Origin of the sequence: Pseudomonas sp. SC11 (assembly GCF_047039205.1) — a bacterium.
GTDB classification, from domain to species: Bacteria; Pseudomonadota; Gammaproteobacteria; order Pseudomonadales; family Pseudomonadaceae; genus Aquipseudomonas; species Aquipseudomonas boreofloridensis.
Map to the genome: position 1 here is coordinate 3,699,991 of NZ_CP178183.1, position 115,343 is coordinate 3,815,333.

Sequence of the window (115,343 nt, forward strand, 5' to 3'; positions counted from 1 at the left end):
CACCAGCAAATACGGCCTGGAATCGCTGCAGCATTTGGGCGGGCTGGTCGCGCTGTTCTACATCACCTGCGCAGGCTTCGTCCTGCTGGTGCTGGGCACCGTGATGCGCGTGTCGGGCCTGAAGATGATTCCCTTCCTCAAGTACCTGCGCGAAGAGCTGACCATCGTGCTGGGAACCGCTTCCTCCGATGCCGTGCTGCCCCAGGTCATGCGCAAGCTCGAACACCTGGGTATCGGCAGCTCCACCGTCGGACTGGTGATCCCCACCGGCTATTCGTTCAACCTCGACGGCTTTTCGATCTACCTGACCCTGGCCATCGTCTTCATTGCCAACGCCACCGGTACGCCGCTGGCCATGACCGACCTGCTGACCATCCTGCTGGTGTCACTGGTGACCTCCAAAGGCGCCCACGGCATTCCCGGCTCCGCGCTGGTGATTCTGGCGGCGACCCTCACCGCCGTACCGGCGATCCCAGTGGTGGGCCTGGTGCTGGTACTGGCGGTGGACTGGTTCATGGGCATCGGCCGCGCGCTGACCAACCTGGTCGGCAACTGCGTCGCCACCGTGGCCATCGCCCGCTGGGAGAAAGACATCGACATGGAGCGGGCCAACAACGTGCTGTCCGGCAAGCCGGGTTTCGCGCCGCTGCCCCGTAAACCAGGCCAGGCCCATCAGCAGGAGTTCTGAGCAGGCCAGGGCCGACGCCCGACGTCGGCCCGCAGGCAGCAAGACTCAAGCCTCAATCGGGGAAAGCACCGTGATCAGTTCATCGACCGTCGTCACCGCCGTGGTGGAAAAACTGCGCAGCGCCCTGGCCCGTGGCCAATGGCGCAGCGGTCAAATGCTGCCCGGTCAGCGCGAGCTGGCCGAGCAGCTGGGTATCAGCCGCCCAAGCCTGCGTGAAGCGCTGACTGTGCTGGAGACCCTCGGGCTGGTGCGGGCCATGCCGGGCAAGGGCGTGCTGGTGCTAGACGCCGACCTTGCTCTGGTCTCGGTCAGCGACAGCGTCGGCGCCGCCAGCCTGGCCGACGTTCTGGAGCTGCGCTACACCCTCGAGCCCTTCATCGCCGGGCTGGTTGCGCAAGCGGCCGGCAGCCAGGACATCGGCCAGTTGCGTTTGACCCTGATGGACCTGCGCGAGGCCGTGGACGCCAGCGATAGCGAGGCCGGCGTAGTGGCCTACATCGCGTTGCACGAAGCGCTGTTCGCGCTGACCACCAACCCAATCTTCCAGAGCGTGGTGCAGCAGACCAGCAATGCCCTCAAGCAGAGCGCGGCGATGCTGCGCGACTCGCCCGAACACTTCGCCGCGCGGCTGGAAGAAAACGAAGCGGTGGTGCGTGCGATCCGTGCGCGCAACAGCGCCGAGGCCAGCGCTCAGATGCGCCGGCACATCCTCGCCGAAGGCCTGCGCATGGGCATCGAGCTGAACATTCCGGACGAGCATCCGGCTCCGGACCATTGACCCAGGAGAGCGACCATGACTGCGTTGGCCCATCCATCGCGCTTGCCCCAGTTGATCAAGACCGGCGAAGGCCGACTGGGTGCCGAACAGATCTATCCGCGACTGTTCGACGCCATCCTCGAACAGCGCCTGCCGCCGGGCAGCGCTTTGCCCGAACAGGCCCTGGGCAATGCATTCGGCGTCAGTCGCACCGTCATCCGCCGCGTCCTCGGTCGCCTGGCCGACCAGCAGGTGGTGGTCCAACGGCCCAGTCACACCGCGCACTTGGCCGCGCCCGATCCGCAACAGGCGCGCCAGGTGCTCAGCGCCCGGCGCCTGGCCGAAACCACCTTGATCGGCCTGGCCACCCAGCGTGCTCGCCCCAACCAGATCCGTCAGTTGCGTCAGTTGGTGGACCGTGAACGGCTGCACCATGAACGCGGCGAGCGCTGCACGGCCATCCGTCTGGGCGGCGAATTCCACCTAAAGCTCGCGCAAATGGCCAACAACGCCCCGCTGGCGCGCTTTCTCAATGGCCTGGTACCGATGACCTCACTGATCATCGCTCGCTATGAAGCGCCCTGCTGCGAGCACTGCGCCTGGGAAGAGCACGCGGCCATCATCGACGCAGTGGAAGGTGGCGATGCCACGTCGGCGCTCCTGCTGATGCATCAGCATCTGGATCGGCTGGAAGCCAAGCTCGACCTCGATGACGCTGACTGAGCGCGGCTCACGCCGTCGCCAACGCCGAGGTCGGCAACCCGAAGATCCGATCGAACGCCCAGTTGTAGACGAAGGTGTAGCACGGCACCAACACGATGAACGCCAGGTCCACCACGAACGCCTCCGACAGGCTCATGTCCAGCCACCAGGCGATCAGCGGGATGAGGTACACCACCAGGGTCAACTGAAAGCCCACCGCGTGCCCTACCCGCCTGGCCAAGCCGCGCCCGCGCTTGGCCTGGCGACTTTCCCAGCGCTCGAACAGGGTGTTGTAGATCAGGTTCCAGACCATGGCGATGGTGGTGATCATCACCGCCAGCGGGCCGGTGTGCGTGGCTTGGGTGTCTGACAGGTACGCCAGTCCCAGGGTCGACATGCACAACCCAATCAGTTCATAGAAGGTCACGTAGACCAGTTTGCGTTTGGCGCCTTGCACAGTCGTTGTCGCTCCATAGCCATTGATGAGGGCGCCAAGACTGAATCAATTCTGTTGACAGAAAAAGTCAGCTCCTTTCAGATTGACTGACAGGAGGCGCGATGAACTTTTCCAGTGACAACATCCAGCTGTTTCTCGCCGTGCTCGATGGCGGTTCGTTCTCCGCGGCGGCACGACTGCTCGGCCGCGTACCCTCGGCGGTGAGCATGGCCGTGGGCAATCTTGAAGCCGAACTGGGCTACCCGCTGTTCGAGCGGGGCTCGCGCGAGGTGCGCGCCACCGATCGCGCTCGCGCTCTGGAACCCCATGCCCGGTTGATCGCCGAACAACTGGGGTTGCTGCAGGTGCATGCACTGGAGCTGTCGCGCGGCCTGGAGAGCAGTCTGTCCATCGCCGTAGTGACCGATATCGATCCGGCTGCGTTGCTGGCGGCCATCGCCCGACTGGGCGAGCGCTACCCATTGCTCGACATCGAATTGCTCAGCGCGCCCCAGGACGATGCCCTGCAGTTGCTCGACAGCGGCCGCGTCGGGCTGTGCCTGGCCTTCGCCGAACTGCAGGTGGATCCGCAGCGCAGCTTCCAGCACCTGGGCAGCGAGGCGCTGGTGGCGGTGCTGTCGCCGCATCACCCGGCCTTTCGCGAAGGACGCATTCGCGACCTCGAAGACCTGGTGAACATCCGCCAGATTCTGGTGCACAGCCGCCACCTGCCGCTGGGCGATACCCGCTCGCTGATCGGAACCGCCCATTGGCGTACCGACAGCGTCGACCTGGCCGTGCAGATGGTCGAAGCGGGTCTGGGTTGGGGCGATCTACCCTGCGCGCGTATCGCCCCGCGGGTGCAGGCTGGACGCTTGGTGCGACTGGCGTTTCGCAACACGCGCAATGAACTGCAGTTGCCGGTGCATGCGCTGTGGCGCAAAAGCCAACCGCTGGGTCAGGCGGCGCGAGCGCTGGTGGGCATGCTGACCAGCCGCTGAGCCTTCACCATCCGTCGGACGCTACAGCAACGCCCTCAACCTTTCGTCGAGCACGCCGATATCGACTCCGACAGGCACCGCCAGTCCGCCACGAGCGGGCGGCCGCCATCTCCGATTTCGGCTCAAGGTCTCGAAACATGAACCTGAAGTTTCGCCACAAGATCCTCCTCAGTGCCTGCGGTGTCGTGGTACTGGCATTCGCACTGTTCACCCTCTACAACGACTACCTGCAGCGCAAGACCATCGCCCAGAACATCGAGTCGTCTGTGCAGCAGGCGGGCGCCCTGACCGCCAGCAGCGTGCAGAACTGGATGAGCGGGCGCATCCTGGTACTGGAGAATCTGGCCCAGGACATCGCCCAGCAAGGCACCGGCAATCAAGTGGCCGGTCTGGTGGATCAGCCCTCCTACACCAGCAACTTCCAGTTCACCTACTTCGGCCAGAACAATGGCGCCTTCACCCAGCGCCCTGACGCGCAGATGCCCGACGGCTATGATCCGCGCAAGCGTCCGTGGTACAGCGCTGCCGTCAGCGCCAACCAGACCCTGCTGACCCCGCCTTACCAAGCCTCGGTGGGCGGTCTGGTGGTGACCATCGCCATCCCGGTCAAGGCGCGCGGCAACGGCGAACTGCTCGGTGTGGTCGGTGGCGACCTGAGCCTGGACAGCCTGGTCGACATCATCAACGCCGTGGACTTCGGCGGCATCGGCCATGCGTTTCTGGTCGACCGTGAAGGCCAGGTGATCGTCAGCCCCGACAAGGACCAGCTGATGAAGAATCTCAAGGACCTCTACCCCAACAGCGGCCTGCGCGTCGAACCCGGCATGCAGGACGTGACCCTTGCGGGCTCCGAGCGCATCGTCTCCTTCACGCCGGTCAAAGGTCTGCCTTCGGCGCAGTGGTACATCGGCCTGTCGATTGATAAAGACAAAGCCTACGCGGCTCTGGGCCAGTTCCGTAGCTCGGCCATCATCGCCATGCTCATCGCCGTGGTCGCCATCGCCGCTGTGCTGGGTCTGTTGATTCCCGTGCTGATGCGTCCGCTGACCACCATGGGCCGCGCCATGCACGATATCGCCGAAGGTGAAGGCGACCTCACCCGCCGCCTGCAGGTGCAGAACAAGGACGAGTTCGGCGAGCTGGCAGCCGCTTTCAACCGCTTCGTCGAGCGCATCCATGCCTCGATCAGCGAAGTGGCCTCGGCCACGCGACTGGTGCATGACCTGTCCGAGCAGGTCATGAGCGCATCCAATGCCTCGATCAACGGCTCGGAGGAGCAGAGCCTGCGGACCAACAGCGTGGCGGCGGCGATCAACCAGTTGGGCGCCGCCACCCAGGAAATCGCCCGCAATGCCGCCGATGCCTCGCAGCACGCCAGCGGCGCCAGCGACCAGGCCAACGATGGGCGCCAGGTGGTCGATGATGCGATCAGCGCCATGACTGCGCTGTCGCAGAAGATCAGCGAGTCGTGCCAGCAGATCGAAACGCTCAACGCCAGCACCGACGAAATCGGCAAGATCCTCGATGTGATCAAAGGCATTTCCCAGCAGACCAACTTGCTGGCGCTCAACGCCGCCATCGAGGCCGCTCGTGCCGGCGAGGCTGGGCGCGGCTTCGCCGTGGTGGCCGACGAGGTGCGCAACCTGGCGCACCGCACCCAGGAATCGGCCGAAGAGATTCACCGCATGATCACCGGCCTGCAGGTCGGCTCGCGCGAAGCCGTGCACACCATGAACGCCAGCCAGGTGTCCAGCGAACAGACCGTGCAGGTGGCCAACCGCGCGGGCGAACGGCTGGCCAGCGTGACGTCGCGCATCGGCGAGATCGATGGCATGAACCAGTCGGTGGCCACGGCCACCGAGGAACAGAGCGCGGTGGTCGAAAGCCTGAACCTGGACATCACCCAGATCAACGCACTCAACCAGCAAGGCGTGCAGAACCTCAACGAGACCTTGCGCCACTGCGACGCCCTGACTCAGCAGGCGGGTCGTCTGAAGCAACTGGTGGGCAGCTTCAGGATCTGAAGTTGCCCAGCACGCAGTCACCCCCGCCGACTGGTCAGCGGGGATGGCTGCGGCGCGTTATAACCTCATAACGAAGAATTCTATTTGGCTATAACGAACAATCTATATGCTGCCCAGCATCCGACCACGGGCTAGCAGGCAGATTGAGTAGCGTATGGATGTAGGTTCTTTCGGTTTCACCATTGCCGGGCTGGTAGTGGGTTTCATCGTCGGCATGACCGGCGTCGGCGGCGGTTCGCTGATGACACCCATTCTGCTCTGGTTCGGTATCAACCCTGCCACTGCCGTGGGCACCGACCTGCTCTATGCCGCCATCACCAAGGCCAGTGGTGTCTGGGTGCACGCGCGCAACAAGAACATCGACTGGAAGATCACGGGCTGGCTGAGCCTGGGCAGCGTACCGGCAGCGGCCCTGACCCTGTGGTTCCTCAGCACGTTGCACACCGACACCTCGGCGCTCAACGCCATCATCAAGCAGGGCCTGGCCGTGGTGTTGATCCTCACCGCACTGGCCATCCTGTTCAAATCCCGTCTGCAGGCCTTCGCCAGCCGCCATGCGGGCGACCATTACCACCTCAGTGCCCGCAGCCTGAACGTGCTCACGGTGACCACCGGCATCGTGCTGGGGGTCATGGTCACCCTGACCTCCATCGGCGCCGGGGCACTGGGGACGGTGGCGCTGTTCCTGCTCTATCCGTTCCTGGTCACCCGACGCCTGGTCGGCACCGAGATCGCCCACGCCGTGCCGCTGACACTGGTGGCTGGCCTGGGCCATGCCGGTATGGGCAACATGGACTGGTCGCTGCTCGGCTACCTGCTGCTGGGCTCGCTGCCCGGCATCTACCTGGGCAGCCACCTCACCGGGCGCATTTCCGACCGCGTGCTGCGCCCGTGCCTGGCGGGGATGCTGCTGCTGATCGGCTACAAACTGGCGTTCTGACGTTTCACTCAGCCCGGCAGCAGTCGCAGGCGCCAGCGCTCGGTACGGCTCAACTCGATCCGCGCGCATGGCAGCACGTCGATCGCCTGGCACGTGCCCAGCGGCGCGTCCAGGACCTCAGCCAGTGCAGCGCGTATCACCAGCGGGTGAGTGACCGCCAGCCAGTCCCCTGGCGCAGCGAAGGATTCCAGCCAAGCGGCGACCCGCCTATGCAGCGCTGCAAACGACTCGCCGCCATGGGGCGTCGCCTGTACATCCAACCCCCACCACGCCAGCGCGTCCGTTTCCTCTCGCTGAACCTGCTTGAGGCTCAGGCCTTGCCAACGGCCCATGTGGCAATCGGCCAAGGCGGGTTCGAGCTGCACTTCGGCGCCCAACCAGGCCGCCGTCTGCCGCGCGCGCCGCTCGGGCGCGCTGATCAGTTGCGTACCGGGAGGTGCGCTGGCAAGAAGAGGTGTTTGTGCCAAGACAGGCTCTTCAGGATGCGAAAAGCAGCCAGTCTGCTGGGAACGGGTCTGGGCATGGCAGATCAGGGTCAGGCGGACGGGTTTCACCGTTGGAATCTCGGGCCGGTGGAATTAGGGCATCAATGAACGCTGCGATAGGATGGCCAGTCTAACCCAGGCAATATCCATCCGAGTCGATTCAATGCCAGACACCCCGCGCCCGCCCTCCAGCCCCTTGCTGCTCGCCCTGCGTCAGGGCACCCATGCGTGTCACAAGACGCTGGAAACACGCCTGCCATTTTTCAGCAACGCCTTCGATCTGCACGCCTATCGCCGCTTGGTTGCCGCCTACCATGGCTTTCATGCGCCGCTGGAGGCGCGACTGTCGGATTACCAGGACGACGAGCGACACAAGGCGCCCACGCTGCGCCGCGATCTGCAGGCGCTCGGCCTGACTGTGGCACAGATCGACGCCCTGCCGCTGTGCCGCGACCTGCCGATCATCACTGACCACGCCCATGCGCTGGGGGTGATGTACGTACTGGAAGGCTCGACCTTGGGCGGTCAGGTGCTCAAGCGTGCCATGGCTCAACGCCTGGGTATCGATGCCGACAGCGGCGGCGGTTTTCTCGATGTGTATGGCAGCGCCACCGCCAGCCGTTGGCGTAGCTTCCTGCAACGGCTAGAGCAGGCACCAACGTCGCCTGCCGCCGTTGCCGATAGCGTGGCCTGCGCCGTAGCGACGTTCGAATGCTTCGCGCAATGGCTCGATACCTGCCAGGTGCTGCTACCGTCCGATGAGCGCGCGCCCATCAGCGTCTAATTGCCACCATTCATTTGCCGGCTCGCGCTTCGTCTTCCCAGGTAGCCCATCAGCACAAGGAAGTCGAAGCATGTTCGAGCTGTCACGTCGTTCCCTGGTCGGCCTCGGCCTGGCTCTACCCGCCCTGGGTGCCCTGCGCATGACGCAGGCGGCACCGGTCGATTCCGGGCAGGTGCCACTCAATTACAACGAAAGCCCCTGGGGTCCGAGCGCAGCGGCGCGCCAGGCGATGGCCGAGGGCATCGGCGCTTGTGGGCGCTATCCCTACAAGGCCCAGTATCGATTGGTCGACCTGTTCGCCTCGCAGCACGGCCTGCAAGCCGATCAGGTCCAGGTGTTCTGCGGCTCCAAGCTGGCCCTGCAACATGCGGTGATGGCCTTCACCCAGCGCGGCAGCCTGGTGCTGGCCGACCCTTCGTACGAGGCCCCCGTGGAAGCTGCCCGAGCACGCGGCACGGCGGTGCACGCAGTGGCATTGGACGCGGACCACGCGCATGACGTCGATGCCATGCTCGTCGCCGACGCGGCGCCCGGCATGATCTACCTGTGCAACCCCAACAACCCCACGGGCACGCTCACTCCGCGCCGGTCCATCGAACGGCTGCTGGCCCGCTCGGCGGCGAACACCACCGTGGTGGTCGACGAAGCCTATATCCACTTCAGCGACGCACCGAGCTGCATCGACCTGGTGCGTGACTACCCGCAGTTGCTGATCTTGCAGACCTTTTCCAAGCTCTACGGCATGGCCGGGGCGCGCCTGGGCCTGGCGATCGGCCAAGCACCACTGCTGCAACGCCTGGAGGTGTACGACGGCGAGAATGTCGCCGCTGCACCGACCTTGCTGGGCGGACTCGCCAGTTTGAACGATGCGCAGTTGGTGCCCAGCCGCAAGGCCGCCAACGCCCGCCTGCGCGACACCACGCTGGCCTGGCTCACCGAGCGCGGCTGGCGCTGCACCGCGAGCCAGACCAATTGCTTCATGATCGACCTGCGCACAGCCGCGCAGCCGGTGATCGAGCGCCTGGCCGAGCACGGGGTGCTGGTCGGGCGCGTGTGGCAAAGCTGGCCGAACTGGATGCGGGTCAGCGTGGGCAGCGAAAGCGACATGCAGCGTTTTCGCCAGGCCTTTGCCCAGGTGATGCAGGGTTGAACGCTGCCGTCAGGCCAGTGCCGCCCCCAGCGCATTGACCAGTTGCGCCAGCCGCGGCGCCCCTTCCGGCACCCGCACCCGCAGCCCTTCGATCTCGCGACGCGCCGGGTAGTGCTTGCGCAGCAGGTCGAAGGCCGCGCGTTGGGCCTCTGCGTCATCGCTCAGGCTGCGTCGCAAGTCCGCATCGTCGCGGCGCGGGTCGTAGACCGCCCGGCACAGAGTCGCCAAGGCCCAGGTCGGATCGGCACTGGCATCGAGCTCCACGCTCGCCAGCGGCTGCGGCGGCAGCAGGTTGGCCAGACGCACCGTTTCAGGCAGGCCCTGAGCCCGGCAGAAGGCTTGATAGACCTGCGCTGTGCCGCGCTGTTTGCCGTCCAGGCTATAGCCGGCGATGTGCGGGGTGGCCAGGGTGCACAGGTCGGCCAGCGCCAGGTCGACCTGGGGCTCGCCCTCCCAGACGTCTAGCACCGCGTGCACATCGTCACGCTCGAGCAGCAGCGCACGCAGGGCGGCGTTGTCCACCACCGGGCCACGGCTGGCGTTGATCAACCAGGCGCCGGGGCGCAGGCGGGCGAGCGCGGAGGCGTCGAGCAGATGCCAAGTGGGGTGCTCGCCGTCGCGTTGCAGCGGCGTATGCAGGCTGATGGCATCGCAGCGCTCCAGCACCGTCTCGAGGCTGACGAACTCGCCCTCCTCGCACGCCGCGCGCAGCGGATCGCACACCAGCACCTGCCAGCCCAGCCCCCGCAGTACCCGCACCAGGCGGCCACCGACTTCGCCGGCGCCGACCACCCCGTAGACCCGTTCGCCGAGCGCCACGCCATCGAGTTCGGCCAGCGTCAACAGGCTGCCCAGCACATAGTCCACCACGCCCCGGGCATTGCAGCCTGGGGCGCTGCTCCACTGGATACCGGCCTGGGCGAAGTGCTCCAGGTCCAGGTGATCGGTGCCGATGGTGCAGGTGCCGACGAAGCGCACCCGACTGCCCTCGAGCAGTTGTCGATCGACGCGGGTCACCGAGCGCACCAGCAACACATCGGCGTCCTTGACGCAGGCCGCGTCGATGGCCCGCCCTGGGTAGCGGCGGATTTCACCGAACCCGGCGAAGAAGGCATCGAGCAGCGGGATATTTTCGTCGGCAACGATCAGCATGGGCGCTCTCCTGTGGGGGAGCGCAGTGTAGGCGCTGCACGCCGGGCGATCCAGCCTGGGTCAGTCGGCTTTCTTGCGGATCCAGTACAGGTAGGTGCCGGCCTCTTCGTGCTGCTGCACCAGTTCGTGGCCGAGGAAGGTGCAGAACTTGGGGATGTCACGCCGGGTCGAGGGATCGGTGGCGATGACCTTCAGCAAGCCGCCGGCGTTCAGGTTGCGCACGTGCTGGTGCAACATCATCACCGGTTCCGGGCAGTTGAGGCCGGTGGCATCGAGGGTCGCGTCTGGGGTCAGGTCGGTCATGCTGGGCTCCGCTAATGGGGTGGATATCGCGCCGGACGGGCTCAGCGCGGCTTCAGGTCGAGCCTGCGCAGGTGGCAAGTCACTTCCTCGCGGTCGTGGTAGAGCTGCTTGCAGGCGATCGACACCTTGATCTTGCGCGCCTTGAAGGCCGCCTCCATACGTTCGAGCAGCTTGTGCACCTCGGCGTACCGCTGCTTCATCGGCAGCTTGAGGTTGACCACCGCTTCGCGGCACAGGCCCTCGCCCAGCCAGGTTTCGATCAGCGAGGCGGTACGCGCCGGCTTCTCGACGATGTCGCAGACCATCCAGTCCACGGTCTGCCGGGGCTTCCAGGTGAAGCCGTCGGCCATCAGGTGCTGCACCAGACCCGTGTCCATCAGGCTCTCGGCCATGGGGCCGTTGTCGATGGCGGTGACCAGCATGCCGCGCTTGACCAGTTGGTAGGTCCAGCCGCCTGGCGAAGCGCCGAGATCGACCCCGGTCATGTCGTCGTTCAGGCGCTGGTCCCACTGCTCGCGCGGGATGAACTGATGCCAGGCTTCTTCGAGCTTGAGCGTCGAGCGGCTCGGCGCCTCGCGCGGGAACTTCAGGCGCGGGATGCCCATGGGCCAAAGTGCCGAGTTGTCGGCTTCAGCCACGCCGACGAATACCCGCCGACCGCTGATGAACGTCAGCAGCAGACGCGGCGCGGTGGGATCGTCAATCAAACGGCCCGCCTTCTCCAGCGCTTTGCGCAGTGGGCCTTCGAACTTGCGGCAGAAGGTCGACAATTCTTTGCCATCGTTGCTGTCGAGCACCTCCAGCCACAGGCTGCCGCACACCGGCAGTTGTGCCAGGTGCGCCAGCAATACGCTGATGCGGTCGGTTTCCGGCAGATCGAGGTAGTCGCCACGCGCCCACTGACGCGGAAAAATCAGCCGATCGAAGCGGCGCTCACGCATCAGCCGTTCGGCGCCGCCCTCATCCAGGCAGACGAACTCGGCGCTGGCGCTGTGCGGCTTGCCCTTGGCGTAGCCGGCGACGCCCAGGTGTGCGGCATGCTCGCTGATTTCGGCGCAGACTTCGCCCTCGAAGCCGGGGCGGCAATGCATGAACAGGGTAGTCATCTCTCACTCCACATCACTGGCGCAGACAGCGCCAGGGCGGCGAATGATAAAGGAAGTTCGGAACCTGCGACACGCCCCGCAGGTCCAGAACAGGGTCAGTACCGCCAAAGCGGTCTACCCTGATCGATCAGCCAGGCCCGTGCCGTGCGGGCCGACACAGAGCGGTGACACCGGCATCGACGAGTGCCGGGCACCGGCGCAGAAGGAGTTGGCAATGCCCTCGCTCGATAGCCTGAACACCCTCAAGACCCTCCAGGTGGGCCAACGTGCCTACCACTATTTCAGCCTCCCAGAAGCCGCCCGCCAGTTGGGCGACCTCGATCGCCTGCCCATGTCGCTCAAGGTGCTGCTGGAGAACCTGCTGCGCTGGGAGGACGGCAAGACCGTCAGCGGCGAGGACCTGCACGCCCTGGCCGACTGGCTCAAGGATCGCCGTTCCAACCGAGAGATCCAGTACCGCCCGGCGCGGGTGCTGATGCAGGACTTCACCGGCGTGCCCGCCGTGGTCGACCTGGCGGCCATGCGCGCCGCCATGGCCAAGGCCGGCGGCGACCCGCAGCGGATCAACCCGCTGTCGCCGGTGGATCTGGTGATCGACCATTCGGTGATGGTCGATCACTATGCCAGCCAGGCCGCCTTTGCCGAGAACGTCGACATCGAGATGCAGCGCAATGGCGAGCGCTACGCGTTCCTGCGCTGGGGCCAGAGCGCCTTCGACAATTTCCGCGTGGTGCCGCCGGGCACCGGCATCTGCCACCAGGTGAACCTGGAGTACCTGGGTCGCACCGTCTGGACTCGGGAAGAAGACGGCCGCACCTACGCCTTCCCCGACACCTTGGTCGGCACCGACTCGCACACCACCATGATCAATGGCCTGGGCGTACTCGGCTGGGGCGTCGGCGGCATCGAAGCCGAGGCCGCCATGCTCGGTCAACCGGTGTCGATGCTGATTCCAGAGGTCATCGGTTTCAAGCTGACCGGCAAGCTGCGCGAAGGCATCACCGCCACCGACCTGGTGCTGACCGTCACGCAGATGCTGCGCAAGAAAGGCGTGGTGGGCAAGTTCGTCGAGTTCTACGGCGACGGCCTGGCCGAGCTGCCTTTGGCCGACCGCGCCACCTTGGCCAACATGGCACCCGAATACGGGGCCACCTGTGGTTTCTTCCCGGTCGATGAGGTGACCCTCGACTACCTGCGCTTGTCTGGCCGTCCGGATGAGACGGTCGAACTCGTCGAGGCCTACTGCAAGGCCCAGGGCCTGTGGCGAAATCCGGGTCAAGAGCCGTTGTTCAGCGACAGCCTGGCGCTGGACATGCATGAGGTTCAAGCCAGCCTGGCCGGACCCAAGCGACCTCAGGACCGGGTGGCGCTGTCCGATGTCAGCCAGGCGTTCGACGGCTTCGTCGAATTGCAGCCCAAGCCGCCGGCCAAGGAGGTCGGTCGGCTGGAAAGCGAGGGCGGCGGCGGCGTGGCGGTCGGCAATGCCGACCAGGCCGGCGAGATCGCCTACACGCACGACGGCCAAACCCACACGCTGCGTGACGGCGCGGTGGTGATCGCCGCCATCACCTCATGCACCAACACGTCCAATCCCAGCGTGATGATGGCTGCCGGGCTGGTGGCCAAGAAAGCCGTTGAGAAAGGCCTGGTCCGCAAACCTTGGGTCAAGAGCTCACTGGCTCCAGGGTCGAAGGTGGTGACCGACTACTTCCAGGCCGCAGGCCTGACGCAGTACTTGGACGAACTGGGCTTCGACCTGGTGGGCTATGGCTGCACCACCTGCATCGGCAACTCCGGGCCACTGGACGAGGCCATCGAAAAAGCCATCACCCGCGCCGACCTCACCGTCGCCTCGGTGCTCTCGGGCAACCGCAACTTCGAGGGCCGCGTGCATCCACTGGTCAAGACCAACTGGCTGGCCTCGCCTCCATTGGTGGTGGCCTATGCCCTGGCCGGCAGCGTGCGCATCGATCTGACCCGCGATGCACTGGGCACGGGCAAGGATGGCCAACCGGTATACCTGCAGGACATCTGGCCGAGCCAACGGGAAATTGCCGACGCAGTGGCCAAGGTGGATACCGCGATGTTCCACAAGGAATACGCCGAGGTCTTCGCCGGCGATGCCCAGTGGCAGGCCATCGAAGTGCCACAGGCTGCGACCTACGTGTGGCAGGACGATTCCACCTACATTCAGCATCCACCCTTCTTCGAGGACATCGCCGGACCTGTGCCGGAAATCACCGACATCCGCGGCGCTAGAATCCTGGCGTTGCTTGGCGATTCGGTGACCACCGACCACATCTCACCCGCTGGCAACATCAAGACCGACAGCCCCGCCGGCCGCTACCTGCGTAGCAAAGGTGTCGAACCACGCGACTTCAATTCCTACGGCTCTCGCCGGGGTAACCACGAAGTGATGATGCGCGGTACGTTCGCCAACATCCGTATCCGCAACGAGATGCTCGGCGGCGAAGAAGGCGGCAACACCCTGTTCGTGCCCAGCGGCGAGAAACTGTCGATCTACGATGCGGCCATGCGCTATCAGCAGGAAGGCACACCTCTGGTGGTGATCGCCGGTCAGGAGTACGGCACGGGGTCCAGCCGTGACTGGGCGGCCAAGGGCACCAATCTGCTGGGGGTCAAGGCCGTGCTGGCCGAGAGCTTCGAGCGCATCCACCGCTCCAATCTGGTAGGCATGGGCGTACTGCCGTTGCAATTCAAGGCCGGCGAGGATCGCAAGCGCCTGGGCCTGACCGGTAAGGAGCGAATTGATGTGATGGGCCTGGAGGGTACGCAGATTCGCCCCGGCATGAGCCTGCCCCTGCGCATCACCGCGCAGGACGGTCAGCAGCGGGACATCGAAGTGCTATGCCGCATCGACACCCTCAACGAAGTGGAGTACTTCAAGTCCGGCGGCATCCTGCACTACGTGCTGCGTCAACTGATCGCAGGTTGAGTCAGATCGGGTGAACACAGTGTGCAGAGGCAGTCGGTTACGAACCGTTGCCTCTGCACAGATCATCCTGCAAGTCAGCCGATGACATCTGTGACCAATCCGTCACAAAACCGCCTAAAAAATGTAATCATGCCGCTAATTCCCGCTAAAATCCGCCTTCCGTAACCGATAGCGAACGCTGACTCTTTGCTCTGGATCAAGCGGGACAAATATCGGCTCAATAAATTCCCTGACGTGCCGATACTTGGGGAAAGCCACGCGGATCGAGCAACCCATGCGCAACAACCAGCCGATTACACAGAGAGAACGGACTTTCCCTGCTCAGCAGCGGTTGATTTCCACCACCAACGCCAAGGGCGTGATTACCTACTGTAACGATGCCTTCATCGAGATCAGTGGTTTTTCGCGCGAGGAATTGATGGGCGCGCCGCACAATCTGGTGCGCCACCCGGATGTGCCGGCAGCGGTCTTCGCCCATATGTGGCAGACCCTCAAGCAAGGGCAGCCTTGGATGGGGATCGTCAAGAACCGCTGCAAGTCCGGCGACCATTATTGGGTCAACGCTTACGTCACGCCGATCTTCGACAACGACCAGGTGGTCGGTTTCGAGTCGGTGCGGGTCAAGCCCAGTGCCGAACAGATCCGCAGGGCCGAGGCGCTGTATCAGCGCATCAACCAAGGCAAGACGGCAATACCGCGCCGCGACAAATGGCTGCCGGTGCTGCAGGACTGGGTGCCATTCATCCTCATCAGCCAGATCGGCTTCCTGATCGGCAACTGGTTCGGCCATTCCTGGGGCTTCGCACTGGCTGCGGCGGTTTCCGTGCCATTGGGCCTGCTCGGACTGAGCTGGCAGCAACGAGGCCTCAAGCGCCTGTTGCGCCTGGCCGAGCAGACCACCTCCGATCCGCTGATCGCCCAAATGTATACCGATAGCCGGGGCGTTCAGGCACGTTTGGAAATGGCCATGCTCAGTCAGGAATCGCGCCTGAAGACGTGCCTGACCCGCCTTCAGGACAGCGCTGAGCACCTCAGCGAGCAGGCCCGACAGTCCGATGAACTGGCGCACAAGAGCTCGTCGGGCCTGGAGCGCCAGCGGGTAGAGACCGAGCAGGTCGCGGCTGCCGTCAACCAGATGGCGGCCACCACCCAGGAAGTGGCGACCCACGTGCAACGTGCGGCCGACGCCACACAGCAAGCCAACCGCCTGACCAGCGAAGGTCGGCAGATCGCCGGAGAAACCCGCGACGCCATCCAGCGCCTGTCGGTAGCCGTCGGCGAAACAGGTCAGACCGTTACCCAACTGGCCAAGGACAGTGACGAAATCGGCGGCGTGGTGGACGTGATCAAAGGTATCGCCGACCAGACTAACCTGCTGGCACTCAACGCGGCCATCGAAGCGGCGCGGGCAGGAGAAATGGGTCGCGGCTTCGCCGTGGTTGCTGACGAGGTCCGTCAGTTGGCGCAGCGTACCGCCGAATCCACCGGGCAGATCCATGGCCTGATCGCCAAGCTGCAGCAAACCGCCAGCAATGCGGTGCAGACCATGGAGACCGGCCATCGCCAGGCCGAAGAAGGGGTCGAACGCGTGCTGCAGGCCGATCAGGCGCTGGTGGGCATCAGCGAGGCGGTGGCCAATATCACCGATATGGCGACCCAGATCGCGGCGGCCACGGAAGAGCAATCGGCGGTGGCCGAGGAAATCAGTCGCAACATCAGCACCATCGCCGACCTGGCCGACCAGACCGCCGAACAAGCCCAGCATTCGGCGTCGCTCAGCGAGGAACTGACCAGCACGGCAGGTACCCAGTACTCGCTGGTGGAGCGCTTCAACCGCTGAACCGGCCGTGGGCCAGGGCGAACTCGTCGCCCTGGCCCACGCCTGATCACCAGGCCAGGGTCAGGCGACTCTCGAACTCGCGCGCCTCTCCGGTCAGCGGGTCTTCGAAGCGAAGGCTGTGGGCCAGCAACTGCAAGGGTTTCTGGTAGTCGTCGGCGTCCGGCTGCAGATCGGGATAGAACGGATCGTTGCAAATCGGCGCTCCCAACGCGGCCATATGCACCCGCAGTTGGTGGGTCTTGCCGGAGACCGGCGACAAGCCATACAGCCAACGCTCTGCGTCACGCTTCAACACCTCGGCCAGGGTCTCGCTATTCGCCACACCCGGCACTTCCTGCATGCGAAAAAACGGCTGACCATGCTCGAGACGGCTGCGATGCACCAAGGGAAAGCTGCGCTGCGGCAGAGGGGCGGCGATGGCCTGATAGCGCTTCTCGATGCGGCGCTGTGGGAACAACTGCTGATACGCGGTGCGCGACTGCGGGTTGGCCGAAAACAGCACCAGCCCTGCCGTGTGTCGATCGATACGGTGCAAGGGCACCAGATGCGGATTGTCCAGACGGCGGATCAGGCGACGCAGCAAGGTCTGCTCGACATACTCGCCGCTGGGGGTGACTGGCAGGAAATGCGGCTTGTCGGCCACCACTAGATGCTCGTCGCAATGCAGGAGGGTTTCCTGAAACGGGATGGGGCGCTCGTTAGGCACTTCACGAAAGTAATGCAGGCGCAAGCCACGGCGGTAAGGCAGATCGGCAGCGACAGGCTGACCGTTGGCATCGAGTACACGGCCACGGGCGAAGCGATCGAGCCACTGCTCGCGGGCGATCGCCTTGAAGTGATCGCAGAGACAGTCGAGCACGGTGGCCCAATGCCCAGGAGGAAGGCAAACCGTGCTGGCTTGCTGACGTGCAGGGTCGAACGGGGTGGACATGGCGTGCTCGGCAGTCAGTGGACAGGCATTATCCCCAATGGCCACATGATCAACCAGCTTCGTGGGCCAGTTCGCAACGCGACTTGAGCCAACGCAACACCTGCACGGCTTCCCAGCGCCCGGCGTCGTAGAGGGCATAAACCATGCCTTCGTAGCCCACCACATCCAACGGCCGGTGGAAACCAGCGCGCTGAAAAAGCGCCTCGATTTCAGCGAAACAGGTGTTGAAATGCACCTTGCCGAACGGCGTGCGATCGTCGGTGACCACGCCTTCCATGCGCAGCTCGAGCACGGCATCGCAGACGGTGTCGGGAGACATGCGATTGACGCTGTACTTCAGTTGCTCGACGTTATGCATGACCTTATCCCGGATACTGTATCTTTATACAGCATACGAACCCTGCACCGTCCCGTCAATTCACCCAAGGCCGCCCTCGCATTCTCCGATGGACGGCACTCGGGGGCGACCACAAAGGCGGTCAGCGTAGAAACGCGACGACCTGCTCAGCTTCGAACGGCCAGAGCAATTCGGCACCGTTGTCACAACGCCGCAACAGCGGAATGACCAGCCCGTATTGCTCGAACAGCGCTGGGTCATCGGCGATGTCCACCAACTCCACCAGCAGCCCGTGCTCGACGAACGGCATGAGCACCGCTTCGGCCACTTCGCACAGATGGCACCCCAAGGTGCCGAGCAATTGGCATTCAGGCAGCATGGTCCAGTTCCCGAGCGTGGTGAAAAGAAGGCTATTCTAGGCCCGTTGGTCGTGCGCTGCATCTGCCCAGCAGTCCTCGCCTGTGCGGGTGCCAACCCATTGGCGCTGCGCGCAAAGGGGCGCAGCGACGACAGCGGCTGAACCTTCGGCCACACTCATCACTCGAAAGACCCACAGACATCAACAGGGAGAGGCCCATGGCCAGCAAATCGGCAAAGACTGCACAAGACATCTTGATGGCTGACTTCCAAGCGCTGGTGCGCGACACCGAGAAGCTGCTCGCCGACACTGCCAACCTGGCCGGCGATCAGGCTGACGAACTGCGCGGCCAGATCCACGAGCGCCTGCAGCAGGCCCGTGACAGCTTGCAGGAAACCCAGGAATCGGTGCGCGAGCGCGGCCAGGCCGCTCTGGGGACTGCCGAAGAATACGTGCAGGAAAATCCTTGGCAGGCCATCGGCATCGCAGCGGGTGTCGGCCTGCTGATCGGCCTGCTTGCCAGCCGCCGCTGAGGAGGACGCATGGACAACGACGCCATCGGCACCGGCGCCACCGGCAGACGCCTCGGCGCGGCCATACTGGGCCTGCTGCACAGTCATATCGAACTGTTCGGCATCGAGTTGCAGGAGCAAAAGGGTCGTACGCTGCGTCTGCTGCTGTTCGCGGGCCTGGCACTGGTGTTCGCACTGCTGTTGCTGACCGCACTCTCGGGGCTGTTGCTCGTGCTGCTGTGGGACAGCTATCGACTGGCCGGTATCATCGGCCTCTGCGTGTTCTACGGCCTTGCCACAGTGTTCTGTGGCGTGCGTCTGAAAGCGGCAGTATTCGATGAGTCTTCACCGTTCCACAGCACCCTCGAAGAACTTGCCAAGGACCGGGAGCGCCTGTTGCCATGAGCCTGCCTGAACTGCCCACCAGCCGTAACCCGCGCGAACTGCGCAAGGCCTTGCTGCGTCTGCGCATGGAAATGCATCGCCAGGAAATTCGCCACGAATCCGGGCAACTGCTCGAACCGGTCCGACGCCTGCGTGGCATGGGCGCTTCGGTTCAGGACGGACTCGGCATCAAGCACGCGCCGCTCTGGGGCATCGGCGCCGTCGTCGCGATGGGCTTTCTGACCGGTAAAGGCGTGCGCAACGGTACGCTGGCACGCCTGCTGCGTCTGGGCGGCAGTCTGGCGCCGCTGGTGCGCCTGTACCTGAAGAACGGTCGTCGCGGCTGAAGCCTGGCGCCCGACGCTTGCGCGGGCGCCTGCTAATCGGGAAGCTATGGCCACCCCCTGACGGAGATCACGCCTTGGACTGGCACACCCTGCTCAACCGCGAACGCCTCGGCAAGGCCCTGTACAGCCCCGAGGAACTCGGGCGTAGCCCGTTCCACAAAGATCACGACCGCATCATCTTCTCCGGCGCCTTCCGCCGCCTGGGCCGCAAGACTCAGGTTCATCCGGTATCCAGCAACGACCATATCCATACCCGCCTGACCCACTCACTGGAAGTCAGTTGCGTCGGCCGCTCGCTCGCGATGCGGGTCGGCCAGACCCTGCGCGAGGCATTGCCCGAATGGTGCGATCCCAGCGACCTGGGCATGATCGTGCAGTCGGCCTGCCTGGCCCACGACATTGGCAATCCGCCCTTCGGCCACTCCGGTGAAGATGCGATCCGCCACTGGTTCCAGCAAGCTGCCGGGCGCGGCTGGCTGGATGACATGAACGACGATCAGCGCGCCGACTTTCTCAATTTCGAAGGCAACGCCCAAGGTTTTCGCGTACTCACGCAACTGGAATACCATCAGTTCGACGGCGGCACCCGGCTTACCTATGCCACCCTAGGCACCTACCTGAAGTACCCCTGGAGCGCTCGACACGCCGATGCACTCGGGTACAAGAAACACAAGTTCGGTTGCTACCAGAGCGAACTGCCGCTCCTGCAGCAGATCACCCAGAAACTCGGCCTGCCGCAACTGGAAGAGCAGCGCTGGGCGCGTCATCCCTTGGTGTATCTGATGGAGGCGGCGGACGACATCTGCTATGCCCTGATCGATCTGGAAGACGGCGTGGAGATGGAGCTGCTGCAATACGCGGAAGTCGAGGCGCTGCTGCTGGACCTGGTGGGTGACGACCTACCGGACACTTATCGCCAGTTGGGACCCGGCGATTCACGACGGCGCAAGCTGGCCATCCTGCGCGGCAAGGCCATCGAACATCTGACCAATGCCGCAGCCCAGGCATTCGTCGAACAGCAACCGGCCCTGCTCGCCGGCGTGCTCAGTGGCGATCTGGTCGAGCACATGCATGGTCCGGCCAAACACTGCGTGCTCCAGGCCAAGGAAATCGCCCGCAAGAAAATTTTCCAGGACAAGCGCAAGACCCTTCACGAGATCGGTGCCTACACCACGCTGGAAATCCTGCTGAACGCCTTCTGCGGCGCCGCACTGGAACAACACGGCGGTCGTACGCCATCGTTCAAGAGCCGACGCGTACTGGACCTGATCGGTAATCACGCACCGGATCCGCACGGCTCGCTGCACAATGCGTTCTTGCGGATGATCGACTTCATCGCCGGCATGACCGACAGCTACGCCAGTGAAATGGCTGGCGAAATGACCGGACGGTCCATCCCCCACTGATCTCGATAGGCGCGAGGCGAAGGCCTCGCGCCTGTTGAAGGCAAGTTCCTACACAAGCATCTCCCGTCTAAACGACTACAAACAAATAGTGACGGATGGAGGCTGCCTACCGATTTCTACTCGTGAGTTGTAAATATTCGAAACAACTGTAGTACATCGCTGTAGGTTTTTTCCCATAGTTACACTGTGCTGCACGCTCATACGCCCGATGTCTGTCAACTGCGATAAGGTCTCGCTCGCCTTTGCCACTATCGCCCGGGAAGTTGATATGAGCACGATCTTCATCGTTGATGACCACCCTGTCATTCGTCTGGCCGTACGCCTGTTGCTGGAAAACCAGGATTACACGGTCATAGGCGAATCCGACAATGGCGTCGATGCCATGCAGATGATCCGTGAAACCCTGCCGGACCTGGTTATCCTGGACATCAGCATCCCCCGTCTCGACGGCTTGGAGATACTGTCGCGTTTCCAGGCCATCGGACTTCCACCTAAAGTGCTAGTGCTCACCGCACAATCGCCAGCCTTGTTCGCCATCCGTTGCATGCATTCAGGCGCCGCTGGCTTCGTGTGCAAACAGGAAGATCTGAGCGAGCTGCTCAGTGCCGTCAAGGCCGTGCTCTGCGGATACAACTACTTCCCCAGTCAGGCAATAAAAAACGGAACTGAGTCATCCGCTCAGGAATTGGAAATGTTCCGACAGATCAACGACAGAGAGTTGATGGTCCTTCAGCTGTTTGCCATGGGGCGTAGCAACAAGGACATCGCCAAAGGCATGTTTCTCAGCAACAAAACGGTCAGCACCTACAAGAAACGTCTGATGCAGAAACTGCAGGTTTCAACACTGGTCGAGTTGATAGAAGCAGCCAAGCGCAACGCGTTGGTGTGAGGTGAGGCACGTCATGCCAAGGTACTTCACCTGCCTACTGCTGATCCTGATGGGCCTGGGGACACAAGCCCATGCGCAGCAGGCCGCTCCCAAGCCTTTGAACCTGCTTACGCGGTCGAGCGCCGAGGCGGTCAAACCGCCGCTTTCCACGGAGCAGCGCCAATGGCTGCGTGGCCGCAAGCACTTGCTATTGGGCACTTCTGCGCCGGACAACCCGCCCTTCGACGTGGCCAGCAACAGCGAGTATCAGGGCATTACCGCCGAGTATGCCTCCCTGATAGGACGCGCACTGGGCGTATCGGTACAGGTGCTGCGCTTTACTCACCGCCAGGAGGCTGTACAGGCATTGCAGACCGGGCGCATCGACATGCTCGGTAGCGCCAATGGCTATGAGGCCGCGGTCGCGGACATCGCGTTGTCACGCCCCTATGCGATCGACCAGCCCGTGCTGGTAACGCGTGAAGACGACACCCGCCCGCTGGACACAGGGCTGGCGGGCCTGCGGCTGAGCATGCTTTATCACTATCTCCCTTTGAAAGAAGTGCGCGCGCTCTACCCTCAGGCCAGCCTGCAGACGTTCGCCTCCACCTCAGAAGCGCTCAACGCCGTAGCGTTCGGTCAAGCTGACGTGTTTCTCGGTGACACTATCTCGACCCACTTCCAGTTGAACCGCGGCCATCTGCCGAGCCTGCGCATGGCTAATTTCGGCAAGCATGAAGCCACCGGCTTCAGCTTCGCCCTGCGGCGCGAAGACAGCGTGCTGATGAGTCTGATCAACGTCACCCTGGACACCCAACCTGCTAGCGTGACCAGTTCGATTTTCAAGCGCTGGAGCGCAGGCAGCGACCTGCTGCTGACCGACCGACGACTACAACTGACCCCGCGTGAAGAACACTGGCTGGCAGAGCACCCCAGCATGAGAGTCGTGGTGACCGATACCTCTGCACCACTGTCGTTCTTCGACAGCAACGGTCATTTTCGCGGTATCACCGCCGATCTACTTGAGCTGATTCGTCTGCGCACGGGGCTGAAGTTCAAGATCCAGCGCGCCAGCGGCATCGGTGAAATGATCGAACAAGTCCAGGCAGGCAACGCCGACCTGATCGCGGCCATTACCCTCGGCGGCGCCGATGGAACAGGCCTCAAGCCTAGCCGCACGTATCTGGAAAGTCCTTACGTCATCGTCACTCGCAGCGGCAGACTGTTCGCATCGCTAGAGCAGTTGAAGGGCCGCCGCGTGGCAGTAACCCGCCATACGCCGGCTGCTGCCATTCTGGCAGCGCGTCATCCACAGATACGCCGCATCGAAACCGAGAGCACCTTCTACTCATTGGCGCTGCTGAGCAGCGGGGCGGTGGATGCGACCATCACCACGCTACTCGATGCCAACCATGCCATTGCCGCCAACAGCAATCTAGTGATCCGTTCCAGCTTCGGCAGCGAACCGGCCACCTTTTCCATGGCCAATGCCAAGGATCAAACCGTTCTGGCCTCGATTCTGGACAAGGCGCTGCTGAGCATCACTCCGGAAGAACTAGGTGTCATCAACAGCCGCTGGCGCGGCTACGCCCTGCATGACGGCGGCCAGTGGCGCGAGTATCAACGGCTGGTGATTCAGGTGGTACTCGGCATCGGCATTCTGCTGCTCATGGCGCTGGCATGGAATGCGTACCTGCGACATCAGATCGGACAACGCCGCCAGGCCGAACGGGCTTTGAACGACCAGCTCGAATTCATGCGCGCACTGCTCAACGGCACGCCCCACCCGATGTATGTGCGCGACCGAGAAGGACGTCTGCAAAGCTGCAACGACAGCTATCTGGAAGCGGTTGACGCTACCGCCGAAGAGGTCATGGGCAAGCGCCTGCAAGAGAGTTTGTTCAGTAACTGCGACTACACCCGACAGATACACTCCGATTACCTACAGGTGATGGCGGCAGGCACGCCGCTAATCATCGACCGTCCGCTGCGCTTGAAGGACCGCGAGCTAACCATCTATCACTGGATCCTGCCTTATCGCGATTCACTCGGTGAAGTCCAAGGTATCATCGGCGGCTGGATCGACATCAGCGAACGCCGCGAACTAATCCAGGATCTGCGCCTGGCCAAGCAACAAGCCGACGACGCCAACCGTGCCAAGAGTACGTTCCTGGCCACCATCAGCCACGAGATCCGCACGCCAATGAACGCCGTGATCGGCATGTTGGAACTGGCGGTAAAACGCGCCGATCATGGCCAACTGGACAAACCTTCAATCGAAGTCGCCTACCACTCAGCCAAGGATTTGCTTGGTTTGATCGGCGACATCCTCGACATCGTCCGGATAGAATCCGGGCACGTGTCCCTGGCGCCAGAGCCTGTCGAGCTGGCAGTGCTGATCGACTCGGTCAGACGCGTGTTCGAAGGACAGGCGCGGGAAAAAGGGCTAATGCTGGAAGTCAGTATCGAGCCGTCCGCTCGCTGCCACGCGTTGCTCGATCCGCTGCGTTTCAAGCAGATCCTGTCCAATTTGGTAAGCAACGCCATCAAGTTCACCCATGAAGGCCATGTACGGATCAAAGCTTCGGTGCAGAATGGTGAACGCCCCCGGCTCGAACTCGAGGTGCGCGACAGTGGCATCGGCATCCATGACGATGACCTACGACGGCTGTTCAACCCCTTCGTCCAGATCAACCCGCAAAGCGAAAACGCCCGTACCGGGACCGGCCTGGGGTTGGCGATCTGCCGAACACTGTGCGACATGATGGGGGGGCATCTGGCTATCAAGAGCTTGCAGGGCGTGGGTACCCAGGTACGACTGCTGATGCCGCTGCATTGTATCGAGCCATTTCCGGTCAGCATCGAGCAGGAACCGCGCCTCTACAAGCCGAACCTGAACCTGCGCGTGCTGGTGATCGACGACCACCCCGCCAACCTCTTGCTCATGGCCCAACAGTTGGCGTTCCTGGGACTTAAACCGGAAAGCGCCCGTGACGGCCGCGAAGGTCTGGAGAAGTGGCGCTGCGGCCAGTTCGACGTGCTGATACTCGATTGCAACATGCCACGCATGAACGGCTATCAACTGGCCGAGGCCGTTCGCAGTGAAGAACATCGGCAGGGCCTGGGGCCTTGCACTATTTTGGGCTACACCGCCAATGCCCAGCCTGAGGTACGCCAGCGTTGCCTGGATGCTGGCATGGATGACTGCCTGCTCAAGCCTATCAGCCTGCACACGCTGAGCAGGCATTTGTGTACCGTGCAACCGACGCCTGAACGTGCTGCTCGGACGCCCCTCGACCTGATCGGGCTCGACAACCTGATCGGCCATCGCAGCGAAGATCGAGCGCGAATGCTCACCACCCTGCAGATGAGCCTGGCAGACGACCTAACACTGCTGATGTCCCTGGATGCGGAACACGAACAGCAGGCCATCATCGATCAGGCGCACAAGATACTTGGCGTTGCGCGCATGCTGGACGCGAGGGCGTTGATGAACAGTTGCGAGGCGCTGGAGGAGAAAGGCGTGTCGCTGTCCCAGCTGAAACTGCGCCGCCAGGCATTGGCGCGCCACCTGCGACGGGTGCAGAGAGCCCTGTCCGGCCAGCGTGAGCGGCCGATCAGGACTCCTTGAAGGGACGCGGGATCAGGACGCCGAGTTGATCGGCTTGTCAGGATACCAAGCGTCCAGCAGCGGGCTGACTTCGATTTTGGTCAGTTCGCTGCGACCTTTGAGCCAGGATTCGACGGTGGCGCGCTGCTCCTCGCTGACCGAGCCACGCTTGGCCAGGCAGACCAGACCGAAATCATCGCCGCCGACATAGTCCAGACCATTGGCATCCATGGCTTCTGCCAGGAAGGCGTCGAGGAAAGCGTCGATGGCTTCGTCGGACAGGTCTTCCTTGAAATCCAGGTTCAGTTCGAAACCCAGCTCCTGGAATTCATCCACGCACAGCTTCTTGCGCAGACGACGGGAACGGTTGGTAGCCATTGAAACAATCCTCTTGAGTAATTACGCGCGGCACTTTACCAGTTTCCGTCACGCAAAGGCGCTTTTGTCTTGAACATGCCCACAAACTGTACGCTTGGGGCATAATGCCGTCTTGATTTCGTCAAGGGGCCATCATCTTTTACAGCCCCGTTTTCTTTTCCCTCGTCCGCAGGGTCACCTATGATCAAGACGCTTCGCCCACTGTTTCTGGCCGGCCTGCTGCTCCCCATCGCCCTTCCCGTCTCGGCCGCCGCTGTCAACACCACCCTGCCGCCCAAGGTGCAGCAGGCCCTCAAGGCCAACAAGCTGCAGGACAACGCCTTGTCGCTGGTGATGCTCCCCCTCGACGGCCCCGGTACCCCGACCATCTTCAATGCCGACGTTTCGGTGAATCCGGCCTCGACCATGAAGCTGGTGACCACCTACGCAGCCCTGGAATTGCTCGGCCCCACCTTCCAGTGGAAGACCGAGTTCTATACCGATGGCACGTTGAGCAACGGCGTGCTCAACGGCAACCTGTACCTTAAAGGTGGCGGCGATCCCAAGCTGAACATGGAAAAACTCTGGCTGCTGATGCGCGACCTGCGTGCCAATGGCGTGCGTACCGTCACCGGCGACCTGGTACTCGACCGCAGCCACTTCGTCCAGCCCAACCTGCCGCATTTCGACGATGACGGCGGCGATGTGAACAAGCCGTTCCTGGTCAAACCCGACTCGCTGCTGGTCAACCTCAAGGCCCTGCGCTTCGTGGCACGCAACGACGGTGGCAAGGTCGTGGTGTCGGTCGAGCCACCGATCGCCAGCATCCGCATCGACAATCAGGTCAAGCCGGTGGCGTCCAAGCAATGCACCGGCGATGTGCGCTACAACCCCGTGGTGCAGCCAGACGGCGTCAGTGTCACGGTCAGCGGCCAACTCGGCGACGGCTGCAACTCGCAGACTTACCTCGCCCTGCTCGACCACCCCGCCTACGCCGCCGGCGCGGTGCGCGCCATCTGGAACGAGCTGGGCGGCAGCATCCAGGGCCGCGATCGCACAGAAAATGTCCCCAAGAGTGCTCGTCTGCTGGCCAGAGCCTTCTCGCCAGACTTGGTCGAAGTGATCCGTGACATCAACAAGTACAGCAACAACACCATGGCCCAGCAGTTGTTCCTCAGCCTCGGCGCACAGTTCCGCACCGATGCCGACGGTGACGACGCCCGCGCCGCGCAGCGCGTGGTGCGCCAATGGCTGGCCAAGAAAGGCATCACGGCGCCGCATTTGGTGATGGAAAATGGCTCCGGCTTGTCGCGCGCCGAGCGGGTCAGCACCCGCGAGATGGCGGCGATGCTGCAAGCAGCCTGGAAAAGCCCCTACGCCGCCGAATTCATCAGCTCCATGCCGCTGGTGGGTATGGATGGCACCATGCGTAAACGCCTGAAACGCACCGCCATGACCGGGGAAGGCCACATCAAAACCGGTACGCTGAATACGGTTCGTGCCATCGCCGGTTTCAGCCGCGACAGCAATGGCCATACCTGGGCCGTCTCGGCCATCCTCAACGACCCTAAACCCTGGGGCGCCTCGCAGGTACTGGACCAGGTACTGCTGGATCTGTACCGCCAGCCCTAGGGAAGGGTCGACGTCAGGCAAGAAACGCAGACGGGGCGGTGCGCCGAACAGGTCGGCACCCTGCCCCGTGGCGCTTCAGCGCAACTGCAGACGCCAGGCCCGGTGGATGCGGTTGTTGCGAGCGAAGTCCGGATCCAGGGTCTGGGTGCTGATTTCCTCCACCGCATAACGCTCCAGCAGGTGCTCGTCGAGCTGGAACTTGCGGAAGTTGTTGGAGAAGTACAGCACACCACCCGGCGCCAGCCGGGCCATTGCCAGGTCGAGCAGGCGCACATGGTCGCGCTGCACGTCGAACACCCCTTCCATACGCTTGGAGTTGGAGAAGGTCGGTGGGTCGATGAAGATCAGGTCGTAGCTGTCCTGCGCACTTTCCAGCCAGGCCATGACATCGCTCTGCTCCAGACGGTTGCGCTCGGAAAAGCCATTGAGCGAAAGGTTGCGCCGCGCCCAATCCAGATAGGTCTTCGACAGGTCGACGCTGGTGGTGCTGCGCGCGCCGCCCTTGGCCGCATGCACGGTCGCGGTCGCGGTGTAGCAAAACAGGTTGAGGAAGCGCTTGCCGGCTGCCTCACGCTGAATGCGCAGACGAATGGGCCGGTGATCGAGAAACAGGCCTGTATCGAGGTAGTCGGTGAGGTTGACCAGCAACTTCACGCCGCCCTCATTAACCTCCTGGAAGCGCCCCTCCGTCGCCTGGCGCTCGTACTGACGGGTCCCGCCCTGGCGCTCGCGGCGCTTGAGTACGACCCGCTGCGGATCGATGCCCAACGCCTGGGGAATCGCTGCCAACGCGTCGAGCAGACGGCCCTGGGCTTTTTCCGGATCGACCGAACGTGGCGCCGCATATTCCTGCACATGCACCCAGTCTTGATACAGGTCGACCGCCAGCGCGTACTCAGGCATGTCGGCATCGTACAGACGGTAGCAGTCGACTTGCTCGCGCCGGGCCCACTTGCCCAGTTGCTTGAGATTCTTCTGCAGGCGATTGGCGAACATCTGCGCGCCTTCGGACAGACGCGCCGTTTCGGAGCTCAGCGCTGGCGCGGTGCGCGCGGCGCCGCCGGATTGTTCGGCCGGGCGGCGCTCGGAGGTGACGAACTGGTCGGGCTGGACCTTGAACAGCAGCAGCTTGCACGGCAGCGCGCCGTTCCAGAACGCGTATTGCTTGTGGCTGCGAATGCCCATGCGCTTGCCCAGTTCAGGGGCGCCGGTGAATACGGCAGCCTCCCAGCCCAGGCAAGACTGGCGCAGGCGCTCACCCAGATTTTGATAGAGATACAGCAGGCTCGCTTCGTCGCCCAGGCGCTCGCCATACGGCGGGTTACTGATCACCAAGCCTTTCTGGTTCTGGTCCGGCCGAGGCTCGAAGCTGGCCACCTCACCCTGATAGATCTTCACCCAGTCGCCCAATCCGGCTCGCTCGACGTTGTTGCGCCCAGGCTGAATAAGCCGCGGATCGGCTTCATAGCCGCGAATCCACAGCGGTGGCTTGGCGAGCCCGGCCTCTGCGCGGACCTGGGCCTCGTCATGCACCTTACGCCACAGTGCCGGTACATGGCCCTGCCAGGCGCTGAAACCCCAGCGCTCACGCTTGAGGTTCGGCGCGATGTCGGCGGCGATCATCGCCGCCTCGACCAGGAAGGTACCGACACCGCACATGGGGTCGGCCAGCGCACCACCCTCAGCGGCAATACGTGGCCATCCGGCGCGGATCAGCACGGCCGCCGCCAGGTTCTCCTTGAGCGGCGCTGCGCCTTGCTGCAAGCGATAGCCACGCTGGTGCAGGCTGTGGCCGGAAAGGTCGATCGAAAGAATGGCCTCGCCGCGATCCAGGCGCAGGTGCACCCGCAGATCCGGGTCGATCTTGTCCACCGAAGGACGCTGCCCATCGCGGTTGCGCAGTTTGTCGACGATGGCGTCCTTGACCTTGAGCGCGCCGAAGTGGGTGTTGTCGATGCCGGAGCCGTGGCCGCTGAACTCGACGGCCAGTGTGCCGTCGGCGGCCAGATGCTCCTGCCAGTCAACGGCATTGACACCATCGTACAGATCGTCAGCGTTCTTCATGGCGAAGCGCTTGACCACCAAGAGCACCCGGTTGGCCAGGCGCGACCAAAGACAGAGACGATAGGCAGTTTCCATATCGGCCGCGCCCCGGATCGCCGAGGTGTGCTCCCGCACCTCGGCCAGGCCCAGCCCGCGGGCTTCTTCGGCTAGCAGGCCTTCCAGGCCTTTGGGACAGGTGAGATAGAGTTCGATTGAGTCCGACATGTGCAGTGCAGTGCCTCTGGCTGTGTGCTGGCAAGACGACGCATCGTCATTGCCTCTGTTTGCCCGAATACCTTTTCATCAGATATCCAGGTGGCGCCTCGATAACGAGACGCCGGGCCGCCCGTTCGTTCCCATCCGCCAAAACGCGAGAAGGAATTTGATCGTCGGGCAGTATGAAAATTTCGTAGGACTCAGGCCACGCGTGACCCTTCGTCGCATTGCTGAATATTACGTCAGATCGCTGGCGCCAATGGCCAAATGATTTCAACCCCTGGCAAACCCCGACCAATGCGGGTCTTTCCTGAAACAAGGTTGAGTCGCATTTACTTACTTATCCTTTCATCGGCTGAAAGGTTACGTCCTTATGACAAATCGATCATTCACAGTGTGACTCGCATTGGTTAGAACTGACCACAGGTCGCCTTGCAACGGGGTGACACTTCCAGCTCGCCACGCCGGCAGCGAGCGCAAACCGGCAGAAAGACTCTGCCCGGCCTCAGAGAGGCCGACGGGACATTACAGTCAACAAGTGAGGGCAACACCCTATGAGAAGACTTAAGCGTGATCCGTTGGAAAGAGCATATTCACGTGGCTACCAGTATGGAGTCACCGGAAAATCCCGCGAACTTTGCCCCTTCAGCCTGCCTTCGGTTCGCCAGGCCTGGATCAACGGCTGGCGTGAGGGTCGCGGCGACAACTGGGACGGCATGACCGGCACTGCTGGCATCCACAGACTCAACGAAAATCACGCCGTTGGCTGAACGAGGTTACTGAATTCGATTCACCATGAACGTCCCACTCGGACGACGGGCTAGTGCCCAAGGGCCCCTTCACGGGGCCCATCTTTCATGGGAAGGCGCTAGCGGGGCATTGCCGCAATGGCATCGACCGCCTCGCGAATCAGCGCAGGGCCTTTGTAGATGAAGCCCGAGTAGATCTGCACCAAGCTCGCTCCTGCGGCTATCTTCTGCGCCGCATGATGGCCCTCGGTGATTCCACCCGCCGCAATGATTGGCAGCTTGCCACCCAGTTCACCAGCCAGCACCTTGACGATATGCGTGCTCTTTTCCAGCACGGGTGCTCCGGACAAACCGCCGGCCTCCCCAGCGAACGGCAATCTTTCCACTCCTTCCCGGCTGAGCGTGGTGTTGGTGGCAATCACCGCATCCATGCCCGACTCGATCAGCGCAGCGGCCACCAGTGCGGTTTCTTCATCGCTCATATCCGGTGCGATCTTGATCGCCAACGGCACGCGCTTGCCCTGCTCGGCCGCCAGTCGCTCACGACGCTCAGCCAATGCATCGAGCAGTTGCTTGAGTGAGTCGCCGAACTGCAGGGTGCGCAGGCCTGGGGTGTTGGGTGAGCTGACATTGACGGTGATGTAGCTGGCGTGTGAGTAGACCTTCTCCAGGCAGATCAGGTAGTCGTCCTGGGCGCACTCGACTGGGGTGTCGAAGTTCTTGCCTATGTTGATACCCAAAACACCCTCATAGCGCGCTGCGAGCACCCGCGAGAGCAGATGATCTACCCCCAGGTTGTTGAAACCCATGCGGTTGATGATGGCCGTGGCTTCGGGCAGGCGGAACAAACGCGGCTTTGGGTTACCTGGCTGAGGACGTGGGGTTACGGTACCGATTTCGACGAAGCCGAAGCCCAACTGCGCAAAACCATCGATAGCCGTACCGTTCTTGTCCAGCCCTGCTGCCAACCCCACCGGGTTGGCGAAGTTCAAGCCCATGACGGTCACCGGCAGCGATGCCGGACGCTTGCACAGCACACCGTTGAGGCCAAGACGCCCCCCTGCACCGATCAGGTCCAGAGACAGGTCATGGGAGGATTCCGGGGAGAGCTTGAACAGCAACTGGCGGGCCAGGGTATACATGGGCGGGCAAAACTCGGGGATGAGTGAGTCGGCAATTATAGCTACCGGGTCGCCTGCGCAACAGGCCTTTGCAACGCTGCGCGGACCAAGAATCGCAGGCAAAGAAAAACCCGGCCGAAGCCGGGTTTTTCAGGAAGCGTCAGACCAATTACTTGGCTTGGGCTTCTACTTGAGCTTCAACGCGACGGTTGATAGCGCGACCAGCTTCGGTGGCGTTGTCGGCAACCGGACGGGTCTCACCGTAGCCAACCGAGTCAACACGGTTGGATTCGATGCCGTACTGCTGGGTCAGAACTTGCTTGACAGCATTGGCGCGACGCTCGGACAGCTTCTGGTTGTAAGCGTCTGGACCTACGGAGTCAGTGTGACCTTCAACCACGGTGGTGGTTTGTGGGTACTGCTTCATGAAGTCAGCCAGGTTCTTGATGTCGCCGTAGCTGTTAGGCTTGACGACCGACTTGTCGAAGTCGAACTTCACGTCCAGCTCAACGCGGACGTTTTCAGCGGCAGCCGGGCAGCCGTCGGCGTCAACGGTGACGTTGGCCGGGGTGTCTGGGCACTTGTCGACGTTGTCGCAGACGCCGTCGTTGTCGCTGTCGGTGCAGACTTCAGCAACTGGAGCAGGCGCAGGGGCTGCGGTCTGCTTCGGGCTACCGCCGAAGTTCAGGCCAACACCAACGCTTGGTGCCCACTCGGTGTCACCTTTGTCGATGTTGTACTGGGCTTCAACGCCAGCACGGGCGTAGAACATGTCGGTGATGTACCACTTGGCGCCAGCGCCGATGTTGGCGAAGGTGGAGTGGTCACGACCGCCACGGAAGCTCTGGCCGATCGACTGGTGGGAGAAACCGGCCGACACGTACGGACGGATGGCGTCGTACGGGTTGTTGAAGTGGTAAACGGCGTCAAGAGCGGTGTTCGAGCCCTTGATGTTCTTGCCGTCGTCGCCACGAGCGTTGTGAACTTCGTCGTAGCCCAGACGCAGTTCAACGTCGTCGGTCAGGAAGTAACCGATCGAACCGCCGAACAGGTTGCCGTCGTTTTTGTAGTCGCGCTGGCTGTCGAAGAACTCCTTCTTGTAGAAGATCTCGGTTTCGACGGCGCCTTGGCCTTGTGCCATAGCGCCAATCGAGGTGGCGGCTACGAGCGAACCAATGGCCAAGCCCAAGGTGTTTTTCAATTTCATCCGTTAAATCCCCATCTAGTGATAGTTAAGCCGTCCCACCAATAGCCGCGGGACAACTCGACGGCAAGTCTAGCAGACCTTGCCGATTCGTTTGAGCCATTTGCGTAGGACTAAGTTTCAGCCGAGTCTGCAAATTTCTCACGAAGCTTGTCGAGCGCACGCTTATAGCGCATTTTCGTGGCGCTCAGGCCCATGTGCATGATGTCTGCGATCTCCTGGAACTCCAGTTCAGCCACGAAGCGCAGCACCAGAATTTCCCGATCGATCGGGTTCACATGCACCAGCCACTTATCCAAACCACCCTTTTCTTCCGCTTTCGGTGCCTTGTCCTCGGACGCCTCTTCAATGGGGTCCAGGCTCAAGGCATCCATCAATCGGCGCTTGCGTCGCTCCTTGCGGTACTGGGTGATGCATTCGTTGTACGTGATGCTGTACAGCCAAGTCTTGAACTTGGACTTGCCCTCGAAATTCTTCAGGCCGTACAGCACCTTCAGCATGACTTCCTGACAGACATCGTCGGCATCGCGGTCGTTCCCCAGATAACGCGAACAGACGTTGAACAGGGTCCGCTGGTAGCGCCGCATGAGTTCCTCATAGGCGCGGGTAACGTGAAACAATTCTTCATGCGAACGCGCTACCAGTTCCTCGTCAGTGAGGTCGCGGGGGTCGTAACGCATGGGCGGCGTGTGCACTGTATTCAAAACGGATCTGGCCGACAGTCAGGTCAATGTCGCCGCAAGGCCCGGAGGCGGATTTCAGCGGCGGCATACATTAACAGCTTTTGTGCCGTTAGCGGCTACTGACGCGCTGCTCGAGCAGTTCTCGGTTCGACAGCGACACCCATTCACCCTCATCGGTCATCAGTGTGGTCTTGACTGTTCCGATGGCCTCGATGTGGCCTTCGACCTCGCCAACACGCACGTGCTGGCCCACTTGGTAGAGTTCGCGTACATAAATGCCGGCCAGAATCTGCCCGGCGATTTCGCGGCTGCCCAGGCCCATTGCCAATGCAACGGCCAGACCAACGGTAATCAAGCCGATCACGATCACATGATTGAGCAGGTCGGTCTTGACCTCCAACTGGCTGATAGCCACCGAAATCGAGATGATGATGACCAGTCCCTGGGCGATGCGTCCGACACCCGCCGCGTACTCCAGCCCGATGCCTTCGGCCGCGCCGCGGACCAGGCCATTGACCAGTTGCGCCAGCAGCACCCCGGCCAGTAGCACTAGCGCCGCGCCGAAGACCTTCGGCAGGTAGAGGGCGAGCATGTCGAGGGTGGCCGACACCCGCTCGAGGCCGAGCGATTCGGCAGCCGACACCAGGAAAATCAGCAGGATGAACCAATAGACAATCTTGCCGATGAGGGTCGAGATCGGCACCTGAATGCCGACTCGGCTGAGCATCTTGGTCAGGCCAGTGCCGCTCATCAAGCGGTCCAGACCGAACTTGGCGAGCAATTTAGACAGCAAGGTGTCGAGCAGCTTGGCTACCACGAAGCCCAGCAGCACCACCACCAGCGCACCGAACAAGTTGGGGATGAAGTTCGCCACCTTGGTCCATAGTGCAGTCATGGCGGTAACCAGGCTCTGGGTCCAGAGATCGAGTTCCATATTCATTCGGCCTTATCAGCTTGCGGTCTGCCAGCGGCAGAGGTACGGCGCACCGGCGCCACATGCGCCGAGCCATTGTTGACAGCGATCAGCAGCGCCTGGCTCCAACGGCCCAGCAAGCTGAACAGATCGCCCGCGCCCACCTGGCGGTTGGCGGTCTTGAGCACCCGACCCAGGCAGGCATCGTCGTCGCGATCCTGGCCGGACGGCGACGCCTTGAGCAGGTCGCGCAGGGATTCTTCAAACGGATCGTGCATGGGCACCTCGCGTGATGTCAGTCAAAGACGAGGGCTCTGCTGCGCAGGTCACACCGAAAGGTGGCACGACTGTTTCAAAATAAGAGAGCAGTAGCATGGATCGCCTCACACCCAGCGCAAGCGCCTGAACAACCACCACTGCCCCACGGCCAGCGCCAGCACCACCAGGCAGGCCACGAGGAATCCATAGGGGTTGCTTGCCCCGGGGATGCCGCCGACGTTGATACCGAGCAGACCGGTGATGAAGCTCATGGGCAGGAAGATGCAGGTGATGATGCCGAAGCGGTACATGGTTCGGTTCATCAGTTCGCTGCGCCGCCGGTCCTCGCCCTCGAGCACCAGCGCCGCGCGCTCGCGGGCCAGCTCCAATTCCTCCAGGTAGCGAATCAGGCTGTTGTTGAGCTCGTTCCAGTAGTCGGAATCGACTTCGGCGAACCAACTCCACTTATGCCGCGACAGCTGGGCGTAGATGTCTCGCTGGGGCGCGAGAAAACGCCGCAGGCCAGCGGCACGGCGGCGGATCTGCTGGAGACTGCCTTGGGCTGGGCTATACCGCTCGTCGGATTCCACCTTCTCTTCTTCGAGATCGACTGCTTCCGACAAGTCGCTGACCAGCGCCTGGACCTTTTCCGTCAGCAACTCGCCCATCAGCAGCAGCAGCTCCGACGCCGACTTCGGTCCCCGGCCCTCGCCCAGTTGCTGCAGGATCTCGTCGCTGGCCCGTAGCGGCCGCAGGCGCAGCGAAATGATGCGCCGGGCTTCGGCAAAGATACGCACCGACACCATGTCTTCCGGCTCGGCCCCCGGATTGAGATTGACCCCGCGCAGAAACAGCAACATCTGCTCATTGGACAGCGGCAGCAGGCGCGGACGGGTATTTTCCTCCAGCAGCAGCTCGCAGGCAAACTCGCTCAGGCCGCTGTCGTGCAGCAGCCAGGTGCGGGTCTGCGGGTGACTGCGATCCCAGTGCAACCAAAGGCTTTCATGATCCTGCAACTGCAGGCTGTCCAACTCGGTACGGGCGATCGCACGGGCGCCGCCCTTACCGTCGAGCACCAGGGCATGCACCAGGCCCCACTGCGCATTGTCTTCCTCGAACATCGATGCTCCATCAGCGCCCGCGGCGCGTCACTGCGGTTGGCTCAGCGGGCTGGGCGAGACGATCACGCCATTATTGTCGGCGTAGACGTATTCGCCGGGACGGAAGGTGACACCGGCGAAGGTGACCGGGACGTTCAGGTCGCCGATACCGCGCTTGTCGGTCTTCATCGGATGACTGGCCAGGGCCTGCACGCCGACGTTGGTCTGCGCCAAAACATCGACGTCACGCACGCATCCGTAGATCACCAGCCCTTCCCAACCGTGCTTGGCGGCTTTTTCGGCGAGCATGTCGCCGAGCAAGGCGCGGCGCAGCGAACCACCGCCGTCGACCACCAGCACTTTGCCGGTGCCGTCGAGCTCGACCTGCTCGCGGACCAGGGAATTGTCCTCGAAGCACTTGATGGTGACGATCTGCCCACCGAACGAGTCGCGGCCACCGAAGTTGCTGAACATCGGCTCGAGCACTTGGACCCGGTCTGCATAGGCATCGCACAGGTCGGGGGTTACGTAATGCTGCATGGGAAACTCCTGTCAGTCACAACGAAGGCGGGTGTCGGGCAAGGCTACACCCTCCGAGGCCGTGCAGTCATCCGAGACTGGGTAGTCAGTCGCCGCGGCGTGTGGCGTGCTCTGCGCCTGCGCCAGCCAGCGCTCGACCTGCGGCCACACCTGGTCCTGAGCGGCTTTGCTCACCAGCATGTCCACATGCCCGAATGCCTCGAAGCCGTCCTCGCGCCCCAGGCGCAGGAATCGCTTGCGCGCATCGCCCCACTGCTCGAACAGCGCGCGGCAGGCCCACAGCGGATCCTGGGTATCGGCCACCGCTGCCACGGCCAACAGCGGTACTCGCACCTCGGCCAGCCCTGCCCACCAGTCACGGTCCTTGACCCCGAAGCGGCCGAACAACCCCTGCCAACGCAACCACTCCAAGGCCAGGCCGATCGGCTCGTCCTCCGGGCCACGCTTGAGCCTGGGCCCCGACAGTTGGGCAAAGCGCTTGAGCAGCAGGCGCGCGCCCCACACCACCGGCGGCAACTTCAGAGGCCAGTAGCGGCGAGTGACCTGGGTCCCGAACAGCGCCACGCTGGCGACGCTATTCGGGTCCAGGTAGCCACCGCCCAAGGCGGCAACCAGCGTGGTGCCGCCCAGGGAATGCCCGACCCAGTGCGGCGCCTGTCCCGTCAACTCCTGTACGAACGTGCCGATCACCGGCAGATCGAAACGCGCGTAGTCGGCCACGCCGTTGGCGCGCCATTGACGATTGCGCGGCGACAGGCCATGGCCGCGCATCTCCGGGATCCATACGTCGAAGCCCGCCCGCGCCAGGAACGCTCCCAGGCCAATGCCTTTGGGGGAATACCAGAAACGGCGGTTGGAAAAGCTGCCATGCAGGAGGATCACCGGCACCGCTCGTTCAGCGGGCTGATCGGCCAGACCCAGACGGGTCACGGCCAGCTCCACGCTGGGGTCCGGGCTGTTGCCGGCTTTTATTCGGTAGACGTCTTCGCTGAGGTCGCCACGGCGCTCGGCACTGAGCAGGGCCACGGGAAAAAGAGTACTGCTGCTTTGCATGAATTCACGGCAATGAGAAAGGAATACGGAATGGGCGGGCGCTGGCCACGCTGAACGTCGGCTCCAGCGTACTCGCGGGTAAATCGCTGCGGCGAACGGCCGCTCTCACTAGAAAAGGCGGCGGCTCGCCGCAGCGATTTACCCGCGAAGAAAACACGAACGCGAGGCGCATCGACGTGCGCCCCGCATTGAACGCATCAGGCTGCGCCCTGGCCCTCGGCCAGGAAGAACCAGGTTTCGAGCACCGAGTCCGGGTTCAGCGACACGCTTTCGATGCCTTGCTGCATCAGCCACTTGGCCAGATCCGGGTGGTCCGAAGGGCCCTGACCGCAGATGCCGATGTACTTGCCGGCCTTGTTGCAGGCGGCAATGGCATTGGCCAGCAGCTTCTTGACCGCCGGATTACGCTCGTCGAACAGGTGGGCGATGATGCCGGAGTCGCGGTCCAGGCCCAAGGTGAGCTGGGTCAGGTCGTTGGAGCCGATCGAGAAGCCGTCGAAGTACTCGAGGAACTCCTCGGCGAGAATGGCGTTGGACGGCAGCTCGCACATCATGATCACGCGCAGGCCATTGTAGCCACGGGCCAGGCCATTCTCGGCCAGCAGATCGACCACTTGGCTGGCTTCGCCCAAGGTACGCACGAACGGCACCATGATCTCGACGTTGGTCAGCCCCATCTCATTGCGCACACGCTTGAGCGCACGGCATTCGAGCTCGAAGCAGTCACGGAACGACTCGCTGATGTAGCGCGACGCCCCGCGGAAGCCCAGCATCGGGTTCTCTTCTTCCGGCTCGTACAGCTTGCCGCCGATCAGGTTGGCGTATTCGTTGGACTTGAAGTCCGACAGACGCACGATGACCTTTTTCGGCGAGAAGGCTGCCGCCAGGGTGCTGATGCCTTCGACCAGCTTCTCGACATAGAACTCGACCGGGTCGTTGTAGCCGGCGATGCGCTTGTCGACGCTGTCCTTGAGCTCCGGCGGCAAGCCGGCATAGTTCAGCAGCGCCTTGGGGTGCACGCCGATCATGCGGTTGATGATGAATTCCAGGCGCGCCAGGCCGACACCGGCGTTGGGCAACTGAGCGAAGTCGAAGGCACGGTCAGGGTTGCCGACGTTCATCATGATCTTGAACGGCAGTTCCGGCATGGCGTCCACAGAATTCTGCTTGACGTCGAAGCCCAGTTCGCCTTCGAAAATGAAGCCGGTGTCGCCCTCGGCGCAGGACACGGTCACGCCCTGACCGTCCTTGAGCAGTTGCGTCGCATTGCCGCAACCGACCACGGCCGGAATGCCCAGCTCACGGGCGATGATCGCGGCGTGGCAGGTACGACCGCCGCGGTTGGTGACGATGGCGCTGGCGCGCTTCATCACCGGCTCCCAATCCGGGTCGGTCATGTCCGAGACCAGCACGTCGCCGGGCTGAACCTTGTCCATCTCCGACACATCACGGATCACGCGCACCTTGCCGGCGCCGATGCGCTGGCCGATGGCGCGGCCTTCGACCAATACCGTGCCCTTTTCCTTGAGCAGGTAGCGTTCCATGACATTGGCGCTGGCGCGGCTCTTCACCGTTTCCGGGCGGGCCTGGACGATGTACAGCTTGCCGTCGTCACCGTCCTTGGCCCACTCGATGTCCATCGGGCGCTGGTAGTGCTGCTCGATGATCATGGCCTGCTTGGCCAGCTCGTTGACTTCGTCGTCGCTCAGGCAGAAGCGCGCACGCTCGGCGCGATCGACCTCGACCGTCTTGACCGAGCGACCGGCCTTGGCTTCGTCGCCATAGACCATCTTGATCGCCTTGCTGCCCAGGTTGCGGCGCAGAATGGCCGGGCGGCCAGCCTGCAAGGTGTTCTTGTGCACGTAGAATTCGTCAGGGTTGACCGCGCCCTGCACCACGGTTTCGCCCAGGCCATAGGCGCCGGTGATGAACACCACGTCGCGGAAGCCCGATTCGGTGTCCAGGGTGAACATCACGCCAGCGGTGCCGGTTTCCGAACGCACCATGCGCTGCACGCCGGCCGACAGAGCCACCAGCTTGTGGTCGAAGCCCTGGTGTACGCGATAGGCGATGGCGCGGTCGTTGAACAGCGAGGCGAACACTTCCTTGGCCGCGCGGATCACGTTGTCGACGCCACGAATGTTGAGGAAGGTTTCCTGCTGACCGGCGAACGAAGCGTCCGGGAGGTCTTCGGCCGTGGCCGAGGACCGCACGGCGACGGCCATGTTGTCGTTGCCGGCAGCCATTTCGGCGAAGGCCGTACGAATTTCGGCATCCAGGCGCGCCGGGAACTGCGCGTCCATCACCCACTGACGGATCTGCGCACCGGTCTTGGCCAGGGCGTTGACGTCGTCCACATCCAAGGCATCGAGCGCGGCATGGATGCGCTCGTTCAGGCCACTTTGCTCGAGAAAATCACGGTACGCCTGAGCCGTAGTGGCAAAGCCGCCCGGCACCGAAACGCCGGCACCTGCAAGATTACTGATCATCTCGCCCAGGGATGCGTTCTTGCCCCCCACATGCTCCACATCATGGACGCCGAGCTTATCGAGGGAAACTACGTACTCTACCAAGGTGATCTCTCCACTGACTGTGTTGGAAAAGCTCAAGGGCGCCCGCCTGTCGGGGTTGCGGCTGGGCCGGGACGCTTGTGGCCTGGACCTGGAAAATAAGTGAGAATGCCGAACGTCCGCGTTCGGCAAACCGAACCTATCATATCCAGAAACATTCGGCAGCTTAAGGCCCTTGGCGCAAATGAAACGATCCGCGTTCTTCATCTCCGACGGTACCGGCATCACGGCCGAAACACTGGGCCAAAGTCTGCTGGCGCAGTTCGATACCATCCCCTTCGCCAAATTCACCCGTCCCTACATCGATACGCTCGACAAGGCCCACGCCATGGTCCAGCAGATCAATGCAGCGGCCGAGCGCGACGGCGTCCGTCCGATCATCTTCGACACCATCGTCAACCAGGACATCCGCGAAGTCATGGCCACCTCCAATGGCTTCATGATCGACATCTTCTCCACCTTCCTGTCGCCGCTGGAACAGGAGTTGACCGCCCACTCGTCTTATTCGGTGGGCAAGTCGCATTCCATTGGCGGCAACTCCAACTACATGGAGCGGATCGAGGCGGTGAACTTCGCCCTGGACAACGACGACGGCGCGCGCACCCATTATTACGACAAAGCCGACCTGATATTGGTGGGCGTGTCGCGATGTGGCAAAACGCCGACGTGTTTGTACATGGCCATGCAGTTCGGCATTCGCGCCGCCAACTACCCGTTGACCGAAGACGACATGGAACGCCTGCAACTGCCGCCGGTGCTGAAAAAGCACCATAACAAGCTGTTCGGCCTGACCATCGACGCCGACCGCCTCACCGCCATCCGCCACGAGCGCAAACCCAACAGCCGTTATTCGAGCTTTGCCCAGTGCGAGTTCGAGGTGCGCGAAGTGGAGAACCTGTTCCGCCGCGAGAACATCCCCCACATCAATTCCACGCATTTCTCGGTGGAAGAGATTTCGGCGAAGATCCTGGTGGAGAAAGGGGTGGAAAGACGGTTCAAGTAACACCCGTAACGGCCCACCACCAGGCCGTCGAAGACAGACAAAAAAAGCCCCGGCATCGCTGCCGGGGCTTTTCATTTCAGCGCAAGACTCAGGACGGAATCACCACCGCCTGCCCGCTCAGCGCCAGGTCGACCAGCTCGCGGTTGGCCACCGCGTACATCGCATAGTCGGTGCCGCTGGCATTGCGCAGGTCGTCGAGCATGGCGCGCCAGCGCTCGACCATCACCCGGTGCTGCTCGGCCCACAGGGCCACGCGGGCATCCATGTCGTCCGGGGCATCGGCCATCTGCAGCACGGAAATGGTGATCGCGCGCTGCTGCAGGTCGATGTCGTCGCGGAACGCCTCGCGGGCCAGGGCCTGCCAGTTGTTCTCCACCGGCAGGTTGCTGATCTCCTGCAAGTACCAGGTCAGGTCCAGCGCGCTGCCCACGGCGAAGAACGCCTTGGCCACCTGGGCCGGATCGTGGCCGGTGACGTCCGAGGCCTCGATGATCGGCAGCAGGGTGTACAGGTGCGTGGTGCCGGCCACCATGCGCGCCAGCAACTCCGGCACGCCCGCTTCGACGAAGCTCTGGTAGCGCGTCTGCCAGCGCTCGCGGGTCGGACCTTCCAGCAGTTCGTCGAGCTTGAGCCCCAACTGCGCGATCTTCGGCCCGAAGTGCGCCGTGTCGCGGCCAGCGTCCTGCTCGTTGCGGCGGCTGCGCAGGAACCAGCGGGTGGCGCGACGGCCCAGACGCATCAGCTCATCCATCAGGGTCAGCTGGATGTCGGCCGGGACCTGGTAATCCAGTGCCTCGATCTGACGGAACCAGTGCGGCAGGTGGAAGATATCGCGCACGATCACGTAGGCACCGGCGACATTGGCCGGGCTCATGCCAGTGGACTCCTTCAGGCGCTGCACGAAGGTGATGCCCATGTTGTTGACCAGGTCGTTGGCGATCTGGTTGCTGACGATCTCGCGCTTGAGGCGGTGACGGCGCATGGCCTCGGCGAATTTGCTGACCAGCGACGGCGGGAACGCGGTTTCCATGTCGCGGGTCAGGTACTCGTCGTCCGGCACCTCGGACTTGAGCAGTTGCTCCTTGAGGTCGATCTTGCTGTAGGAGATCAGCACCGACAGCTCGGCACGGGTCAGGCCGTGGCCGGCGGCCAGACGCTCGGCCAGCAGGTCTTCGCTGGGCAGGAACTCGATGGCGCGATCGAGCTTGCCACGCGATTCCAGATCGGCCATCAGGCGTTTGTACTCGGCGATCCGCTCGCGGGCGCGACGGGCAGCGAGCGACAGCGCCTGGGTCTGCTTGTAGTTGTTGCCCAGCACCAGGGCCGAGACTTCCTCGGTCATGCTGCCCAGCAGCTGGTTGCGCTGCTTCTCGGTCATGTCGCCGGCCTGCACCACTTCGTTGAGCAGGATCTTGATGTTGACCTCGTGGTCGGAGCAGTCCACACCACCGGCGTTGTCGATGAAGTCGGTGTTGGTGGCGCCGCCGTGCAGGCCGAATTCGACGCGGCCGAGCTGGGTCATGCCCAGGTTGCCGCCCTCGCCCACCACCTTGCAGCGCAGCTCGTTGCCGTTCACCCGCAGGGCATCGTTGGCTTTGTCGCCGACGTCGGCGTGGCTTTCGCTGCTGGCCTTGACGTAGGTGCCGATACCCCCGTTCCACAGCAGATCGACCGGGGCCTGCAGCAGCGCGTGCAGCAGTTCGGTCGGGGTCAGGCGGTCGGCTTCGATGGCGAAGCGCGCCTTCATCTGTGGGCTGATGGCGATGCTCTTGGCACTACGCGGGAAGATACCGCCGCCTTCGGACATCAGCGTGGTGTCGTAGTCAGTCCAGGCCGAACGCGGCAGTTCGAACAGGCGCTTGCGCTCGACGAAGCTGCTGGCCGGATCCGGATTCGGATCGACGAAGATGTGCAGGTGGTTGAACGCGGCCACCAGTTGCAGCTTGTCCGACATCAGCAGGCCGTTGCCGAACACGTCGCCGGCCATGTCGCCGATGCCGACCACGGTGATCGGGTCTTCCTGCACATTGATACCGCGCTCGCGGAAGTGGCGCTGCACGCCGACCCAGGCGCCACGTGCGGTGATGCCCATGCCTTTGTGGTCGTAGCCGGCCGAGCCTCCGGAGGCGAAGGCATCGCCGAGCCAGAAACCATAGTCGTTGGCGATGCCGTTGGCGATATCGGAGAAGGTTGCGGTGCCTTTGTCCGCCGCCACCACCAGGTAAGGGTCGTCCTCATCGTGACGCACCACGTTGACCGGCGGCACCACGCCGCCGTCCTTGAGGTTGTCGGTGATGTCGAGCAGGCCGCTGATGAAGATGCGGTAGCAGGCGATGCCCTCGGCGGCGATCTCGTCGCGCCCGCCGCCCAAGGGCAGGCGACGCGGCAGGAAGCCGCCCTTGGCGCCGACCGGCACGATCACCGAGTTCTTCACCTGCTGGGCCTTGACCAGGCCGAGCACTTCGGTGCGGTAGTCTTCCTCGCGGTCCGACCAGCGCAGGCCACCGCGGGCGACGTTGCCGAAGCGCAGGTGCACGCCTTCGACCCGTGGCGAGTACACGAAGATCTCGAACTTGGGTACGGGCTTGGGCAGCTCGGGGATCAGCCGTGGGTTGAACTTGAAACTGAAGTAGCCCTTGCTCTGACCGTTGCTGTCGGTCTGGTAGAAGTTGGTGCGCAAGGTGGCCTTGATCAGGTCCAGGTAGCGACGCAGGATGCGGTCTTCGTTGAGCACCTGAACGTCGTCCAGCGCGCTGAGAATCGCCTGTTCCAGACGCTGCTGCTTGTCGTCCAGGTCATCCTGGCCGAGCTTGCGCGCCAGGTAGAAGCGGGTCTTGAACAGCCGGGTGAGCTCGCGGGCGATGTCGGTGTGGTTGTTCAGGGTGCTGGCGATGTAGCCCAGGTCGAAGCCCAGACGGATCTGCTTCATGTAGCGGGCATACGCGCGCAGCAGCGCCACGTCGCGCCACGGCAGGCCAGCGGTGAGCACCAGGCGGTTGAACGCGTCGTTCTCGGCTTCGCCCTGGACGATATGGATGAAGGCGTCCTGCAGGGTGTCGTTGAGCTGCTGCAGGTCCAGGCTCAGCCCTTCGCTGTAGGTGAAGGCGAAGTCGTGAATCCAGAACTCGCGGCCATTGGCATGACGCAGCCGATACGGGAACTCGCCGAGCACGCGCAGGCCTAGGTTCTCCAGGATCGGCAGCACGTCGGACAGTGCCAGCGGCGTGTCGGCGTGGTACAGCTTGCAGTGCAACTGACGCTCACCGATCTGGGTGAGCGGCTGGTAGAAGCTCATGGCCAGGGGCTTGGCCTCGGACAACGCCAGCACGTGCTGCATGTCGACCACCGCCGAGTGCGCGGCGAAGCGCTCGCGGTAACCGGCCGGGAAGCCTTTCGGGAAATCGGCCAGGATGTTGGTGCCCTGGGCTTCGCCGAAGTTGTCCACCACCAGCGCCGAATAGTCGTCCTGCCACGAGCGGCAGGCCTGGATCACTTCGTTTTCCAGTTGCTGCGGATCGATGTCGATGCGGTTCTTCGGATCGACCCGCAGAATCAGTTGCACCCGCGCCAGCACCGATTCGGAGAAGAAGGTCCAGAACTCGCAGTCCGAGGCCTTCAGGCGCTCCATCAGCACCTGCTGGATCTTCTGGCGCACTTCGGTGGAATAGACCTCACGCGGCACGTAGGCCAGGCAGTAGCAGAAGCGGCCGTAGGGGTCTTTGCGCAGGAACACGCGGATCTTGTTGCGCTCCTGGATCTGCACGATCGACATCGCGGTGCTGAACAGCTCGTCGATCGGGGTCTGGAACAGGTCGTCGCGCGGCAGCACTTCCAGGACCTGGGTCAGCTCCTTGCCCAGGTGCGCCTTGGGGTCGAAGTGCGAGCGACGCTCCACTTCGGCGACCTTTTCGCGAATGTACGGAATGGTATAGACGCTCTCGCCGTACACCGTGGAGGTGTACAGGCCCATGAAGCGGCATTCCTTGAGGACCTTGCCGTCGGCATCGATCTGACGGATCGACACGTAGTCCGGATAGGCCGGGCGGTGTACGCGGCTCGGCTGCGAGGCCTTGGCGAACGACAGCAGGCGCGGCTCGCGCAGGTAGCTGACGGCGTAGTCCTCGATGCGCAGGTCGTCGCTGCTCAGGCCAGTGCGCAGCACGCGCGGCAGGCCGAGGAACGAGGATTCGTCATACGCCAGGCTGCCGCCGGCGGCGTCGGTCTCGACCACGAATTCCTCATAGCCGAGAAAGGTGAAGTGGTTGTCCAGCAGCCAGGTGAGGAAGCTCTGCACCTCGGCCTTGTCATGCTGCGCCGGCCCGAAGGCGTTCTCGCCCACCAGCGCCAGCAGGTCGCGGACCTTGGCCTTCATCGGCTCGAAGTCGGCCACCACCACGCGCACATCGGCCAGTACCAGCTCCAGCTCGCGGGTCAGGCTGGTCAGCTCGGCAGCGTTGGCGCAGCGGTCGATCTCCAGGTACATCAGCGATTCGTGATTGACGCCTTCACCCTGGGTGCCCTTGGGCAGCAGTTCGAGCAGTTCGCCCTTGGCCCCACGCCGGGTGCTGAGCACGGTGGTCTGCAGGGTGTGGATGCTGTAGCCGCGGCGGTTGAGCTCGGTACGCACCGAGTCGACCAGAAATGGCAGGTCGTCATGCAGAACTTCGACCACGGTGTGCGTGGACTGCCAGCCATGGCGCTCGTAGTCCGGGTTGTAGACCCGCACCAGCGGGGTGGCCGAGTCGAAGCGCTCGATGGTGCGCCAGGCAGAAAGGGTGCAGCCGGCCAGGTCGGACAGCCGACGCTGGGTGAGTTCGTCCAGAGAGATGATGCCGAAGAACTGCTCAGCGAACAGCGCCACTTGTGGCAGGGACTGTTCGCTGATGTGCTGCGCCAGGGCCGCTTGCAGTTGATGCTGGAAGTCGGCCTTGCTGGCTGCGGTGAAAAACGCCATCTGTGGTACTCCGCTTGGGCTTTTTTTTGGTGAAGCGTCGTGTACGTGTACGTCCGCCGTTCAGGATCAACCATAGCCAACCCATGGCGACAGAACGATGGAATCAAGGCGTCGGACAGGTCCCGCGCGTCGGCGTTCCGGGCCACCCGCCAAGGATGAGCACCTGCAAAGACGACTGCCGGGGCGGTGGCCTTACGGCTGCCCATCGACTGGGCAGCTTAACGACTGAGCGGTCACCGCGGCTTGCAGCGCTGCGACATATTCGGTCAAGCGGCGGTAACTGTGCATTTATGCGCGGTGCCAAGGCTGGCACAATCGCGTTTCACTTCCTTGAACCGAGCCGCCCATGCAACTGAAAACCGCCCTGCTCTTCGCCACCCCGTGCGACGACGAAGAAGACGACATGGCGACCCTGTGCTGCCACAGCGACAAGGGCCAGATGTTCCTGCTCACCCGCTACCCCGACGAAGACACCGTCGACCTGACCCTGGACGACGAGCCTTCGACGCTGGATGGGCTGACCGTGACGTTGAGCGCCGAGCGCCTGCTGATCGAGGTGGCCTCTGGTGATCGCGATGCCCTCAAAGGCGACGCGCACCTGGAAATCCTTCTGACCTCGGCCGGTAGCGACCTGGACGAGGTGGCGCTGACCTTGCGCAACATTTTCGACGGTACCGGCACCTTCGTCTCCGAGCTCTGACGGCCGCGGGCACGATTGACAGATCGCTAGGCGCTAGGCATTGTCTGACAACCTGACCACTAGGCAACCTTTCCATGCTTGAGCTTCAGCGCCCCGACACCCTCGTCGACCGAGTGGTCAGCGCCATCCGCGCCGAAATCGACGCCGGCCGCCTGGCCGCCGAATCGCGCCTGCCCACCGAACAGCAACTGGCCGAGCAGCTCAACGTCAGCCGCTCCGTGGTGCGCGAGGCGGTGGCGCAGCTCAAGGCCGATGGCGTGCTTATAGCCCGACGCGGACTGGGCTCCTACATTTCCCAGACCCCCGGCGGCACCGTGTTCCGCTTCCCCGGCAGCAGCGGACGCGCGCCCGACCTGGTGCAGATGTTCGAGATGCGACTGTGGATCGAAACCCAGGCCGCCGCCATCGCTGCGCGCAGGCGTGATGCCGCCGACCTGACGCGCATGGCCGATGCCCTGCAGATCATGCTCGACCCCGGCAGCGACCTGACTCGCGCCGCAGCCGCCGACGTGGCCTTTCACCGCGCCATCGCCGAAGCCAGCAAGAACGATTACTTCGTCGCCTTCCACGATTTCCTCGGCGGTCAGTTGGCCAGCGCCCGCCGTACCGCCTGGGAAAACTCCGCCCGCCCAGCGATCGGCGGCTCGGCCGACGCCAGCCGCGAGCACCAGGCGCTGTACCAAGCCATTGCCGACGGCGACCGCCACGCCGCCGCCGGGTGCGCTGAAGCGCACCTGCGCGCCTCGGCCAAACGTTTGAAGATCGACCTGCCCGCACTCGACTGAAGCCCATGACGCTCCGGGGCAGAGGCCCCGGATTTTTAACGCACTACTTTGTCTGACAACCTGATAATCAGATTCAAAGACACGCACTCAAGGTAATCCGCATGACCCACGACTATTGCATCATCGGCGGCGGCATCGTCGGCCTTGCCACCGCGATGGCCCTGCTGGAACAGCGCCCCGGCGCCTCGCTGTTGCTCCTGGACAAGGAAGACCAATTGGGTCGCCACCAGACCGGCCACAACAGCGGCGTGATCCACGCCGGCATCTACTACGCACCCGGCAGCCTCAAGGCCGAACTGTGCAAACGCGGCGCCCAGGCCACCAAGGACTTCTGCCACGAGCACGGCATCGCCTTCGAGGTGTGCGGCAAGCTGCTGGTGGCCTCCAACGACCTGGAGATGCAGCGCATGCAGGCGCTGTACCAGCGCTCGCAGCAGAACGGCCTCAAGGTCGAGCGACTGGACGCGGACGCCCTGCGCCATCGCGAGCCGAACATCGTCGGCCAGGGCGCGCTGTTCCTCGATGCCACCGGCATCGTCGACTACAAGGAAGTGTGCAAGGCCATGGCCCGGGTGATCGAGCGCGCCGGCGGCGAGGTGCGCCTGTGTACCACGGTGCGCGCGATCCAGGAGCACACCGACCACGTCACCATCACCAGCGACGCCAACACCTGGCGTGCACGGCAACTGGTGGCGTGCGCCGGCCTGCAATCCGACCGCCTGGCGCGCTTGGCCGGGGTCAGCATCGATCACCAGATCATCCCTTTCCGCGGCGAGTACTACCGCCTGCCGCCGAGCAAGAACGGCATCGTCAACCACCTGATCTACCCCATCCCCGACCCCGACCTGCCCTTTCTCGGCGTGCACCTGACGCGAATGATCGACGGCAGCGTGACCGTCGGCCCGAATGCGGTGCTCGGCCTAGGCCGCGAAAACTACCGCAAAGGTTCGGTGAACTGGCGCGACGTGGCCGAGTACGCCCGCTTTCCCGGGTTCTGGAAAACCCTCTGGAACAACCTGGCCTCCGGCACCACGGAAATGAAGAACTCGCTGTTCAAGCGTGGCTACCTGGAGCAGTGCCGCAAGTACTGCCCGTCGCTGGAAATCGACGACCTGCTGCCGCATGAAGCCGGCATCCGCGCCCAGGCGGTAATGCGCGACGGCACCCTGGTGCATGACTTTCTGTTCGCCGAGACGCCGCGCATGGTGCATGTCTGCAACGCCCCCTCGCCGGCCGCCACCTCGGCCATTCCCATCGGCCAGATGATCGCCCAGCGCATCCTCAAGGCCCGCTGATTTCTGCTGCACCTTCCACTACAAAGACAATAAGGAATAACCCATGTCGGCACATGAAACGGCCCCGTCCGCGACGGAAACCCCCGACCAGCAACGCAAGCGCCTGCGCAAGGTCGCGGCGGCGACCATCTTCGGCTCGATGCTGGAGTGGTATGACTTCTACCTCTATGCGACCATGGCCGCGATCGTGTTCTCGAAGATCTTCTTCGACGCCAGCAACCCGGCGGTGGCCTCCCTGCTGGCCTTCTCCACTTTCGCCATCGGCTTCATCGCCCGCCCGTTCGGCGGCATCCTGTTCGGCTACCTGGGCGACCGCTTCGGTCGTAAGCACGTGCTGGTGATCACCTTCTGCCTGATGGGCGTATGCACCACGCTGATCGGCCTGATCCCCGGCTACGCCACCCTCGGCATCTGGGCGCCGATCCTGCTGGTGGTGATCCGCATCATCCAAGGCCTGGGCGCCGGCGCCGAACTGTCCGGCGCAGCGGTCACCTCTTACGAGCACGCCAGCGAAGGCAAGCGCGGCAGTCAAGGCGCCTGGCCAGCGCTGGGCCTGAACCTGGGCCTGCTGCTGTCGTCGCTGACCGTGTACCTGCTGACCATGAACGGCAACGACTTCCTGCTGGCCGGTGGCTGGCGCATCCCCTTCATCGCCAGCATCGCACTGGTGGCGGTGGGCCTGTGGGTACGCAAGAGCATCCCGGAAACCCCGGACTTCAAAGCCCTGGACACGGCCGAGGACACCCCCAAGGTCTCGCCACTCAAGCTGCTGCTGCGCAATGACCGCAAAGGCCTGGCCGTGGTGTTCTTCGTGGCGGTCGGCTACAACGCCCTGAGCTACATCTTCAAGACCTTTTCCCTGGCCTACCTAACCCAGTTCAAAGGCGTCGAGGCCCATGTCACCTCCCTGTCGGTGACCATCGCCAGCCTGGTGGCGATCTTCGCCGTGCCGTTCTTCGGCTGGCTGTGCGACCGCTGGAGCAGCAAGACCGTACTGATGCTCGGCGGCCTGCTGTCGGTGCTGTTCGCCTACCCCTTCCTGCGCCTGCTGAGCACCGGCGAGCCGACGCTGATCTATGTGGCGATCGCCCTCGGCACCGGCATCCTGGCGCCCATGATGTTCGCCCCACAGGGCTCGTTCCTGAGCCGACAGTTCCCCACCCAGACCCGTGCGTCGGGCTTCGGCACCGGCCGCGAAATCGGCACGGCGGTGGCAGGCGGCCTGGCACCGCTGGGCGGGCTGGCCTTGGTGGCAGGCTCGGCGACGCACTCCACCGATGGCGTCGCGCTCATCCTGGCGGTGGCTGGGGTGTTGGTGGTGGTGTTCACCCTGCTCGACCAAGGGCGCAAGTATTCCAGCGCCAAGAACTAAGGCAGCGGGGATTTGCGACGTTACGCCACACTGGCGCGTTCGACGGGGCTGATCTTTACTGCTCCGGGTCCGGCCCTCGCTGGCCTGTCTGGCGATGTGCCGCGACCGGGCGAACGGACCTTCCGGGCGAGTGTGGTGAGCCCGCCAGTGTCCGTGATGACCGACCGTACCCTCACTATGGATAGAACGCGTGGGTTTACCCACTCAGGAGCTTGCGAATGAAGAACGTACTGTTGGCGGTGTTTCGTAACCGCTCCATGAACCCCACATTCAAAGCGCGAAGCTGATCCCCAATGCTGTGCTCCCGATCTCTTTCTGGAGCCAGCCCCGTCATGATGCGACCCGACGCCAAAGTCGAAAAAGTCTATCTCTACCCCAAGCCCGTCGACTTCCGAAAGTCGATTGACGGCCTGGCCGCTCTGGTCGAACTGGATATCAAAGTGGCGGTGTTTGACCCCGTGCTTTTCGTGTTTATCAACAAGCCGCGCAACCGCGTGAAGATCCTCTACTGGGAACGAAACGGCTTCTGCCTTTGGCTCAAGCGCCTCGAATCCGAGCGTTTCAAAACATCGCCAGACGCCACCGACGAGGCGATCATTCTGACCGTCCAGGAACTCAACTGGCTGCTCGACGGTTTTGACCTCTGGCGTAATCGTCCTCATCAGGTTTTGACGCCGCGCTACGTGGCATGACCCGGTATAATCCGGGCCATGATTTCTCTGCCCGATGACCTTCCTGATGATCCTGTTTTGCTCAAGCAACTGTTGCTTGAGGCCCTCAATCGTCAGGAGGAAACCGCTCAGGCTTATCAGACTCACATCGTCGACCTGAAAGAACAGATCAAGCTGTTGCGTGACCGTCTGTTTGGACGCAAGTCCGAGCAATCCGTAGAACCCAACACGCCACAGTTGGCCTTGTTCAATGAGCCTGAAAGCGAGCCAATGCCGTTGGTTGGCGACGCCGATGAGGAAGTCGTTGCACCCACAGTGCGTCGTGGCAAACGCAAGCCGTTGTCAGCCAATCTGCCGCGTATCGAAGTCATCCACGAACTGCCCGAACACGAACTGACCTGTGCTTGCGGTTGCCGCAAACATGCCATCGGGGAAGAAACCAGTGAGCAACTGGATATCGTGCCGATGCAGATCCGGGTCATCACACATATCCGCAAGATCTACGCTTGCCGTGGCTGTGAAGCCGCACCGGTCACCGCCGACAAGCCCGCCCAGTTGATCGAGAAAAGCATGGCCAGTCCCAGCGTGCTGGCCATGCTACTGACCGCCAAGTATGTCGACGGTTTACCGTTGCATCGGTTTGAAACGGTACTCAGCCGGCACGGTATCGATATCCCTCGGCAAACGCTGGCACGCTGGGTGATCCAGTGCAGCGAGCATTTCCAGCCACTGCTTAATTTGATGCGTGATCGGTTGCTGGAAAGCCCAGTGATTCACTGCGATGAAACCCGTGTCCAGGTGTTGAAAGAACCGGATCGAGATCCGGCCAGTCAATCCTGGATGTGGGTGCAAGCCAGTGGCCCACCGGATCGAAAAGTTGTGCTGTTTGATTACACGTCCAGCCGTGCGCAGGAGGTGCCGTTGCGCTTGCTGGAAAGTTACCGTGGCTATGTCATGACTGATGATTACGCCGGCTATAACGCGTTGGCGTTGCAGCCGGGCGTGGAGCGACTGGCGTGCATGGCCCATGCGCGACGCAAGTTCGTGGACGCGCAAAAAGTGCAGCCCAAAGGTAAAACCGGACGGGCTGATATCGCGCTGGCGATGATCAACAAGCTGTACGGCATCGAGCGCGAGCTCAAGGACGTCAGTGATGAACAGCGGTTTACTGGTCGACAGGAGAAAAGTCTGCCGATCCTGACACAACTGAAAATCTGGCTAGATAAAACCCAGTCGCAGGTGACCGCACAAAGTGCGTTGGGCAAGGCAGTGCATTACCTGGCGAATAACTGGAGTCGACTGGAGCGCTATGTCGAAGCGGGTTACTTGCCCATCGATAACAATACGGCCGAAAGAGCGATCAAGCCGTTTGTCATAGGGCGCAAGGCCTGGCTGTTCAGCGACACCGTCAACGGCGCCAGTGCCAGCGCGAAGATCTACAGCCTGGTCGAGACCGCCAAGGTCAACGGCCAAGAGCCTTATACGTGGCTGCGCCACGTACTTGAACGGCTACCGCACGCCTCGTCCGTAGCAGACTACGAAGCGCTGTTACCGTGGAACTGCTCGCCAGAGATGCTACGGTAGCCCGTTACCCCACTGTTGGGCAGGTGGGGTTTATGGATCGCGTGCAAGTCTCCGGTGCGGGGTATGAGGTACTACAAGGAGGAGGCAACCGCGTGATCCAGGTGTTGACCCTGTGTGCACGACAGCGGAGCTGCCTCTACCTCGAGTCATAGACGACTGGCTGGCGCTGGGACTGAAATTGAGGTGACGTCGAATGGTATTTAGCGAGCAGCGCATCTGGCGAGCGATGGCCCAAATAGACAGGCCACGCTGATGAAGGAGTTGGCGTGCTGCGCAAAATCCAGGACGAACAGGGCCATCGCGGCGGAGCCGGAAGAACAAACGGGCGATGGCTGATGGTCATTGCCCGCAGGACCGAAAGCGCAGCGGCCAGTCTGATTGAATCGCATCAAGGCGTATTTGACGCGCGACGCCTGAGGCTTAACAGTCGTCAGTCGAAATGGTCGTCATCTTCGCCTTCGCCATCGTGATTGTCATCGTCGTAGAAGTCGTTCACGAATGGATAGTCAGCCTCTATCAACAACTCAAGATAGGCTTCAAAGCTCGGCGCGATCACCCTGTATTCGTCTGGGTCGTGGATAAAGCGAACTACTTGGCCCACGGTACCGCCAGGCGCTGGATTGAAATCGAGGAAAAGGGCCGAGGTACCGCCATTGTTGGCGCATTCGGCGAAACACAGGTAGTCGCAAATTGGCACATGAGGGTGGATGCCTGGCCCGATGGGGTTGGGCGAAATGTGTGGCGCTCCGTCATAGACCTGATGCAGCGTATCGCGCAGGTGTGGGGCGTTTGCGTACTCAAGTATCTGTTTGACCGAGCGCAAATAATACGGGCAGCCACCGAGATCTGAGCCGAGTACCAACAGGACCACCGTGCCGCCGGGGTACAGGCGGTAATGGGTGCCATCCATCTTACCCAACAGCTCAAGCAAAGCCTCAGGGCACGCGGGAAAACGCGCCAGCAGACGCTCCAGATTAGCCACCCTCGCGCCTTTGGTGATTGCCAGCTTGGTGCGCTGCACCGGAGTCGCTACCGCTGCGAAGCCGGCGAGGTAGCGTTGAACGATGGACATTTTGATTCCTTGATAAGCGTATGCTGGGCAGCGCTTACTGACCTTGCAGAGCAGTGCTGAAGGGGACTCAAGCACTCGTACGCTGGCTCCAGAAAGAAATCGGGAGCATAGCATTGGCGACCAGCTTCGCTTTGAATGTGGGGTTCATGGAGCGGTTACGGTGTTTCTGCTCTGTGGTTTCTCCCTGACTGCCCAAGCGGCGTGCCCGGTGTTCGGCCCGTCGAAAGACCCTTGCAGCGGGCCGGTGTTTGGGCCTTCGACGTGTCAGTGTCCTTGAGGTAGGAGCGGTGTGGCGGGCTCGGGGGAGTGGGCCCGCTATGGGGAACTCCGAACAAATTGTCATCAGCTCGAAATGGACGGCTCGGGCACGCCGAATAGCCAGATTTTCAGCCGCTGGCTATTGGATAACCCAAACGCAGCTTTGGTTTCTGCCCTCACGGACGCACCTCTCCTGCGGCCGGCAATAATCGCCGGCGCACCATCCACAGATTCGACAGGGCAAACAGCGTGTCAGTTACGCCGTGTTCTTGGCCAAGCCACGGAAGCGGGTTTAACATAGCCGAATTGGCGCTTGATCACACGGAATGCGTGTTTGACCTTCGCTCGCACCTGCGCTTTGACCTTCTCGATCTTGCGTCCGGCTTGGAGAGCACGTCGGTTTTTTCAAGTACTTGTAACTGAACTGACTACTCACCGGTTCGACATTTGACGCAACCGATTGATTTAGCTTTTGCCGCCTTGAGACGTTACCTGACTCGATTTAATCCGCGCTGTCTTCTCCCGGGTCACGGAGAGCATCTATGTAAGCCGCCTTCAATGCAATGCTGACAGCCTTCAACCCCTCGCCTGTCATAGAAGCCAAGCGCGGAGCGACCAACTCCTGTCCTGAACCTTTGATTTTCACCGTGGATTCGCCGACATATTTGGTAGCCCCAACATAGACGGAGAGTTTCGCTTGGCAAGCATAATAATCTGGACTATTCCAAGTTTTAATGAAGATTCGCTCGATCTCGACTCTAGTTTTCATGCTAGCGGCAGCCTCAGAGCCAATGGCCTGCCGGATAAATTCCGGCCAGTTCGCCACTGGAATGTTTGCAAAGCCTTCGTACAGACCTCCATTATAATTCGCAGCATGCCACACAATCTTACTCATCTCAGAACAGGTACTGCAGCGTTCAATGCCGGTAACGTCAGTGACAGCTGTGTGGGTCTTGTGATTTTCAATAGCGAGCAGGTCCACATCTGAAGTATAGGGAGCAAAATGCAGTCTATTAGTTGCACATCCAACCAAAACAAGAAAAACTAGCAAGCACGGAATCTTCAAAATAAATCCACCCTTTTAGGAATCCGTATCGAATAATAAAATTACCAGGAGAACACTATAACTAGAAAACCAAACTACCATTAAAAATATTTTCAACCCAAACGCTTAAGCATCACACCGAGCACTTCCATTGACTCTTAGCTTTTGACTTGTTCGCAATACGAACAACAGTAACCCTCTTTACCACTCAAAAACTCATTTTGGACTCGCCGCTCTTATACCTCTACTAAATATCGCTCAATCATAGCACCAGGCTCCTAGTTATCAGGATCATTTTTCAGTTAACATCTAAAGTTCCATAATCAAGGAAGGCGAAGCAAGCACTAGAAAACCAGATTCATCATCATCAAAAAAGCCAAGTCTCGCTATTAGCGCTCCTCCGCAGTTGAAAATAGACTCGAACCTCTTGAGGTCGTCTCGAAGGCTACCCTCGATGTCGCAGACATGAAACTTATCAGCGCTGCCTCCTTTGGGAACCGCAACGACATAAGAGCTTGGAGCTTTCAGCATCATTGCCACGCCAAAATTCATTAGTTCCGGTTTTAGCTCAAACCTACCAATAAACTTCACCCCCTCGTTCAACACAATTAACTTTTCTTGAAAAAAAAGATCGCCTGGGACATCAAGCCCTCGACTTTTAAGCGAACCCAACAAGCCCTTATACCTCACCATCTTAGTATCAGGCTGCACGCAATCACTAGCAACGTACAGCCAATACTCATAGCTTTGGAAAAACCGACCGAACACTTCAGTAACACGCGTTAAAACAGCAAGTAAAATTTCCGCACTTCTTCCTTGAGCCAAAAAAGATGAAACTCCGATCTTCGGCAGACCCTCCAAATTAGAAACATCAAAATTATATACTTCATTTTGAAACCCCACATCAAGAAAAGTAGATTGATTAACTTTAGTAATCATAGTGACCTCCAGACTCATCATTAAAATGCGGCCCTCGATTTTGCGTATTCCCGCTGCCAAAATCGTGTCCGCCAGCATCATCTCGAATTAAAATCTTTCGAGTTCCGCCCCCGGCCGTCGGCACAGTAAATTCATAGGTTACGCCGGGTTGAACCCTTCCGCGCTTGTCAATATTTAAAGAAACTTTACTAGGTTGCTGGCTAACCGGTATCCCAGATCTACGCTTTGCCTCTCTGAAGGCGCCATTTCGTCCAACCCCGTCAGGACTCAAGTTCTCTGGTCGCTCGCCGTTAGATATTTTTCCTGCACGCCCAGTAAGAATACCCATGCCAGCCATAGACGTAAGCTCAACAAGCCTACTCGCCTTCTCCTCGACCGACAATTGTTTGCCGGCCAGTCGATTCAGCCACTCAGTTTCCCTATCCCACTTCTCCAACCCCCCATGCTCAGCAGGCGTCAACCAGCCTTCCGATATATATTTCGCCTGAATCAGGTCCTTGTCGGATACGAATAAGCCTCCCCACTTATCGACCCCAAGAGAAGGCATTGCGACGTTGCTGGGATCACCTTGTAGTAAGCCCGGGACGTCATACGCCACCGTCCGCCTGAACATACCCAACAGTTCCTGCGCAACGGGGTCGTTCATAGCGATAGTGTTGGCCTGTATAGCCTCTACACAGGCCCTGGACTCGCAGCCCTGGATCGCTTTGGACCGGTCCGCAGAAAGCTTTTCATAGCGACCGACAATGCCTTCCACTTGTGCTCTGCCGCACGCCCCGCTGGCTTTGCAGCCCTTCAACTCATCCAGCAACTTCTCGGCGGTCGGATGATCCAGGCTGTTGTACTTGGTCGCTTGCGAAGCCACCCAACCAGCGACAGCTTGATCCTTGCTCGATCCGCCTGCCGCCGCTGCCACCGTGAGGCCGATCAGTTGCGAGGTCATGGCCAGCAGTTGATCGTGCATGCCGTTGTCGAAGATCTTGTCGCCAACCGACGCGACGAATGCCTCGTTCGCGCCTGCCGCCAATGCACCACTCTTGAAATCACCTCCAGCCAATTCGCTGATCAAGCCACCGACCAGGGCATGAGCGCCCATTTTTGCCGGGAGACCGGAGAACTCCAACTTCGTACCCAAACGGTTGTAGATCCCTGCCGAGATCACATCCGCTGCCGAGCTGACGGCTGCGTGAGCCAGATTGTCGCCTAGGCTGCCACCCTTGATGGCCGTGTTCGCGACCGCTCCAAAGCCACTTTCAGCGAAGGTATAACCCGCAAATTTGCTGGCGCCACTCACGGTGCCCAACTCGAAACCATGTGTGGCTTTGGTAACGTCCGCTTTCTCCACGCCAAACGTTTTATCGAGAACACCCGCCGCAAATCCGGCAGCCAGCCCGCTGACGAGATAGCTCTGCATGCTGTCTTTGGAGGTGACGTCTTTTAGCGCTGCCCCGATGTTTCCCTTGTTGTTAATCACGCTGACCGCGGATTGAGACACTGCCGCAGAGAAGGCCGCAACCGCTGCTGCGTTGGCCGCCGTTGCGATAGTTGCTGCTGTCGTCGCGGACATTCCGGCTGCCACTGCTGCGCCTTGTGCTGCGCTACCAGCAGCAGTGCCCAGGGCAGCTGCAGTTCCGCTTCCCGCCGTTAGCACCGTGACGACGATGACGATCGCCAGCATGGCGCCCTGACCCAGCCCAGAGTGACTGTATTTGTAGGCATCGTGAGTTTCCTTCACGAGCTTCCAATCCACATCGCCTCGCGCCTCGGCTTCCTTGAGCCATGCCAGTTGTGGATCGGCTGCAACCATAGCGTCGATGGTCTGGCTCACGGTGTGCTGATCGATCTGCCGCACATCGATCTTCAAACCTTCCGCAGCTTTGATTGCCAGTTCGCCCTGTGCAACCAACTGACTCTGGCGCAAGGTTTCGTCCGTGTTGCCTCTGCCCTTGGCACTGTTCCACGCCAGATCCGACTTGCTCTTCTCGTGACTCTCCTGATGCAGATCCTTCACGCCTTCAAACGTAATCCCACCACCACTCTCCAGCGTCAGATCCTTCCCACTCTCAAGCGTTGCCGCTTGATACCGCTGATCCCCGCCACTCGCGAGGGTCACATCGCCCCCGGCCGATACCGCGCTGCCGACATACTTCACATCGGTCACTTCATCGCGCTTAGTTTTCTTGCTACCGAAACTCCCTTTACTCTTCTTGTCATACAACGAGTAATCACTGTCAGCCTCAGCCAGCAGTTCCAACCGACCACCGGCCACCAGATACGCTTCATCCCCCGCCGACACCCGGCTGGCCGTCATCGCCAGGTCTTGTCCGGCGCGCAGGCTCACGTCGCCGCCCGCCGTCACCGCCGTGCCGACCTGGCTCACATGGTCTTCCTGACCCTTGGCCTTCTTCGTCTTGAACGCCGAATGCTGCTCATCCGCCGCCGAGCTCAGGCTGAGGTTTTCGGTCGCCGCCATGGCCACATCGCGCTTGGCGTCGATCTGGCTGGCGATGGCGGTCAGGTCGCGTCCGGCGATAGCGGTCAGGTCGCGGCCTGCGGTCACCGAGGAACCGTGCTGGGTGACTGAGCTACTGGTTTGGCGTACGCGACTGTTCACGTTGCTGGCGGTCTGTTCCACAGCACCGATACTGAGGTCTCGACCTGCCTGGATGGAGAGGTCCCGGCCGCTCTGCAGCACGCTGCCGTGATTGGCGACGTCGCGGCCGGCACCGATGCTCAGGTCGTTGGCGGCCTCAATCCGTGCGGCGCTGTCAACGAAGTCTCGGTGTTCAGTGACTCGTCCGTCGCTGCTGTCGACTCGGGTGACGCTGCGCTCGTTGATCACATCGCCCTTGAGGGCCGTGAGGGTCACGTCGCGGCCGGCGATGATGCCGCCGGCTTTATTGACGATGTTGTTGCCGGCCAGCAGGTCCAGGCGATTGCCCGCCTCGATCAGGCCGCCGTTGATGATGTCGTTGCCGGCCTGGGCGGACAGGTTGTTGCTGGCGCGCAAGGTGCCGACGTTAGTGAGGTCCTGGCCGGCGATGAGGGTGACGTCGCTACCTGCTATCAGCGCGCCGTTGGGGGCCAGGCGGTTATTGGCGTTGGCCAGGTACAGCACCGGCACCAACACTTCCTCGCCGTTCACCACATGGGTTTCCAGCCAGACGATGTCGTGGGTCAGCGCTGCGACCTGCTCGGAGGTGAGGGTTACGCCCACCGCCAGGTTCAGCGTTTGACGGCTGGCGATGGCGTTGTCCATCAGGTGGCGGAACAGCTTTTCGTCGGTGGTTTGGCCGTCGATGAAGCGTTGGCCGGTGCGGGCCACCACGGCTTGCTGGATCAGGCGCTGTTCGTAGAGGCCGTCGCCCAGGCGCTTGGCGCTTTCGTCGGGGTTGTAGCCCAGGCCCGAAAGCAGGTAGTCCGAGCTCATGAATTGCTTCATGTCGGTGAGCACGGGGTTGGTTTCGATCAGGTATTTGTGCGGCTGGGAGACCGGACGCTTTTCGGGAAGGCCCTGGACCCGCTCGAGGGTTTGGCTGGCCACCGGCGTCGGGTTCGCGGCGACCTGCTCGACCGTGACGGCGGCCGGGCGGGTGGCGGTGCTGTCCACGACAGGCTGCTCGGCGGGGCTGACGGCGGGCAGGAACTCGCGGGAGGTCGGCACCACTGTCGCCACGGTCGAAGGCTGCTGGCGCTCCACGGACACCTGGGTCGCACGGGCCAGCGGCGTGACGCCGGGCACGCTGAGGTCTGGGCGGGCGCTGTCCGGTGCGACGGTCACCACGCGGGTGTCGCGCTCGGCGGTGGACAGGCCGGGGACGTTCAAGGTCGGACGGCTGCTGTCGGAAACCGGTTGATCGGGCGTGGTCAGCACGATGCGGGCGTCGCGCTCGGCGGGGGTCAAGCCGGACAGGTCGATGTTCGGGCGTGACAGGTCCACGACCGGGCGCGAGCCATCGACCGGGTTCTGCGCGGTGATGCCATCCACTGCGGTGATGGTGCCGCCGCCGCTGCGGCCAGGTTGTAGCGTGCCGACGTCGGCATCGCTCACACCGCCCACATTGATCGCGCTCACGCTGGCCTGGATGCCGCCGGCCTCACGGGCCGTGACCGACACCTGGCGGCTGCTGGCAGACACCTGTGCGACGTCGTCGAGTTGAATCGTCCGGCCTTGGGTTTCGGGAAGGCGTTGCTGACGTTGCTCCAGGCCGACGCTGGCAGCGCCCAGGGTCCAACTGGCAGGCCCGGCCGACCCTTGAGCCACTTGCCCGCTGCTGCCGCCCTGCCCGCTCAGACGGAACAGGCCGTTCTGGCCGGTGGGGAGGCTGAAGCCGGGCAGTGCGAGTGGGTTGACCTGCTGTTGAGCGAGATCGGGCGGCAGTTGCCGGTTCACAACGATGATGGGTGCCGCACCGGCCCCCATGGCAGCCGTGCTTAGACCTCTCGCAGATGTCGAAGCGCCTGGGCTGTGTGCACGCTCCACGCCGTTGGAAAGATTGCTAGCCGCCGTGATCGCGATTTTGCCGCCCGCCTGTACGACCGAGGGCAAATAGCTGGAGCCGGAATGTTCCATACGTTCGAGGCGGAAAGGTGTGGCGCTCTGAATGACTGCAGGAGCAGTACGCGGCTGGCCATTGCCATAATTGGCGGTGTGGCTATAGGCCCGAGCAGTGCCCTTGGCGTTGGTGCCCTCTTGGAGCTGCAGATACATACTTGCAAAATTCAACCACGCGGCGGTGTTACCGTTCCCAACGGATCGACTACCACCAGTGATTGTGCCCATCGACTGCTCATCCGCAGCATTCCAAAAACGGACGCCGCCGGTGTAACCCGCATCATTGTCTGCGTTGTAGCGTGTGATATCGAACCACAGTGTCGAATTCACAGAGCCGACATCGATGTATGCGAGTTCCGAATAGCCGCCTAACGAGGTCCCGGTATTGCTGAATGACCCTGTATTGATTGTGATATCGCCAACCGCGGAAATCGTCGAGTTGGTATTGGCAAACGTCTCGCTTACCACACTCAAGTTGCGCCCAGCCGCCAGACTGGACTCTTTCTCTACTTGCCCAACCGCTTCGAAGGTGTAGGTTTTGCCCCACACCAGATGCGATTTCGAGGTGACTTGCCTTTTGCCATCCATATAGCTGGAGCAACTGTAGCAACGCACCCCAATGTAAGCGGATTGCAGCGTCGAGTTGAGCGTGAAGTCCACGCGCTCGTTGCGAACGCTGCTGGCAGCAATGTTGAAATCGCCAACACTCTCGAATGTGCCAGACAAGTTCTCAAGCAGCGCGGAGCGCGTGCCCTGCATATCTTGTGCAACACGTATATCGCCCAAGCTGTAGATATCGCCTTGGCGGTTGGTCACCCGCTGGCCATACAAGGCCATGTTGCCACCGCTGTAGATAAATCCGCCTTGGTTGGAGAGATCGCCAGTGGTCAAGGTCAGGTCTTGCCCACTGCCAAGCGAGCCCACATTCTCGATGCCAGCGGCATTAACGCTCAGGTTGGAGCTTGAGGTCAGTCGCCCGGCGTTGCTCAACTTGCCGCCGACAGTGATTGCTGCATTGCCGCCTGAAGCAACGCTACCGCCGCCGCCCAGTACCAGTTGACCAAGCTTGAGGTCCATAGCTCCTAGGTTGCTGACGCGTCCGCTGGCGCTCAGGCTGCCCGACAGGTTCAGGTCAAGCCCTCCGTCACTGGCGATCACCCCAGCCGCGCTCCAGTTGTTGCCGCTGCCGGAAAAACGCTCCGCTGCCAGCAACTGACCAGTCGCCGTCTGGCTCAGCTCGCCGACATTCACCGTCAACCGCCCAGCCTGAATCACAGTGCTGTTGGTCCAACTATCGGCCGTAAGAGTCAAACCACCTCGGGTGACCACCTCACCGCCCGCCGCCAACAGCGAGGCAGTGGCGATCTCGAAAGTGCCGCTGCCGCTGTGCAGCAGGCTACCGCCCTGGTTCTGGAAGCCAGCGGCGTTGAGGGTCAGGTCGCTGTTGCGGGTTTCGAGTCGGCCATTGCGGTTGTCGAATCCGCCGAGCAGTTGGAAGTCGGTCTTGCCGGTGATGCCCAAGGCGCGTAACTGCCCGCCCTGGTTATCGACGGCATTGGCGCGCACGTTGAGCACGCTGTCGCTTTCGATGATCCCGCCACGGTTACCCAACTGGCCGTCGAGCCCCAGGTCCATGCGATTGGCCGCCATCTGACCGGCACTGTTGTCGAGCGCGGCCCCCACCACCTGGAGCAAGTGCTTGGCATACAGGCCGCCATAGGCGTTGGCGAAGGAACGGGCGTTGATCAGCGCGTCGCCGTTTTGCGCGGCGATGCGGCCGCGCTGGTTGTCGACGCTGGCGGCGATCAGGTTCAAGCGCTGCCCCTGGATCACGCCCGCCTTGTTGGCGGCATTGACGCCGTTGAGCAGTTGCCCGCCAACGCGGGCATCGACCGACCCGGCCACGCTGGCCAGGGTGCCGCCCTGGTTGTTCAGGGTGCTGGCGGCGGCGCTCAGGTCGCCGCTCTGGGCCAGCAGCGTACCGCCTTCGTTGTCCAGGTCGCCCGTGAGGCTCAGGCCCAGGCCCTGCTGGCCCTGCATCACGCCGGCGCGGTTGCTGAGGCTGGCCGCGCTGAGTTGCACGTCCGCGCCCTGGCTGTAGATCAAGCCATCGGCATCGTTCTGCAGCACGCCGGTGCTGGTGATCGCCACCCGCTCCTTGCCGGCGAGGGTGCCGCGCTGGCGGTTGTCGATGCCGCCGGCCAACAGCGTCAGCACGCCCTGGCTGGCGATCTGGCCGCCCTGGTTGTCCACCTGCGTGGCGCGCTGCAACAGCAACGTTCCGGCGCTGGCGAGCTTGCCTTGGTTGTTGACCAGGCGACCCAGCAGGTCGAGGGTCAGGCGGCCATTGCTGACCAGGGTGCCGGTCTGGTTGCCCAGGTCGGTGGCGGTGACGGCCAGCGCCTGCTGGGCGGTGACGGTGCCGGCGGTGTTGTTCAGGCTGGCCGCCTGTACATCGAGCTCGGCGCCGCTGTCGATCAGGCCGCCACTGGCGTTGTCGAGCGTGCCGCCGACCACCAGGCTTTGCCCTGCGCCACTGGAGAGGATGCCGCCGGTGTTGTCCAGGCTGGCAGCGCTGACGGTCAGCGCGCCCTGGCTGACCAGGGCGCCGGTCCCGGCATTGAGCAATTCGCCGGAGAGCCGCACATCTACCGCGCCGCTGCGGCTGGACAGGGTGCCGTTGTTGCGGTTGTCGAGGCTGCCGCCGCCGACGCTCAGCCCTTGCCAGCCGGACACCAGGCCGTTCTGGTTGATCAGCCTGGCGGCCTGGACCGTCAGCACCTCGCTGCTGATCAGCTTGCCGCCGCTGTTGTCCAGGGTGCCGGTGCTCAGGGTCAGGCTGCGTTGGCTGGACAGTTCGCCGTTCTGGTTGTTGAAGCTGCGCAGGCGCTTGAGGGTCAGCGGCCCCTTGGCCAGGATCTGGCCATTGCGGTTGTCCAGGTCGCTGTCGTTGAGGTCGAGGGTCACGCCCTGCTCGCCCATCACCCGACCGCCCGCCAGCGCCAGGGCGCTCAGTTTCAGGCCCATCGCGCCCCGGGCGGACACTTCACCGCCGCTGCCGGTGTTCAGGCTGGCGGCGCTCAGGTCCAGGGTGCCCTGGCTGTTGATCAGGCCCCCGCCGCTGTTGTCCAGGGCCATGGCCGTGAGCGTCACGCCCGCCGCGCCGAGCAGGCTGCCGGTGAGGTTGTTGAGGTTGCCGGTGTTCAGGGTCAGCGTCTGGCTGGCGCTGATCAGGCCCTGCTCCTGGTTGTCGAGCAGGCCATCGCTGGTCAGTTGCAGGTCGCTGCGACTGCTCAGGGTGCCGCCGCGGTTGTCCACGATGCCGGCGTGCGCGTCCAGGCGGGCGGCGCCGATCAGGCCTTTGACGTTGGCCAGCACTTGGCCGACGCGCACGACCAGGGCCTGGTTGCTGAGCAGTTTGCCGTTGCCGTTGTCCAGGCTCTGAGCGGCCAGGGTGAAGGCTTGGGCACTGGAGATTTCACCGTTCTGGTTATTGACCGCCGCGAGGTTGCTCAACAGCAGTGGGCCCGTGGCGTTGATCAAACCGTTCTGGTTGCTCAACGCGCCGTTGTTCAGGTCCAGGCTCAGGCCGCTGTGGCTGAAGAGCGTACCGCCCTGTTGGTCGAACCCGCTGACACTGGCGGTCAGGCCCTTGGCACTGCCGATGCTGCCACCGTTGTTCAACTGGCCGCTGCTCAGTTGCAAGGTGTCGCCGCTGTTGAGGCGACCGCCCTGGTTGTCCAGCGTACCGGCGCTCACCGTCACCGCGCCTTTAGCGCTGATGCTGCCGTGCTGGTTGGCCAGCGCGGTGCTGCTCAGCACCAGGGCGCCGTCGGTGACCAACTGGCCGCTCTGGTTGTTCAACTGGCCATTGAGCGCCACGTTCAAGGCGTGCGCGCTGGACAGGCTGCCGTGGCTGTTGTTCAGGCTGCCGGCCTCGATGTCGAGGGTGTCTTCACTGCTCAGCAGGCCCCAGCTGTTGTCCAGCTCGCCGCTCACCTGCAGGCGCAACGGCTGCTGGCTGAGCAGCGTGCCGCCGGTGTTGTCCAGGCGGCTGCCGGTCAGCGCCAGGCGCTGGGCGCTGAGCGAACCGCCCTGGCGGTTGAGCACCTGCTCGACGTTCAGCGTCAGGCCCTCGACGGCGAACACCTGGCCCGCGTCGCTGTTGTCCAGGTGCTGGCCGGTGATGCTCACGCCCGCGTTGCTGGTCAGCTCGCCGGCCCGGTTATCCACGGCACCGACGTCGAGTGTCAGCGCTTTTGTGGCGCCGACCAGACCGCCCCGGTTATCGAGGCTGGCGCCACTGACCTGCACCGCCTGGGTGCCGATCAACTGGCCGCTGCGGTTGTCCAGGCGCGCGGCATTGACGCTCAGGTCGGCCTTGCCGGCGATCTCGCCGCCACGGTTGTCCAACTGGGCGCTGGTCAGCAGCAATTGGCCGTCGGCGATCAAGGTGCCGCGCTGGTTGTCGAGCGTTTCGCGGGCGACGATGTCCAGGCCACTGCGGCTGCTGAGCAGACCGTCACTGTTGTCCAGGCGTGCGCTGCGGGTGTCGAGGCGTGCGGCGCTGATGTGGCCCTTGGCGTTGGCCAGGGCCTGTTCGATGCGCAGCACCAGTGCCTGATTGCTGATCAGCTTGCCCTGGCTGTTGTCCAGGCTGCGGGCGGCCAGGGTGATGGCGTTCTGGCTGGAGAGCTCGCCGTGGCGGTTGTCGAGGTTGCCGAGGTTTTTAAGGACCAGGATCGGTGCGTTGATCAAGCCGCTGTTGGTGGCGTCACCGCCGTTCAGGTCGAGGATCAGTTGGCTGTTGCTGAACAGCTCGCCGCCGTGTTGCGTGAGGCCGGTGAGGCTGGCGTTGAGGGTGCCGGCGCTGGCGACACGGCCGCCATTGCTGAGCTGCGTCGCGGTGAGATCGAGCGGCCCGGAACCGATCAGGCGCCCGCCCTGGGTGTTGTCGAACTGGCCGGTGGTCAGGCGCGCGGCGCCCTGGCTCTTGAGCAGGCCCTGCTGGCTGTTGTCCAGGCTGGCGCTGTTGAGCGTCAGGCCCTGCGCGGTTTCCACCACCCCGCCCTGGTTGATCAGCGCAGCGGTGCTGTCGAGGGTCAGCGTGTCGGCACTGGTGATACGGCCAGCGGTGTTGTCGACCCGCTCGCCGGTGAGTTGCAGCGTGCCTTCGCTGCTGAGTGTGCCTTGGGTGTTGTCCAGCGCGGCGGTCAGTTCCAGCGCCAGCGAACGCTGGCCGGCGAAGGTGCCTTGGGCGTTGTCCAGGCCCGCACCGGTCAAGCGCGTGTCCTGGGCGAACACCAGGCCCTTGGCCTGGTTGATGACCTGGGCCACGGCCAGTTGCAGCGCGGTGGCGGCGAGCAGCTTGCCGCCACTGTTGTCCAGGCGCTGGCCGCTGAACTCGGCAGCGGCCTGGCTGGACAGCTCTCCGGCGCGGTTATCGACCGCGTCCACCTTGAGTTTCAGCGCTTTTGTGGCGCCCACCAGACCGCCGTTGCGGTTATCGAGGGCGCTGCCGGTGAGGGTCAGTTCTCCCTGGGCCACCAGCTCGCCGCCCTGTTGATTGAGCACGCCAACGCTGGCGTCCAGGTCGCGCTGGCTGGCGATGCGGCCGGTGCCGTTTTCCACACGCTGCGCGGTCAGGCGCACCGGGCCTGCGGCGCTGATCAGCCCGGCCTGGTTGCTCAGCGTCTGGCTGGCGATCATCAAGGCCTGCTTGCTGTTGAGCACGCCTGCGCGGTTGTCCACCTCGCCGATGGCCAGGTCGAGCGCCTGATTGGCGCGCACCGCGCCGCCACGGTTGTCCAGGCGATCACCGCTCAGGGTCAGCAGATCCTGCCCGGACACCCGCCCGCCACGGTTGTCCAGCGCACCGGCCTGCACCGCCATGGCACCCTTGGCCATGACCCGGCCTTGGTCCTGGTTGTCGAGCAGGCCATCGACCTTGGCGGTCAGGCTGCCGTCACTCACCAGGCTACCGGACTGGCTGTTGTCCAGGCTCGCCGCCGTCACCTGCAAGCGCTCGGCGGCGCCCAGGGTGCCGCCCTGGTTGAGCAGCGCGCCTCGGGTCGTCAGCACCAGGCTGACATCGCCCATCACCTGCCCGTTGCGGTTGTTCAGGGTCTGCGCATCGACCACGCTGGCGCCGGCGCTGGACAGCTCGCCGTCGACGTTGAGCAATGCGTCGCTGACCGCCAGGGCCAGGTCTTCTTCGCTGCTGAACACGCCTTCGCTGTTGTCCAGACGGCCTGCCTGGGCCTTGAGTCCGGCGGCCGTAATCTGCCCCCTGACGTTGAGCAGCGCCCGCTCGACCGTCAGGCTCAGCCCGTGGTCGCTCAGCAGTTTGCCGTCGGTGTTGTCCAGGCTCTGCGCCGCCAGGGTGAAGGCTTGCTGGCTGGAGATTTCGCCGCCCTGGTTGATGACCTGCGCGAGGTTGCGCAGTACCAGCGGGCCGGGCGCATTGATCAAGCCACCGGCGTTGTTCAACGTGCCCTGGTTCAGGTCCAGTGTCAGGTCGCGGGTGCTGTACAGCTTGCCGCCGCCGCGCTGGTCGAGACCGGTGAGGCTGGCCGTGAGTGCGTGGGCGCTGGCGATGCGACCGGCGGCGCGGTTGTCCACCTGCCCGGCCACCAGGTCGAGGCGGTCGGCGCTGGTGAGGCGTCCACCTTGCTGGTTGTTCAGGGCGCCGGTGGTGACCTGCACGGCCCCGTCGCCGATGAGCGTGCCGCTCTGGTTGTCGAGGCTGGCGCTGGTCAGGCTCAGGTTCGAGGCGCTGAGCACCTCGCCGTTGCGGTTACCCAGCGCGCCGGTGCTGACCAGGACCAGCGGTGCGGCGCTGCTGATGCGCCCGCTGCCGTTGTCGAGGCTGTCGGCGTGCAGGCTCAGGCCCGCATCGCTGCGCAGCGCGCCTTGCTGGTTGAGCACCTGGCCGCTGGCGAGCAGGGACAGGTTGCCCTTGGCATACACGCTGCCCTGGCCACTGTTGTCCAGCAGTGCCGTGTTCAACTCGACGGAGCGCTGCCCGGAGATGATGCCCTTGAGTTGGTTGTTCAGGCGCTGCACGGTCACCTGCAGGGCGTCATTGGCCAGCAGCCGCGCACCGGCGCTGTTGTCGAGCTCGCGGGCCGCGAGGGTCAGGCCACCGACGCTGGAGACCTCACCGGCACGGTTGTCCAGGCTGTCGAGGGCCAGGGTCATGCCCTGACCCGCATTGAGCAGGCCACCGTCGCGGTTATCCAGCGACGTGCCCTTGAACTGCAATTGGTTCACTGCGGCGACGTTGCCGCCACGGTTGTCGAATTGGCCGACGGTCAGGTTCAGGTCGCGCTTGCCCAGCAGGCGGCCCTTGGCCTGGTTGTCGAAGCTGCCCGCGGTCAGTTGCAGTTGCGCGCTGGCGCCGATCAGGCCGGCCTGGTTGAGCAACTGGCCGCTGATCAGGGCGTCGAGCGTTCCGTCGCTGGTGAGCGTGCCTTGGGTGTTGTCGAGGCGGGCGGCGTTCAGGTCGAAGCGTTGGCCTGTGACGAGCCGGCCATTGCGGTTACCGACCGCTTGCCAGTCCGCGAAGGTGAGCCGCTGGTCGCCCTGGATCAGGCCGGAGCGGTTGTCCAGCGTGGTGCCGGTGAGGCGGGTCGTGGCGCCTAGAATCTCGCCCTGGCCGTTGTCGAGTGTCGCCTCGACCTGGGCGGTCAGGTCGTCGCGGGCGCTCAGCGTACCGGCCGTATTGACCAGCGTGTTGGCCCGCAGATCCAGCGCTTTAGCGCGCACCAGGCCCTGGGCATTGTCCAGCGCCTTGGCGATGCGCACGCTCAGCCCTTGCTCGCTGAGCAGCTTGCCGCGGCGGTTGTCCAGGCTCTGGGCGTCGAAGCTCAGCGCCTGGGCACTGGAGATTTCCCCGGCGTGGTTGTCCACCTCGGCCAGGCGGCTCAGCAGCAGCGCGCCGGGCGCGTGGATCAAGCCACCCTGGTTGTTCAGCAGGCCGTGATTCAGGTCCAGGCTGACACCGGCCTGGCCATACAGGCGACCGCCGTCGTGCTGGTCGAGGCCGGTGACGAAGGCCGTGAGTTGCTGCTGGCTGCTGATGCGTCCTGCGCGGCTGTTGTCCACTTGGCCCGCCGTGAGTACCAGCGTGCTGTCGCTATCGAGCACGCCTTGGGCGTTGTTCAAGGCGCCGCCCACGGTGAGCGCCAGCGGCCCCTTGGCGTGCAGGTTGCCTTTGGCGCTGTTGTCCAGGCTGGCGGCGATCAGGTGCAGGTCGCTGCCCGCGCTGAACAGGCCAGCCTGGTTGAGCAACTGACCGGCGAGGGTCGCGGTCAAGCGCCCATCGCTGGTCGCCTTGCCGGTGCTGTTGTCCAGGCTGCCGGCGTCGAGGTCGAAGGCCTGGGCGGCGAACAGCGTGCCCTGGCGGTTATCCACGGCGCCAAGGCTGGTGAGGTCGAGCAGGCTGTCGCTCTGCAGCAGGCCCAGGCGATTGTCCAGAGCGCCCACCTTCACCGAGGCGCTGCGGGCCAGTACCCGACCGCTGCGGTTGTCCAGCGTCGCGCCGACCTGCACTGCCAGGTCGTGGTTGGCGCTGAGCAGGCCGCTCTGGTTGTCCAGGCTGCCAGCCTGCAGGGTCAACGCCTTGGCTGAAATCAGGCCTTGGGTATTGTCCAGTGCACGGGCGATGCGCAGGATCAGGGCCTGTTCACTGAGCACCTTGGCACCACGGTTGTCCAGGGTGTCGGCAGCCAGGGTGAAGGCCTGGCTGCTGGAGATTTCCCCGCCCTGGTTATCGACGCTGGCGAGGTGGCTCAACAGCAACTGACCCGGCGCGGTCAAGGTGCCGCCCTGGTTGTTCAGGTGGCCGCGATTGAGGTCGAGGCTAACGTCGCCCTGGCCTGACAGCCGACCGTCGTTGTGCTGGTCCAGCCCGGTGACGCTGGCGATCAACGTCTGCCCGGCACTGATGCGCCCGCCTTCGCTGTTGTCCACCGGGCCGGCGCGCAGATTCAGCTGAGCGTCACCGCGCAGGGTGCCGTGCTGGCTGTTGTTCAGGTCTGCGCCCAACGCCAGGTCCAGACGCTGCTGGGCGTAGACATTGCCCTGGCGGTTATCCAGGCGCGTCGCATCGAGCTTGAGCACACCGACCGCCGCCAGGCTGCCGCTGCGGTTGTCGAGCGAGGTGCCGGCCAGGGTCAGGTCGGCCTGGCTGCTAACGCGCCCTTGGCGCTGGTTGTCGAGGCTGCCCAGGGTCAGGTCGAGGTTGGCAGTGGCTGCCAGCAGGCCGGACTGGTTGAGCAAGGCTCCGGCGATGATGGCGGTCAGGGCGCCGTCACTGGTGAGGGTGCCCTCGGTATTGTCCAGGCTGGCAGCGCTGAGACTGACGGTGTTGGCCGAGACCAGGCGGCCGCGCTGGTTGATCAGCGCCCCGCTGGCGACGGTCAGGCGCGTGTCGCCTTGCGCCTGGCCGTCGCTGTTATCGAGCGTACGTGCGGTCAGCGACAGGTCACGGCCCAAGAGCTTGCCACTGCGGTTGTCCAGCAGGCCCTCGACGTTCAGCATCACGCCGTCACGCGCACTCAGGGTGCCGTTCTGGTTACCCAGGCTGGCGCTGCGCGCATCCAGGCTCGAGGCCGAAATCAGGCCTTTGGCGTTTTCCAGCGAACGGGCGATGCGCAGGGTGAGCGCTTGCTCGCTCACCACCTTGCCCGCGCGGTTGTCCAGGCTGTCCGCTTGCAGGCTGAAGCCTTGGGCGCTGGAGATTTCGCCGCCTTGGTTATCGACGGTCGCCAGTTGGGTCAGCAGCAACGCGCCCGGCGCACTGATCACACCCCCCTGGTTATTCAACAAGCCACGAGCGAGGTCCAGGCTCAGGTCGCCCTGGCTGTACAAACGCCCGTCGCCGCGCTGGTCCAGGCCCGTCACCTGGGCGCTGAGGGTGTTGCCGGTGATACGGCCACCGGCGCTGTTGTCCAGTTGCGCGGTGCGCAGGCGCAGGGCGTGGGCGGCACTGATCTGGCCGGCCTGGTTGTTCAGGTCGGCGCTGTTCAGTTGCAGGTCTGCGCCTGCGCTGATCAGCCCGCTCTGGTTGAGCAGATTGCCGGAGATGGCGGCGGTCAGCGCCGCCGCACTGGTCACCTTGCCGGAGGTGTTGTCCAGGGCGCTGGCGGTCAGCGCCAGGGTCTGGCCGCTGGCGAGCGTGCCGGCGCGATTGCCAAGGGCGCCGCTGTCGATCGTCAACGACTGGTCGGCCTGCACCTGGCCCTGGGTGTTATCCAGCGAGCCGGCTGTTAGCCGCACGTCACGGGCCAGCACCTCGCCACTGTGGTTGAGCAATGCGCCCGCGACGTCCAGGCTCAAACCGTCGTTGGCCAGCAAGTGACCGCTGCCGTTGTCGAGGCTGTCGGCGTTCAGCCGCAGCGACGCACCCGATAGACGACCCGCCGCGCTGTTCACCACCTGCGCAGCCGCCACGCTTAGCGACTGGTCGCTCTGCACCTTGCCGCCCCGGTTATCCAGTGCATCGGCCAGCAGGGAGAATGCGCTACTGCTGGAGACGGCGCCGTTGCGGTTATCGACCGTGGTCAGGTTGTTCAGCAGCAGTGTGCCAGGCGCACTGATCACCCCGGACTGGTTGTCCAGATGACCGCGATTGAGGTCCAGGCTCAAGCCGGACTGGCTGGATACCCGGCCGCCCGCATTGTTCAAGCTGCCGACGCTGAGCTGGCTGGCGGCGGCGCTGGTCAGGCTGCCGCTGCGGTTGTCGAACAGTCCCGCGACACGCGCGTCCAGCGCCGCGCGACTGTTCACGGTGCCCTGTTGGTCATTGATCAGGCTGGCGGCACCGATCTGCAGGCCGCTGGCGGCGATCAGTCCGGCCCCGTTGTTCAAGGTCTGGACGATGCTGAGGATCAAGCCTTGGTCGCTGAGCAGCTTGCCGGCCGTGTTGTCGAGGGTGCGCGCCGTGACCGAATAGCTGCGAGCACTGGAGATTTCGCCCTGGCGGTTGTCGACGCTGTCGAGGTGGTCGAAGGTCAACTGCCCGGCGGCATTGATCAGGGCACTGCGGTTATCCAGCTGGCCCTGGTTGAGGTTCAGGTACAGGTCGCCGTTGCTGTAGAAGCGGCCACCATCGTGCTGATCGAGGCGGCCCAGGTTGGCGTTCGTGCCTTGTGCACTGGCGATCTCGCCACCGACGCTGTTGTTCACCGCGCCTGCCGTGAGGTTCAGCGTCTGGCCGCTGAGCTTGCCGCCCTGCTGGTTGTCCAGCGCCGCGGCCTTGATCGTCGCCCCCGCCGTGGACTCGATGCGCCCCTGCTGTTGGTTGGCCAGGGCGCCACTCACCTCGACGCCGAGCGCGCCTTGGCTGTTCAGCACACCGCGCTGGCTGTTGTTCAGCGAGGCGGCATTGACTTGCACAGCCTGCTGCGCGGCGATGCGTCCGCCCTGGTTGTCGATGGCGCCTTGCGCATTCAGGCTCAAGGTTTGTCCGGCCGACACCAGCCCGACGACGTTATCCAGCGACGCCACGTGCAGGCTGGCCTGGCCGAGGCTCGACAGTTCGCCCTGGCGGTTGATCAACTGGCCGACGTTCGCCGTCAGCAGGCCGGAGGCGGTGACCAGTCCAGCCTGGCTGTTGAGCAACTGATCGGCGCTGATGCCGAGATTGCCGGCGCTGAGCACGCGGCCCTGGTTCTGATTGTCCAGGGCGGTCGCGGCCAGTTGGGCACTGCGCGCAGCGCTGAGGGTGCCGCGCTGGTTGATCAGTTCACCGGTTTGCACGCGCAGGTCGCGACTGGCGATGACGCTCTTGCCCGTGTTATCGAACGCCTGCGCCTTGAGCTGCAGATCGCCTTGGCTGTTGCGACTGTTGTCCGCGTTGACGCCAGCCTCGATGATGCCGCGGTTGGTCAGGCGGCCGCCGGCGTCCAAGGTGACGCTGTTCCTGGCTGCCAAGGTGCCCTGGTTGGTCAATGCGCCCTGGGTGGTCAGCGCCAGGTCGCTGCCGGCATATACGGGGCCTTGGACATCGACGCTCTGGGCTTTGACGTTGACCGTGGTGGCTGCCGAGGTCTGGCCCATCAGCAGTTGCCCTGCCGCATCGATCTGGATATCGCCACCGGACATCATGTCGCCGGCCATGCGCACACCGACCCCGGCCTCGGTACCGACCAGCTTGACCGCGCCCACGTACATGCCGCCCAGCGCCGAGGAGTCGATGGCCAGGTCCGGCGCCTGGCTGCCGTCGGTAGCGCGCGCGGTGGCGTTGAGGGTGCCGGCCTCGACATCGTTGCGCCCGGCGACGATGGTCAGCTTGTTCGCCTGGATCTGCGCATTGAGGCGGGCAGCGCGGGTGATGATTTCGAAGCGGTCGACGTTGCTGGCGTTCAGGCCCGCGCCTTCGATGGCGACGCTGCCCTGGTCGACCTGGTAGCGGGTGAGCTGGCCGTTTTCGATCACCGGCCTGCCGGTGGTCAAGGTCGCCTGCGGCGTGTTGATGAAGCCGCAGCCGTCGCAGGTGATGCCGTGCGGGTTGGCGACGATCACATGGGCCGACTGCCCGGCCACTTCGGTGTAGCCGCGCAGTTGGCTGGCGTTGGCGCCATTGACTTCGTTGAGGATGACCTGCGCGGCCGTGCCCTGGAAGTTGGGGTTGCCGACGATGATGCCGCCCAGTTGGGTGTTCTGGGTACGGCCGGTGGCGTTGTTGAGAATGACCCCGTTGGCGCCGACGTTGTAGTCCTGGAACTGGTTGTGCGACAGGCCGCTGCCGTTGGGCGCGGCGATGTTGACGATCGGCACGCCATTGCCCGCTTGCCCGAGCGTGGTGCCCTGCCCGCTGACCGCGATGCCCTCGGCCTGGACCAGCAGCGGCTGCCAGAACATGGCGTTGGCCAGGATGAACGCCAGACCCCGCTTGGGCATCCCCAGGAAGTGGGAACGGCTTTTGAGGGCAGCCGAAGGCTGACGCACGAGGAAGGCGAACTGACGAACGTCCATGTGAAATCCCGATGCCCGAGGGCGGTGAAAAATTAGAGAAAGAAGTCCATGCGTAAACGCACCGGCGCTGCCCGATCGGTGGCGGGGGCCGGTGGTTTCAGAAAACGGGGGTAGTGGGCGGTGCGTGGCTCGATCAGGGCGACGCGCGCCGACACGACAGTGTCCGGGTCAGTGAAGGTGGGCAGCAACGAATGCGCGGCCCGGCGTTCCAAACGCCACATCGGTTAGGTCCTTTTGTATGGCGTTGTGCCAATAACCGGCGCGGATGATAAGGTGGCAAAATAGTGGCGTCAAATAAATGGATGGCCTTGCAGCCTCGTAGCGTATCCGTGCGCTGCTGCTATCGATGGGGTTGGCATGGTTCACGCGAGCACGCCGCTCGCAGAAGCTGGACGCTGCCTGGGCTGGAAGCGCAGCAATCAACTGACCACTGATTCGAGTCACACGGACATCTTGAGATCTTGAATAGTGATCACCTGGCCCAACCCTCTCACCACTCTCTTTAACGTAGTTATATCGCCGTCGAGAATATGATCAAAACGTAGACTGTGCTGCCGATGGACAGGTCGCGACCGGCGTCCAGCCTGGTATCACCACCCGCCTTGAGCACCCCGCCCACGCTGTCGATATTCCACCCTAGGCGTTGCGGATGGAGTCGGTGGCCAGCATGTCCAGGCGCCCACCTGCTTCGATCAGCCCGCTGTTGCTGATGTTGGTAGCGCTGGCAGCGAGGTGGTTGGTGGCACGCAGTGTGCGGACGTTGACCAGGTCGCCGCCGCTGATCAGGTTGACGTCACGGCCCTGGATCAGCGCGCCGTTAGGGGCCACGCGGCCACTGGCGTGGGCCAGGTACAGCACCGGGGCCAGCACTTTCTCGCCCTTGACCTCGATCTGCTCCATCCAGACGATGTCGTGGGTCAGCGCGGCGACCTGCTCGGCGCTGAGCGACACACCTAAGCTCCGCGCCAGCTTGTCCTTGCTGGCGATGGCGTTGTCCATCAGGTGCTTGAACAGCTTCTCGTCGGTTGTCTGGCGGCGAGGAAGAATTGGCCGGGGCGGATTAGGCTGCCTTTACTTTCGCCCGCGCAGTTAATGATGGAGCTATGTAGCTCTGCGACGCATTAATTGCTCGCCCTACGTCGATGTAGGCATGCTTCACTTAAGTTTCAAATTTGTGGCTCAAGCAATCCACGCTCGGAAATACTTTGACATTTACTTCCCACCGCCCCATTTGAAATATGAAGCAAGGCATATCCCAAACCAGACAGGGACCGCATAGGCTAGAAATCCAGGAAACACGCCGGAAATATCAGCCCAACCAAAATGCCATGTGTCATATTTAAAATACAGGGCTATGGCCCCTAAAAAATTTGATACGACCCCTCCAAAGAAAAAAAAACAACCAAATAGATTAAAAATAATGTATAAGCTTGAATCCTCGACTTGGGTTTCATTATTTGCCGTCTCCTACTGATCCTATTTTGCCACCTGTTGCTTAGGGAAACTCCGAACAAGTTGCCATCAGCCGAAAATCGACGGCATGAGGATGCCGAAAAGCCTGATTTTCAGCCGCTGATTATTGGAAAACCAAGGCATAGCTTTGGTTTTCTGCCCTCACGGGCGCACCTCTCCCGCGGCCGGCAATAATTGCCGGCGCACCATCCACAGATTCGACAGGGCAAACAGCGTGGTCAGTTGCGCCGTGTTCTTGGCCAAGCCACGGAAACGGGTTTTCACATAGCCGAATTGGCGCTTGATCACACAGAATGGATGTTCGACTTTCGCTCGCACCTGCGCTTTGACCTTCTCGATCTTGCGTCTGGCCTTGTAGAGCACGCTGCGTTTGCTCAAGTGCTTGTAGGTGCTACGACGAGCCGCAATCTGCCAGATCACCGACCTTCCTTCATGCTCTGGCCGCTTCTCCACGCCGGTATAACCCGCGTCGGCACAGATGACATTTTCGTCTCCATGCAACAGGTGAGCGACCTCTGTGACATCAGTCACGTTCGCCGCTGTGCCATGGACGTGATGCACCAGGCCCGACTCAGCATCGGCACCGATATGCGCCTTCATGCCAAAGAGGTGAGTCGGCCACCGGAACTGCCCCCGTAGCCGCTCGCAGAACCGTACGTGACACTCTCGCGTCATACGGCTCCCGTTATCCAACCTGTTGCTCGGTTACTTGCCAGTGATAAAACAGTCGAGGGGCAGCCGTATGCACCGTGTCCAACCATTGAGATATACGCTGCTTGCGCCCGTGAAGTATTTTGTACTTGCGACCGGCCCAACGCTTGAGCGCGCTATCGATATGTCGAAAGATGCCAAGCATGGCTGTCCGATAGAACGCGCCATAGTACTGCCACCAACCTTGTATCACTGGGTTGTAAAGCCGAGCCACAGCAGCCAGCGTCACGTGAGTTTGGCGGTTGACCCGCCACTCGCGCACTGCTCGCCGCATCCGCTTCAACGCTTGTGCACTGACTCCCGGAAGGAAGCTGGTGAAAAGCTTGTTCTGCTGGCCGATTGCCTTCCTGGGTCTAAAAGTGAAACCAAGGAAAGTAAAGCTCACATGCGGATACCCTGCGCGTCGATTGCTGTCCTTGCAGTACACGATCTTCGATTTCTCGGGATGCATCGTGAGGCCACAAACCGCTAGACGTGAAGCGATTGAACGCATCACGTGTTCTGCTTGCCTCTCGCTACGACAATGCACTACCGCATCATCGGCATACCGGGCAAAAGGACAGTTTGGGCTGTTTCGTTGCATCTAAGCGTCAAAGGCGTAATGCATGAACAGATTCATCAACATGGGACTGATCACGCCGCCTTGCGGGGTGCCACGTTCGCGTTGAATGCGAACGCCATCTGCTGCCTCGAATGGAGCAACCAGCCATCGTTCGATGTACAGCAGTATCCAGTCCTCTTTGATATGGGTTCGCACCGCTTTCATCAGCAGTTCATGATCAATGTGATCGAAAGCCGCCTTGATATCAAACTCCACCACCCAGTCGTATCGCCAGCAGCGTTCGCGTGTGATCGCTATGGCCTGTTTGGCTGAACGTCCTGGTCGGTATCCATATGAGTCCGGATGGAAAAGCGCATCCAGTTTTGGCTCGATGAGGAGTTTGACTACAGTTTGTGCGATACGGTCGCTGACCGTGGGCACTCCCAGCCTGCGTATACCCCCCGATGCCTTCGGTATCTCAACAACCTTGACCGGCGGCGGGAAATAGGACCCCGACGACATTCGATTCCATAGCTTGTAAAGATTCTTCGGCAGGTTCCGCTCAAAATCGGCAATGGTCTCATCGTCGATTCCAGCAGCTCCCCGGTTGGTTCTGACCTGCTGATAGGCCTCCCATATCATGCGCTTCGCTATGTTGTAAGGTTTGTTCGAACTCACACCGCTCATCCCCTGAGGTTGACGGCGTTGGTTGACAGGATAACGCCTCCCCTTCGCTCCACCTTCATTACAAGGGCTTCATCACTACTACAGGAGGCTCCGCCCCTCATTCCAGCATTGGTATTCTTCCTCATGGTTTTAGCCATTTGTCATTTTCCTTTGCATCTGGAACAAGGTTCTCACGTTCCGTACCCAAGCCTGTATGAAGATCATGCCGCCTTTACACCGGCTGCCACTGGGGCCGTAAGCAGGTAACGCCCCAACTCGTCCTGAGGCCAGTACTCAACCTCAGTTTTGACAGCACTTTAGGGAATAACGATGCGTCATCGGACGGTTTGCTTTCGCTCATCTTCTCCATACTCACCTGCCATCATCATGGGATGACTTTTCCTCGGTCGCTCACCACCACACCTTTTGGATGCAGCAGCACCGGGTGGTTTGAAGCCTGCTCCTGCAAGCCGACTTCGGAAGGCCTACTTCCATCTTCGGTACAGCATCACAAGTCATACGACCTGTGTTCGTGACACACAATACTGATTCCCCTTCTTCGTCTGATGCATTTCAGGATCGCGTTTGCCTTCCTTGTTCTTGGTCGAACTGGGCGCGTGGATGATGGTAGCGTCGACGATGGTGCCCTGGCGCAACGACAGGCCCTTGTCTCGCAGGTAATTGTTGATAGTTTCCAGAATGCCCGCCGCCAACTGATGCTTCTCCAGAAGGTGTCGGAAATTCATGATCGTCGTGTCTTCGGGGATCGGAGCGCTGAGCGTCAGCCGAGCAAACTGGCGCATCGAAGTGATCTCGTACAGCGCCTCTTCCATGGCTGGGTCGCTTAACGAGAACCAGTTCTGCAGCAGGTGAATGCGCAGCATGGTTTCCAGGGGATACGGCTTGCGACCAGCACCGGCCTTTGGGTAGTGAGGCTCGATCAACGCCACCAACCCGCTCCATGGAACCACCTCTTCCATCTCGGCCAGGAAACGCTCGCGACGGGTTTGCTTGCGCTTACCAGCGTACTCGAAATCGGAAAAGCTCATCTGACTCATGGGAAGGAGGGCTTGTAGAGGGCAGTTGGACGGAGGGCTATTTCAGCACAGGTCAGATGGCCTGTGCTGACTTGATCGGAGAATCTTTAGCAACGTAATTTTTCGATACATTCTCTTCCGTTTTAACAACAGCACTGAAATGCTCAGTCAATAACCTTGCACCGTTTTCATTGGTCTCAACACCAAGGCATTTCATCACCTGAGAAAGTTGAGTTGAGCGTGCCGTGTTATGCGTGCCGCTTGTCACCCCCAAATAAGCAATCAAATTTCTTCACATTTATTGCAAACTCCGCAAGATTGCCAGTTGCTTTTCCCCATTTCTAAACGCATAATTATTGTTTAGTCTCTGGCAGTAGCTTTAATGGCGCGGACACATCCTGTGCACTCTTCAAACTACGACTGCCAGAATGTCAGACAGACGCCATATTCATCGAGAAGATCGTCAGCAATTTCAAACTGAAATACCTTCTCTGGAAAGGCATCGGATAACGCGCGCTTCCAATATCTAGCGATCTGTTCAGCAAATAAATGACAAAGACGATAATCGTCTTCCGAAAGGCCCACTTTAAATACAGGTCGACCCGGTGCATCCTCCCACTTTGAAAAGAACTGATTTATTGAAAAAATATTTCTGTATCGTTCTACGTCTCTACGCGATGTACTTTGTTCCAACATGCCAGACTCGGTCTCAACCAGCCCGTTCAAATGAAATTTTTGCGGATCGTACTGCTGAGCGTTAGGCAGCCAGAAAATGTGACCACTGACCTCAATAAAATCAGGAGAGAGCAAACCTAGAACAGAAATTGCCTGCTCTAATGAAACCAAGTGCCCTACATATGAAAAAAACTCACCGGAGCCAATATCTGAAACAAACAGATTCAATGACTCTTGAGAAATATTACCCTGATAAACTTTCATCATTTCAACCCTAAGCTATCAAGAACCGACTGAGGAACATTTCCCTCAAAAGCTTTTGTATCACTTCCCTTCTTGGGGAAATATGTTCCATTCGGAGCTTGGTTCCATTCGACCACCTTAATCCGAGAGCTAGACACATCATATAGCGCACGCCCCTCAGGACCGTAGACAACAACATGCCCATTTCCAAGATTCGCATAAGAATCGGGAGTTTGCCCTTGCAACGGATACTGAACACCACCACGCGTTCCCGTGACCGTCACATTCGTTTCCCTGAGCCCCTTGGTATAATCTAAATCAATAGTATTACCGGCAGAGTCCGTAATGAACCTGGGTGTATTTGGAGCGTTAGTAGTTGCTTTTGCACCGATTAGCCTTAGTGTTCGTTAAAAAACCTCATGCCTCAGCAACTTAAAGCCACCACCTTGGCTAATCAATTTCTCTATATCAGCTGAACGACTTGTAGCGTTTACATAGAGTAAGATTTTATAGCTCGCGTAGTTCTGCTCTACTGGATAGCCGTCCAAAGGATCAACATTCAATTTTAAAACAAAATTCTCTGAATCACTCCTACCCCACATATAGTAGATACCACCCTGATAAGAGCTATCCCTTTCCTCAAAAATCTCTCCCAGCGCTCTTTCCACATCACTTCTCGCCGACAGAAGACATGATTTTTCCGCACCGTACAGATCATACACAATAGTCATTTCGGTAACACCGCACTCGGAGCACGACTTGCGGCTGTTGCCACAGAGTCATAGATCATAAAATTAACTTCGCGTCCTGCTTGGGCACTCATCTTACTCGACAAATCTTTCAGACCAAGGGCTTGCAAGTCTCTTGCACTCAAGGGCCCCGTACGAGTTCCGCCACTCCTCAAACCTATTCCTAAGGATTGAGCGCGTTGCAAAAGCTCTGGACTTGCCAGCGCAACATCAAAGTCACTCAACCTGCCAACGTCAAATGCCTCCCCAGTTTTAAAACTTTTATCTGTTACGGCACTTCCTTGAAGAATTGGCTCTACATTTTTATAGCCAGCACGTGCCAAACCATCTCGCGTATCTGTGCCAAAGCGCACAAAATCATCTGCACTTGAAAAACCTTTTGGGATTACAGCCCCTTTTAGACCAGCGCTGGCAGCCTCCTTAACCAAGTCCGGCCCAAACTTCGCCTCAAGCGCTGCCAGCGCTTCCTTCGAGATCTTCGGAGCTACCCGCTGAACCGCCGCGGCCTTACCTGACGGGGAAGGGAACAGTAGATCAATCGCAAAACCTACGTAGCGTTCCCAGTCCTCGGGTTCGAACAACGTCTCCCTCATGCTAGCAGGTGAGAACTCGGCACCGAGGAATTTTGCGACCTTGGGATCAAGATCAGCAACCTTTGTCGCCTCGCCATCTGCGATCCTGCGCAAATCGCTCAGCACTACCTCTACATCAAGATCAAGATACTTCCCTTGGGCGCGAAGCTCCTTCAAGCCCCGCTCCAACCGCTCCTTAGCCTGGCGGTGAACCTGTTGATTATAGGCTGTCGCGTATTTGGCAATCTCAGCCCCTTTAGCGAAGTCACCGTCTATTGCCGCTACGGCGAACAGCCCAGTGATCTGAGCTGCCATCAACTCTAGATTTTCATCGCCACCCACCATGCTCGAAAGCGCCTTGCTCAACGCTTCATTAGCACCCGCTGCGACGGCACCGCTTGCGAAATCACTTCCGGTCGCTTTCGCTACCAAGCCGCCTAACAATGCATGCGCCATTACCTTCTGAGGACTGCCGTCCGGGTATTTCCCGAGCGCCCAGTCTCCAATGAGGTTGAAACCGACGGCCATGCCAAAATTACCAGCTTGCGCGACGAGGTTGCCTTTCAGGTTCTCGCCAAAGCTGCCGCCTCTGACTACTGTTTCCGCACCTGCCAGTAGCACCCCTTGTGTGGTGGAATACAGGCCGAACTGCGTAATACCCGAAATACTTCCTAAATCGAACCCTTTGGTGATCTTGTTGATATTGTCAGTGGAGACACCAAAAGCCTTGTCAAGCTGAGGTGTAATGACATAAGCCGCTGCAGCGGCTATCGCATAGCTTTTAAGGTTGTCCTTGTTCAGTGCAAATTTGACGCCTTGGCCGATATCGCCGCCGTTGTTGATAGTGCCCACAGCAAGATTGCTGGCCAATGCTCCTGTCAGTGGTCCCAGATAGGCTGCAGCTACGATAGCGATCACCAACGATGGTGCGGCACCTAATCCAGACTGGCTGTACTTGAATGAGTCATGAATTTCCTTCACTTGCCGCCAATCGACATCGCCTCGCTTCTGAGCCTCCTTCAACCACGCCAACTGCGGATCAGCCGCCACCATGGCATCGATGCTCTGGCTGATGCTGGCCTGATCGATATGCTTGACGTCGACCTTCAAGCCATCCACCGCCTTGATCAGCACGTCACCGTTGGCCGTCAACTGGCTCTGACGCACGGTCTCGTCGGTGTTGCCCTTGCCCTTCATACTGGTCCAGGCCAGATCACCCTTGCTCTTCTCGTGACTCTCCTGATGCAAGTCCTTGACCGCCTCGAACGTCACCGCGCCGCCACTATCGATGGTCAGGTCCACCCCCGAGGCGAGCTTCGCCCCCTGGTACAACTGATCGCCACCGCTCTTGAGCGTCAGGTCGCCACCGCTGCTGACTTCGCTGCCCACCGCCTTGACGTCGGTGACTTCGTCGCGCTGGGTCTGCTTGCTGCCCCAGCCGCCTTTCTTGCTCATGTCGTACAGCGAGTACTGGCTGTCGTTGGCCGCCAGCAGCTCCAGCTTGTCGCCCGCCACCAGGTAGGCTTCCTCGCCGGCGCTGACTTTGCTCGCCACCAGGCGCAGGTCACGTCCGGCGTCGATGGCCAGGTCGCCGCCGGCCTTCACCACGGCAGACTGCTGCTCGACGTCATCCTCCTGCCGCTCGTACTTGGTCTTGCCCTTCTTGCCCTTGGCGTAACCGTGCTCCTCGTTCGCCGCAGCAGCCAGGGTCACGTCGCGGCCGGCTTGCAGGGCCAGGTCGCGGCGTGCCTCGACTTCGCTGGCGACGATGCTCAGGTCCTGGCCGGCCGTGGCGGTGAGGTTGCCGCCTGCGCTGATCTCGCTGCCGTACTGGGTGATGCTGGTGTCGTGGCCGCTGACACGGCGGCGTTGATACTCGTGGCTGTCGACGCCTTCCTGGCTGACGATGGACAGGTCGCGACCGGCATCCAGCCTGATATCGCCACCCGCCTTGAGCACCCCTCCTACGTTGCCAATATCCCGACCGGCAGTGACGATCAGGTCGTTCGCCGCCTCGATGCGTGCTGCAGTGTCGACCAGGTCCTTGGTCGCATGCTCGCCACCGGCCCGGCCTTCCAGGCGGGTGACGCTGCGTTCGTTGATCACATCGCCGGTCAGCGCGGTCAGGCTCACTTCACGACCGGCGATGATCCCGCCCTGGGCGTTGCGGATCGAGTCGGTGGCGAGCATGTCCAGGCGCCCGCCTGCTTCGATCAGCCCGCTGTTGCTGATGTTGGTGGCGCTGGCGGCGAGGTTGTTGGTGGCACGCAGGGTGCCGACGTTGACCAGGTCGCCGCCGCTGATCAGGTTGACATCACGGCCCTGGATCAGCGCGCCGTTGGGGGCGACGCGACCGTTGGCGTGGGCCAGGTACAGCACTGGCGCCAGCACCTTCTCGCCGTTGACCTCGACCTGCTCCATCCAGACGATGTCGTGGGTCAGGGCGGCGACCTGCTCGGCGCTGAGCGACACGCCTACGCTCAGCGACAGCTTGTCTTTGCTGGCGATGGCGTTGTCCATCAGGTAGCGGAACAGCGTCTCGTCGCTGGTCATGCCGTCGATGTAGCGCTGGCCGGTGCGAGCTACCACGGCTTCGCGGATCAGGCGTTGTTCGTAGAGGCCGTCGCCCAGGCGCTTGATGGCCTGGTCTGGATTGACGTTGAGCTGGCCGAGCAGGTAGTCGGAGCTCAGGAACTGCTTGAGGTCGGTCAGGGCCGGGTTGGTCTCCACCAGGTACTTGTGCGAGGTACTCGGCACGCTGCGCTCAGGTACGCCCTGGACCAGTCGAACACCCGCTGCCAGGCCATCCAGTGCTACACCGGCGCCGCTGACGGCGCCTTGGGCCGCAGCCGAGCCTTGGGCGGACAGCGTCTGCGCCGCACGGTTGTCGGCATTGGTGGTGCTGGCCAGCGGCGAGATGAAGGTGCCACTGCCTGCTTGGGTATGGTCGGCGGTGGCGCCCAGGGCATCGCCGCTGATCGCGGCCTGGCCGGTCTGGGTGCTGATGCGGAACAGGCCGTTGCTGCCTTGCGGCAGGCTGAAGCTGGGCAGCGTGACCGGATTGACCTGGCGCTGGGCAAGGTCAGGCGGCAACTGCGGGTTGAGCGCGCGCACCTGGGTCTGGACCTGGCGCGGATCAGCCGTGGCATCGCCTCGGGCCGCGATGGCACCGGCACCGACCTGATTGACCCGCACCACGCTGTTGTCGATGCGCTGGCTAGCGGTGATGGTCACGGCGCCAGCTGACTGCACGACTGCCGGGGCAACCACGGCGCCAGCGATCGGGGTCGTGTTGTCGATGACGTCGTAGATGCTGTACTGCGGATACCCCGCAGCGGCCATGACCTGATCGAGGGTCAGCGAGCCGGGGTTCTGGTTGAACTGGTTCTTGGCCTGGATGAAGGCATTGTACTGGCCGCGATCGCGGGTATACATGCTCGCAGTGAGGTTGCGCTGCTCACCACCCCCGGCGCCCTTGTTCTCGAACACTGCCGTGTTGATGGCGATATCACCCGCCGCCGAAACGCTGCTGTAGTGGTTGCGGAATGCGTCACCGGCGAAAGTCAGCTTGCTGCCGCTAGTGATGAAGGCGGTAGGTGTATCGCGGTCGATGACGTCTTCCCAGCGTTCCGTTGCCGAGAAGTACAGCTCGCAACCCTTGCCCTTGCAGCGGTCGTCCCAATACACGTTGACGTTGCCGGCGACCAGCTTTCTGGTCGAGCTGAGGAATTCTTTGCGGTTGAGCAGGGTGTCCACGGCCAGGGTCATGTTGCCGGCGCTTTCCACGCTGCCGGAGATATTGTCCAGCAACACCGCGCGAGCACTGGCGTTGCCGGCAAGGTCGAGACCACCAAGGCTGTAGATATCACCGTAGTCGTTGCTCAGGCTGCCGACGCGCAAGGTCATGTCGTTGCCACTGAACACCAGGCCGCGCTGGTTGCTCAGGCTGTTGGCGGCCAGGTTCACCGCCGCCGCACCACCCAGGGTGCCGCGGTTTTCGAGGCTGGCGGCCGTGACTGCCAAGTCGCCCAGGGCGGTCAGGCGACCGTCGTTGCTCAGCAGGTTACGCGCGCTCACCACGGTGTCGGCGCCACCGGCCAGGCTGGCGCTACTGGACAAACGGATATCGTTGGCACCCAGCGTCAGCGCGCCGAAACTGCTCAGGCGGCCATTGCCGTCGTAGTTGCCGGTCAGATCCAGTTGCAGGCCGCCATCGCTGGCCAGCACGCCATGGTTGGTCCACTCGCTGCCTCGCCCCTTGAGGCTCTCGACTGCCAGCAGCTTGCCGCTGGCGGTCTGGACGAAGCGACCGATGTCCAACTCCAGGCGCCGGGCTTGCAGCACGCTGCTATTGGTCCAGCTGGCAGCGGCAATGCTCAGCAGGCCATCGGTGTGCAGCACGCCGCCAGCCTGGGTGACCTTGTCGGAAGCCAGGCCGAAGTCACCCTGGCCGGTGTGCAGCAGTTGCCCGCCGCTGTTGCTCAGGCCACCGATCTGCAGATCGAGGTTCTGGTTGGCGGTGGCCAACACGCCGTTGTCGTTGAGCAGGTTGCCCGCGACGGTCAATCGGCTGGTGCCGGTCTTGCCCAGGGCGCGCAGGTTGCCGGTGCGGTTGTCGAGTTCGCTGGCGCGCAGTTGCAGCTCGCTCTCGCTTTCCAACTGGCCGAGGCTGTTGTACAGCGCGCCGCTCAGGCCGAAGTCGATGCGCCCGGCGCCGATCTTGCCACTCTGGTTGAACAGTTGCTGGCCCTGCACCTGCAACAGTCTGGCGGCGTACAGCCCGCCGCCGCGGTTGTCGAGGTCGGCGGTGACGATCTTGCCGTCACCGTCCAACGCCGAAAGGTAGCCGCCCTGGTTGTTCAGTTGGGCGTCGGCTGCGATATCCACGGACTGCGCCTGGGTAGTACCGCCAGCGTTGTCGAACAGGTCGCTGAACACCCCCTTGAACAGGCCTTTGGCCGCGCTGAGCATGCCATTGCCGCTGTTGTCGAGGCTCGCCGCGTGCAGTTCGAGGTTGCCTGCCTGGCTCTCCAGGCGACCGCCGCGGTTGTCCAGGCGCTTGTCCAGGCGCACGTCGATATCGCCCTGGCTCTTGAGCGTGCCGGCCTGGTTGTCGAGGGCTACGGCATGGATATCGAGCTTGCCGTGTTCACTGAACAACAGGCCATCGTTGCCGTTGAGCAGATCGCCGCTCAGGCGCAGCACTAGGTTCTGCTGGCTGGCGAGGTTGCCGCCGTGGCTGTTGTCCAGCGTGCCCCCGTCGACACGCAGCAGACCATGGCTGATCAGCTTGCCGCCTTGGTTGTCGACACGCGCGGCCTCGAGCAGCAGGTCGGCGCCACTGACCAGGCGCGCGTCGTCAGTGTTGAGCAGTGCATCAGCCAAGGTCAGGTCGAGCGCCGCGCGGCTGATGAGCTGGCCTTTGGCGTTTTCCAGACGCTTGCCGACGACACTGATCGTCCGGCCGTTGATCTGCCCGCCTTGGTTGGCGATGACGGTACTGTGCTGGTCGAGGTTCAGGTCACCGGTGGCGGAAATCAGGCCGCCGCCGTTTTCCAGGCGGTCGCCGATACCGAGGGTGATGGCCTGCTCGGAGGAAACGATGCCCTTGCGGTTGTCCAGGCTGGCCGCCGCGATCTGCTGACGGCCCTTGCTGACCAAGGCGCCCTGATCATGGTTGTCGAGGGCTCCGGTCAGCGTCACGCTAAGGTCGCCGTCCTTGCTGGACAACGTGCCTTCTCCGCCGTTGCTCAGGGTGTCGCCGGTGACCAAGAGGCCTTGAACGCCGGAGATCAGGCCCTGGGTGCTGTTGTCCACCTGCGTTGCCTCTACGCTCAGCCGGCCATTGCTGAGGATGAGGCCCTGCTGGTTGTCGATGCGCTTGGCGAGCACGCTGAAGGACTGCTGGCTGGTGACTTCGCCAGCGCGGTTGTCGAGCGTGCCCAGGTGCTGGATGTTCAGCGGGCCATTGGCACTGATCAGGCCGCCCTGGTTGGTCAGGTCGCCGCCGTTGAGGTCGAGGTCGAGTTTCTGTTCACCGATCAGACGCCCCTGGCGCTGGATCAACGCACTCACCCGCAGCAGCAGATCGCTCTTGGCGGAGATCTCGCCGCCCTCGCTGGAGTCGACCTGCCCGGCAACCAGCGTCAACTCGGCGTCGCTGTGGATGCGACCGCCGCGCTGAAGGGCATCGGCGCCGTTGCGCACGTCGCCCGTGGTCAGGGTCATGGCCTGCTTGCTGCTCAAGGCGCCGCCACGGTTGTCTAGGCCGTCGCTGGTGACGGTCATCGCCGCCTGGCTGATGAGCTGGCCGCCCTGGTGGTTGTCCAACTGTCCGGTCGTGACGGTCAGGCCAGTGTTGCCCGACAGCAGGCCGCGCTCGCTGTTGAGCACGCCTGCACTGGTGACGGTCAGCGCTGCGGCGGCAGAAAGGATGCCCTGGTCGTGGTTGTCGAGTTGGCCGTCGATCACGGCCTTGAGGGCCTTGCCGCTGGCCAGGGTGCCGCCACTGAAGTTATCGAGGCTGGCAGCCTCGACGTCGAGATCGTGGCTAGCCGACAACACGCCCTTGAGGCTGTTGTCCAGAACACCGGCGATGCGCAGGGTCAGATCCTGGGCGCTGATCACGCGTCCGCCACGGTTGTCGAGGCGGTCGGCGATCAGGCTGAAGCCGTGGTTGCTGGAGATCTCGGCGCCGTTGCGGTTGTCCACCGCGCCGATCTGGCGCAACAGCAGGCTGCCTGGCGAGCGCAGCAGACCACCGTCGCGGTTCACCAGTTGGCCGTGCTGCAGGTCGAGGTCGATGCCGGCCTCGCTGACCAGTTGTCCATGGTCATGCTGGTCGAGGCCGGTCAGCGTCGCATCGATCTGGCCGAACGCACTGATACGGCCACGGGCGCTGTTGTCGAGCTGGGTGGCGGCCAGCAGCAGGCTGCCGGCACCGATGTTGCCCCTGGCGCTGTTGTCGATGGCACCGCTGCGCAACTGGGCATGGCCAGCTGCACTGATGGCGCCGCCCTGGCTGTTGTCCAGGCGGGCGGCGTCAAGCACCAGCCCGGCATCGGTCACCAGAATGCCGGACTGGTTATCCAGCAGCCCTTGGCTGGTCAGGCCCATGGCAGCGATTGCCGAGACCTTGCCGCCCTGGCGGTTGCGCAGCGTGGCGGCGTTCAGCGTGAGGGTGCCGTCACTGACGATGAGCCCGGCGTCGCTGTTGTCCAACTGGCCGTCCAGGCCCAGCTCGATATGCGTGTGGCTGCTCAACCGGCCGCCGTTGTTGAGCAGTTCGGTGCCTTTCAGGCTCAGGCTGTCGTAGCCGCTGAGCAGGCCCTTGTTCTGGTTCAGCAGGCGCTGGACGGTCAGGGTCAGGCCACGGTCGCCAATGACCTTGCCCGCCTGGTTGTCCAGCAGTGCGCTGGCGTCGAGCACGACCTTGCCTGCGCTGGAGATCTCACCCTGCTGGTTGAGCACGCGCGCAGCGCGGATGTCGACCAGGTTGGTCGCGCCAATCCCACCGCCGTTCTGGTTGTCGACCGTGCTGGCGGTGAGCAGTAGGCTGCCCAGGCTGGTCAGCCTGCCGCCCTGCTGGTTCAAGGTGCTCAGGTGGGCTTCGAGGTCACCTTTGGCGGTGATATTGCCCAGGCGTTGATTGTCGACCTTGTCGGCGATCAGCTCGAGGCGGCCATCGCTCTGCAGGTGGCCGGCATCGCTGTTGGCGAGGCTGGCAACTTCGATGTGGGCGTTGCCCTTGGAGGTGGCCACGCCTTTTTCGCGGTTATCGAAGTCCCCGCCGGTGAGGGTCAGCGAGCGGTCGGCAAGCACCAGGCCGCCACGGTTGTCGAGGCGTTCGCCATGCAGTGAGAGGTCGCCGACGCTCGACAGCATGCCGTTGTCGCGGTTGTTCAGGGTGGCCACTTTGACGGCCAGGGTGCCGTCGCTGAGCAGGTTGCCCTTGCCGCTGTTGTCCAGGCCCACGGCTTTGAGATCGAGCAGACGCTTGGCCGAGATCAGGCCGAGGCGGTTGTCGATGTCGGCGCTGGCGACGATCAGCACGTCGCCGCCCAGCAACTGCCCGCCGCTGTTGAGCAGCCCGGCGGTGGTGATGTCGAGGCGATCGGCCTTGAGCTTGCCGCCGTTCTGGTTGTCCAGCAGCGCGCGGGTGGTCAGCTTGGCCTGCTGGTCGCTGCCGATCAGACCGTTGCCGCGGTTGTCCACCTGGGCGGCGGTGACCTGCAGATCCCCCTGGCCGACCACGCGGCCGCCACGGTTATCGAGGTTGCCGGTGATATCCACCACGGCCTGGCCCTTGCCCTGCAGCAGGCCTTGCTCACGGTTGTCGATCGCGCCGCCCTTGGCTTTCAGGGTGTCGTCGGCCAGCGCCTGGCCTTTGCGGTTGTCCAGCAGGCCTGCGGTCAGCGTGGTGTTGCGGCCCTTGAGGCTGCCACCCTGGTTGTCGAGCGTGGCGCTGCTGTCGATCTCGAGGTTGCGGCTGGCGACCACGCTACCGCGGTTGCTCAGGGTCTGGCCCGTGAGGCTCACGTCGCCCTGGGCGTTGCGGCTGTTGTCTGGCTCCACGCCGGCTTCGATGATGCCCTGGTTGTCGATCCGCGCGCCCTGCACGCTGATGCTGCCCTTGGCGGCGAGGCTCTGGCCGACGGTCACATCGTCGCGCACACGCACGATCGCGCTGCCGGCGGTGTAGGTCTTGCCGCTCAGCTCGGCGCTTTGTGCGGCAATCTTCAGGTCGCCGGCGCTGGAGGTCTGCGCAAGCGTCACCTTGCCATTGGCATCCACTTGGATATCGCCGGTGGTGGCGGCCATGTTGCCGGCCAGCTTGACGCCCACGCCCTGCTCGGTGCCGACCAGGCGGATGGTGTTGGCATACATGCCGCCCAGCGCCGAGCTGTCGATGGCCAGCAGGGGCTTTTCGCTGCCGTCATCGGCACGCGGGGTGGCTTGCAGGGTGTCGGCCTGGACGTCGTTGCGCCCGGTGACGATGTTCAACTGCTTGGCGTGCAGTTCGGTATTGAGCTTGGCACTGCGGGTGATCAGGTCGAACTGGTCGAGGTTGGTGGCATTGAGGGCCTGGCCCTCGATGGCGATGTCGCCGCCCTCGACCTGGAAGCGATCCAGGCGCTCGCCGTCCATGATCGGCTTGCCGGTGGTGAGGGTCGCCCGTGGCGTGTTGATGAAGCCGCAGCCGTTGCAGGTGATGCCGTGGGGGTTGGCGACGATGACCCGTGCCGCCTGGCCCGCCACCTCGGTGTAGCCCTGCAGGGTACTGCGGTTGCCGCCGGTGACTTGGTTGAGGATCACCTGGGCCGCCTGTCCCCTGAGATTGGGGTTGCCGACGATGATGCCGCCCAGTTGAGTCGACTGGGTCTTGCCGGTGGCGTTGTTGAGGATCAACCCGTTGCTGCCGACGTTGTAGTCACGGAAGGTGTTGCTCGACAGGCCGCTGCCGTTGGGGGTGGCGATATTGACGATCGGCACCCCGTTGCCGGCCTGGTTGATGCTGGTGTTGGCATTGGCCGCTGCATCGACGGTCAGCTGTGCAGCCGTGCTGACGATGGGGTTGAGGAACATCACGCCAGCGACGATCAGGGCGATGCACTGGTTCAGTGGGGTGCGGATATCCATGTCGAACAAACTCCAGTCGCAGCTCAGGCTTGCTGCCGGCCCGCCCCAGTTGGGGCAGCGATGTCACGGGTAATGGGTACGGCCGACGCTCAGAAGAACGCGTCGACGCGGAAATAGATCGGGTGCTCGCGGCGGGTCACCGCATCGGGGCGCTCCAGCGAACGAGCAAAGGTCGCGCTGGCAGCGAAGTACTGTCCGCGCACATTGAATTCCAGGGCGTTGCCACTCAGGCGCCCATGGTCATTGCCATTGCCATGCTGGCCCTTGATCACACCGGCGTCGTAGGCGAATGCCATGCCGTATTCGCGCAGCCAGGGCTGCAGCGCCGCCCAGGTAACCGGTCGGCGCCAGCGCAACTGGTTGCGCCAGTAGCCGCCGCTGTCACCGGTGAGGGTCTGATCCTTGAAACCACGCACCGAGGTCAGGCCACCGACACTGATGCGCTGGGCACTGTAGAGTGCGTCCTCGCTGCGTTGTTCGGTGGCCAGGCTGTCGAAGCTGAACTGCTCGCCCCACAGCGTGAATGGATGGAGGTAGCTCAGGGTCAGGGTGTACTTGTTGTAGCGCGACACCGGCTCGTTGCCGTGGGGATCGCCTGCACCCTGGGCGTCGAGCGCGCCGATGCCCTGCTGCCAGCCAGCATCGAGGTTGACGAAGGCATTGCCGATGCGCCGGCCATGGTTGATGCCAAGCTGGCGCTCGGTGATGCGAGTGCTGGAGACATCGATCAGGGTGTCGTCCAGGTAATTGCGCGCACGCAGGTGACTCACGCCGATGTTCACCGCCGTCTTGCTCAGGCTGTCGCGGTGGATCACCCGTTCGGCCTGGAGCTGGTGCACACTGTTGTCGCCGTCGAGCTTGTAGGGGAAACCGCTGGAGGTGTCGCGGGTGCGGTAGTCATTGTGGTTGTAGCTGTAGTTGAAGGTCCACCAACCCCACGGCAGGCTGTAGTTCAAGCCATGGCTGGCGGAATGACGCCAGTGGTCGCTGACCACGTCGCGCCCGCCCCTGAGGCTCAGTTGATCGGCCAGGCCCAGCGGGCTGTCCCACTCCAGGCCCAGGTTCATCTGCTGCTCGCCGCTGCTGGCATCGCCATTGTTGTGCCGGCTGGCCGAGACCCGCCAGGGCTTTTCACGCTGGCCCTTGAGCTGCACACGGCTACCACCCACCTCCTGGCCGGGCACCAGCTCGACTTCGACCTGACGCGATGGCAAGCGACCAAGCTGGTCGACCATCTGCTCCATGTCGCGCAGGTTGAGCACTTCGCCCACCTGGCCGGGAAAGGCCATCGCCATTTCCCGTGGGCTGGCAAGCGCTGAGCTGTCGAGGCCTTCCAGGCGCCCTTCCACGACGATGATCTGCAGGACGCCCGAACCCAGCTCCTGCTGCGGCAGATAGGCGCGGGTGGTCAGGTAACCGCGGTCGATATAGTGATCGGTGATGCGCTTGAGCAGCCCGTTGAGCTCAACCACCTGCAGGCAGTGGTCCTCATAGCCCTGGACCAGAGCCAGGCGTTGCCGTTCGCTGATCAGGGACGCGCCTTGCAGCTCGACGCGGCGGATCTGGAAGCAGCGCCCTGACTCCGCTGGGGTCACGGTGGGCTGAGGGGCCTGCTTGCCGGGCAGTTGCTGCAATTCATCAAGGCGCTTGCGCTGCTCTTGCAGAAGGTTTTCCTGACGTTCACGAATCAGGTCGCGGTCGCCGGGTGACTGGAAGGGCGCCGCACTGGCCCATAGCGGTAGGCACGCAAGGCCGGTAGCCAGCGCACGGAAAAAAAGGGACATGCAAGTAATCCATCACTTGAGAACTGATCGCATCAATGCGAGAGGGAGCGAAGGATACAAGAGCAGGCACAGGTCTTCAATTCGCCATGCACTGCTTTGGGGCGAACGCTGACAGGCCTTCGTGTGCGCACACCGAAAGGAAACGGGACAGGGGGTTTTGACGAGGCTTCGGGCAATGGCTACAACATGAAAAAAGCCCGCCAGTGTGGAAGCGGGCAAGGACCTACGAAGATTCTTCAGCGACCCACTAGCTGCCTCGATAGGTCGAATAGCTGTAAGGCGAGATCAACAGCGGCACGTGGTAGTGCTCCTGAGCTTCCTCGATGCCGAAGCGCAGCACCACGACATCGAGAAACGCGGTGTCCGGCAGCGCCACGCCACGCGCCCGGTAGTAGTCGCCGGCACTGAACTGCAACTGATACACGCCGGTGCGGTACGCATTGCCTTCGAGCAACGGTGCATCGACCCGACCATCGCTGTTGGTCAGCGCGCTGTTGACCAGCGTCAGTTGTTGGCCTTCGACGCGGTACAGCTCGACTCGGATCGAGCTCCCCGGACAGCCGTGGGCGGCGTCCAGCACATGTGTAGTCAAACGTCCCATCTGCGTATTGCCTCTTGTCATTGGCCTGGGCAAAAGATAGACGGCATGCACCTGCGCGGGGCAAGCGCTTGCCGGAACGGGGCCAATTAAGACACTTGAATCGCAGATTGTACACAATTTTTTAAGCCACTTTCCCCGTCTGCGCCGCTGCATCGGGATCTCCCGACGTCAGGCGGAAAACTCAAGGCCGGCATCAAGGCCGGTCAGATTAGCTGACCAATCAGGCAAGTTTCTTGCAAGGGGCTGAGCAGATGTCCAAGGACGACAAAAACGAAGAATTGCGGCAAATCGGGCTTACAAATGGCCGAACAAGTTGTATACAATCGTCCCACTCCGGTGCCTGCGACAACCCGCCGCGGTCAGCACCTAGCCTCTACGTTCATAAGGAAGACTGCATGAGCGCTGACTACCCTCGCGACATGATCGGCTACGGCAACACGCCTCCTCACCCGCACTGGCCGGGCAACGCCCGCATCGCCTTGTCCTTCGTGCTCAACTACGAAGAAGGTGGCGAGCGCTGCATCCTGCATGGCGACAAGGAGTCCGAAGCCTTCCTCTCCGAGATGGTGGCGGCGCAACCGCTGCAAGGCGTACGCAACCAGAGCATGGAGTCGCTCTACGAATACGGCAGCCGGGCCGGCGTCTGGCGCCTGCTGCGGCTGTTCAAGGACAGCGGCGTGCCGCTGACCATCTTCGCCGTGGCCATGGCCGCCCAGCGCCACCCGGACGTGATTCGCGCCATGGTCGAGGCCGGCCACGAGATCTGCAGCCACGGCTATCGCTGGATCGACTACCAGTACATGGACGAGGCCCAGGAGCGCGAGCACATGCTCGAAGCCATCCGCATCCTCACCGAGATCACCGGCGAACGCCCGCTGGGCTGGTACACCGGCCGCACCGGCCCCAACACCCGGCGTCTGGTGATGGAGGAAGGCGGCTTCCTCTACGACAGCGACACCTACGACGACGACCTGCCCTACTGGGAAAAGAACACCCCCACCGACAAGCCGCACCTGGTGATCCCCTACACCCTGGACACCAACGACATGCGCTTCACCCAGGTGCAGGGCTTCAACTGCGGCGAGCAATTCTTCCAGTACCTCAAGGACGCGTTCGACGTGCTCTACGCCGAGGGCGCCGAGGCGCCGAAGATGCTTTCCATTGGCCTGCACTGCCGCCTGGTCGGCCGTCCGGCGCGCCTGGCTGCGCTCAAGCGCTTCGTCGACTACGCGAAAAGCCACGAGCAAGTCTGGTTCGCCCGGCGCGTGGACATCGCCCGTCACTGGCACGCCACCCACCCCTACACGCCCGAGAACGCCCGATGAGCGCCTTCAAAACCGTCACCCCTTCGACCCTGAGCCGCGACGCGTTCGTCGCCGCCTTCGCCGACATCTACGAGCACTCGCCGTGGGTCGCCGAGCGGGCCTTCGACCAAGGCGAGCGCACTGCGTTGGACCAGATCGAGGCCCTGCACCAGCGCATGAGCGCGGTGCTGCTGGCCGCCAGCCACGCCGAGCAACTGGCGCTGATCAATGCGCACCCGGACCTGGCCGGCAAAGCGGCGGTGCGTGGCGAGCTGACCGAGTCGAGCACCAACGAGCAGGCCGGCGCCGGCATTCACCTGTGCACGGCCGAGGAATTCGCTCGTTTCACCGAGCTCAATCACGTCTACAAGGCAAAATTCCAGTTTCCGTTCATCATGGCGGTCAAAGGCAGCGACCGGCACCAGATCCTCGCCGCCTTCGAGCAGCGCATCCATAACGATGCCGACGCCGAGTTCCGCGAGGCGCTGGCGCAGATCAACCAGATCGCCCTGTTCCGTCTGCAGCAATTGTGAGGCCTGGCCGAACACGGCCTCGCCCCTTGACCGATAACGACTACAAGAGAAAACCGCATGCGTACCCTGATGATCGAGCCGCTGACCAAAGAAGCCTTCGCCCCCTTCGGTGACGTGATCGAAACCGACGGCAGCGACCACTTCATGATCAACAACGGCTCGACCATGCGCTTCCACAAGCTCGCCACGGTACAAACCGCCGAGCCGGAAGACCGGGCGATCATCAGCATCTTCCGCGCCGATGCCCTGGAGATGCCATTGACCATCCGCATGCTGGAGCGCCATCCGCTGGGCAGCCAGGCCTTCGTGCCGCTGCTGGGCAACCCCTTTCTGATCGTGGTCGCGCCACTTGGCGATGCACCTGTATCAGGTCTGGTCCGCGCCTTCCGTAGCAACGGCAGGCAGGGCGTCAATTACCATCGCGGCGTCTGGCACCACCCGGTGCTGACGATCGAAAAGCGGGATGACTTCCTGGTGGTTGATCGCAGTGGTTCCGGCAACAACTGCGACGAGCATTACTTCCCCGAGGAGCAGATGTTGATCCTCGATCCCCACCAATAAGAGAAGGTCGGTCATCACAGGTCCGCGGCCTGCCGGTGACCGGCAGAGGTACATACTGTGGAAGCACATCTTCACGAATGGCTGAACCTGAGCATTCGCTGGGTTCACATGATCACCGGCGTGGCCTGGATCGGTGCATCGTTCTACTTCGTCTGGCTGGAGAACAACCTCAACCGCAGCAACCCGCGCGACGGCCTGTCGGGCGACTTGTGGGCCATCCACGGCGGCGGCATCTACCACCTGGAGAAATACAAGCTCGCACCGCCGAAAATGCCCGATGACCTGCACTGGTTCAAATGGGAGGCGTATTTCACCTGGATGTCGGGCATCGCTTTGCTCTGCGTGGTGTTCTACTGGAACCCGACCCTCTACCTGCTCGCCCCCGGCAGCAGCCTGAGCGGCGCCGAGGGCGTGGCCATCGGCATCGGCTCGCTGGTGGCGGGCTGGTTCGTCTACGACTTCCTCTGCGATTCGCCCTTGGGCAAGCGCCCCGCCCTGCTCGGCGGCGTGCTGTTCGTGCTGATCATCGCCGCCTGCTGGGGCTTCAGCCTGGTGTTCAGCGGACGCGGCGCCTACCTGCACACCGGGGCGATCATCGGCACCATCATGGTCGGCAACGTGTTCCGCATCATCATGCCGGCCCAGCGCCAGTTGGTCGCGGCGATCGCTGCCAACCAGACGCCTGATCCCTTGCTTCCGGCCAAGGGCCTGCTGCGTTCGCGGCACAACAACTACTTCACCCTGCCGGTGCTGTTCATCATGATCAGCAACCATTTTCCAAGCACCTACGGCAGCCAGTACAACTGGTTGATCCTGGCCGGGATCGCGGTGGCAGCGGTGCTGGTACGGCATTACTTCAACACCCGCCATGCCAGCAACCAGTACGCCTGGACCCTGCCAGCCGGCGCCCTGGCGATGATCTGCCTGGCCTACGTGACCGCGCCCAAGCCCCTGCCGACCAGCCCCGAGCAGGCCGCCGCGCCGATCCAGTACCAGCCGCTGCCGGCCAGTGCCGTGGGCGGCAAGACCGCCGCCGAGCACCGCGCCGAGGCCGCAGCCAAGGCGGCCGAAGCCCCCGCCGCCCCGGCCCAGGCCGCTGCCCAGGCTGAGCCCGGCAACTTCGAGGCGATCCATCACGTGATCCAGGAACGCTGCACCGTGTGCCATTCGTCCAAACCCACCAGCCCGCTGTTCAGCACGGCTCCGGCCGGGGTGATGTTCGACACGCCACAGCAGATCCAGACCCAGGCCGCGCGCATCCAGGCACAGGCCGTGGCCAGCCAGATCATGCCGCTGGGCAACATCACCCAGATGACCGTGGAGGAGCGCAAGCTGGTCGGCGACTGGATCGCCAAGGGTGCGCCGGTCAACTAGCGGCTTGCGCAGGCCCGTCGCGATAGCCGACCGGCCTGCGCTGCACCACAGACACAAAAGCAAGCATCGAGCGTTCGGCTCCCCCGGCACATCCAGGCCTTCATGCGAAGCGCCTGGCGCCGGGCGCCGCCCGCTTGGATCCGAGAATAAGAACAACACTCGAGGTGCTGCATGTCCACGTCACCGCAGGCGTCCATTCCCGTCGCGCCGCCACGACAACCCCTGCCCCTGGCCCAGCTCATCCTGGTGGCCCTGCAACATGTGCTGCTGATGTACGGCGGCGCCATCGCCGTGCCGCTGATCATCGGCCAGGCCGCGGGTCTGTCACGCGAGGAAATCGCCTTCCTGATCAACACCGACCTGCTCGTGGCCGGGGTCGCGACCGTCATCCAGTCGCTGGGCATCGGCCCGGTCGGCATCCGCATGCCGGTGATGATGGGTGCCAGCTTCGCCGCCGTCGGCAGCATGGTGGCCATGGCCGGCATGCCCGGCGTGGGCCTGCAGGGCATCTTCGGCGCGACCATCGCCGCCGGCCTGTTCGGGCTGCTCATCGCGCCGTTCATGTCCAGGGTGGTGCGGTTCTTCCCGCCGCTGGTCACCGGCACGGTGATCACCGCCATTGGCCTGTCGCTGTTCCCGGTGGCGGTCAACTGGGCCGGTGGTGGTCAGCAGGCGGACAGCTTCGGCGCGCCCATCTACCTCATGGTCGCCGGCCTGGTGCTCGCGGTGATCCTGCTGATCAACCGCTTCATGCGCGGCTTCTGGGTCAACGTCTCGGTGCTGGTCGGCATGGGCCTGGGCTACGTGCTGGCCGGCTGCATCGGCATGGTCGATCTGTCGGGCCTGGCCCAGGCGCCATGGTTGCAGGTGGTCACGCCGCTGCACTTCGGCCTGCCGACCTTCAGCCTGGCACCGATCCTGTCGATGTGCCTGGTGGTGGTGATCATCTTCGTCGAGTCCACCGGCATGTTCCTGGCCCTGGGCAAGGTCACCGATCGGCCGGTCACGCCCGGCATGCTGCGCCGCGGCCTGTTGTGCGATGCCGGCGCTTCGTTCGTGGCCGGTTTCTTCAACACCTTCACCCATTCCTCCTTCGCCCAGAACATCGGCCTGGTGCAGATGACCGGCGTGCGCTGCCGCTCGGTCACGGCGGTCGCCGGTGTCTTGCTGATGCTGCTCAGCCTGCTGCCCAAGGCGGCGTTCCTGATTGCGTCGATCCCACCGGCGGTACTGGGCGGTGCGTCGATCGCCATGTTCGGCATGGTCACGGCCACGGGCATCAAGATTCTGCAGGAAGCGGACATCAGCGACCGTCGCAATCAACTGCTGGTGGCGGTGAGCATAGGCTTCGGCCTGATACCGGTGGTGCGTCCGGAATTCTTCGCGCAGATGCCGACCTGGATGGAGCCGATCACCCACAGTGGCATCGCCATGGCCACCCTCAGCGCGTTGCTGTTGAACCTGCTGTTCAACATTCTTGGCGGCGCCGAGCGGGCCGCCCACACCAGGGTGTGTCACCGGCACTGAGACAGCGCCGACCCCGTCGATCCGGGGCGCTCGGCACAGGCGATGGCGCGTCACGCCTGACAACCTGACCGAACGCCCAGTTTTGCGACAGCACGCTCCAGGAAGGAGCACTTGAGGCCCGGCGCGCAAGCCAGTAATCTGCGCGCCCCCCTCGCTCAGGGCAGGTCGGATCCTGCCCGCGTTTACTGACCGCTCAGTCAATGAATTCGGGCGGTTGGTCGATGTCGTGCCAGCCAGTAGCACCCTTTTTCATCCGTTCAGAACGCCGTCGAGCAGGATGGCTGCGACCGACCCGCAAAAGTTGGCGCAGCACTTGCCAGGGAGCTGTGGCCCACGCTTCAAACCTGACCAAAAAGACAGAAAAAGCGCCGACACGAGCGCTGACACACATCCACTCAAGGGAGCGACCTCAACCATGCGGATTCTTAACAGCCTGATCCTCGCCGGCGGCCTGCTGGCCTGCGCCACCAGCCACGCCGGTGACCTGCTGAACTGGCAGAACAACAGCCTGACCTACCTATGGGGCAAGAACTTCAAGGTCAACCCTGAAACCCAGCAGACCCTGACCTTCGAGCACGCCGACTCCTGGAAGTACGGCGACAACTTCCTGTTCGTCGACAAGATCTTCTACCAGGGCAAGAAAGACGGGAACAACGGCGCCAACACCTACTACGGTGAGATCTCCCCGCGCCTGTCGTTCGGCAAGATCTTCGATCAGAAGCTGGCCTTCGGCCCCGTGACCGACGTGCTCTTGGCCATGACCTACGAGTTCGGCGAAGGCGATACCGAGTCGTACCTGATCGGCCCCGGCTTCGACCTGGCCGTGCCGGGCTTCGACTACTTCCAGCTCAACTTCTACCACCGCACCACCGACGGCAGCCGCCCGGGCGATCATGTCTGGCAGATCACCCCGGTGTGGGGCTACACCCTGCCGGTGGGCGCCTCCGACGTGCTGATCGACGGCTTCATGGACTGGGTGGTGGACAACGACCGCAATGGGCGCGGCAGCTACCACGCCAACCTGCACTTCAACCCGCAGGTGAAGTACGACCTGGGCAAGGCGCTGCACATGGGTGAAAAACAGTTGTACGTGGGTATCGAGTACGACTACTGGAGCAACAAGTACGGCATCAAGGACAGCGATGCCTTCACCACCGACCAGAACACCATGAGCCTGCTGGTCAAGGTGCACTTCTGAAGGTGGCGCGGGCTGCTGGTCAGCCCGCGTCCTGCGCCGGACGGTTTACGCCGCCTGGCGCTGGCGAAGCTTGGAAAAGCCGCCGACAACCAGCGCCGTGATGAAGCCGGCCACCGCGCCGACCACGCCGAACAGGGCATATTTGACCACCGGCCCCCAGGCGCCGCTGGCCGCCACGAGCGACTCCAGGGCCTGCTCCAACGGGTGGATGCCTTCGGCGATGAACGTACCGCCCACCAGGAACATGGCCACCGTGCCGATCCAGGACAGCGCCTTCATCAGCATCGGCGCCGCGGCCACCAGGCCCCGCCCCACGCTTTTCACGCACCGCCCCCACAGCCCCTGGGCCTTGGACTTGGCCAGGGCGAAGCCAGCGTCATCCAGCCGCACGATGCCGGCGACCAGGCCGTAGACACCGACCGTCATCAACAGGGCGATGATCACCAGCGTGAGAATCTGCTGGTACAACGGCGCCTCGGCCACCACGTTCAAGGTGATGACGATGATTTCGGCGCTGAGGATGAAGTCGGTCTTGATCGCCCCCTTGATCTTGCGCTGTTCGTACTCGGCAAGCGCCTCGGCGCTGCGCGGCACCGATTTGCTGGCCTGCGCCTCATCGCCGGGCTTGTCGCGTGACAGCTTGTCCTTGATCGCCTCAAAGCCCTCGTAGCACAGGTACAGGCCGCCAGCCATGAGCAGCCATTTGACCGCCGCTGGCAGCACGGTGCTGAGTATCAGCGCGCACGGCACCAGAATGGCCTTGTTCCTCAGCGAGCCCTTGAACACCGCCCACACCACCGGCAATTCCCGGTCCGCCTTCATGCCGGTGACCTGCTCGGCATTGACCGCCAGGTCGTCGCTGAGCACGCTGGCGGACTTCTTCGCCGCCACCTTGCTCATCAGCGAAATATCGTCCAGAAGGGCCGCGATATCATCCAACAACGCGAAAAAACTGCTGCCTGCCATTGCTTTTACCCTTGATAGATTCGTGCCGTGTCAGCACCTCGGCGAGGCCATCCGACCGGCCTGCCGAGCGCATGATACGCGACGGAGACCACCCAGGCCGTTACCTTGAGCGGTTCTGCGGCACGGTGCTACCATGCCTGCTCGCTCTTAGAGGCGGCCAGTCACAGGAAGATCCACAGACCATGAGCACGATTCGCGAGCGCAACAAGGAACTGATCCTGCGCGCGGCCAGCGAGGAATTCGCCGACAAGGGCTTCGCGGCGACCAAGACCAGCGACATCGCGGCCAAGGCCGGGCTGCCCAAGCCGAATGTCTACTACTACTTCAAGTCCAAGGAAAACCTCTACCGCGAGGTGCTGGAAAGCATCATCGCACCGATCATGCAGGCCTCCACGCCGTTCAATGCCGAGGGCGATCCGCAGGAAGTGCTCAGCAACTACATCCGCTCGAAGGTCCGCATCTCCCGCGACCTGCCCCATGCGTCCAAGGTGTTCGCCAGCGAGATCATGCACGGCGCACCGCACCTGTCGCCGTCGCAGGTGGAGCAGCTCAACGAGCAGGCCCGGCACAACATCGAATGCATCCAGCGCTGGATCGAACGCGGGCAGATCGCTCCGGTCGATCCGCACCACCTGATGTTCAGCATCTGGGCCGCGACCCAGACCTACGCGGACTTCGACTGGCAGATCGCCGTGGTCACCGGCAAGGCGAAACTCAGCGACAGCGACTACGACGCGGCCGCCGACACCATCATCCGCCTGGTGCTCAAGGGTTGCGAGCCGGAGCCTGCGTGAACATCCCCCGGGCCTTCACCTGCCAAGGGCCCGACACTGCCCGCCGGCTCACACCGCCGCGCCCGCATCTGCGCGCAAGCCCAGCGACTCGATCGCACTGATCGCGCACTGCTCGTCGACATCCGAGGTATCGCCACTGATGCCCAGCGCGCCCAGCACCGTGCCGGCCTGATCGCGAATCAGCACGCCTCCCGGCGCCGGTACCACGGCGCCGTCACCCAGCCCGTTGAGCGCGGCGAAGAACGCCGGGCGCTGCTGCGCGTCCAGCGCCAGCAGGCGCGACCCCTTGCCCAGCGCCACCGCGCCCCAGGCCTTGGCCGTGGCCAGTTGCGGACGCAGCAGGCTGGCCCCGTCCTCGCGCTGCAAGGCCAGCAGATGCCCGCCGGCGTCCAGCACGGCCACGGTGAGAGGGGCCGCGTCGATCCGGCGTCCAGCGCAGAGCGCGGCGTGGACCAGGGTGTTGGCGACGTTGAGGGTGAGTGCAGTCATGGGAGGTCCTTTTATTGTTGTGTGGAGCCGGAATGCAGGCGAACCAATAGAGCACAGAATAATAGATATTTGTATACAATAATTTCGATCAATTAGGCTGGCGCTCCGGCACGTTCACACTGCGTCGTGCCCCTCTTGCAGCCCGCAGCCGTCCGCGAGAATTGCCCGAAAACCTGAGCTCACACGGTAGATAGGGGAGCGGCCTGGTGTCGCGACAGGGCTGCAAAGCAGCACCAATCAAGCGCTACGCCCACTCATCGATTCGATCTGCTGAGCATCCGATGAAAACCCATTGACCTTGAACTCAGACCATGAATACACTCGTCCGCAAGTCGTGTTGTATACAATTACAAAATAAATGAGGCACAAGACATGAGCAAAATGAGAGCAATCGATGCCGCCGTACTGGTCATGCGCCGGGAAGGCGTCGACACCGCCTTCGGCATTCCCGGCGCGGCGATCAACCCGCTGTACTCGGCCCTGAAGAAGGTTGGCGGCATCGATCACGTCCTCGCCCGCCATGTCGAAGGGGCCTCGCACATGGCTGAAGGCTATACCCGCGCCAACCCCGGCAACATCGGGGTGTGCATCGGCACCTCCGGTCCTGCCGGCACCGACATGGTCACCGGCCTGTACAGTGCCTCGGCCGACTCCATCCCCATCCTCTGCATCACCGGCCAGGCGCCGCGCTCGCGCCTGCACAAGGAAGACTTCCAGGCGGTGGACATCACCAGCATCGTCAAGCCGGTGACCAAGTGGGCGACCACCGTGCTGGAGCCAGGCCAGGTGCCCTACGCCTTCCAGAAAGCCTTCCACGAAATGCGCAGCGGCCGCCCCGGCCCGGTGCTGATCGATTTGCCGTTCGACGTGCAGATGGCCGAGATCGAGTTCGACATCGAAGCCTACGAACCGCTGCCGGTGCACAAGCCCTCGGCCACGCGCATCCAGGCGGAAAAGGCCCTGGCACTGCTCAACGACGCCGAACGCCCGCTGTTGGTGGCCGGTGGCGGCATCATCAATGCCGATGCCAGCGACAAGCTGGTGGCATTCGCCGAACTGACCGGCGTGCCGGTGATTCCGACCTTGATGGGCTGGGGCTGCCTGCCCGACGATCATCCGCAGATGGTCGGCATGGTCGGGCTGCAAACCTCGCACCGCTACGGCAATGCCACTTTGCTCAAATCCGACCTGGTGTTCGGCATCGGCAACCGCTGGGCCAACCGCCATACCGGCTCCGTGGAGGTCTACACCGAGGGCCGCCGCTTCATTCACGTGGACATCGAGCCCACCCAGATCGGCCGGGTGTTCACCCCGGACCTGGGGATCGTCTCCGATGCCGGCGCGGCGCTCGATGCATTCATCGAGGTGGCCCGCGAGTGGCAGGCGGCCGGCAAGCTCAAGTGCCGCAAGGACTGGTTGCAGGACTGCCAGCAGCGCAAGGCCAGCCTGCAACGCAAGACCCACTTCGACCAGGTGCCGGTCAAGCCGCAGCGGGTGTACCAGGAGATGAACCAGGTGTTCGGCAAGGACACCTGCTATGTCAGCACCATCGGCCTGTCGCAGATCGCTGGCGCGCAGTTCCTGCATGTGTACAAGCCACGGCACTGGATCAACTGCGGCCAGGCCGGCCCGCTGGGCTGGACCATCCCCGCCGCCCTCGGCGTGGTCAAGGCCGATCCTGGGCGCCAGGTGGTGGCGCTGTCGGGCGACTACGATTTCCAGTTCATGATCGAGGAACTGGCCGTGGGCGCGCAGTTCAACCTGCCCTATGTCCACGTGCTGGTGAACAACGCCTACCTCGGCCTGATCCGCCAGGCCCAGCGTGGCTTCGACATGGACTACTGTGTTCAACTCGCCTTCGAGAACATCAACGCCACCGAGGCCGGCAACTACGGCGTGGACCACGTCGCGGTGGTCGAGGGCCTGGGCTGCAAGGCACTGCGGGTGTTCGAGCCGAACGACATCGCCCCGGCCCTGCGCAAGGCGCAGGAAATGGCCCAGCAGTTGCGCGTACCGGTGGTGGTCGAGGTGATACTCGAGCGCGTGACCAATATTTCCATGGGCACCGAGATCAATGCGGTCAACGAATTCGAAGACCTGGCGCTGGTCGGCAACGACGCGCCGACCGCCCTCTCGCTGCTCGACTGACTGCCCACGCCCCGCCCAGGCGGGGCCTGCCCACGCAAGGAGACTCCCATGCCGCGCTTTGCCGCCAACCTGTCCATGCTGTTCACCGAACATGACTTCCTGGCCCGCTTCAAGGCCGCCGCCGACGCGGGCTTCAGCGGTGTCGAATACCTGTTCCCCTACGACTTCAGCGCCCACGACATCCAGCGCGAGCTGCAGGCCCATGGCCTGACCCAGGTGCTGTTCAACCTGCCCGCCGGCGACTGGGCCAGCGGCGAGCGCGGCATCGCCTGCCACCCGGACCGGGTCGAGGAATTCCGCGCCGGCGTCGACAAGGCCATCGACTACGCCAAGGTGCTGGGCAATACCCAGGTCAACGCCCTGGCCGGCATCCGTCCGCCTGCGGCGAACGAGGCCAGCGTGCGCCAGACCTTCGTCGCCAACCTCCAGTACGCCGCCGACAAACTCCAGGCCGCCGGTATCCGTCTGGTCATGGAGATGATCAACACCCGTGACATCCCCGGCTTCTACCTGAACACCACGGCGCAGGCTCTGGAGATCCAGGCCGAAGTCGGCAGTGCCAACCTGTACCTGCAATACGACATCTACCACATGCAGATCATGGAAGGCGACCTGGCGCGCACGCTGCAAGCCAACCTGGCGCTGATCAACCACGTGCAACTGGCCGACAACCCCGGTCGCCACGAGCCCGGCACCGGCGAGATCAACTACCGCTTCCTGTTCGAGCACCTGGACCGGATCGGCTACCAGGGATGGGTGGGCGCCGAGTACAAGCCGCTGACCACGACCGAAGCCGGCCTGGGCTGGCTGAAGACCCAGGTGGGCGCGGGCGTGTCTCGCGAAAGCGCCCGCACAGACACCTCCATCGCCTGACCGAACGCATTCGCGGGGCAAGTCCGTTCCCACAGGGTTTCGTGGCAGCTCCGCGATCAGCTACCCACAACTCCAATAAAAAGAGGCACATTCTCATGGCCAAGATCGGCTTCATCGGCACCGGCATCATGGGCAAGCCCATGGCCCAGAACCTGCAAAAGGCAGGTCACAGCCTGTTCGTCTCCACCCACCACTCAGCGGCCCCCGCCGACCTGATCGCCGCCGGCGCGGTGGCCCTGGCCAACCCCAGGGAAGTGGCCCAGGAGGCCGAGTTCATCATCGTCATGGTGCCCGACACGCCGCAGGTCGAGGGGGTACTGTTCGGCGAGCAGGGCGTCGCCGAAGGCGTCGGCCCGAACAAGGTGGTGATCGACATGAGCTCGATTTCGCCCACCGCCACCAAGGCTTTCGCCGAGAAGATCGAGCGCAGCGGCGCAGCCTACCTGGACGCGCCGGTCTCAGGCGGCGAGGTCGGTGCCAAGGCCGCGACCCTGAGCATCATGGTCGGGGGTTGCGAAAAGGCCTTCGAGCGCGCCCTGCCGCTGTTCCAGGCCATGGGCAAGAACATCACCCGCGTCGGCGGCAGCGGCGACGGCCAGACCGCCAAGGTGGCCAACCAGATCATCGTCGCCCTGAATATCCAGGCGGTGGCCGAAGCCTTGTTGTTCGCTGCCAGAAATGGCGCCGACCCGGCCAAGGTGCGCGAGGCGCTGATGGGCGGCTTCGCCTCCTCGAAGATTCTCGAGGTACACGCCGAGCGCATGATCAAGGGCACCTTCGATCCAGGTTTCCGCATCAACCTGCACCAGAAAGACCTCAACCTGGCCCTGCAGGGCGCCAAGGAGCTGGGCATCAACCTGCCCAACACCGCCAACGCCCAGCAGGTGTTCAACACCTGCCAGGCCCTGGACGGCGGCAACTGGGACCACTCGGCGCTGATCAAAGGCCTCGAGCACATGGCCAACTTTTCCATTCGCGACTAGCCGCAGACTCGAGCGGCAAGCGGCAAGCTACAAGCTGCAAGATAAAGCAGATCGGCTTGCAGCTTGCAGCTTGTAGCTTGCCGCTTAGGAGAGTGCCATGTTGGTCGATGCACAGAAACGTCTGCTCGAATTGTTTGAAACGGCCATTGCGGCTGCACATCCTCGTCAGGTCCTTGAGGGCCATCTGCCTGCCGATCGCAGTGGGCGGGTCATCGTCATCGGCGCGGGCAAGGCTGCGGCGGCCATGGCCGAAGTGGTCGAGCAGTGCTGGCAGGGTGAGGTCAGCGGACTGGTGGTCACCCGCTACGGGCACGGCGCACGCTGCCAGAACATCGAAGTGGTCGAAGCGGCCCATCCGGTGCCCGACGCGGCCGGGCTGGCCGTGGCCACGCGGGTGCTGGCGCTGGTGAGCGACCTGACTGAAAAAGACCGGGTCATCTTTCTACTGTCCGGTGGCGGCTCCGCGCTGTTGGCGCTGCCCGCCGCGGGGCTGAGCCTGGCGGACAAGCAGCAGGTGAACAAGGCGCTGCTCAAGTCCGGCGCCACCATCGGCGAGATGAACTGCGTGCGCAAGCACCTCTCGGCGATCAAGGGTGGGCGTCTGGCCAAGGCCTGCTGGCCCGCCAGTGTCTACACCTACGCCATTTCCGATGTGCCGGGCGACCTGGCCACGGTCATTGCCTCCGGGCCGACCGTGGCCGATCCCAGCACCTCGGCCGACGCCTTGGCGATTCTCAAGCGCTACGCCATCGACGCGCCGCAGGCCGTGATCGACTGGCTGCACGACCCCGCGTCGGAAACCGTCAAGCCAGGCGACCCGGCGCTCAGTCGCAGCCATTTCCAACTGATCGCCAAGCCCCAGCAATCCCTGGAAGCCGCCGCAGTCGCCGCCCGCCGGGCCGGCTTCAGCCCACTGATCCTCGGCGACCTGGAGGGCGAGGCGCGCGAGGTGGCCAAGGTGCATGCCGGCATCGCCCGACAGATCGTCCTGCATGGCCAGCCGCTCAAGCCGCCCTGCGTGATTCTGTCCGGCGGCGAGACCACCGTCACCGTGCGCGGCACCGGCCGCGGCGGGCGCAATGCCGAATTCCTGCTGAGCCTCACCGACAGCCTCAAGGGACTGCCCGGCGTCTATGCCCTGGCCGGCGACACCGACGGTATCGACGGTTCGGAAGACAACGCCGGCGCCTTGATGACCCCGGACACCTACGACCGCGCCCAGGCCCTGGGCCTGTCGAGCAGCGCCGCGCTGGATGACAACGACGGCTACGGCTACTTCGCCGCACTCGACGCCCTGGTCGTCACCGAACCGACCCGCACCAACGTCAACGACTTCCGCGCCATTCTGATTCTCGAGGCCCCGCATCCATGACGCTCGACAAGAAAGTGAAGATCCTCGCGACCCTGGGGCCTGCCATCGGCAGCCGCGACGCGGTGCGCCAACTGGTCGAGGCCGGGGTCAACCTGTTTCGCCTTAACTTCAGCCACGGCGAGCACGCCGACCACGCCCTGCGCTACCAGTGGATCCGCGAGGTCGAGCAGCAGATGAACCGGCCGCTGGGCATCCTCATGGACTTGCAAGGGCCGAAGCTGCGCGTCGGGCGCTTCGCCGAAGGCCAGGTGCACTTGCAGCGCGGCCAGCACCTGCGCCTGGACCTGGACGAGACACCGGGCGACAGCCAGCGGGTCAACCTGCCGCACCCGGCGATCATCGCGGCGTTGCAGCCGGGCATGGACCTGCTGCTGGACGACGGCAAGCTGCGCCTGCGGGTTGTCGCCAAGCACGCCGAGGCCATCGATACCGAGGTGCTGGCCGGGGGCGAGTTGTCCGACCGCAAGGGTGTCAATGTGCCCCAGGCGCTGCTCGACCTCTCGCCACTCACCGACAAGGACCGCCGCGACCTGGCCTTCGGCCTGGAGCTGGGGGTGGACTGGGTGGCGTTGTCGTTCGTGCAGCGCCCGGAGGATATCGTCGAGGCCCGGCAACTGATCGGCGAGCGTGCCTACCTGATGGCCAAGATCGAGAAGCCTTCGGCGGTGGAGCACCTGCAGGCCATCGCCGAACTGGCCGATGCGATCATGATCGCCCGTGGCGACCTGGGTGTGGAAGTGCCGGCCGAGCAGGTGCCGCAGATCCAGAAACGCATCATCGGCACCTGCCGCCAGTTGGGCAAGCCAGTGGTGGTGGCCACGCAGATGCTCGAGTCCATGCGCTTTTCTCCGGCGCCGACCCGCGCCGAGGTCACCGATGTGGCCAATGCCGTGGCCGAAGGCGCCGATGCGGTGATGCTGTCGGCCGAGACGGCGTCCGGCGACTACCCGATGGAAGCGGTGCAGATGATGAGCAAGATCATTCGCCAGGTGGAGAACGGCCCGGACTACCAGGCCCAGCTCGACGTCGCCCGGCCCAAGGCCGAGGCCACGGTGTCGGACGCCATCAGCTGCGCCATCCGCCGTATCAGCGCCATCCTGCCGGTGGCGGTGCTGGTCAACTACAGCGAGTCGGGCGGCTCGACCCTGCGTGCCGCGCGCGAACGGCCGACGGCGCCGATCCTCAACCTGACGCCCAACCTGCGCACCGCCCGACGCCTGAGCCTGACCTGGGGCGTGCATTCGGTGGTCAACGACCGCCTGCATCAGGTCGACGAAATCTGTTCGACAGCGCTGGAGATCGCCCAGGCCCAAGGTATGGCCTGTCGCGGCGATACCTTGCTGATTACCGCCGGGGTGCCCTTCGGCAAACCGGGCACCACCAACACCTTGAGGATCGAGACCCTGATCTGACTGCCGGGGCGGCTACCCGCCGCCGCGCAGCGCACCACGACACGGCGCAAAACCGAGGCCCGAAGAGGCCCAGCGCCTTCCTGCCACCTTCACTGACTGCCCCATGTACACCAAGAACTTCGTCAACCCGTGCCCCGACTGGGCCACGGCCCTGCTCAACGGCTTCAGCCAGGTCCTGCTGCTGCGCAATCCCCTGTGCGGCGTGTGCTGCCTGCTGGCCATCCTGCTCACGGCGCCGGCCCTGGTCGGCGGCGCCCTGCTCGGCGCGCTCGCCGGGCTGCTCACGGCACAACGCCGAGGCTACGAGCGCGCCGACCGCCAGGCCGGGCTGTACAGCTACAACGGCGTGCTGATCGGCCTGCTGATCAGCGCCGTACTGCCGTGGTCGGCCATCCTGCCGCCCTTGATTCTCGCTGCCGGGGGCCTGTCGAGCATGCTCACGCACCAATGGCGCAAGCGCGGCGGGCCCTTGCTGACGGCCTACACGGCGCCGTTCGTGCTCCTGGGCTGGGCGGCCCTGGTACTCGCCGAACCCGCCGCGTCCGTGGTGGTGGCGAGCGAACCCGTGCAAGGCGTGCTGCGCGGGCTGGGCCAGGTGTTCCTGCTGGACGCGCCGCTGGCCGGACTGTTGATCGTACTCGGCCTGCTGATAGCCCATCCCTACGCGGCGCTCTGGGCCGTGCTCGGCTCGACGCTCGGCAGTGGCGCGGCCCTGCTGGCCGACCAGCCGCAGGCCGCGGCGCTGGGGCTGTACGGTTTCAACACCGCCCTGGGGGGGCTGGCGTTCAGCCGGCACGGTGAGCGTCCTTGGGTCACCCTGCTGGCCATCGCCCTGGCCCTGCTGGTGCAGGCCCTGTTCGCGCATGCCGCGCTGCCGTCGCTCACCGCACCCTTCGTCATCGCCTGCTGGCTGATGCACCTGGGCGGCCATCTCGCCGGGCTCGCGCGGCGGCGCAACGTGCAACGCTTGCACGGCTGAGAGCCAGGCCATAGGCTCAGCCGTTACGCCCTATGGAACGCTTCAGATGGACACACCTGCGAGCCTGCGCGAGCGGCTCTACGTCATCGTCTTCCAGTCCGACACGGTGGCTGGCCGACGCTTCGACAAAACCCTGCTGCTGATCATCCTCGCCAGCCTGGTCACGGTCATTCTCGACAGCATCGACGAGGTGCACCGCAGTTACTCAGGCTTGCTGGCAGGCATCGAGTGGGGCTTCACGGCGATCTTCCTCGCCGAATACCTGACGCGCCTGTACTGCTCGCCCAAGCCGCTGCGCTACGCCTTCAGCTTCTACGGGCTGGTCGACCTGCTGGCCATCGTGCCGGGGATCATCGCACTGTACTACAGCGACGCCCAGTACCTGCTGATCGTGCGGGTCATCCGCATGTTGCGCATTTTCCGCGTGCTCAAGCTCGGCCCCTACCTCAAGCAAGCGCACTACCTGCTCGATGCACTGCGCGGCAGCAAGCAGAAGATCATCGTGTTCCTGGTCAGCGTCTCGACCCTGGTGACGGTGTTCGGCACGCTGATGTACGTGATCGAAGGCCCCGAACATGGGTTCACCAGTATTCCCAAGGGTATCTACTGGGCCATCGTCACCCTGACCACCGTGGGCTTCGGCGACATCGTGCCCAGGACGCCGCTTGGCCAGGTGGTGTCCTCGATGGTGATGATCATCGGTTACTCGATCATCGCGGTGCCCACCGGCATCTTCACCGCCGAGTTGGCCAACGCCATGCGCGGCGAGCAGTTGCGCCACGACTGCCCCACCTGTGCCAAGAATACCCACGAGCCGGCGGCGGCATTCTGCTCGCGCTGCGGCAACCCGTTGTTTCCCAAGACCGGGCAGGCATAAGCAAAGTCCGTTTCGGTCTTTAAAGGCGCAAGAACCCACGGTTATAGTTGCTGGCAAATTGCCAAACTTTCACTCACAACAAGGATCGCCCGCTGTGAAAAAACTCTTCAGTGCCTCGCTGCTCGTCGCCGGGCTTACGCTGGGCACGCTGGCCCAGGCCGCACCGACGCTGCTGAACGTGTCCTACGACGTGATGCGCGACTTCTACAAGGACTACAACCCGGCATTCCAGAAGCACTGGGAGCAAGAGCACCAGGAGAAGGTCAATGTGCAGATGTCCTTCGGCGGCTCGAGCAAACAGGCGCGCGCGGTGATCGACGGCCTGCCGGCCGATGTGATCACCATGAACATGGCCACCGACATCAACGCGCTGGTCGACAACGGCAAGCTGATCCCGGACAACTGGGTCAGCCGTCTGCCGAACAACAGTGCGCCCTTCACCTCGGCCACCGTGTTCATCGTGCGCAAGGGCAACCCCAAGGCCCTGAAAGACTGGCCGGACCTGCTCAAGGACGGCGTCCAGGTGATCGTGCCGAACCCCAAGACCTCGGGCAACGGCCGCTACACCTACCTCTCGGCCTGGGGCTATGTGCTCAAGCAGGGCGGTGACGAGGCCAAGGCGCGCGAGTTCGTCGGCAAGCTGTTCAAGCAGGCGCCGGTGCTCGACACCGGGGGTCGCGCCGCCACCACCACGTTCATGACCAACCAGATCGGCGACGTGTTGGTGACCTTCGAGAACGAGGCGGAGATGATCGCCCGCGAATTTGGCCGCGATCAATTCGAGGTGGTCTACCCGAGCGTGTCGGCCGAGGCCGAGCCGCCGGTCAGCGTGGTCGACAAGGTGGTGGCCAAGAAGGGCACCCAGGCCGTGGCCGAGGAATACCTGAAATACCTGTGGTCGCCGGCGGCCCAGGAGATCGCCGCTCAGAACTACCTGCGCCCGCGCGATGCCACGGTTCTGGCCAAGTACACCGACCGCTTCCCGAAAGTCGATTTCCTCTCGGTGGAGAAGACCTTCGGCGACTGGCGCACCGTGCAGAAGACCCACTTCAACGACGGTGGCGTGTTCGACCAGATCTACACCGGCCAGTAATCAGGCCGCTGGCCCCGTCGCGGCAGCACCTGGCTGCCGCGACGGGGCCGCTTGACGCTAGAGCGAAATCGGTCGACGGCCCGCAAAGGCATGCGCCAGCGTGCCGCCATCGACCAGTTCCAGCTCGCCACCCAGCGGCACGCCGTGGGCGATGCGCGAAGCGGTCAGGCCCTTCTCGGCCAGCAACTGGGCGATGTAGTGCGCGGTGGCCTCGCCCTCCACGGTCGGGTTGGTCGCCAGGATCACCTCGGTGAAGGTGCCCTGCTCTTCTATGCGCGCCATCAACTGTGGAATGCCGATGGCCTCGGGGCCGAGGCCGTCGAGCGGCGACAGGTGCCCCTTGAGCACGAAGTAGCGGCCGCGATAGCCGGTCTGTTCCACCGCATACACGTCCATCGGCCCTTCCACCACGCACAGTTGGGTGTCGTCGCGCCGTGGGTCGGCGCATTGCGGGCACAGTTCCTGCTCGGTGAGGGTGCGGCACTGGCGACAGTGGCCAACGCCCTCCATGGCCTGGCCAAGGGCCTGGGCCAGGCGCGTGCCGCCGCTGCGGTCGCGTTCGAGCAACTGCAGGGCCATGCGCTGGGCGGTTTTCTGGCCGACGCCGGGGAGCACGCGCAGGGCGTCGATCAGTTGGCGGATCAAAGGGCTGAAGCTCATGGGGACAGGCCTGTCAGTGGTGCAGAATGAAGAAGGGAGCAGCGGTCAGAGGACCGTGCTCCCTGTAGGTGTCCGAGAACCCCTCAGAACGGCATCTTGAAGCCCGGCGGCAGTTGCATGCCAGCGGTCATGTTGCCCATCTTGTCCTGGCTGTTCTGCTCGATCTTGCGCACGGCGTCGTTCAGCGCCGCAGCGATCAGGTCCTCGAGCACTTCCTTGTCGTCCGGGTCGGTGGTCATCAGGCTGGCGTCGATATTGACCCGCTTGACGTCGTGACGACCGGTCATCACCACGCTGACCAGGCCGGCGCCGGACTGACCGGTGACTTCCGCATTGGCCAGTTCTTCCTGCATCTTGGCCATTTTTTCCTGCATCTGCTGGGCCTGCTTCATCAGGCCGGCCATGCCACCTTTCATCATGGGGAAATCCTCGATTGGGTCATGTATGCACCCGGCTCTGGGTCGGGTGCAGGGTGTTCGTTCACTGCCCAGGACTGGCCTGGGTGGTCTCCACGGGTTCGATTGTATCGTGGCGCACGCGTGCGCCGAACCGCTGGATCATCTGCTGGACCAGCGGGTCTTGCTCGATCGACACCTCGGCGTCGTGCTGACGCTCGGCGCGCTTGCGCGCCGCGGCCTGGGCCGGGGTTTCCTGCTCGGGGCGAATCAGCTCGATCTGCAGGCGCAGGCTGCGCCCCAGGTGCTGGTTGAGCGCTTCGTTCAGGCGCCGTTGCTGGGTACTGTTGAACAGTGCGCCCTGCCCCGGGTCCAGGTGCAGCAGCCAGTCGTCGCCTTCGGCGCGGATCAGCGTGCAGTTCGCGGCGATGTTGCCTGTCATACCCGAGACCGGCAAGTGCGGGAATAATTCCAGCCACTGCAGGGCCAGCCCGGTGGCCGGCTGGGCCGCTGGCAGCGGCTCGGGCGGGGTGAGCGGTTCGGCTTCGTGCACGTGCTCGGCCAGTTCGTCCAGGTAGGTGAAGCTGGCCGGGTCGGCTTCGGGCGCGTAGTAGTCGTCATCCGGGCCGTCGTCGTCGCGTTCCATCCCGACCGACGCATAGGCGCCTGGATCGAAGGGCGGCTCGTCGTAATCAGGCTGGCCACGCGGCGGTTGGACCGGGGCGGGAGCCGCGACAGGCGCAGGCGCTTGGGGCTCAGGCGCCACGGCCGCTTCCCACGGCAGGTCGATCACCTCCTCGACAGCGTGTTCAGCGGCGGGCTCGACGTCAGGTTCGTCCTGGGCGACGGGTTCGGGTTCGGCTTGTACCGGTACCGCAGGCTCGGCGGGCAGCGGCGCTTCGACGGCCGGCGCCGGGGCCGGCGCGACGACCGGCGCAGGCGCCTCGGCAACCGCCACCGTCGCCACCGGCTGGGCGGGATCAGCTGTGGCCTGGCTGATCCCCACCGGCTTTAGCACCGGTTTCGGGGCGTCGTCGGCATCGGCCGGACGAAACGCCAGCATGCGCAGCAGGACCATCTCGAAGCCGCCGCGCGGCTCCGGTGCCAGGGGCAGGTCACGTCGGCCGATCAGGCCCATCTGGTAATAGAACTGCACGTCCTCGGCCGGCAGCGCGGCGGCCAGGGCCAGCACCTTGTCACGGTCGCCCTGGCCGTTGTCCACCGCCTCGGGCAGCGCCTGGGCAATGGCCACCCGGTGCAGCACATTGAGCATCTCGGCCAGCACGCCGCTCCAGTCCGGGCCCTGCTCGGCCAGCTCGCGCACCGCCTCCAGCAGCGCGCGGGCGTCGCCTTCGAGCAGCGCCTGAAGCACGCCGTAGACCTGACCATGATCCAGCGTGCCCAGCATCGCCCGCACGTCGGCGGCCAGCACCTTGCCCTCGCCGAAGGCGATGGCCTGGTCGGTCAGGCTCATGGCATCGCGCATCGAACCGTCGGCGGCGCGGCCGAGCAGCCACAAGGCGTCCTGCTCGAACGGCACGTTTTCGGCCTCAAGCACGTGGCTCAAGTGCTCGACCACCCGCTCCGGGCTCATGTTCTTCAGCGAGAATTGCAAGCAGCGCGACAGGATGGTCGCCGGTAGCTTCTGAGGATCGGTGGTGGCGAGGATGAACTTGACGTAGGGCGGCGGCTCCTCCAGCGTCTTGAGCAAGGCATTGAAGGAATGGCTGGAGAGCATGTGCACTTCGTCGATCAGGTAGACCTTGAAGCGCCCGCGGCTCGGTGCGTACTGCACGTTGTCGAGCAGTTCGCGGGTATCCTCGACCTTGGTGCGGCTGGCGGCGTCGATCTCGATCAGGTCGACGAAGCGGCCCTCGTCGATTTCGCGACACACCGAACAGGTGCCGCAGGGGGTGGAGGTGATGCCGGTTTCGCAGTTCAGGCACTTGGCGATGATCCGCGCGATGGTGGTCTTGCCCACGCCGCGCGTGCCGGTGAACAGATAGGCGTGGTGCAGGCGCTGGTTGTCCAGGGCGTTGATCAATGCCTTGAGCACATGGGTCTGCCCGACCATCTCGCGGAACGAGCGCGGCCGCCATTTACGTGCAAGAACCTGATAACTCATCGAAAAACCATCGCAGCCAGAACAAGCGGAAGATCGCCAATGCTAGCGGAGCGGGGGCAAAATTGCACCCTGCGCCGCACGCCTGCGGTACGCGCCGCTGAAATCGTGAATGAACCTGGAGGGTAGACGTGCGCCGATTTCTCGCCATCCTGTCCGTGTGCAGCGCCAGCGCGCTGGCCGAGCCGTCGGTGATGCGCTTTTCCATCGCCGAAAGCTGGAGCATGCCCTTGATTCGCCTGGAGGATCAGGTGCCGGTCCAGGGCATTCTCTTCGACCTGATGCAGGCGGTGGCCCGCGAGGCCGAGATCACCCCGCAGTACCATGTGCTGGCGCGCCTGCGCCTGGAACAGGCGATGCTCGACGGCGACATCGATGTGCGCTGCTACGTGGCCAGCGACTGGCTCAATGAGCGCCCGGGCAATTTCATCTGGAGCGTGCCTTTGATCCGCCAGCGCGACCTGCTGGTGGGGCGTGCCGGCGACACCCTGCCCGGTGGGCTGGCGCAGTTGCCGGCTCAAGCCATCGGCACCGTGCTCGGCTACACCTACCCTGCCCTCCAGCCGCTGTTCGCCCAGCACCTGCTACAGCGCGAAGACAGCCGCAACCAGGACCTGGCCCTGCAAAAACTGCAGGCCGGCCGCTACCGCTACGCGGTGAGCAACCAGTTGTCACTGCAGTGGTTCAATCGTCAGCAACCGGCCGAGCAGCGTCTGCGTCCGTTGTTGCTGCTCGAGGAACAGGACCTGGGCTGCATGGTGCGCAACGATCCGAACATCCCGGCCCAGCGCGTGCTGCGCGCCATGGTCCGGCTCAAGCAGTCCGGCGAAGTGGAGCGTATCGTCCAGCGCTACACCCAGGCTGCGGAACTGCAGAGTGCCGATCAATAGCCATGCGACTGCCGGAACGTGCGGCCTTTGTGATAGGCCACCCACTCTTCCACGTCATAGGGCAGATAGAGGTGGCGGCGCGCCCGTGACAGGGCGATGTACACCGCGCACAGGCGGCTGTCGAAGGCGTAGGCGTCCTGGAACGGGCTGAGCGCCATCAGTTCCTGGGTCAGCAGCACGCGGTCGAACTCCTGACCGCCGGCCTCCTGCGCCGGCATCAGCAGCAGGCTGCCGGGGTCCTGACTGAAGCGCGTGGCCAGGGCGTTGAGGTCGGCGATGCGAAAACCAGCCTGCAAGCGCGCCTCGACCCACAGGAACGACTCGTCATAGCGATGCTCGTCCTGCACCTGCCGCCAGTTCAACGCATGGGCGAACGCCGGGTGCGTCTGCTCGCCCTCGCTGCCTGCGCCATACAGGTCGGCGCGGAACAACTGCACGGCGCTGTGCATGAAGCGCTTCATCGCCGGGTTGTCGGCGAAACCGACCTGGCACTGGTTGTCGGCCAATTGCAGGGCCCACTTCATCGAGTCCCACAGCGAAGCGGTCAGCACCACGCAACCGGGCGGCGGCACGAAGTCCAGCGGATAGTACTCGATGCCCACCTCGACGCTGCCGGCGCCCTCGAACGCCAGCTTGGACTTGTTCGAGTGCATGCCGATCAGCGGATTGATCAACTTCTCGACTTTTTGCCCGCAGCGCACCGAGAAGGCAATGTCGCGCTGGCGCACCTGACGACCGCGGCGCAGCCCTGGGCCGTCGGCACGCTGGTACTCGTCACCCAGGGTGATCAGCACCTGACGACCGCGCTCGATGATCTGCAGCAGCGGGCCGGGCATGTCCTGGCTTTCGTCGACGATCACATGGCTGTAACGGCTCGGCACGCTGTGGCCGGACAGGCTGGCGCGCTTGAGCAGCAGCAGCGTGGCGAAACCGGTCTGGCGGTCCCAGGCGGGATGATCCTGCACGTAAAGCCACAGGCGACTGGCGTACTCGAGCAGCACCTGGGCGTCGGCGCGGCTCAACGCCTGGGCGAAGTGCGGCAGGTGCTGGGCGCTGAGGCTGTGCTCGCGCGATTCGCAGTAGCGCTTGAGCACTTCCAGCGCGATATCCAGGGTCTTCTCGCCGTCGTACTGACGAAAGCCCATGATCGCCAGGCGTTCGGCGACCGCACGCTTGCTCGGCAACCGCGCTGGCGAGCGCGGCGCATAGCCGCCGGGGCCGCTGATCAGGGCCTGGGCGAACTCGGCGAAAGTCTTGCCGGCGCGCGAGCCGCCGCCAATGCGCCGGCGCAGGGCGTCGAGCTTGTTCGGTGTGCGCGCCAGGGCCAGCACCCGGCCTCTGGGCAGACAGTCGATCAGCGCACCGAGCAGGT

79 protein-coding genes and 5 pseudogenes (2 of these 84 only partly in view) are annotated in these 115,343 nt (G+C 63.1%); 42 read left to right on the forward strand and 42 right to left on the reverse strand.

Features of this window, described 5'->3' with window-relative positions:
- From ACK2SD_RS16565 to ACK2SD_RS16575, 3 genes are all read left to right on the forward strand, one after another.
- On the forward strand, positions 1–688 hold the 3' portion of the coding sequence (locus ACK2SD_RS16565; RefSeq protein ID WP_029614702.1) for a C4-dicarboxylate transporter DctA. Its footprint begins 623 nt before the window's first position; the window shows 688 of its 1,311 coding nt (coding positions 624–1,311); its start codon lies beyond the left edge, outside the window; it ends in the stop codon at positions 686–688.
- A gap of 70 nt (positions 689–758) precedes the next feature.
- Positions 759–1,466 carry a FadR/GntR family transcriptional regulator gene (locus tag ACK2SD_RS16570; RefSeq protein ID WP_039576530.1) on the forward strand — a complete coding sequence of 236 codons (708 nt, stop codon included), beginning with the start codon at positions 759–761 and terminating at the stop codon, positions 1,464–1,466.
- Between the two features lie 15 nt (positions 1,467–1,481).
- A complete protein-coding gene (locus ACK2SD_RS16575; protein ID WP_412460346.1) occupies positions 1,482–2,168 on the forward strand; it encodes a GntR family transcriptional regulator in 687 nt (228 codons plus the stop codon).
- 7 nt (positions 2,169–2,175) lie between these two features.
- Here ACK2SD_RS16575 and ACK2SD_RS16580 read toward each other — a convergent pair whose 3' ends face one another.
- Positions 2,176–2,604, reverse strand: a complete 429-nt coding sequence (locus ACK2SD_RS16580; RefSeq protein ID WP_412460347.1) for a PACE efflux transporter — start codon at positions 2,602–2,604, stop codon at positions 2,176–2,178.
- 101 nt (positions 2,605–2,705) lie between these two features.
- On the opposite strand from ACK2SD_RS16580, the gene ACK2SD_RS16585 reads away from it, so the two are divergent.
- The 3 genes from ACK2SD_RS16585 to ACK2SD_RS16595 all read left to right on the forward strand — a co-directional run bounded on the left by ACK2SD_RS16585 (position 2,706) and on the right by ACK2SD_RS16595 (position 6,548).
- Positions 2,706–3,584, forward strand: a complete 879-nt coding sequence (locus tag ACK2SD_RS16585) for a LysR family transcriptional regulator (RefSeq protein ID WP_039576527.1) — start codon at positions 2,706–2,708, stop codon at positions 3,582–3,584.
- Between the two features lie 137 nt (positions 3,585–3,721).
- Complete coding sequence (locus tag ACK2SD_RS16590) at positions 3,722–5,608, forward strand: methyl-accepting chemotaxis protein (RefSeq protein ID WP_295488063.1); 1,887 nt, start codon at positions 3,722–3,724, stop codon at positions 5,606–5,608.
- Between the two features lie 154 nt (positions 5,609–5,762).
- Positions 5,763–6,548: a sulfite exporter TauE/SafE family protein gene (locus tag ACK2SD_RS16595; protein WP_116887906.1), complete on the forward strand. Its 786-nt coding sequence runs from the start codon at positions 5,763–5,765 to the stop codon at positions 6,546–6,548.
- 8 nt (positions 6,549–6,556) lie between these two features.
- Here the strand turns inward: ACK2SD_RS16595 and ACK2SD_RS16600 are convergent, their stop codons facing one another.
- Positions 6,557–7,015 (reverse strand): histidine phosphatase family protein, encoded by a 459-nt coding sequence (locus tag ACK2SD_RS16600; RefSeq protein ID WP_412460348.1) that lies wholly within the window; start codon positions 7,013–7,015, stop codon positions 6,557–6,559.
- 181 nt (positions 7,016–7,196) lie between these two features.
- On the opposite strand from ACK2SD_RS16600, the gene ACK2SD_RS16605 reads away from it, so the two are divergent.
- Complete coding sequence (locus tag ACK2SD_RS16605; RefSeq protein WP_412460349.1) at positions 7,197–7,817, forward strand: biliverdin-producing heme oxygenase; 621 nt, start codon at positions 7,197–7,199, stop codon at positions 7,815–7,817.
- Between the two features lie 70 nt (positions 7,818–7,887).
- The gene (locus tag ACK2SD_RS16610; RefSeq protein ID WP_412460350.1) at positions 7,888–8,967 is read left to right on the forward strand and encodes a pyridoxal phosphate-dependent aminotransferase; all 1,080 of its coding nucleotides are present in this window, start codon (positions 7,888–7,890) and stop codon (positions 8,965–8,967) included.
- A 9-nt stretch (positions 8,968–8,976) separates the two neighbouring features.
- Here the strand turns inward: ACK2SD_RS16610 and pdxB are convergent, their stop codons facing one another.
- Genes pdxB through rlmM form a run of 3 tightly spaced genes read right to left on the reverse strand, consistent with a single transcriptional unit; the run spans position 8,977 to position 11,528 of the window.
- Positions 8,977–10,119 (reverse strand): 4-phosphoerythronate dehydrogenase PdxB, encoded by a 1,143-nt coding sequence (gene pdxB, locus ACK2SD_RS16615; RefSeq protein ID WP_412460351.1) that lies wholly within the window; start codon positions 10,117–10,119, stop codon positions 8,977–8,979.
- Positions 10,120–10,179: 60 nt separating this feature from the next.
- The gene (gene tusA / locus ACK2SD_RS16620; protein WP_029613893.1) at positions 10,180–10,422 is read right to left on the reverse strand and encodes a sulfurtransferase TusA; all 243 of its coding nucleotides are present in this window, start codon (positions 10,420–10,422) and stop codon (positions 10,180–10,182) included.
- Positions 10,423–10,463: 41 nt separating this feature from the next.
- Complete coding sequence (gene rlmM, locus ACK2SD_RS16625; protein ID WP_412460352.1) at positions 10,464–11,528, reverse strand: 23S rRNA (cytidine(2498)-2'-O)-methyltransferase RlmM; 1,065 nt, start codon at positions 11,526–11,528, stop codon at positions 10,464–10,466.
- Between the two features lie 214 nt (positions 11,529–11,742).
- Between rlmM and acnA the strand changes: the two genes are divergently transcribed.
- Both acnA and ACK2SD_RS16635 read left to right on the forward strand, forming a co-directional pair.
- A complete protein-coding gene (gene acnA, locus ACK2SD_RS16630; protein WP_412460353.1) occupies positions 11,743–14,484 on the forward strand; it encodes an aconitate hydratase AcnA in 2,742 nt (913 codons plus the stop codon).
- A 274-nt stretch (positions 14,485–14,758) separates the two neighbouring features.
- Positions 14,759–16,324: a methyl-accepting chemotaxis protein gene (locus ACK2SD_RS16635; RefSeq protein WP_295488080.1), complete on the forward strand. Its 1,566-nt coding sequence runs from the start codon at positions 14,759–14,761 to the stop codon at positions 16,322–16,324.
- Positions 16,325–16,370: 46 nt separating this feature from the next.
- Here the strand turns inward: ACK2SD_RS16635 and ACK2SD_RS16640 are convergent, their stop codons facing one another.
- From ACK2SD_RS16640 to ACK2SD_RS16650, 3 genes are all read right to left on the reverse strand, one after another.
- Positions 16,371–17,255 carry a pseudouridine synthase gene (locus ACK2SD_RS16640; protein ID WP_412460354.1) on the reverse strand — a complete coding sequence of 295 codons (885 nt, stop codon included), beginning with the start codon at positions 17,253–17,255 and terminating at the stop codon, positions 16,371–16,373.
- Between the two features lie 49 nt (positions 17,256–17,304).
- Positions 17,305–17,613, reverse strand: a complete 309-nt coding sequence (locus tag ACK2SD_RS16645) for a hypothetical protein (protein WP_029613890.1) — start codon at positions 17,611–17,613, stop codon at positions 17,305–17,307.
- A 121-nt stretch (positions 17,614–17,734) separates the two neighbouring features.
- Positions 17,735–17,971, reverse strand: a complete 237-nt coding sequence (locus ACK2SD_RS16650) for a glutaredoxin family protein (protein WP_295483922.1) — start codon at positions 17,969–17,971, stop codon at positions 17,735–17,737.
- A 197-nt stretch (positions 17,972–18,168) separates the two neighbouring features.
- Here ACK2SD_RS16650 and ACK2SD_RS16655 point away from each other — a divergent pair, with 197 nt between their 5' ends.
- The 6 genes from ACK2SD_RS16655 (at position 18,169) to ACK2SD_RS16680 (ending at position 25,098) form a co-directional block, all read left to right on the forward strand.
- On the forward strand, positions 18,169–18,483 hold the full coding sequence (locus ACK2SD_RS16655; protein WP_029613888.1) for a DUF883 family protein: 315 nt from the start codon (positions 18,169–18,171) through the stop codon (positions 18,481–18,483).
- A gap of 9 nt (positions 18,484–18,492) precedes the next feature.
- Complete coding sequence (locus tag ACK2SD_RS16660) at positions 18,493–18,867, forward strand: phage holin family protein (protein WP_412460355.1); 375 nt, start codon at positions 18,493–18,495, stop codon at positions 18,865–18,867.
- Complete coding sequence (locus ACK2SD_RS16665) at positions 18,864–19,193, forward strand: hypothetical protein (RefSeq protein WP_029613886.1); 330 nt, start codon at positions 18,864–18,866, stop codon at positions 19,191–19,193. Before ACK2SD_RS16660 ends, ACK2SD_RS16665 begins: the two co-directional genes overlap by 4 nt.
- A gap of 74 nt (positions 19,194–19,267) precedes the next feature.
- A complete protein-coding gene (locus ACK2SD_RS16670) occupies positions 19,268–20,599 on the forward strand; it encodes a deoxyguanosinetriphosphate triphosphohydrolase (RefSeq protein WP_412460356.1) in 1,332 nt (443 codons plus the stop codon).
- A 268-nt stretch (positions 20,600–20,867) separates the two neighbouring features.
- Positions 20,868–21,488, forward strand: a complete 621-nt coding sequence (locus tag ACK2SD_RS16675) for a response regulator (protein WP_412460357.1) — start codon at positions 20,868–20,870, stop codon at positions 21,486–21,488.
- A 13-nt stretch (positions 21,489–21,501) separates the two neighbouring features.
- The gene (locus ACK2SD_RS16680) at positions 21,502–25,098 is read left to right on the forward strand and encodes an ATP-binding protein (RefSeq protein WP_412460358.1); all 3,597 of its coding nucleotides are present in this window, start codon (positions 21,502–21,504) and stop codon (positions 25,096–25,098) included.
- Between the two features lie 12 nt (positions 25,099–25,110).
- Here ACK2SD_RS16680 and ACK2SD_RS16685 read toward each other — a convergent pair whose 3' ends face one another.
- On the reverse strand, positions 25,111–25,455 hold the full coding sequence (locus tag ACK2SD_RS16685) for a YggL family protein (RefSeq protein WP_029613883.1): 345 nt from the start codon (positions 25,453–25,455) through the stop codon (positions 25,111–25,113).
- 180 nt (positions 25,456–25,635) lie between these two features.
- On the opposite strand from ACK2SD_RS16685, the gene dacB reads away from it, so the two are divergent.
- Positions 25,636–27,066, forward strand: coding sequence for a D-alanyl-D-alanine carboxypeptidase/D-alanyl-D-alanine-endopeptidase (gene dacB, locus ACK2SD_RS16690; RefSeq protein ID WP_412460359.1), 1,431 nt, complete (start codon positions 25,636–25,638; stop codon positions 27,064–27,066).
- 75 nt (positions 27,067–27,141) lie between these two features.
- On the opposite strand, the gene rlmKL is transcribed toward dacB, so the two are convergent.
- A complete protein-coding gene (gene rlmKL, locus ACK2SD_RS16695) occupies positions 27,142–29,334 on the reverse strand; it encodes a bifunctional 23S rRNA (guanine(2069)-N(7))-methyltransferase RlmK/23S rRNA (guanine(2445)-N(2))-methyltransferase RlmL (RefSeq protein WP_412460360.1) in 2,193 nt (730 codons plus the stop codon).
- Positions 29,335–29,879: 545 nt separating this feature from the next.
- On the opposite strand from rlmKL, the gene rmf reads away from it, so the two are divergent.
- Positions 29,880–30,095 (forward strand): ribosome modulation factor, encoded by a 216-nt coding sequence (rmf, locus tag ACK2SD_RS16700; RefSeq protein ID WP_080754714.1) that lies wholly within the window; start codon positions 29,880–29,882, stop codon positions 30,093–30,095.
- A gap of 98 nt (positions 30,096–30,193) precedes the next feature.
- On the opposite strand, the gene ACK2SD_RS16705 is transcribed toward rmf, so the two are convergent.
- The 9 genes from ACK2SD_RS16705 to ppsA all read right to left on the reverse strand — a co-directional run bounded on the left by ACK2SD_RS16705 (position 30,194) and on the right by ppsA (position 39,519).
- On the reverse strand, positions 30,194–31,216 hold the full coding sequence (locus ACK2SD_RS16705; protein WP_412460361.1) for a quinone-dependent dihydroorotate dehydrogenase: 1,023 nt from the start codon (positions 31,214–31,216) through the stop codon (positions 30,194–30,196).
- 148 nt (positions 31,217–31,364) lie between these two features.
- Positions 31,365–32,402, reverse strand: a complete 1,038-nt coding sequence (locus tag ACK2SD_RS16710) for an OmpA family protein (RefSeq protein WP_039576502.1) — start codon at positions 32,400–32,402, stop codon at positions 31,365–31,367.
- A 110-nt stretch (positions 32,403–32,512) separates the two neighbouring features.
- Positions 32,513–33,079, reverse strand: coding sequence for an RNA polymerase sigma factor SigX (sigX, locus tag ACK2SD_RS16715; RefSeq protein ID WP_342649281.1), 567 nt, complete (start codon positions 33,077–33,079; stop codon positions 32,513–32,515).
- 112 nt (positions 33,080–33,191) lie between these two features.
- Positions 33,192–34,016: a mechanosensitive ion channel family protein gene (locus ACK2SD_RS16720; protein WP_029613988.1), complete on the reverse strand. Its 825-nt coding sequence runs from the start codon at positions 34,014–34,016 to the stop codon at positions 33,192–33,194.
- A 2-nt stretch (positions 34,017–34,018) separates the two neighbouring features.
- A complete protein-coding gene (locus ACK2SD_RS16725; RefSeq protein ID WP_039576500.1) occupies positions 34,019–34,273 on the reverse strand; it encodes a hypothetical protein in 255 nt (84 codons plus the stop codon).
- 105 nt (positions 34,274–34,378) lie between these two features.
- Positions 34,379–35,374, reverse strand: a complete 996-nt coding sequence (locus tag ACK2SD_RS16730; protein WP_412460362.1) for a zinc transporter ZntB — start codon at positions 35,372–35,374, stop codon at positions 34,379–34,381.
- 27 nt (positions 35,375–35,401) lie between these two features.
- Positions 35,402–35,893 carry a ribonuclease E activity regulator RraA gene (gene rraA / locus ACK2SD_RS16735; RefSeq protein WP_029613991.1) on the reverse strand — a complete coding sequence of 164 codons (492 nt, stop codon included), beginning with the start codon at positions 35,891–35,893 and terminating at the stop codon, positions 35,402–35,404.
- Positions 35,894–35,905: 12 nt separating this feature from the next.
- A complete protein-coding gene (locus tag ACK2SD_RS16740) occupies positions 35,906–36,946 on the reverse strand; it encodes an alpha/beta fold hydrolase (RefSeq protein WP_412460363.1) in 1,041 nt (346 codons plus the stop codon).
- Between the two features lie 197 nt (positions 36,947–37,143).
- Positions 37,144–39,519, reverse strand: a complete 2,376-nt coding sequence (gene ppsA, locus ACK2SD_RS16745) for a phosphoenolpyruvate synthase (protein WP_412460364.1) — start codon at positions 39,517–39,519, stop codon at positions 37,144–37,146.
- A 181-nt stretch (positions 39,520–39,700) separates the two neighbouring features.
- Between ppsA and ACK2SD_RS16750 the strand changes: the two genes are divergently transcribed.
- Entirely contained in the window at positions 39,701–40,519 is an 819-nt protein-coding gene (locus ACK2SD_RS16750) for a pyruvate, water dikinase regulatory protein (RefSeq protein WP_029613993.1), read from the forward strand.
- Between the two features lie 88 nt (positions 40,520–40,607).
- Here the strand turns inward: ACK2SD_RS16750 and ACK2SD_RS16755 are convergent, their stop codons facing one another.
- Positions 40,608–45,473: an NAD-glutamate dehydrogenase gene (locus ACK2SD_RS16755; protein WP_412460365.1), complete on the reverse strand. Its 4,866-nt coding sequence runs from the start codon at positions 45,471–45,473 to the stop codon at positions 40,608–40,610.
- 346 nt (positions 45,474–45,819) lie between these two features.
- On the opposite strand from ACK2SD_RS16755, the gene ACK2SD_RS16760 reads away from it, so the two are divergent.
- From ACK2SD_RS16760 to tnpC, 6 genes are all read left to right on the forward strand, one after another.
- Positions 45,820–46,173 carry a hypothetical protein gene (locus tag ACK2SD_RS16760; RefSeq protein ID WP_412460366.1) on the forward strand — a complete coding sequence of 118 codons (354 nt, stop codon included), beginning with the start codon at positions 45,820–45,822 and terminating at the stop codon, positions 46,171–46,173.
- A 74-nt stretch (positions 46,174–46,247) separates the two neighbouring features.
- A complete protein-coding gene (locus ACK2SD_RS16765; RefSeq protein ID WP_029613995.1) occupies positions 46,248–46,958 on the forward strand; it encodes a FadR/GntR family transcriptional regulator in 711 nt (236 codons plus the stop codon).
- 101 nt (positions 46,959–47,059) lie between these two features.
- Positions 47,060–48,253, forward strand: coding sequence for an L-2-hydroxyglutarate oxidase (gene lhgO, locus ACK2SD_RS16770; RefSeq protein ID WP_412460367.1), 1,194 nt, complete (start codon positions 47,060–47,062; stop codon positions 48,251–48,253).
- Between the two features lie 43 nt (positions 48,254–48,296).
- Complete coding sequence (locus ACK2SD_RS16775) at positions 48,297–49,625, forward strand: MFS transporter (protein WP_412460368.1); 1,329 nt, start codon at positions 48,297–48,299, stop codon at positions 49,623–49,625.
- A 332-nt stretch (positions 49,626–49,957) separates the two neighbouring features.
- Positions 49,958–50,317, forward strand: a complete 360-nt coding sequence (tnpB, locus tag ACK2SD_RS16780) for an IS66 family insertion sequence element accessory protein TnpB (RefSeq protein WP_412460369.1) — start codon at positions 49,958–49,960, stop codon at positions 50,315–50,317.
- Positions 50,318–50,335: 18 nt separating this feature from the next.
- Positions 50,336–51,880 (forward strand): IS66 family transposase, encoded by a 1,545-nt coding sequence (gene tnpC / locus ACK2SD_RS16785; RefSeq protein WP_412460370.1) that lies wholly within the window; start codon positions 50,336–50,338, stop codon positions 51,878–51,880.
- Between the two features lie 430 nt (positions 51,881–52,310).
- Here tnpC and ACK2SD_RS16790 read toward each other — a convergent pair whose 3' ends face one another.
- Positions 52,311–52,952 (reverse strand): SMI1/KNR4 family protein, encoded by a 642-nt coding sequence (locus ACK2SD_RS16790; protein WP_412460371.1) that lies wholly within the window; start codon positions 52,950–52,952, stop codon positions 52,311–52,313.
- Between the two features lie 160 nt (positions 52,953–53,112).
- On the opposite strand from ACK2SD_RS16790, the gene ACK2SD_RS16795 reads away from it, so the two are divergent.
- Complete coding sequence (locus ACK2SD_RS16795) at positions 53,113–53,229, forward strand: PA0050 family protein (RefSeq protein WP_412460372.1); 117 nt, start codon at positions 53,113–53,115, stop codon at positions 53,227–53,229.
- Positions 53,230–53,386: 157 nt separating this feature from the next.
- Here ACK2SD_RS16795 and ACK2SD_RS16800 read toward each other — a convergent pair.
- The 15 genes and pseudogenes from ACK2SD_RS16800 to uraH form a co-directional block, all read right to left on the reverse strand.
- Positions 53,387–53,594, reverse strand: a pseudogene (locus tag ACK2SD_RS16800) (IS5/IS1182 family transposase); the annotation flags it as partial.
- Positions 53,595–53,712: 118 nt separating this feature from the next.
- Entirely contained in the window at positions 53,713–54,261 is a 549-nt protein-coding gene (locus ACK2SD_RS16805) for a hypothetical protein (protein ID WP_412460373.1), read from the reverse strand.
- A gap of 303 nt (positions 54,262–54,564) precedes the next feature.
- Positions 54,565–55,194, reverse strand: a complete 630-nt coding sequence (locus ACK2SD_RS16810; protein ID WP_412460374.1) for a hypothetical protein — start codon at positions 55,192–55,194, stop codon at positions 54,565–54,567.
- On the reverse strand, positions 55,184–72,730 hold the full coding sequence (locus ACK2SD_RS16815; RefSeq protein WP_412460375.1) for a filamentous hemagglutinin N-terminal domain-containing protein: 17,547 nt from the start codon (positions 72,728–72,730) through the stop codon (positions 55,184–55,186). The genes ACK2SD_RS16810 and ACK2SD_RS16815 overlap by 11 nt, the downstream gene beginning before the upstream one ends.
- 32 nt (positions 72,731–72,762) lie before the next feature.
- Positions 72,763–72,951: a hypothetical protein gene (locus ACK2SD_RS16820; protein ID WP_029613861.1), complete on the reverse strand. Its 189-nt coding sequence runs from the start codon at positions 72,949–72,951 to the stop codon at positions 72,763–72,765.
- Between the two features lie 421 nt (positions 72,952–73,372).
- Positions 73,373–73,759 (reverse strand): annotated as a pseudogene (locus ACK2SD_RS16825) (hypothetical protein); the annotation flags it as partial.
- Positions 73,760–74,344: 585 nt separating this feature from the next.
- Positions 74,345–74,815, reverse strand: a pseudogene (locus ACK2SD_RS16830) (IS5 family transposase); the annotation flags it as partial.
- A 59-nt stretch (positions 74,816–74,874) separates the two neighbouring features.
- A pseudogene (ltrA, locus tag ACK2SD_RS16835) lies at positions 74,875–76,142 on the reverse strand (group II intron reverse transcriptase/maturase).
- Between the two features lie 521 nt (positions 76,143–76,663).
- Positions 76,664–77,179 (reverse strand): annotated as a pseudogene (locus ACK2SD_RS16840) (IS5-like element IS2000 family transposase); the annotation flags it as partial.
- A 52-nt stretch (positions 77,180–77,231) separates the two neighbouring features.
- On the reverse strand, positions 77,232–77,444 hold the full coding sequence (locus ACK2SD_RS16845; RefSeq protein WP_412460376.1) for a hypothetical protein: 213 nt from the start codon (positions 77,442–77,444) through the stop codon (positions 77,232–77,234).
- A 128-nt stretch (positions 77,445–77,572) separates the two neighbouring features.
- Positions 77,573–78,097, reverse strand: a complete 525-nt coding sequence (locus ACK2SD_RS16850) for a hypothetical protein (protein WP_412460377.1) — start codon at positions 78,095–78,097, stop codon at positions 77,573–77,575.
- A 386-nt stretch (positions 78,098–78,483) separates the two neighbouring features.
- Complete coding sequence (locus ACK2SD_RS16855; protein ID WP_295483746.1) at positions 78,484–78,807, reverse strand: hypothetical protein; 324 nt, start codon at positions 78,805–78,807, stop codon at positions 78,484–78,486.
- Entirely contained in the window at positions 78,804–89,036 is a 10,233-nt protein-coding gene (locus tag ACK2SD_RS16860; RefSeq protein WP_412460378.1) for a DUF637 domain-containing protein, read from the reverse strand. Before ACK2SD_RS16860 ends, ACK2SD_RS16855 begins: the two co-directional genes overlap by 4 nt.
- A gap of 89 nt (positions 89,037–89,125) precedes the next feature.
- On the reverse strand, positions 89,126–90,820 hold the full coding sequence (locus ACK2SD_RS16865) for a ShlB/FhaC/HecB family hemolysin secretion/activation protein (protein WP_412460379.1): 1,695 nt from the start codon (positions 90,818–90,820) through the stop codon (positions 89,126–89,128).
- Positions 90,821–91,067: 247 nt separating this feature from the next.
- The gene (uraH, locus tag ACK2SD_RS16870) at positions 91,068–91,421 is read right to left on the reverse strand and encodes a hydroxyisourate hydrolase (RefSeq protein WP_412460380.1); all 354 of its coding nucleotides are present in this window, start codon (positions 91,419–91,421) and stop codon (positions 91,068–91,070) included.
- A gap of 395 nt (positions 91,422–91,816) precedes the next feature.
- Between uraH and puuE the strand changes: the two genes are divergently transcribed.
- The 6 genes from puuE to ACK2SD_RS16900 all read left to right on the forward strand — a co-directional run bounded on the left by puuE (position 91,817) and on the right by ACK2SD_RS16900 (position 97,918).
- Complete coding sequence (gene puuE, locus ACK2SD_RS16875; protein WP_039576487.1) at positions 91,817–92,746, forward strand: allantoinase PuuE; 930 nt, start codon at positions 91,817–91,819, stop codon at positions 92,744–92,746.
- Positions 92,743–93,258, forward strand: a complete 516-nt coding sequence (gene uraD / locus ACK2SD_RS16880; protein WP_412460381.1) for a 2-oxo-4-hydroxy-4-carboxy-5-ureidoimidazoline decarboxylase — start codon at positions 92,743–92,745, stop codon at positions 93,256–93,258. Before puuE ends, uraD begins: the two co-directional genes overlap by 4 nt.
- 57 nt (positions 93,259–93,315) lie before the next feature.
- Complete coding sequence (locus ACK2SD_RS16885) at positions 93,316–93,819, forward strand: ureidoglycolate lyase (RefSeq protein WP_029613865.1); 504 nt, start codon at positions 93,316–93,318, stop codon at positions 93,817–93,819.
- 57 nt (positions 93,820–93,876) lie between these two features.
- Positions 93,877–95,193: a urate hydroxylase PuuD gene (locus ACK2SD_RS16890; RefSeq protein WP_412460382.1), complete on the forward strand. Its 1,317-nt coding sequence runs from the start codon at positions 93,877–93,879 to the stop codon at positions 95,191–95,193.
- Between the two features lie 171 nt (positions 95,194–95,364).
- Positions 95,365–96,720, forward strand: a complete 1,356-nt coding sequence (locus tag ACK2SD_RS16895) for a nucleobase:cation symporter-2 family protein (RefSeq protein ID WP_412460383.1) — start codon at positions 95,365–95,367, stop codon at positions 96,718–96,720.
- A gap of 415 nt (positions 96,721–97,135) precedes the next feature.
- Complete coding sequence (locus ACK2SD_RS16900; protein ID WP_039576476.1) at positions 97,136–97,918, forward strand: outer membrane protein OmpK; 783 nt, start codon at positions 97,136–97,138, stop codon at positions 97,916–97,918.
- A 45-nt stretch (positions 97,919–97,963) separates the two neighbouring features.
- Here the strand turns inward: ACK2SD_RS16900 and ACK2SD_RS16905 are convergent, their stop codons facing one another.
- A complete protein-coding gene (locus ACK2SD_RS16905; protein WP_412460384.1) occupies positions 97,964–98,884 on the reverse strand; it encodes a DUF808 domain-containing protein in 921 nt (306 codons plus the stop codon).
- Between the two features lie 182 nt (positions 98,885–99,066).
- On the opposite strand from ACK2SD_RS16905, the gene ACK2SD_RS16910 reads away from it, so the two are divergent.
- Complete coding sequence (locus tag ACK2SD_RS16910) at positions 99,067–99,678, forward strand: TetR/AcrR family transcriptional regulator (RefSeq protein ID WP_029613870.1); 612 nt, start codon at positions 99,067–99,069, stop codon at positions 99,676–99,678.
- 48 nt (positions 99,679–99,726) lie between these two features.
- On the opposite strand, the gene ACK2SD_RS16915 is transcribed toward ACK2SD_RS16910, so the two are convergent.
- Positions 99,727–100,167 carry a GlcG/HbpS family heme-binding protein gene (locus ACK2SD_RS16915; RefSeq protein ID WP_039576471.1) on the reverse strand — a complete coding sequence of 147 codons (441 nt, stop codon included), beginning with the start codon at positions 100,165–100,167 and terminating at the stop codon, positions 99,727–99,729.
- Between the two features lie 372 nt (positions 100,168–100,539).
- Here ACK2SD_RS16915 and gcl point away from each other — a divergent pair, with 372 nt between their 5' ends.
- The 8 genes from gcl to ACK2SD_RS16955 all read left to right on the forward strand — a co-directional run bounded on the left by gcl (position 100,540) and on the right by ACK2SD_RS16955 (position 109,904).
- Positions 100,540–102,315 carry a glyoxylate carboligase gene (gcl, locus tag ACK2SD_RS16920; protein ID WP_412460385.1) on the forward strand — a complete coding sequence of 592 codons (1,776 nt, stop codon included), beginning with the start codon at positions 100,540–100,542 and terminating at the stop codon, positions 102,313–102,315.
- Positions 102,316–102,363: 48 nt separating this feature from the next.
- Positions 102,364–103,188 (forward strand): hydroxypyruvate isomerase, encoded by an 825-nt coding sequence (gene hyi, locus ACK2SD_RS16925; protein WP_412460386.1) that lies wholly within the window; start codon positions 102,364–102,366, stop codon positions 103,186–103,188.
- A gap of 95 nt (positions 103,189–103,283) precedes the next feature.
- Positions 103,284–104,171 carry a 2-hydroxy-3-oxopropionate reductase gene (locus tag ACK2SD_RS16930; RefSeq protein WP_116887873.1) on the forward strand — a complete coding sequence of 296 codons (888 nt, stop codon included), beginning with the start codon at positions 103,284–103,286 and terminating at the stop codon, positions 104,169–104,171.
- A gap of 97 nt (positions 104,172–104,268) precedes the next feature.
- The gene (locus ACK2SD_RS16935) at positions 104,269–105,543 is read left to right on the forward strand and encodes a glycerate kinase (protein ID WP_412460387.1); all 1,275 of its coding nucleotides are present in this window, start codon (positions 104,269–104,271) and stop codon (positions 105,541–105,543) included.
- On the forward strand, positions 105,540–106,955 hold the full coding sequence (gene pyk / locus ACK2SD_RS16940; protein WP_412460388.1) for a pyruvate kinase: 1,416 nt from the start codon (positions 105,540–105,542) through the stop codon (positions 106,953–106,955). Before ACK2SD_RS16935 ends, pyk begins: the two co-directional genes overlap by 4 nt.
- Before the next feature lie 103 nt (positions 106,956–107,058).
- The gene (locus ACK2SD_RS16945; protein ID WP_412460389.1) at positions 107,059–107,934 is read left to right on the forward strand and encodes an urea transporter; all 876 of its coding nucleotides are present in this window, start codon (positions 107,059–107,061) and stop codon (positions 107,932–107,934) included.
- Positions 107,935–107,980: 46 nt separating this feature from the next.
- Positions 107,981–108,811: an ion transporter gene (locus ACK2SD_RS16950; RefSeq protein ID WP_029614612.1), complete on the forward strand. Its 831-nt coding sequence runs from the start codon at positions 107,981–107,983 to the stop codon at positions 108,809–108,811.
- Positions 108,812–108,905: 94 nt separating this feature from the next.
- Entirely contained in the window at positions 108,906–109,904 is a 999-nt protein-coding gene (locus ACK2SD_RS16955) for a sulfate ABC transporter substrate-binding protein (RefSeq protein ID WP_317871878.1), read from the forward strand.
- A 57-nt stretch (positions 109,905–109,961) separates the two neighbouring features.
- Here ACK2SD_RS16955 and recR read toward each other — a convergent pair whose 3' ends face one another.
- From recR to dnaX, 3 genes are all read right to left on the reverse strand, one after another.
- Entirely contained in the window at positions 109,962–110,564 is a 603-nt protein-coding gene (gene recR, locus ACK2SD_RS16960; protein WP_039576452.1) for a recombination mediator RecR, read from the reverse strand.
- 83 nt (positions 110,565–110,647) lie between these two features.
- Positions 110,648–110,983: a YbaB/EbfC family nucleoid-associated protein gene (locus tag ACK2SD_RS16965; protein ID WP_029614614.1), complete on the reverse strand. Its 336-nt coding sequence runs from the start codon at positions 110,981–110,983 to the stop codon at positions 110,648–110,650.
- Positions 110,984–111,044: 61 nt separating this feature from the next.
- A complete protein-coding gene (dnaX, locus tag ACK2SD_RS16970; RefSeq protein ID WP_412460390.1) occupies positions 111,045–113,084 on the reverse strand; it encodes a DNA polymerase III subunit gamma/tau in 2,040 nt (679 codons plus the stop codon).
- A gap of 128 nt (positions 113,085–113,212) precedes the next feature.
- Here dnaX and ACK2SD_RS16975 point away from each other — a divergent pair, with 128 nt between their 5' ends.
- Positions 113,213–113,971: a substrate-binding periplasmic protein gene (locus ACK2SD_RS16975; RefSeq protein WP_039576447.1), complete on the forward strand. Its 759-nt coding sequence runs from the start codon at positions 113,213–113,215 to the stop codon at positions 113,969–113,971.
- On the opposite strand, the gene ACK2SD_RS16980 is transcribed toward ACK2SD_RS16975, so the two are convergent.
- Positions 113,965–115,343 carry the 3' portion of a hypothetical protein gene (locus tag ACK2SD_RS16980; RefSeq protein ID WP_412460391.1) on the reverse strand. The gene runs 562 nt beyond the window's last position, so the window shows 1,379 of its 1,941 coding nt (coding positions 563–1,941); its start codon lies beyond the right edge, outside the window; the stop codon is at positions 113,965–113,967. The genes ACK2SD_RS16975 and ACK2SD_RS16980 overlap by 7 nt on opposite strands.

Bases quoted from the DNA above. Each gene is read 5' to 3' on its own strand.
- ACK2SD_RS16575 (WP_412460346.1), top strand. From the start codon at position 1,482: ATGACTGCGTTGGCCCATCCATCGCGCTTGCCCCAGTTGATCAAGACC.
- ACK2SD_RS16585 (WP_039576527.1), top strand. From the start codon at position 2,706: ATGAACTTTTCCAGTGACAACATCCAGCTGTTTCTCGCCGTGCTCGAT.
- ACK2SD_RS16590 (WP_295488063.1), top strand. From the start codon at position 3,722: ATGAACCTGAAGTTTCGCCACAAGATCCTCCTCAGTGCCTGCGGTGTC.
- ACK2SD_RS16595 (WP_116887906.1), top strand. From the start codon at position 5,763: ATGGATGTAGGTTCTTTCGGTTTCACCATTGCCGGGCTGGTAGTGGGT.
- ACK2SD_RS16605 (WP_412460349.1), top strand. From the start codon at position 7,197: ATGCCAGACACCCCGCGCCCGCCCTCCAGCCCCTTGCTGCTCGCCCTG.
- ACK2SD_RS16610 (WP_412460350.1), top strand. From the start codon at position 7,888: ATGTTCGAGCTGTCACGTCGTTCCCTGGTCGGCCTCGGCCTGGCTCTA.
- pdxB (WP_412460351.1), bottom strand. From the start codon at position 10,119: ATGCTGATCGTTGCCGACGAAAATATCCCGCTGCTCGATGCCTTCTTC.
- tusA (WP_029613893.1), bottom strand. From the start codon at position 10,422: ATGACCGACCTGACCCCAGACGCGACCCTCGATGCCACCGGCCTCAAC.
- rlmM (WP_412460352.1), bottom strand. From the start codon at position 11,528: ATGACTACCCTGTTCATGCATTGCCGCCCCGGCTTCGAGGGCGAAGTC.
- acnA (WP_412460353.1), top strand. From the start codon at position 11,743: ATGCCCTCGCTCGATAGCCTGAACACCCTCAAGACCCTCCAGGTGGGC.
- ACK2SD_RS16635 (WP_295488080.1), top strand. From the start codon at position 14,759: ATGCGCAACAACCAGCCGATTACACAGAGAGAACGGACTTTCCCTGCT.
- ACK2SD_RS16640 (WP_412460354.1), bottom strand. From the start codon at position 17,255: ATGTCCACCCCGTTCGACCCTGCACGTCAGCAAGCCAGCACGGTTTGC.
- ACK2SD_RS16645 (WP_029613890.1), bottom strand. From the start codon at position 17,613: ATGCATAACGTCGAGCAACTGAAGTACAGCGTCAATCGCATGTCTCCC.
- ACK2SD_RS16650 (WP_295483922.1), bottom strand. From the start codon at position 17,971: ATGCTGCCTGAATGCCAATTGCTCGGCACCTTGGGGTGCCATCTGTGC.
- ACK2SD_RS16655 (WP_029613888.1), top strand. From the start codon at position 18,169: ATGGCCAGCAAATCGGCAAAGACTGCACAAGACATCTTGATGGCTGAC.
- ACK2SD_RS16660 (WP_412460355.1), top strand. From the start codon at position 18,493: ATGGACAACGACGCCATCGGCACCGGCGCCACCGGCAGACGCCTCGGC.
- ACK2SD_RS16665 (WP_029613886.1), top strand. From the start codon at position 18,864: ATGAGCCTGCCTGAACTGCCCACCAGCCGTAACCCGCGCGAACTGCGC.
- ACK2SD_RS16675 (WP_412460357.1), top strand. From the start codon at position 20,868: ATGAGCACGATCTTCATCGTTGATGACCACCCTGTCATTCGTCTGGCC.
- ACK2SD_RS16680 (WP_412460358.1), top strand. From the start codon at position 21,502: ATGCCAAGGTACTTCACCTGCCTACTGCTGATCCTGATGGGCCTGGGG.
- ACK2SD_RS16685 (WP_029613883.1), bottom strand. From the start codon at position 25,455: ATGGCTACCAACCGTTCCCGTCGTCTGCGCAAGAAGCTGTGCGTGGAT.
- dacB (WP_412460359.1), top strand. From the start codon at position 25,636: ATGATCAAGACGCTTCGCCCACTGTTTCTGGCCGGCCTGCTGCTCCCC.
- rlmKL (WP_412460360.1), bottom strand. From the start codon at position 29,334: ATGTCGGACTCAATCGAACTCTATCTCACCTGTCCCAAAGGCCTGGAA.
- rmf (WP_080754714.1), top strand. From the start codon at position 29,880: ATGAGAAGACTTAAGCGTGATCCGTTGGAAAGAGCATATTCACGTGGC.
- ACK2SD_RS16705 (WP_412460361.1), bottom strand. From the start codon at position 31,216: ATGTATACCCTGGCCCGCCAGTTGCTGTTCAAGCTCTCCCCGGAATCC.
- ACK2SD_RS16710 (WP_039576502.1), bottom strand. From the start codon at position 32,402: ATGAAATTGAAAAACACCTTGGGCTTGGCCATTGGTTCGCTCGTAGCC.
- sigX (WP_342649281.1), bottom strand. From the start codon at position 33,079: ATGCGTTACGACCCCCGCGACCTCACTGACGAGGAACTGGTAGCGCGT.
- ACK2SD_RS16720 (WP_029613988.1), bottom strand. From the start codon at position 34,016: ATGGAACTCGATCTCTGGACCCAGAGCCTGGTTACCGCCATGACTGCA.
- ACK2SD_RS16725 (WP_039576500.1), bottom strand. From the start codon at position 34,273: ATGCACGATCCGTTTGAAGAATCCCTGCGCGACCTGCTCAAGGCGTCG.
- ACK2SD_RS16730 (WP_412460362.1), bottom strand. From the start codon at position 35,374: ATGTTCGAGGAAGACAATGCGCAGTGGGGCCTGGTGCATGCCCTGGTG.
- rraA (WP_029613991.1), bottom strand. From the start codon at position 35,893: ATGCAGCATTACGTAACCCCCGACCTGTGCGATGCCTATGCAGACCGG.
- ACK2SD_RS16740 (WP_412460363.1), bottom strand. From the start codon at position 36,946: ATGCAAAGCAGCAGTACTCTTTTTCCCGTGGCCCTGCTCAGTGCCGAG.
- ACK2SD_RS16750 (WP_029613993.1), top strand. From the start codon at position 39,701: ATGAAACGATCCGCGTTCTTCATCTCCGACGGTACCGGCATCACGGCC.
- ACK2SD_RS16755 (WP_412460365.1), bottom strand. From the start codon at position 45,473: ATGGCGTTTTTCACCGCAGCCAGCAAGGCCGACTTCCAGCATCAACTG.
- ACK2SD_RS16760 (WP_412460366.1), top strand. From the start codon at position 45,820: ATGCAACTGAAAACCGCCCTGCTCTTCGCCACCCCGTGCGACGACGAA.
- ACK2SD_RS16765 (WP_029613995.1), top strand. From the start codon at position 46,248: ATGCTTGAGCTTCAGCGCCCCGACACCCTCGTCGACCGAGTGGTCAGC.
- lhgO (WP_412460367.1), top strand. From the start codon at position 47,060: ATGACCCACGACTATTGCATCATCGGCGGCGGCATCGTCGGCCTTGCC.
- ACK2SD_RS16775 (WP_412460368.1), top strand. From the start codon at position 48,297: ATGTCGGCACATGAAACGGCCCCGTCCGCGACGGAAACCCCCGACCAG.
- tnpB (WP_412460369.1), top strand. From the start codon at position 49,958: ATGATGCGACCCGACGCCAAAGTCGAAAAAGTCTATCTCTACCCCAAG.
- tnpC (WP_412460370.1), top strand. From the start codon at position 50,336: ATGATTTCTCTGCCCGATGACCTTCCTGATGATCCTGTTTTGCTCAAG.
- ACK2SD_RS16790 (WP_412460371.1), bottom strand. From the start codon at position 52,952: ATGTCCATCGTTCAACGCTACCTCGCCGGCTTCGCAGCGGTAGCGACT.
- ACK2SD_RS16810 (WP_412460374.1), bottom strand. From the start codon at position 55,194: ATGATTACTAAAGTTAATCAATCTACTTTTCTTGATGTGGGGTTTCAA.
- ACK2SD_RS16815 (WP_412460375.1), bottom strand. From the start codon at position 72,730: ATGGACGTTCGTCAGTTCGCCTTCCTCGTGCGTCAGCCTTCGGCTGCC.
- ACK2SD_RS16820 (WP_029613861.1), bottom strand. From the start codon at position 72,951: ATGTGGCGTTTGGAACGCCGGGCCGCGCATTCGTTGCTGCCCACCTTC.
- ACK2SD_RS16850 (WP_412460377.1), bottom strand. From the start codon at position 78,097: ATGAAAGTTTATCAGGGTAATATTTCTCAAGAGTCATTGAATCTGTTT.
- ACK2SD_RS16855 (WP_295483746.1), bottom strand. From the start codon at position 78,807: ATGACTATTGTGTATGATCTGTACGGTGCGGAAAAATCATGTCTTCTG.
- ACK2SD_RS16860 (WP_412460378.1), bottom strand. From the start codon at position 89,036: ATGGATATCCGCACCCCACTGAACCAGTGCATCGCCCTGATCGTCGCT.
- ACK2SD_RS16865 (WP_412460379.1), bottom strand. From the start codon at position 90,820: ATGTCCCTTTTTTTCCGTGCGCTGGCTACCGGCCTTGCGTGCCTACCG.
- uraH (WP_412460380.1), bottom strand. From the start codon at position 91,421: ATGGGACGTTTGACTACACATGTGCTGGACGCCGCCCACGGCTGTCCG.
- puuE (WP_039576487.1), top strand. From the start codon at position 91,817: ATGAGCGCTGACTACCCTCGCGACATGATCGGCTACGGCAACACGCCT.
- uraD (WP_412460381.1), top strand. From the start codon at position 92,743: ATGAGCGCCTTCAAAACCGTCACCCCTTCGACCCTGAGCCGCGACGCG.
- ACK2SD_RS16885 (WP_029613865.1), top strand. From the start codon at position 93,316: ATGCGTACCCTGATGATCGAGCCGCTGACCAAAGAAGCCTTCGCCCCC.
- ACK2SD_RS16895 (WP_412460383.1), top strand. From the start codon at position 95,365: ATGTCCACGTCACCGCAGGCGTCCATTCCCGTCGCGCCGCCACGACAA.
- ACK2SD_RS16900 (WP_039576476.1), top strand. From the start codon at position 97,136: ATGCGGATTCTTAACAGCCTGATCCTCGCCGGCGGCCTGCTGGCCTGC.
- ACK2SD_RS16905 (WP_412460384.1), bottom strand. From the start codon at position 98,884: ATGGCAGGCAGCAGTTTTTTCGCGTTGTTGGATGATATCGCGGCCCTT.
- ACK2SD_RS16910 (WP_029613870.1), top strand. From the start codon at position 99,067: ATGAGCACGATTCGCGAGCGCAACAAGGAACTGATCCTGCGCGCGGCC.
- ACK2SD_RS16915 (WP_039576471.1), bottom strand. From the start codon at position 100,167: ATGACTGCACTCACCCTCAACGTCGCCAACACCCTGGTCCACGCCGCG.
- gcl (WP_412460385.1), top strand. From the start codon at position 100,540: ATGAGCAAAATGAGAGCAATCGATGCCGCCGTACTGGTCATGCGCCGG.
- hyi (WP_412460386.1), top strand. From the start codon at position 102,364: ATGCCGCGCTTTGCCGCCAACCTGTCCATGCTGTTCACCGAACATGAC.
- ACK2SD_RS16930 (WP_116887873.1), top strand. From the start codon at position 103,284: ATGGCCAAGATCGGCTTCATCGGCACCGGCATCATGGGCAAGCCCATG.
- ACK2SD_RS16935 (WP_412460387.1), top strand. From the start codon at position 104,269: ATGTTGGTCGATGCACAGAAACGTCTGCTCGAATTGTTTGAAACGGCC.
- pyk (WP_412460388.1), top strand. From the start codon at position 105,540: ATGACGCTCGACAAGAAAGTGAAGATCCTCGCGACCCTGGGGCCTGCC.
- ACK2SD_RS16945 (WP_412460389.1), top strand. From the start codon at position 107,059: ATGTACACCAAGAACTTCGTCAACCCGTGCCCCGACTGGGCCACGGCC.
- ACK2SD_RS16950 (WP_029614612.1), top strand. From the start codon at position 107,981: ATGGACACACCTGCGAGCCTGCGCGAGCGGCTCTACGTCATCGTCTTC.
- recR (WP_039576452.1), bottom strand. From the start codon at position 110,564: ATGAGCTTCAGCCCTTTGATCCGCCAACTGATCGACGCCCTGCGCGTG.
- ACK2SD_RS16965 (WP_029614614.1), bottom strand. From the start codon at position 110,983: ATGATGAAAGGTGGCATGGCCGGCCTGATGAAGCAGGCCCAGCAGATG.
- dnaX (WP_412460390.1), bottom strand. From the start codon at position 113,084: ATGAGTTATCAGGTTCTTGCACGTAAATGGCGGCCGCGCTCGTTCCGC.